Annotated in this window: 109 protein-coding genes and 1 tRNA gene (1 of these 110 cut by a window edge); 72 read left to right on the top strand and 38 right to left on the bottom strand. The window is 70.6% G+C overall.

The window, feature by feature from the left end; translation table 11 throughout:
- The 8 genes from ACZ4TR_RS17125 to ACZ4TR_RS17090 all read right to left on the bottom strand — a co-directional run.
- Positions 1 to 197, bottom strand: the 5' portion of a protein-coding gene (locus tag ACZ4TR_RS17125) for a sirohydrochlorin chelatase (protein WP_465287911.1). 571 nt of this gene lie to the left of the window's left edge; the window shows 197 of its 768 coding nt (coding positions 1–197); its start codon is at positions 195 to 197; its stop codon lies beyond the left edge, outside the window.
- Positions 194 to 1,456, bottom strand: a complete 1,263-nt coding sequence (locus ACZ4TR_RS17120) for a sulfate adenylyltransferase subunit 1 (protein ID WP_465287910.1) — start codon at positions 1,454 to 1,456, stop codon at positions 194 to 196. Before ACZ4TR_RS17120 ends, ACZ4TR_RS17125 begins: the two co-directional genes overlap by 4 nt.
- On the bottom strand, positions 1,456 to 2,376 hold the full coding sequence (cysD, locus tag ACZ4TR_RS17115; protein WP_364517339.1) for a sulfate adenylyltransferase subunit CysD: 921 nt from the start codon (positions 2,374 to 2,376) through the stop codon (positions 1,456 to 1,458). Before cysD ends, ACZ4TR_RS17120 begins: the two co-directional genes overlap by 1 nt.
- A gap of 11 nt (positions 2,377 to 2,387) precedes the next feature.
- A complete protein-coding gene (locus ACZ4TR_RS17110) occupies positions 2,388 to 3,083 on the bottom strand; it encodes a phosphoadenylyl-sulfate reductase (RefSeq protein WP_465287909.1) in 696 nt (231 codons plus the stop codon).
- Positions 3,080 to 3,235, bottom strand: a complete 156-nt coding sequence (locus ACZ4TR_RS17105) for an eL43 family ribosomal protein (RefSeq protein ID WP_285480648.1) — start codon at positions 3,233 to 3,235, stop codon at positions 3,080 to 3,082. The genes ACZ4TR_RS17110 and ACZ4TR_RS17105 overlap by 4 nt, the downstream gene beginning before the upstream one ends.
- Positions 3,232 to 4,920 carry a nitrite/sulfite reductase gene (locus tag ACZ4TR_RS17100; protein ID WP_465287908.1) on the bottom strand — a complete coding sequence of 563 codons (1,689 nt, stop codon included), beginning with the start codon at positions 4,918 to 4,920 and terminating at the stop codon, positions 3,232 to 3,234. Before ACZ4TR_RS17100 ends, ACZ4TR_RS17105 begins: the two co-directional genes overlap by 4 nt.
- Positions 4,921 to 5,028: 108 nt before the next feature.
- Complete coding sequence (locus ACZ4TR_RS17095; RefSeq protein WP_368660830.1) at positions 5,029 to 5,115, bottom strand: putative leader peptide; 87 nt, start codon at positions 5,113 to 5,115, stop codon at positions 5,029 to 5,031.
- A gap of 61 nt (positions 5,116 to 5,176) precedes the next feature.
- Positions 5,177 to 5,752 (bottom strand): TetR/AcrR family transcriptional regulator, encoded by a 576-nt coding sequence (locus ACZ4TR_RS17090; protein WP_364517349.1) that lies wholly within the window; start codon positions 5,750 to 5,752, stop codon positions 5,177 to 5,179.
- Between the two features lie 76 nt (positions 5,753 to 5,828).
- Here ACZ4TR_RS17090 and ACZ4TR_RS17085 point away from each other — a divergent pair, with 76 nt between their 5' ends.
- From ACZ4TR_RS17085 to ACZ4TR_RS17075, 3 genes are all read left to right on the top strand, one after another.
- Positions 5,829 to 6,245: a VOC family protein gene (locus ACZ4TR_RS17085; protein WP_465287907.1), complete on the top strand. Its 417-nt coding sequence runs from the start codon at positions 5,829 to 5,831 to the stop codon at positions 6,243 to 6,245.
- Between the two features lie 14 nt (positions 6,246 to 6,259).
- The gene (gene hemW / locus ACZ4TR_RS17080; protein ID WP_465287906.1) at positions 6,260 to 7,459 is read left to right on the top strand and encodes a radical SAM family heme chaperone HemW; all 1,200 of its coding nucleotides are present in this window, start codon (positions 6,260 to 6,262) and stop codon (positions 7,457 to 7,459) included.
- 147 nt (positions 7,460 to 7,606) lie between these two features.
- Positions 7,607 to 8,527: an NADP-dependent oxidoreductase gene (locus tag ACZ4TR_RS17075; protein WP_465287905.1), complete on the top strand. Its 921-nt coding sequence runs from the start codon at positions 7,607 to 7,609 to the stop codon at positions 8,525 to 8,527.
- Here ACZ4TR_RS17075 and ACZ4TR_RS17070 read toward each other — a convergent pair.
- Positions 8,524 to 9,150 (bottom strand): TetR/AcrR family transcriptional regulator, encoded by a 627-nt coding sequence (locus ACZ4TR_RS17070; protein WP_465287904.1) that lies wholly within the window; start codon positions 9,148 to 9,150, stop codon positions 8,524 to 8,526. The two genes, ACZ4TR_RS17075 and ACZ4TR_RS17070, sit on opposite strands and share 4 nt — an antisense overlap.
- Before the next feature lie 158 nt (positions 9,151 to 9,308).
- On the opposite strand from ACZ4TR_RS17070, the gene ACZ4TR_RS17065 reads away from it, so the two are divergent.
- The 4 genes from ACZ4TR_RS17065 (at position 9,309) to ACZ4TR_RS17050 (ending at position 12,179) form a co-directional block, all read left to right on the top strand.
- The gene (locus ACZ4TR_RS17065) at positions 9,309 to 9,725 is read left to right on the top strand and encodes an SgcJ/EcaC family oxidoreductase (RefSeq protein ID WP_465287903.1); all 417 of its coding nucleotides are present in this window, start codon (positions 9,309 to 9,311) and stop codon (positions 9,723 to 9,725) included.
- Positions 9,722 to 10,057, top strand: coding sequence for a hypothetical protein (locus ACZ4TR_RS17060; protein ID WP_465287902.1), 336 nt, complete (start codon positions 9,722 to 9,724; stop codon positions 10,055 to 10,057). The genes ACZ4TR_RS17065 and ACZ4TR_RS17060 overlap by 4 nt, the downstream gene beginning before the upstream one ends.
- A gap of 70 nt (positions 10,058 to 10,127) precedes the next feature.
- Positions 10,128 to 10,940, top strand: coding sequence for a siderophore-interacting protein (locus ACZ4TR_RS17055; RefSeq protein ID WP_465287901.1), 813 nt, complete (start codon positions 10,128 to 10,130; stop codon positions 10,938 to 10,940).
- A gap of 9 nt (positions 10,941 to 10,949) precedes the next feature.
- Positions 10,950 to 12,179 (top strand): serine hydrolase domain-containing protein, encoded by a 1,230-nt coding sequence (locus ACZ4TR_RS17050; protein WP_465287900.1) that lies wholly within the window; start codon positions 10,950 to 10,952, stop codon positions 12,177 to 12,179.
- Here ACZ4TR_RS17050 and ACZ4TR_RS17045 read toward each other — a convergent pair.
- The 7 genes from ACZ4TR_RS17045 to ACZ4TR_RS17015 all read right to left on the bottom strand — a co-directional run bounded on the left by ACZ4TR_RS17045 (position 12,161) and on the right by ACZ4TR_RS17015 (position 20,289).
- On the bottom strand, positions 12,161 to 13,288 hold the full coding sequence (locus ACZ4TR_RS17045; protein WP_465287899.1) for a type I restriction endonuclease: 1,128 nt from the start codon (positions 13,286 to 13,288) through the stop codon (positions 12,161 to 12,163). The genes ACZ4TR_RS17050 and ACZ4TR_RS17045 overlap by 19 nt on opposite strands.
- A 64-nt stretch (positions 13,289 to 13,352) precedes the next feature.
- Positions 13,353 to 13,925 carry a GNAT family N-acetyltransferase gene (locus ACZ4TR_RS17040; protein WP_465287898.1) on the bottom strand — a complete coding sequence of 191 codons (573 nt, stop codon included), beginning with the start codon at positions 13,923 to 13,925 and terminating at the stop codon, positions 13,353 to 13,355.
- Between the two features lie 110 nt (positions 13,926 to 14,035).
- Complete coding sequence (locus ACZ4TR_RS17035; protein ID WP_465287897.1) at positions 14,036 to 15,481, bottom strand: alpha/beta hydrolase; 1,446 nt, start codon at positions 15,479 to 15,481, stop codon at positions 14,036 to 14,038.
- Positions 15,482 to 15,553: 72 nt separating this feature from the next.
- Positions 15,554 to 16,552 (bottom strand): TIGR03842 family LLM class F420-dependent oxidoreductase, encoded by a 999-nt coding sequence (locus tag ACZ4TR_RS17030; RefSeq protein WP_465287896.1) that lies wholly within the window; start codon positions 16,550 to 16,552, stop codon positions 15,554 to 15,556.
- A gap of 8 nt (positions 16,553 to 16,560) precedes the next feature.
- Positions 16,561 to 17,943, bottom strand: coding sequence for a dihydropyrimidinase (hydA, locus tag ACZ4TR_RS17025; protein ID WP_465287895.1), 1,383 nt, complete (start codon positions 17,941 to 17,943; stop codon positions 16,561 to 16,563).
- Positions 17,943 to 18,725 carry a nitrilase-related carbon-nitrogen hydrolase gene (locus ACZ4TR_RS17020; protein ID WP_286003867.1) on the bottom strand — a complete coding sequence of 261 codons (783 nt, stop codon included), beginning with the start codon at positions 18,723 to 18,725 and terminating at the stop codon, positions 17,943 to 17,945. The genes hydA and ACZ4TR_RS17020 overlap by 1 nt, the downstream gene beginning before the upstream one ends.
- 10 nt (positions 18,726 to 18,735) lie before the next feature.
- Positions 18,736 to 20,289: an NCS1 family nucleobase:cation symporter-1 gene (locus tag ACZ4TR_RS17015; protein ID WP_465287894.1), complete on the bottom strand. Its 1,554-nt coding sequence runs from the start codon at positions 20,287 to 20,289 to the stop codon at positions 18,736 to 18,738.
- A gap of 219 nt (positions 20,290 to 20,508) precedes the next feature.
- On the opposite strand from ACZ4TR_RS17015, the gene ACZ4TR_RS17010 reads away from it, so the two are divergent.
- The 3 genes from ACZ4TR_RS17010 (at position 20,509) to ACZ4TR_RS17000 (ending at position 24,108) form a co-directional block, all read left to right on the top strand.
- Positions 20,509 to 21,204, top strand: a complete 696-nt coding sequence (locus ACZ4TR_RS17010) for a response regulator transcription factor (RefSeq protein WP_465287893.1) — start codon at positions 20,509 to 20,511, stop codon at positions 21,202 to 21,204.
- On the top strand, positions 21,201 to 22,217 hold the full coding sequence (locus ACZ4TR_RS17005; RefSeq protein ID WP_364517383.1) for a HAMP domain-containing sensor histidine kinase: 1,017 nt from the start codon (positions 21,201 to 21,203) through the stop codon (positions 22,215 to 22,217). The genes ACZ4TR_RS17010 and ACZ4TR_RS17005 overlap by 4 nt, the downstream gene beginning before the upstream one ends.
- Before the next feature lie 442 nt (positions 22,218 to 22,659).
- The gene (locus ACZ4TR_RS17000) at positions 22,660 to 24,108 is read left to right on the top strand and encodes a DUF4153 domain-containing protein (RefSeq protein WP_465287892.1); all 1,449 of its coding nucleotides are present in this window, start codon (positions 22,660 to 22,662) and stop codon (positions 24,106 to 24,108) included.
- 192 nt (positions 24,109 to 24,300) lie between these two features.
- Here the strand turns inward: ACZ4TR_RS17000 and ACZ4TR_RS16995 are convergent, their stop codons facing one another.
- The 3 genes from ACZ4TR_RS16995 to ACZ4TR_RS16985 all read right to left on the bottom strand — a co-directional run bounded on the left by ACZ4TR_RS16995 (position 24,301) and on the right by ACZ4TR_RS16985 (position 27,243).
- A complete protein-coding gene (locus tag ACZ4TR_RS16995) occupies positions 24,301 to 25,146 on the bottom strand; it encodes a helix-turn-helix domain-containing protein (RefSeq protein WP_465287891.1) in 846 nt (281 codons plus the stop codon).
- 68 nt (positions 25,147 to 25,214) lie between these two features.
- A complete protein-coding gene (locus ACZ4TR_RS16990; protein ID WP_465287890.1) occupies positions 25,215 to 25,577 on the bottom strand; it encodes an SSI family serine proteinase inhibitor in 363 nt (120 codons plus the stop codon).
- 28 nt (positions 25,578 to 25,605) lie between these two features.
- Positions 25,606 to 27,243, bottom strand: coding sequence for a PucR family transcriptional regulator (locus ACZ4TR_RS16985; protein ID WP_465287889.1), 1,638 nt, complete (start codon positions 27,241 to 27,243; stop codon positions 25,606 to 25,608).
- A 134-nt stretch (positions 27,244 to 27,377) separates the two neighbouring features.
- Here ACZ4TR_RS16985 and ACZ4TR_RS16980 point away from each other — a divergent pair, with 134 nt between their 5' ends.
- Both ACZ4TR_RS16980 and ACZ4TR_RS16975 read left to right on the top strand, forming a co-directional pair.
- The gene (locus tag ACZ4TR_RS16980) at positions 27,378 to 28,874 is read left to right on the top strand and encodes a CoA-acylating methylmalonate-semialdehyde dehydrogenase (protein WP_465287888.1); all 1,497 of its coding nucleotides are present in this window, start codon (positions 27,378 to 27,380) and stop codon (positions 28,872 to 28,874) included.
- A 75-nt stretch (positions 28,875 to 28,949) separates the two neighbouring features.
- The gene (locus tag ACZ4TR_RS16975) at positions 28,950 to 29,807 is read left to right on the top strand and encodes an aldo/keto reductase (protein ID WP_465287887.1); all 858 of its coding nucleotides are present in this window, start codon (positions 28,950 to 28,952) and stop codon (positions 29,805 to 29,807) included.
- On the opposite strand, the gene ACZ4TR_RS16970 is transcribed toward ACZ4TR_RS16975, so the two are convergent.
- Genes ACZ4TR_RS16970 through ACZ4TR_RS16955 form a run of 4 tightly spaced genes read right to left on the bottom strand, consistent with a single transcriptional unit; the run spans position 29,804 to position 32,443 of the window.
- Positions 29,804 to 30,289, bottom strand: coding sequence for a hypothetical protein (locus tag ACZ4TR_RS16970; RefSeq protein WP_465287886.1), 486 nt, complete (start codon positions 30,287 to 30,289; stop codon positions 29,804 to 29,806). The two genes, ACZ4TR_RS16975 and ACZ4TR_RS16970, sit on opposite strands and share 4 nt — an antisense overlap.
- Entirely contained in the window at positions 30,286 to 31,482 is a 1,197-nt protein-coding gene (locus tag ACZ4TR_RS16965) for a hypothetical protein (RefSeq protein WP_465287885.1), read from the bottom strand. The genes ACZ4TR_RS16970 and ACZ4TR_RS16965 overlap by 4 nt, the downstream gene beginning before the upstream one ends.
- A complete protein-coding gene (locus ACZ4TR_RS16960) occupies positions 31,479 to 31,805 on the bottom strand; it encodes a type VII secretion target (protein ID WP_465287884.1) in 327 nt (108 codons plus the stop codon). The genes ACZ4TR_RS16965 and ACZ4TR_RS16960 overlap by 4 nt, the downstream gene beginning before the upstream one ends.
- The gene (locus ACZ4TR_RS16955; protein ID WP_465287883.1) at positions 31,805 to 32,443 is read right to left on the bottom strand and encodes a YbaB/EbfC family nucleoid-associated protein; all 639 of its coding nucleotides are present in this window, start codon (positions 32,441 to 32,443) and stop codon (positions 31,805 to 31,807) included. The genes ACZ4TR_RS16960 and ACZ4TR_RS16955 overlap by 1 nt, the downstream gene beginning before the upstream one ends.
- Positions 32,444 to 32,502: 59 nt before the next feature.
- On the opposite strand from ACZ4TR_RS16955, the gene hrcA reads away from it, so the two are divergent.
- From hrcA to ACZ4TR_RS16860, 19 genes are all read left to right on the top strand, one after another.
- Positions 32,503 to 33,525: a heat-inducible transcriptional repressor HrcA gene (gene hrcA, locus ACZ4TR_RS16950; protein ID WP_364517403.1), complete on the top strand. Its 1,023-nt coding sequence runs from the start codon at positions 32,503 to 32,505 to the stop codon at positions 33,523 to 33,525.
- A 31-nt stretch (positions 33,526 to 33,556) separates the two neighbouring features.
- Positions 33,557 to 34,726, top strand: a complete 1,170-nt coding sequence (dnaJ, locus tag ACZ4TR_RS16945) for a molecular chaperone DnaJ (protein ID WP_364517405.1) — start codon at positions 33,557 to 33,559, stop codon at positions 34,724 to 34,726.
- A 2-nt stretch (positions 34,727 to 34,728) separates the two neighbouring features.
- The gene (locus tag ACZ4TR_RS16940) at positions 34,729 to 35,481 is read left to right on the top strand and encodes a 16S rRNA (uracil(1498)-N(3))-methyltransferase (RefSeq protein WP_465287882.1); all 753 of its coding nucleotides are present in this window, start codon (positions 34,729 to 34,731) and stop codon (positions 35,479 to 35,481) included.
- A gap of 410 nt (positions 35,482 to 35,891) precedes the next feature.
- Positions 35,892 to 36,254, top strand: a complete 363-nt coding sequence (locus ACZ4TR_RS16935; RefSeq protein ID WP_465287881.1) for a histidine triad nucleotide-binding protein — start codon at positions 35,892 to 35,894, stop codon at positions 36,252 to 36,254.
- Between the two features lie 87 nt (positions 36,255 to 36,341).
- Positions 36,342 to 37,418 (top strand): PhoH family protein, encoded by a 1,077-nt coding sequence (locus ACZ4TR_RS16930; RefSeq protein ID WP_364517411.1) that lies wholly within the window; start codon positions 36,342 to 36,344, stop codon positions 37,416 to 37,418.
- Positions 37,415 to 37,987, top strand: a complete 573-nt coding sequence (gene ybeY, locus ACZ4TR_RS16925) for an rRNA maturation RNase YbeY (RefSeq protein WP_465287880.1) — start codon at positions 37,415 to 37,417, stop codon at positions 37,985 to 37,987. Before ACZ4TR_RS16930 ends, ybeY begins: the two co-directional genes overlap by 4 nt.
- 8 nt (positions 37,988 to 37,995) lie before the next feature.
- The gene (locus ACZ4TR_RS16920) at positions 37,996 to 39,342 is read left to right on the top strand and encodes a hemolysin family protein (protein WP_465287879.1); all 1,347 of its coding nucleotides are present in this window, start codon (positions 37,996 to 37,998) and stop codon (positions 39,340 to 39,342) included.
- On the top strand, positions 39,335 to 39,673 hold the full coding sequence (locus ACZ4TR_RS16915) for a cytidine deaminase (protein ID WP_465287878.1): 339 nt from the start codon (positions 39,335 to 39,337) through the stop codon (positions 39,671 to 39,673). Before ACZ4TR_RS16920 ends, ACZ4TR_RS16915 begins: the two co-directional genes overlap by 8 nt.
- Positions 39,670 to 40,566 (top strand): GTPase Era, encoded by an 897-nt coding sequence (gene era, locus ACZ4TR_RS16910; RefSeq protein WP_364517417.1) that lies wholly within the window; start codon positions 39,670 to 39,672, stop codon positions 40,564 to 40,566. Before ACZ4TR_RS16915 ends, era begins: the two co-directional genes overlap by 4 nt.
- Before the next feature lies 1 nt (position 40,567).
- On the top strand, positions 40,568 to 40,870 hold the full coding sequence (locus tag ACZ4TR_RS16905) for a CD225/dispanin family protein (RefSeq protein WP_465287877.1): 303 nt from the start codon (positions 40,568 to 40,570) through the stop codon (positions 40,868 to 40,870).
- A gap of 28 nt (positions 40,871 to 40,898) precedes the next feature.
- Positions 40,899 to 41,225 (top strand): CD225/dispanin family protein, encoded by a 327-nt coding sequence (locus tag ACZ4TR_RS16900; RefSeq protein ID WP_465287875.1) that lies wholly within the window; start codon positions 40,899 to 40,901, stop codon positions 41,223 to 41,225.
- The gene (locus ACZ4TR_RS16895) at positions 41,222 to 41,671 is read left to right on the top strand and encodes a DUF2752 domain-containing protein (protein ID WP_465287874.1); all 450 of its coding nucleotides are present in this window, start codon (positions 41,222 to 41,224) and stop codon (positions 41,669 to 41,671) included. The genes ACZ4TR_RS16900 and ACZ4TR_RS16895 overlap by 4 nt, the downstream gene beginning before the upstream one ends.
- Before the next feature lie 185 nt (positions 41,672 to 41,856).
- Positions 41,857 to 42,921, top strand: coding sequence for an RDD family protein (locus ACZ4TR_RS16890; RefSeq protein ID WP_465287873.1), 1,065 nt, complete (start codon positions 41,857 to 41,859; stop codon positions 42,919 to 42,921).
- Positions 42,922 to 42,988: 67 nt separating this feature from the next.
- Positions 42,989 to 43,459: a CD225/dispanin family protein gene (locus tag ACZ4TR_RS16885; RefSeq protein WP_465287872.1), complete on the top strand. Its 471-nt coding sequence runs from the start codon at positions 42,989 to 42,991 to the stop codon at positions 43,457 to 43,459.
- A gap of 51 nt (positions 43,460 to 43,510) precedes the next feature.
- On the top strand, positions 43,511 to 44,317 hold the full coding sequence (gene recO / locus ACZ4TR_RS16880) for a DNA repair protein RecO (RefSeq protein ID WP_465287871.1): 807 nt from the start codon (positions 43,511 to 43,513) through the stop codon (positions 44,315 to 44,317).
- A gap of 59 nt (positions 44,318 to 44,376) precedes the next feature.
- Positions 44,377 to 45,189: an isoprenyl transferase gene (locus tag ACZ4TR_RS16875; RefSeq protein WP_465287870.1), complete on the top strand. Its 813-nt coding sequence runs from the start codon at positions 44,377 to 44,379 to the stop codon at positions 45,187 to 45,189.
- A complete protein-coding gene (locus ACZ4TR_RS16870; protein ID WP_364517433.1) occupies positions 45,186 to 45,611 on the top strand; it encodes a YbjN domain-containing protein in 426 nt (141 codons plus the stop codon). The genes ACZ4TR_RS16875 and ACZ4TR_RS16870 overlap by 4 nt, the downstream gene beginning before the upstream one ends.
- Positions 45,612 to 45,735: 124 nt before the next feature.
- Positions 45,736 to 46,731, top strand: coding sequence for a permease (locus tag ACZ4TR_RS16865; protein WP_465288125.1), 996 nt, complete (start codon positions 45,736 to 45,738; stop codon positions 46,729 to 46,731).
- A gap of 433 nt (positions 46,732 to 47,164) precedes the next feature.
- A complete protein-coding gene (locus ACZ4TR_RS16860; RefSeq protein WP_465287869.1) occupies positions 47,165 to 47,887 on the top strand; it encodes a TIGR03943 family putative permease subunit in 723 nt (240 codons plus the stop codon).
- Positions 47,888 to 47,902: 15 nt separating this feature from the next.
- Here ACZ4TR_RS16860 and ACZ4TR_RS16855 read toward each other — a convergent pair whose 3' ends face one another.
- Together ACZ4TR_RS16855 and ACZ4TR_RS16850 are read right to left on the bottom strand one after the other, a co-directional pair.
- Positions 47,903 to 48,316, bottom strand: coding sequence for a Fur family transcriptional regulator (locus tag ACZ4TR_RS16855; protein ID WP_364517436.1), 414 nt, complete (start codon positions 48,314 to 48,316; stop codon positions 47,903 to 47,905).
- Positions 48,316 to 48,681: an ArsR/SmtB family transcription factor gene (locus ACZ4TR_RS16850; protein WP_465287868.1), complete on the bottom strand. Its 366-nt coding sequence runs from the start codon at positions 48,679 to 48,681 to the stop codon at positions 48,316 to 48,318. The genes ACZ4TR_RS16855 and ACZ4TR_RS16850 overlap by 1 nt, the downstream gene beginning before the upstream one ends.
- Before the next feature lie 276 nt (positions 48,682 to 48,957).
- Between ACZ4TR_RS16850 and ACZ4TR_RS16845 the strand changes: the two genes are divergently transcribed.
- The 12 genes from ACZ4TR_RS16845 (at position 48,958) to ACZ4TR_RS16790 (ending at position 61,944) form a co-directional block, all read left to right on the top strand.
- Positions 48,958 to 50,043, top strand: a complete 1,086-nt coding sequence (locus tag ACZ4TR_RS16845; protein ID WP_364517440.1) for an LPXTG cell wall anchor domain-containing protein — start codon at positions 48,958 to 48,960, stop codon at positions 50,041 to 50,043.
- Complete coding sequence (locus ACZ4TR_RS16840; RefSeq protein WP_364517441.1) at positions 50,044 to 50,682, top strand: class F sortase; 639 nt, start codon at positions 50,044 to 50,046, stop codon at positions 50,680 to 50,682.
- Between the two features lie 153 nt (positions 50,683 to 50,835).
- Entirely contained in the window at positions 50,836 to 51,477 is a 642-nt protein-coding gene (locus tag ACZ4TR_RS16835) for a class F sortase (RefSeq protein WP_465287867.1), read from the top strand.
- An 83-nt stretch (positions 51,478 to 51,560) separates the two neighbouring features.
- On the top strand, positions 51,561 to 52,949 hold the full coding sequence (locus ACZ4TR_RS16830; protein ID WP_465287866.1) for a glycine--tRNA ligase: 1,389 nt from the start codon (positions 51,561 to 51,563) through the stop codon (positions 52,947 to 52,949).
- Between the two features lie 158 nt (positions 52,950 to 53,107).
- Positions 53,108 to 54,040: an ABC transporter ATP-binding protein gene (locus ACZ4TR_RS16825; RefSeq protein WP_465287865.1), complete on the top strand. Its 933-nt coding sequence runs from the start codon at positions 53,108 to 53,110 to the stop codon at positions 54,038 to 54,040.
- Entirely contained in the window at positions 54,037 to 54,777 is a 741-nt protein-coding gene (locus ACZ4TR_RS16820; protein WP_465287864.1) for an ABC transporter permease, read from the top strand. Before ACZ4TR_RS16825 ends, ACZ4TR_RS16820 begins: the two co-directional genes overlap by 4 nt.
- A 17-nt stretch (positions 54,778 to 54,794) precedes the next feature.
- Positions 54,795 to 56,009, top strand: coding sequence for a sensor histidine kinase (locus ACZ4TR_RS16815; RefSeq protein WP_465287863.1), 1,215 nt, complete (start codon positions 54,795 to 54,797; stop codon positions 56,007 to 56,009).
- Positions 56,006 to 56,611, top strand: coding sequence for a response regulator transcription factor (locus ACZ4TR_RS16810; protein WP_364717473.1), 606 nt, complete (start codon positions 56,006 to 56,008; stop codon positions 56,609 to 56,611). The genes ACZ4TR_RS16815 and ACZ4TR_RS16810 overlap by 4 nt, the downstream gene beginning before the upstream one ends.
- Before the next feature lie 32 nt (positions 56,612 to 56,643).
- Complete coding sequence (locus ACZ4TR_RS16805; protein ID WP_364520452.1) at positions 56,644 to 57,297, top strand: YdcF family protein; 654 nt, start codon at positions 56,644 to 56,646, stop codon at positions 57,295 to 57,297.
- 34 nt (positions 57,298 to 57,331) lie between these two features.
- Positions 57,332 to 58,606, top strand: coding sequence for a deoxyguanosinetriphosphate triphosphohydrolase (locus tag ACZ4TR_RS16800; protein ID WP_465287862.1), 1,275 nt, complete (start codon positions 57,332 to 57,334; stop codon positions 58,604 to 58,606).
- Positions 58,607 to 59,044: 438 nt separating this feature from the next.
- Positions 59,045 to 60,136 (top strand): serpin family protein, encoded by a 1,092-nt coding sequence (locus tag ACZ4TR_RS16795; protein WP_465287861.1) that lies wholly within the window; start codon positions 59,045 to 59,047, stop codon positions 60,134 to 60,136.
- Entirely contained in the window at positions 60,133 to 61,944 is a 1,812-nt protein-coding gene (locus ACZ4TR_RS16790) for a glycosyl transferase (RefSeq protein ID WP_465287860.1), read from the top strand. The genes ACZ4TR_RS16795 and ACZ4TR_RS16790 overlap by 4 nt, the downstream gene beginning before the upstream one ends.
- A gap of 10 nt (positions 61,945 to 61,954) precedes the next feature.
- Here ACZ4TR_RS16790 and ACZ4TR_RS16785 read toward each other — a convergent pair whose 3' ends face one another.
- Positions 61,955 to 62,641, bottom strand: a complete 687-nt coding sequence (locus ACZ4TR_RS16785) for an alpha/beta fold hydrolase (RefSeq protein WP_465287859.1) — start codon at positions 62,639 to 62,641, stop codon at positions 61,955 to 61,957.
- 49 nt (positions 62,642 to 62,690) lie between these two features.
- Here ACZ4TR_RS16785 and ACZ4TR_RS16780 point away from each other — a divergent pair, with 49 nt between their 5' ends.
- Entirely contained in the window at positions 62,691 to 63,230 is a 540-nt protein-coding gene (locus tag ACZ4TR_RS16780) for a DinB family protein (protein WP_465287858.1), read from the top strand.
- A gap of 108 nt (positions 63,231 to 63,338) precedes the next feature.
- On the opposite strand, the gene ACZ4TR_RS16775 is transcribed toward ACZ4TR_RS16780, so the two are convergent.
- The gene (locus ACZ4TR_RS16775) at positions 63,339 to 63,938 is read right to left on the bottom strand and encodes a TetR/AcrR family transcriptional regulator (RefSeq protein WP_465287857.1); all 600 of its coding nucleotides are present in this window, start codon (positions 63,936 to 63,938) and stop codon (positions 63,339 to 63,341) included.
- Positions 63,939 to 64,041: 103 nt separating this feature from the next.
- Here ACZ4TR_RS16775 and ACZ4TR_RS16770 point away from each other — a divergent pair, with 103 nt between their 5' ends.
- The gene (locus tag ACZ4TR_RS16770) at positions 64,042 to 64,746 is read left to right on the top strand and encodes a carboxymuconolactone decarboxylase family protein (protein WP_465287856.1); all 705 of its coding nucleotides are present in this window, start codon (positions 64,042 to 64,044) and stop codon (positions 64,744 to 64,746) included.
- On the opposite strand, the gene ACZ4TR_RS16765 is transcribed toward ACZ4TR_RS16770, so the two are convergent.
- Positions 64,743 to 65,195 carry a MarR family winged helix-turn-helix transcriptional regulator gene (locus tag ACZ4TR_RS16765; protein WP_465287855.1) on the bottom strand — a complete coding sequence of 151 codons (453 nt, stop codon included), beginning with the start codon at positions 65,193 to 65,195 and terminating at the stop codon, positions 64,743 to 64,745. The genes ACZ4TR_RS16770 and ACZ4TR_RS16765 overlap by 4 nt on opposite strands.
- Before the next feature lie 24 nt (positions 65,196 to 65,219).
- Between ACZ4TR_RS16765 and ACZ4TR_RS16760 the strand changes: the two genes are divergently transcribed.
- The 3 genes from ACZ4TR_RS16760 (at position 65,220) to ACZ4TR_RS16750 (ending at position 68,004) form a co-directional block, all read left to right on the top strand.
- Positions 65,220 to 66,578, top strand: a complete 1,359-nt coding sequence (locus ACZ4TR_RS16760) for an MFS transporter (RefSeq protein ID WP_465287854.1) — start codon at positions 65,220 to 65,222, stop codon at positions 66,576 to 66,578.
- Positions 66,579 to 66,600: 22 nt separating this feature from the next.
- On the top strand, positions 66,601 to 67,167 hold the full coding sequence (locus ACZ4TR_RS16755; RefSeq protein ID WP_465287853.1) for a carboxymuconolactone decarboxylase family protein: 567 nt from the start codon (positions 66,601 to 66,603) through the stop codon (positions 67,165 to 67,167).
- A 66-nt stretch (positions 67,168 to 67,233) separates the two neighbouring features.
- Positions 67,234 to 68,004 carry a hypothetical protein gene (locus tag ACZ4TR_RS16750; protein WP_465287852.1) on the top strand — a complete coding sequence of 257 codons (771 nt, stop codon included), beginning with the start codon at positions 67,234 to 67,236 and terminating at the stop codon, positions 68,002 to 68,004.
- On the opposite strand, the gene ACZ4TR_RS16745 is transcribed toward ACZ4TR_RS16750, so the two are convergent.
- Complete coding sequence (locus ACZ4TR_RS16745) at positions 67,976 to 68,929, bottom strand: sigma-70 family RNA polymerase sigma factor (protein WP_465287851.1); 954 nt, start codon at positions 68,927 to 68,929, stop codon at positions 67,976 to 67,978. The two genes, ACZ4TR_RS16750 and ACZ4TR_RS16745, sit on opposite strands and share 29 nt — an antisense overlap.
- 32 nt (positions 68,930 to 68,961) lie before the next feature.
- On the opposite strand from ACZ4TR_RS16745, the gene dnaG reads away from it, so the two are divergent.
- The 3 genes from dnaG to ACZ4TR_RS16730 are packed head-to-tail and all read left to right on the top strand — an operon-like array spanning position 68,962 to position 72,211.
- Positions 68,962 to 70,878: a DNA primase gene (gene dnaG, locus ACZ4TR_RS16740; protein WP_465287850.1), complete on the top strand. Its 1,917-nt coding sequence runs from the start codon at positions 68,962 to 68,964 to the stop codon at positions 70,876 to 70,878.
- Position 70,879: 1 nt separating this feature from the next.
- Entirely contained in the window at positions 70,880 to 71,401 is a 522-nt protein-coding gene (locus ACZ4TR_RS16735; RefSeq protein ID WP_465287849.1) for a hypothetical protein, read from the top strand.
- A 48-nt stretch (positions 71,402 to 71,449) separates the two neighbouring features.
- The gene (locus ACZ4TR_RS16730; RefSeq protein WP_465287848.1) at positions 71,450 to 72,211 is read left to right on the top strand and encodes a trans-aconitate 2-methyltransferase; all 762 of its coding nucleotides are present in this window, start codon (positions 71,450 to 71,452) and stop codon (positions 72,209 to 72,211) included.
- Here the strand turns inward: ACZ4TR_RS16730 and ACZ4TR_RS16725 are convergent.
- Entirely contained in the window at positions 72,208 to 72,378 is a 171-nt protein-coding gene (locus tag ACZ4TR_RS16725; RefSeq protein ID WP_166641722.1) for a hypothetical protein, read from the bottom strand. The genes ACZ4TR_RS16730 and ACZ4TR_RS16725 overlap by 4 nt on opposite strands.
- 166 nt (positions 72,379 to 72,544) lie before the next feature.
- On the opposite strand from ACZ4TR_RS16725, the gene ACZ4TR_RS16720 reads away from it, so the two are divergent.
- The 3 genes from ACZ4TR_RS16720 to ACZ4TR_RS16710 all read left to right on the top strand — a co-directional run bounded on the left by ACZ4TR_RS16720 (position 72,545) and on the right by ACZ4TR_RS16710 (position 73,993).
- Positions 72,545 to 72,617: transfer RNA gene (locus ACZ4TR_RS16720), tRNA-Asn, on the top strand.
- Positions 72,618 to 72,812: 195 nt separating this feature from the next.
- Positions 72,813 to 73,310, top strand: coding sequence for an ATP-binding protein (locus ACZ4TR_RS16715; RefSeq protein WP_465287847.1), 498 nt, complete (start codon positions 72,813 to 72,815; stop codon positions 73,308 to 73,310).
- Complete coding sequence (locus ACZ4TR_RS16710) at positions 73,307 to 73,993, top strand: hypothetical protein (RefSeq protein WP_465287846.1); 687 nt, start codon at positions 73,307 to 73,309, stop codon at positions 73,991 to 73,993. Before ACZ4TR_RS16715 ends, ACZ4TR_RS16710 begins: the two co-directional genes overlap by 4 nt.
- A 10-nt stretch (positions 73,994 to 74,003) precedes the next feature.
- Here ACZ4TR_RS16710 and ACZ4TR_RS16705 read toward each other — a convergent pair whose 3' ends face one another.
- Both ACZ4TR_RS16705 and ACZ4TR_RS16700 read right to left on the bottom strand, forming a co-directional pair.
- A complete protein-coding gene (locus ACZ4TR_RS16705) occupies positions 74,004 to 74,858 on the bottom strand; it encodes an aldo/keto reductase (protein ID WP_465287845.1) in 855 nt (284 codons plus the stop codon).
- A complete protein-coding gene (locus ACZ4TR_RS16700) occupies positions 74,858 to 75,874 on the bottom strand; it encodes a LacI family DNA-binding transcriptional regulator (protein WP_465288124.1) in 1,017 nt (338 codons plus the stop codon). The genes ACZ4TR_RS16705 and ACZ4TR_RS16700 overlap by 1 nt, the downstream gene beginning before the upstream one ends.
- A 506-nt stretch (positions 75,875 to 76,380) precedes the next feature.
- Between ACZ4TR_RS16700 and ACZ4TR_RS16695 the strand changes: the two genes are divergently transcribed.
- The 5 genes from ACZ4TR_RS16695 (at position 76,381) to ACZ4TR_RS16675 (ending at position 87,250) form a co-directional block, all read left to right on the top strand.
- Positions 76,381 to 76,578 carry a LuxR C-terminal-related transcriptional regulator gene (locus ACZ4TR_RS16695; RefSeq protein WP_465287844.1) on the top strand — a complete coding sequence of 66 codons (198 nt, stop codon included), beginning with the start codon at positions 76,381 to 76,383 and terminating at the stop codon, positions 76,576 to 76,578.
- Positions 76,579 to 76,919: 341 nt separating this feature from the next.
- Positions 76,920 to 80,324 carry a glycosyl hydrolase gene (locus ACZ4TR_RS16690; RefSeq protein WP_465287843.1) on the top strand — a complete coding sequence of 1,135 codons (3,405 nt, stop codon included), beginning with the start codon at positions 76,920 to 76,922 and terminating at the stop codon, positions 80,322 to 80,324.
- A gap of 26 nt (positions 80,325 to 80,350) precedes the next feature.
- Complete coding sequence (locus ACZ4TR_RS16685; protein ID WP_465287842.1) at positions 80,351 to 83,041, top strand: family 78 glycoside hydrolase catalytic domain; 2,691 nt, start codon at positions 80,351 to 80,353, stop codon at positions 83,039 to 83,041.
- Positions 83,042 to 83,069: 28 nt separating this feature from the next.
- The gene (locus ACZ4TR_RS16680; RefSeq protein ID WP_465287841.1) at positions 83,070 to 84,671 is read left to right on the top strand and encodes a carboxylesterase/lipase family protein; all 1,602 of its coding nucleotides are present in this window, start codon (positions 83,070 to 83,072) and stop codon (positions 84,669 to 84,671) included.
- A gap of 26 nt (positions 84,672 to 84,697) precedes the next feature.
- Positions 84,698 to 87,250, top strand: a complete 2,553-nt coding sequence (locus ACZ4TR_RS16675; protein ID WP_465287840.1) for a beta-glucosidase — start codon at positions 84,698 to 84,700, stop codon at positions 87,248 to 87,250.
- A gap of 62 nt (positions 87,251 to 87,312) precedes the next feature.
- Here the strand turns inward: ACZ4TR_RS16675 and ACZ4TR_RS16670 are convergent, their stop codons facing one another.
- The 3 genes from ACZ4TR_RS16670 to ACZ4TR_RS16660 form a co-directional block, all read right to left on the bottom strand.
- The gene (locus tag ACZ4TR_RS16670) at positions 87,313 to 87,573 is read right to left on the bottom strand and encodes a hypothetical protein (protein ID WP_465287839.1); all 261 of its coding nucleotides are present in this window, start codon (positions 87,571 to 87,573) and stop codon (positions 87,313 to 87,315) included.
- A gap of 116 nt (positions 87,574 to 87,689) precedes the next feature.
- Entirely contained in the window at positions 87,690 to 90,698 is a 3,009-nt protein-coding gene (locus tag ACZ4TR_RS16665) for a glycosyl hydrolase (RefSeq protein ID WP_465287838.1), read from the bottom strand.
- Between the two features lie 76 nt (positions 90,699 to 90,774).
- Positions 90,775 to 93,018 (bottom strand): alpha-L-rhamnosidase C-terminal domain-containing protein, encoded by a 2,244-nt coding sequence (locus tag ACZ4TR_RS16660; RefSeq protein WP_465287837.1) that lies wholly within the window; start codon positions 93,016 to 93,018, stop codon positions 90,775 to 90,777.
- 185 nt (positions 93,019 to 93,203) lie between these two features.
- On the opposite strand from ACZ4TR_RS16660, the gene ACZ4TR_RS16655 reads away from it, so the two are divergent.
- From ACZ4TR_RS16655 to ACZ4TR_RS16645, 3 genes are all read left to right on the top strand, one after another.
- Complete coding sequence (locus ACZ4TR_RS16655) at positions 93,204 to 94,274, top strand: LacI family DNA-binding transcriptional regulator (RefSeq protein WP_465287836.1); 1,071 nt, start codon at positions 93,204 to 93,206, stop codon at positions 94,272 to 94,274.
- A 145-nt stretch (positions 94,275 to 94,419) separates the two neighbouring features.
- A complete protein-coding gene (locus tag ACZ4TR_RS16650; RefSeq protein ID WP_465287835.1) occupies positions 94,420 to 95,712 on the top strand; it encodes an MFS transporter in 1,293 nt (430 codons plus the stop codon).
- Entirely contained in the window at positions 95,709 to 98,468 is a 2,760-nt protein-coding gene (locus ACZ4TR_RS16645; protein ID WP_465287834.1) for a family 78 glycoside hydrolase catalytic domain, read from the top strand. The genes ACZ4TR_RS16650 and ACZ4TR_RS16645 overlap by 4 nt, the downstream gene beginning before the upstream one ends.
- A 6-nt stretch (positions 98,469 to 98,474) precedes the next feature.
- Here the strand turns inward: ACZ4TR_RS16645 and ACZ4TR_RS16640 are convergent, their stop codons facing one another.
- Positions 98,475 to 99,506, bottom strand: a complete 1,032-nt coding sequence (locus tag ACZ4TR_RS16640) for a LacI family DNA-binding transcriptional regulator (RefSeq protein WP_465287833.1) — start codon at positions 99,504 to 99,506, stop codon at positions 98,475 to 98,477.
- Positions 99,507 to 99,676: 170 nt separating this feature from the next.
- Here ACZ4TR_RS16640 and ACZ4TR_RS16635 point away from each other — a divergent pair, with 170 nt between their 5' ends.
- The 5 genes from ACZ4TR_RS16635 (at position 99,677) to ACZ4TR_RS16615 (ending at position 105,925) form a co-directional block, all read left to right on the top strand.
- Positions 99,677 to 100,621, top strand: a complete 945-nt coding sequence (locus ACZ4TR_RS16635) for a carbohydrate ABC transporter permease (RefSeq protein WP_465287831.1) — start codon at positions 99,677 to 99,679, stop codon at positions 100,619 to 100,621.
- Entirely contained in the window at positions 100,618 to 101,439 is an 822-nt protein-coding gene (locus tag ACZ4TR_RS16630; protein WP_465287830.1) for a carbohydrate ABC transporter permease, read from the top strand. Before ACZ4TR_RS16635 ends, ACZ4TR_RS16630 begins: the two co-directional genes overlap by 4 nt.
- The gene (locus ACZ4TR_RS16625; protein WP_465287829.1) at positions 101,436 to 104,063 is read left to right on the top strand and encodes an alpha-L-rhamnosidase; all 2,628 of its coding nucleotides are present in this window, start codon (positions 101,436 to 101,438) and stop codon (positions 104,061 to 104,063) included. The genes ACZ4TR_RS16630 and ACZ4TR_RS16625 overlap by 4 nt, the downstream gene beginning before the upstream one ends.
- Positions 104,060 to 105,316, top strand: a complete 1,257-nt coding sequence (locus ACZ4TR_RS16620; protein WP_465287828.1) for an ABC transporter substrate-binding protein — start codon at positions 104,060 to 104,062, stop codon at positions 105,314 to 105,316. The genes ACZ4TR_RS16625 and ACZ4TR_RS16620 overlap by 4 nt, the downstream gene beginning before the upstream one ends.
- Positions 105,317 to 105,640: 324 nt before the next feature.
- Positions 105,641 to 105,925 carry a hypothetical protein gene (locus ACZ4TR_RS16615; RefSeq protein ID WP_465287827.1) on the top strand — a complete coding sequence of 95 codons (285 nt, stop codon included), beginning with the start codon at positions 105,641 to 105,643 and terminating at the stop codon, positions 105,923 to 105,925.
- 115 nt (positions 105,926 to 106,040) lie between these two features.
- Here ACZ4TR_RS16615 and ACZ4TR_RS16610 read toward each other — a convergent pair whose 3' ends face one another.
- Positions 106,041 to 106,967 carry a helix-turn-helix transcriptional regulator gene (locus tag ACZ4TR_RS16610; RefSeq protein WP_465287826.1) on the bottom strand — a complete coding sequence of 309 codons (927 nt, stop codon included), beginning with the start codon at positions 106,965 to 106,967 and terminating at the stop codon, positions 106,041 to 106,043.
- Positions 106,968 to 107,068: 101 nt separating this feature from the next.
- Between ACZ4TR_RS16610 and ACZ4TR_RS16605 the strand changes: the two genes are divergently transcribed.
- Genes ACZ4TR_RS16605 through ACZ4TR_RS16585 form a run of 5 tightly spaced genes read left to right on the top strand, consistent with a single transcriptional unit; the run spans position 107,069 to position 110,547 of the window.
- Positions 107,069 to 108,481 carry an MFS transporter gene (locus tag ACZ4TR_RS16605; RefSeq protein ID WP_465287825.1) on the top strand — a complete coding sequence of 471 codons (1,413 nt, stop codon included), beginning with the start codon at positions 107,069 to 107,071 and terminating at the stop codon, positions 108,479 to 108,481.
- The gene (locus ACZ4TR_RS16600) at positions 108,478 to 108,861 is read left to right on the top strand and encodes a DUF2255 family protein (RefSeq protein ID WP_465287824.1); all 384 of its coding nucleotides are present in this window, start codon (positions 108,478 to 108,480) and stop codon (positions 108,859 to 108,861) included. The genes ACZ4TR_RS16605 and ACZ4TR_RS16600 overlap by 4 nt, the downstream gene beginning before the upstream one ends.
- 25 nt (positions 108,862 to 108,886) lie before the next feature.
- Positions 108,887 to 109,222, top strand: coding sequence for a carboxymuconolactone decarboxylase family protein (locus ACZ4TR_RS16595; protein ID WP_465287823.1), 336 nt, complete (start codon positions 108,887 to 108,889; stop codon positions 109,220 to 109,222).
- Between the two features lie 36 nt (positions 109,223 to 109,258).
- Positions 109,259 to 109,693, top strand: a complete 435-nt coding sequence (locus ACZ4TR_RS16590) for a cupin domain-containing protein (RefSeq protein ID WP_465287822.1) — start codon at positions 109,259 to 109,261, stop codon at positions 109,691 to 109,693.
- The gene (locus ACZ4TR_RS16585) at positions 109,690 to 110,547 is read left to right on the top strand and encodes an aldo/keto reductase (protein WP_465287821.1); all 858 of its coding nucleotides are present in this window, start codon (positions 109,690 to 109,692) and stop codon (positions 110,545 to 110,547) included. The genes ACZ4TR_RS16590 and ACZ4TR_RS16585 overlap by 4 nt, the downstream gene beginning before the upstream one ends.
- Before the next feature lie 33 nt (positions 110,548 to 110,580).
- Here ACZ4TR_RS16585 and ACZ4TR_RS16580 read toward each other — a convergent pair whose 3' ends face one another.
- A complete protein-coding gene (locus ACZ4TR_RS16580) occupies positions 110,581 to 111,516 on the bottom strand; it encodes a hypothetical protein (protein ID WP_465287820.1) in 936 nt (311 codons plus the stop codon).
- Positions 111,517 to 111,601: the final 85 nt, after the last annotated feature.

Genomic DNA, 111,601 nt, shown 5'->3' with positions numbered 1-111,601 from the left:
ACGACCGCCGTCCGATGGCCGGCCTCGTACAACGACCGCAGTACATCGGTCACGTTCGGCGAAGAGAGGTCCAGAAAGGACTCGTGCACCGAGAGTCCCGGCGCCTGGGCGCGCACGACGTCGACGAGCGCCCGCACGGTCGCGGCCGAGCGGGGGTCACGACTGCCGTGCGCGACGGCGACCAGGGGTGGTGTCACGAGAAGCGCTCACCCACCAGGCCCGCGGCGAGGGTGTCGCCGTCCTTCGGGTCGATGACCAGGAACGCGCCGGTGCGCGGGCTGACGCCGTAGTCGTCGACGCCCAGCTCTTCGGCCAGGGTCAAGGTGACCAGCCCGATGTCGTTGAGCTCCAACGAGGGCGGCGAGTCCACACTGGACAGCTTCTGCTCGTCGAACCGCGCGTGGAGCTCGCCGACGAGCGCCTGCACCGTGCGGGCGCCGTGCTTGACGAGCACGCGCGCGCCCGGCTTGAGCGGCTTCGACGACAGCCAGCACAGCGTGCCGGTGATCTCGTCCGTGATCCGCGGCGGCGCGTCCGCGGCGGCGATGAGGTCACCGCGGGAGATGTCGATGTCGTCGGCGAGCAGCAGTGTCACCGAAGTCCCGGAGCCGGCTTCGTCGAGGGGCCCGTCGGCGGTGTCGATGCGCTCGACGCGGCTGCGGATGCCTTGGGGCAGCACGACGATCTCGTCACCCGCGCGGACCGTGCCCGCGGCGATCTGGCCGGCGTAACCGCGGTAGTCCGGGTACTCCGGCGTGCGCGGCCGGATCACGTACTGCACCGGGAACCGCAGCGCCTGGTCGTGCGGGTCGGGCGCGACCGGCACGTCCTCGAGGTGTTCCAGCAGGCTCGGGCCGCTGTACCACGGCGTGCGCGAAGAGCGCGTCGCGACGTTGTCGCCCTCCAGCGCCGAAACCGGGATCGCGAGCACCGAACCCCGCGCGTAGCCGAGGGATTCCGCGTGCGCGGCGAACTCTTCGGCGATCACCGTGAACGTCGCCTCGTCGTAGCCGACCAGGTCGATCTTGTTCACCGCGAGCACCAGCTGCGGCACGCCGAGCAGGGCCAGCACGGCCGCGTGCCGCCGGGTCTGCTCGATGACGCCCTTGCGCGCGTCGACCAGCAGCACGGCCAGCTGCGCGGTGGACGCGCCGGTCACCGTGTTGCGCGTGTACTGCACGTGCCCCGGGGTGTCCGCCAGCACGAACGATCGCTTCGGCGTCGCGAAGTACCGGTAGGCGACGTCGATGGTGATGCCCTGCTCGCGTTCCGAGCGCAGGCCGTCGACGAGCAGCGACAGGTCCGGTGTGGACAGTCCTTTGTCGACGGACGCGCGCGTGACGGCGTCCAGCTGGTCGGCGAGCACCGACTTCGTGTCGTAGAGCAGGCGCCCGACGAGGGTGGACTTCCCGTCGTCCACGCTCCCGGCGGTGGCCAGGCGAAGCAGCGAACTCATCAGAAGTACCCCTCACGCTTGCGGTCTTCCATGGCCGCCTCGGACATCCGGTCGTCGGCGCGGGTGGCGCCACGTTCGGTGAGCCGTGACGCCGACACCTCGGCGATGACGTCTTCGACGGTGGTCGCCGTGGACTCGATCGCCCCGGTGCACGAGCCGTCGCCGACGGTCCGGTAGCGGACGGTCAGCTCGCGGACCTCTTCACCGGGGCGCGGGCCGCCCCACGGGCCTTCGGCGAGCCACATCCCGTCGCGCAGGTACACCTCGCGCTGGTGCGCGTAGTAGATCGACGGCAGCTCGACCTTCTCGCGGGCGATGTAGTTCCAGACGTCGGCCTCGGTCCAGTTGGACAGCGGGAAGACGCGGACCTGCTCGCCCGGGCGGTGCCGGCCGTTGTAGAGGTTCCACAGCTCGGGCCGCTGGCGCCGCGGCTCCCACTGGCCGAAGGAGTTGCGGAGGCTGAAGATCCGCTCCTTCGCCCGGGCGCGTTCCTCGTCGCGGCGCCCGCCGCCGAACACGGCGTCGAACTTGTTCTCCGCGATGGTGTCGAGCAACGGCGTGGTCTGCAGCGGGTTGCGCATCCCGTCGGCGCGCTCTTCGAGGCGCCCGTCGTCGATCCAGTCCTGGACCTTCGCCACGACCAGGCGCAGGCCGTGGCGCTCGACGACGCGGTCGCGGAACTCGATGACCTCGTCGAAGTTGTGCCCGGTGTCGACGTGCAGCAGCGGGAACGGCACCGGCGCGGGCCAGAACGCCTTGATCGCCAGGTGCAGCAGCAGCGTCGAGTCCTTGCCGCCGGAGAAGAGGATCACCGGCCGGTCGAACTCGCCCGCCACTTCGCGGAAGATGTGGATGGCTTCGGACTCGAGAGCGGCCAGGTTGTCCTGTGCCGCATCGGTCGCGGGCTCCAAGGTCGTCATGCGTCCCTTCCTCAGCCGTGCAGTCCGCACTCGGTCTTGCTCTGCCCGGCCCACCGGCCGCTGCGCGGGTCCTGGCCCGGCTCGACGCGAGCCGTGCAGGGCGCGCAGCCGATCGAGAGGTAACCGATCGAGACCAGCGGGTTCTCCAAGATCCCGTGCTCGGCGATGTAGGCCTTGAACTCGTCGTCGGTCCACGGCGCGATCGGGTTGACCTTCACCAGGCCGTTGCGGTCGTCCCAGGTGACGATGGGGGTGTTCGCGCGGGTCGGCGCGTCCACGCGGCGGACGCCGGTGACCCACGCCGAGTAGTTCGCCAGGGTCTTGCGCAGCGGCACGACCTTGCGCAGGTTGCAGCACAGCGTCGGGTCGCGGTCGTGCAGCTTCGCGCCATATTCCGCGTCCTGCTCGGCGACGCTCTGCTCGGCCTGGGCGTTCACGATCTTCACGCCGGGGTAGACGGCCTCGACCGCGTCGCGCGTGCCGATCGTTTCCGGGAAGTGGTAGCCGGTCTCCAGGAAGAGAACGTCCACATCGGACTTCACCTTGGTGGCGAGGTCGATCAGGACGGCGTCCTGCATGTTGGACGCGACGATGAAGTCGTCGCCGAACGTTTCGGCGGTCCAGCGCAGCGCTTCTTCCGCGCTGGCGTCGGCGAGCTCTTTCGACGCGCGCTCGGCGAGGGTCTTGTAGTCGGCAGTGGCGGTCATCGGGACACCTCCGGAAGGGACAGTCCGAGGAACTTGACCGAGAAAACCCGGCGGCAACCGGAACACAGCCAGCCACCGTTCTCTTCCGGCCGCAGGTCCTCATCGCCGCAATAGGGGCAGTAGTACGGCACCGCGCGTTCGGTGGAAGTCACTGCAGGGCGCTTTCCTCGGCGCGCCCGGCCCACTGCGCGAACCGCTCGCCGGGTTGACGCCCGCCGACGTAGTTGCGCACGACGCGCTCGACGTATCCCGTCAGCTCCGACGCGGTCACCTTGTGGCCGCGCAGCTTCCGGCCGAACCCGGCGTCGAGGCCGAGCCCGCCGCCGAGGTGCACCTGGAAGCCTTCGACCTGGTTGCCGTCGGCGTCGGTGACGATCTGGCCCTTGAGGCCGATGTCCGCGGTCTGGATCCGCGCGCAGGAGTTGGGGCAGCCGTTGAGGTGCACGGTCACCGGCGTGTCGAGGCCGTCCTGGATGTCCGCGAGGGACTTCTCCAGGTCCGCGACGAGCTGCTGCGCGCGGGCCTTCGTCTCGACGATGGCGAGCTTGCAGAACTCCAGGCCGGTGCAGGCCATCACGTTGCGCCGCCACGGCGACGGCTTCGTCTCGAGGCCCAGCTCGGCCAGCTCCGCCTGGAGCGGGGCCACCTGCTCCTCCGGGACGTCCAGCACGACGAGCTTCTGCTGCGGGGTGAGGCGGACCCGGCCCGAGCCGGCCCGCTCGGCGGCCTTGGCCACGGCGACCAGCGTGCCGCCGGAGACGCGGCCGGCGATCGGCGCCGCGCCGACGTAGAACTTGCCGTCGACCTGCGGGTGCACGCCGACGTGGTCGATCGGGACGGCCGGGTCGACCGGCGGCGGGCCGTCGATCAGCTCGCGCTTGAGGTACTCGTCCTGCAGCACCTGGCGGAACTTCTCCGCGCCCCAGTCCTTGACCAGGAACTTGATCCGCGCCCTCGAGCGCAGCCGCCGGTAGCCGTAGTCGCGGAAGATCGAGATGACGCCTTCCCAGACGTCCGGCACCTCGTCCAGGGGCACCCAGGCACCGAGCCGCTGCCCGAGCATCGGGTTGGTGGACAGGCCGCCGCCGACCCAGACGTCGAAGCCGGGGCCGTGCTCCGGGTGGTTCACGCCGACGAAGGCGACGTCGTGGATCTCATGCGCCACGTCGGGCTGGCCGGAAACGGCGGTCTTGAACTTCCGCGGCAGGTTCGCGAACTCCGGCTTGCCGATGTAGCGGCGCTTGATCTCGTCGATCGCCGGGGTGCCGTCGATGATCTCGTCCGCCGCGATGCCCGCGACCGGCGAGCCGAGGATGACGCGCGGGCTGTCGCCGCAGGCCTCCATCGTCGTCATGCCGGCGTTCTCGAGCGTCGCCCAGATCTTCGGCACGTCTTCGATCCGGATCCAGTGGTACTGGATGTTCTGCCGGTCGGTGATGTCGGCGGTGTCGCGCGCGTACGCCTGCGAAATCTCACCGAGCACGGTGAGCTGCTCGGTGCTCAGCACGCCGCCGTCGAGCCGGACCCGCAGCATGAAGTAGCGGTCGTCGAGCTCTTCGGGCTCCAGCGTCGCGGTGCGGCCGCCGTCGATCCCCGGCTTGCGCTGGGTGTAGAGGCCGAACCAGCGGAAGCGGCCGCGCAGGTCGCCCGGGTCGATCGCGTCGAACCCGCGGTGGGCGTAGATGTTCTCGATCCGCGCCCGCACGTTCAGCGGGTGGTCGTCCTTCTTCGACCGCTCGTTCGGGTTCAGCGGCTCCCGGTATCCGAGCGCCCACTGCCCTTCCCCGCGCTTCTGCTTGACGCGCGCGGGGCGGGCGGGGGTCTGGGGCGTGGCCATGGCGGCGTCCTCCGAGAGGCTTTCGTGGCAGCGGAGGACCCACCGGCTCGCGGGTTTCCTCCGGCGCCGGCTGTCCGAAATTCGTGGCAGGTGGTGGCGATCGGGGAGTCAGCGAACGGGTGCGCAGAGGGCGCTGGCGACCCGCAGGAGGTCGACGTGGCGGCGGGCCACGAGGAGAACACCGGCATGAGTCACGGCGTGAGCGTGCCACGCGTCCACAATGTGGTCCAGGGGTGCCCGGATCGTGGGAGAAGGGTCACTCGCCTGGGAGAATGCGGTCGACCAGCAGGCCCACGACCTGCGCGTCCGAGTACCCGGCGAACGCTTCGGGCAATGTCAACCGCTCGACGGTCAGGCCGGTCAGGGCCAGATAGAGCAGCAGGACTTCGTCGCGTCCGCCGGGCAGGCCGGCGGCTTCGTGGAAGCCCGCGCTGAGCTCGAAGCTCTCCCGCACGGTCGCGGTCAGCGCCGCCGCCAGCCCGGGCCGCCGGTTCGCTTCCAGGCGCAGTTCGAGCAGGGCGAGGTAGGCGCTGCGACGCGTGGTCAGCCGGGTCATCAGGTCGCCGAGCAGGGCGGCGACCCGTCCGGTCGACGGCTCTTCGGCGCGCGGATCGGCCAGCACCTCCGCCGGCGCCGACAGCCGGACGTGCACGCGTTCCCCGGCCTCGGCCAGCAGCTGGTCGCGGTCGCGGAAGTAGTTCGACGTCGTACCCGGCGGCACGCCGGCCTCGGTGTCCACCGCGCGGTAGGTGAGCCCGCGCGCGCCGTCCCGGGCGAGGACCTCGATGGCCGCGTCCGTCAGGGCCGTCCGCCGTTCGGTGTTCTGCCGCACCCATCCTCCTTGCCCGATTCAAACCACTGTGATTAGAGTACTACAGGCATAGTGATTTGACGGAGAGGAACTGGGGATGCAGGTCAAGGGATTCGGGGCGGGGTACCTGGTCGACGACGTCGCCGCGACCACCCGCTTCTACCGGGACGTGATCGGGCTGCCGGTGACGGTCGAGCTGGACTGGTTCGCCAGCGTCAACGCGGGCACGCCCGGCTACGAGATCAGCTTCGTCCAGCGCGGCCACGAGTCGGTGCCCGCGGGCTACCGGGCCGCGGAAACGGCGGGGCTGATGTTCGGGCTCGTCGTCGAGGACGCGGCCGCCGAGGCGAAGCGGCTCGCCGACGCGGGTGTGGAACTGGTCACGCCGGTCGTCGATGAGGCCTATGGGCAGCGGCACTTCTACGTCGCCGAGCCGAACGGCGTGCTGCTGGACGTCATCGAGATGATCCCCGTCGACCCGGAGTGGGCGGCGGCGAACACCCCGGCTTCGTAGGGGACAATCGGGGAATGCCCGATTCCTCGACCGACCTCGCGCTGCCCGAAAGCGCGCTGAAGGGCGTCGGCAGCCGGCCGTTCGGGGTCTACGTGCACGTCCCGTTCTGCGCGACGCGCTGCGGCTACTGCGACTTCAACACCTACACCGCGGGCGAGCTCGACTCGGACTCGTCACCCCAGTCCTGGCTCGAAGGGCTGCGACGCGAGCTGGAGCTCGCCGCGAAGGTGCTGGTCGTGCCGCCCGCCGCCGACACGGTGTTCGTCGGCGGCGGCACGCCGTCGCTGCTCGGCGCCGACGGCCTCCGTTCGGTGCTCGACGCCGTCCGCGACGTCTTCGGGCTCGCCCCGGGCGCCGAGGTCACGACGGAGTCGAACCCGGAGTCGACGTCGCCGGAGTTCTTCGCGGGGATCCGCGAAGCCGGCTACACGCGGGTCTCGCTCGGCATGCAGTCGGCCGCGCGGCACGTGCTGAAGATCCTCGATCGCGTGCACACCCCGGGCCGGCCGGGCCAGGCCGCCGCCGAAGCACGCGCGGCCGGGTTCGAGCACGTGAACCTCGACGTGATCTACGGCACGCCCGGCGAGCGCCCGGACGACCTGCTCGCGACGCTCGACGCCGTGCTGGCCGCGGGCGTCGACCACGTGTCGGCGTACGCGCTGATCGTCGAGGAGGGCACGGCGCTGGCCCGCCGGGTGCGCCGCGGCGAGCTGCCCGCGCCGGACGACGACGTGCTGGCCGCGGACTACGAAATGATCGACGCGACGCTGTCGGCGGCGGGCCTGCGCTGGTACGAGGTGTCGAACTGGGCGGCTTCCGACGCCGCCCGCTGCCGCCACAACCTCGGCTACTGGCGCGGCGACGACTGGTGGGGCGCCGGGCCGGGCGCGCACAGCCACGTCGGCGGCGTGCGCTGGTGGAACGTGAAGCACCCGGCGCGCTACGCGGCGCTGCTGGCCGCGGGTGACTCGCCCGCTGGTGGGCGCGAGGTGCTCACCGACGACGACCAGCACCTCGAGCGGATCATGCTCGAACTGCGCGTCGCGGAAGGACTTCCGCTGGACGTGCTGGACGAACCGGGGCTCGCGGAGGCCCGGGCGGCGGCGGCCGAGGGCCTGCTCGATCCGTCCGCTTTGGACTCCCGGGGCCGCGCGGTGCTCACCGACCGCGGGCGGCTGCTGGCCGACGGCGTGGTCCGGCGGCTCGCGGGCTGACGCCGGGCTTCGAGGACCCGGGCGTCGCCGGCCAGTTCGAACTGCACCGGAGGCGACCCTGCGTCGGGCGGCGGCTCGCGGGCTGACGGGATTAAAACCGGGGACCCGGTCGTTGCTTGTATCGAGCAACGACTTCGAGGAGGCCCCATGGCGCGCGCGATCAGGTTCGACGAGTACGGCGACGTGGACGTCCTCCGGGTCGAGGACGTCGAGCGGCCGGCACCGGGACGGGGGCAGGTGCTCGTCGAGGTCCGCGCGGCCGGGATCAACCCGGGCGAGGCCGCCATCCGCCGCGGCTTCCTGCACGAACGCTTCCCCGCGACGTTCCCGTCCGGCCAGGGCAGTGACTTCGCCGGCGTCGTCGCGGAGCTCGGCGAGGGCGTCGAGGAGATCGCGGTCGGCGACGAGGTGATCGGCTTCGTGCACACGCGCTCCAGTCACGCGGACTACGTCGTGGCGGAGGCGTCGGACCTCACGCCGCGGCCGGACGGCGTTTCGTGGGAGGCCGCGGGCGCCCTGTTCGTCGCCGGCACCACCGCCTACGCCGCGACCGCCGCGGTGTGTCCGCGCGAGGGCGACACGGTCGTCGTTTCGGGTGCCGCCGGCGGCGTCGGGTCGCTGGCCGTCCAGCTCGCGAAGCTGGCCGGTGCCACCGTGATCGGCCTGGCCGGGGAAGCGAACCACGACTGGCTGCGCGAGCTGGACGTCATCCCGGTGTCCTACGGCGACGGTGTTCTCGAGCGGATCAAGGAAGCCGCGCCCGGCGGCGTGCACGCGTTCGTCGACACCTTCGGCTCCGGCTACGTGGAACTGGCGCTGCACCTGGGCATCCATCCCGGGCGGATCGACACGATCATCGACTTCGAAGCGGCCGCGAAGTACAACGTGAAGGCCGAAGGCAACATGGCGGGAGCGTCGGCCGAAGTGCTGCGCGAGCTGAGCCTGCTGGTGGGCAAGGGACTCCTGGACGTGCCGATCGCGCGCGTCTACCCGCTCGACGAGGTGCGCGAGGCCTATCGCGAGCTGGAGCAGCGGCACACGCGCGGCAAGATCGTCCTGCGGCCCTAGTTCTTTGCGGCCACGGCCTTCAGACCGGCGAGGTAGACGTCGAGGGCGAACTCCAGGCGTTCGCCGGCGGTCTCGGCGGAGAAGAACTCGCCGATCCGCAGCATGTTCGGGAACGCCTCGGGCGGCAGTGACCGCATGTACGCCACCATCTGCTCGCCGCGGTTCGCCGTCTCGGCTTCGTCGATGTCGCCCCAGGTCCAGCCGCTCGCCTCGTAGGCGTACGCCTTGGCGTAGAGCGCCAGCGCGTCGCCCGCGAACGTCGCCTGCTTGAGGGTCAGGCCACCCGCGCGCAGCAGGGCGAGCATGGCCTCGCCCAGCCGCAGCGAGCTCGGCGTGACCGGCACGGCGACGTCCCACGCCACCCGCGCGATCCCGGGGTGGGCGACCATCACCCGGATCTGGCCGCGGACGAGTTCCTTCACCTGCTCGTCCCAGCGCGCCGGGTCCGGGTCTGGGATCGGCGCTTCGGCGAGCACGGCGTCGAGCATCAGCTCCGCCAGTTCGTCCTTGTTGGCCACGTGCGCGTAGAGCGACGCGGGTCCTGTTTCCAGCTCCTGAGCGACTCGTCGCATGGTCACCGCCTCGAGCCCCTCCTTCGCCAGGATCTCCAGCGCCGTCTTCACGACGAGCTCCTGAGAGAGCGCTGGCTTCGCGGCGCGACGACGGGGGGCGCTGCGCCACGGCGGTGGGGGAACGGTCACGCGAACACTGTACTTGACGCGAACATCGTTCGTATGTAGAACGGTGTTCGTAACACGAACAGCGTTCGTAAGGGGATCTCATGACCACGACCACCGCCGAAGCCGACGTCCGCGCCGTGCTCGACCGCCTCACCGAGGCCTGGAACTCCGCCGATGCCGCCGCCTACGGCCGGCTCTTCACCGAGGACGCCGACTACGTGACGTTCTTCGGACTGAACTTCCCGGGCCGGGAGGGGATCGAAAGCTCGCACCGCGCCCTCTTCGAGGGGCCGCTGAAGGGCTCCAAGCTGACCGGGCAGCTCGGCGCGGCGGCGAAGGTGCGGTTCGTCCGCCCCGACGTCGCCGTGGTCGTCGTCGGCGGTGGCTCGTCGGTCAGCGGCGCCGACACCACCGACGAAGGCCGCGAGTCGACCGTCAGCTTCGTGCTCGTGCAGGAGGACGGCGAGTGGCTGATCACGGCGTTCCAGAACACGCGCGTCTCGGATCCGCGCGGGTGAAAGCGCTTGCGGAGGTGTCGGGGGTCGTCGCGCGGCCGCCGGCCGAGGTGTTCGAGGCGGTGCGGCGCCGGGTGACCGGGGGTGGCTACCCGATGCGGACGGAGGTCGACGCCGAACACGGGTTCCTCGCGGTGCAGGGCGGCTGGTGGTACCGCGGGGAGTACCGCGTGACGGCCGATCCGGGCGGCGCGCGCGTCGAGCACCGGGTGGTCAACGCGGCGACCTGGGGACGCTGGGGAGTTCCCCTGGCGAACCGGTTCTTCCTCGGGTTCCACGCGCGGACGGCTGCCGCTTTCGCCCGGATGCTCGAAGAACTGGCCACACCTGAGTAGGCGGCGGCCGGTCCGGCGCGTAGGCTGAGTTAGGTAAGCCTTAGTGCCGGAACCCTGTTGGAGTTGTCGAATGGCTGAAGCACCCCGTCGGTCCGGGCGTCCCGCGGTGCGGCTGCGGGTGCTGCGCACCGAGCGCCTCACCCCGCACATGATCCGGATCGTCGCGGGCGGCGAGGGCATCGCCGATTTCACGCCCAACGAGTTCACCGACGCGTACGTGAAGGTGCTGTTCAAGGTCCCCGGCGTCGAGTACCCGGAGCCGTTCGACGTCCAGGGGTGCCGGGCCACGCTGCCGCGGGAGCACTGGCCGCGCATGCGGTCCTACACGGTCCGGGCGTTCGACCCGCAGGCCGGCGAGCTCGTCTTCGACTTCGTCCACCACGGTGACGAAGGCATCGCCGGCCCGTGGGCGGCCGCCGCCCAGCCGGGGGACGAGCTGCTGCTGTCGGGCCCCGGGGGCGCGTACGCGCCGGGCTCCGAGGCGGACTGGCACCTGCTGGCCGGGGACGAAAGCGCGTTGCCGGCCATCGCGGCGTCGCTCGAAGCGCTCCCCGCCGGCGTCCCGGCGCAGGTCGTGATCCTGGTCGAGAACGCCGACGAGCAGCAGCCGCTGACGACGAAGGCCGACGCGCAGATCACGTGGCTGCACCGTGCGTCCGGTGGCGACGTCGCCGCGGCGGTGCGGGAACTGCCGTGGCGCGAGGGCGTCGTCCAGGCGTTCGTGCACGGCGAGGCGGGGTTCGTCCGCGACCTGCGGCGGTACCTGCTCGACGAGCGCGGCGTGCGGCGTGACCTGCTGTCGATTTCGGGGTACTGGCGCGTCGGGAAGAACGACGAAGCCTGGCGCGAAGAGAAGGCGGCCGAACGGGCCCGCGAGAAGTAACCTCGCGGGATGGCGAACCTCAAGGTGGACGTCGACCCGGCCGAAGCCGGATTCGACGCGGACCGGCTTTCCCGGATGGACACCCATTTCGACCGGTACGTCGAGGATGGACGGTTACCGGGCTGGCTCGCGGTGGTGAGCAGGCACGGCCGGATCGTGCACGTCGGGCGCGGCGGCTACAGCGACGTCGAAGCGGGCACCCCGGTGGAGACCGACACGCTGTGGCGGATCTTCTCGATGACCAAGCCGATCACGTCGGTCGCGGCGATGATGCTCGTCGAAGACGGCCTGCTGGAGCTGGACGACCCGATTTCGCGGTGGCTGCCGGAGTTCGCGTCGCCGCGGGTGTTCGTCAAGGGGTCGGCGTTGAAGCCGTTGACGGAACCGGCGACGGAGCCGATCCGCGTGTGGCACCTGCTGACCCACACGGCCGGCCTGACGTACGGCTTCCACCACGGCCACCCCGTGGACGCGATCTACCGGGCGGCCGGGTTCGAGTGGGGGACGCCGCCGGGCCTCGACCTGGCCGCGTGTTCGGAGCGGTGGGCGTCGCTGCCGCTGCTGTTCCAGCCGGGCACGGAGTGGAACTACTCGATCGCGACGGACGTCCTGGGGCGGCTGGTCGAGGTGGTTTCGGGTCAGGCTCTGGACGAGTTTTTCTCGTCGCGGATCTTCACGCCGCTGGGCATGGCGGACACGGGGTTCGTGGCGTCTTCTCCTTCCCGCTTGGCCGCGCTTTACGTGCCTGATCCCGCTACGGGCCGTGCTACGCGCAATGACGCGTTCGGCCGGCTGGGGGCCGCGCCTCCGGATTGCCTGTCCGGCGGCGGCGGGCTGGTGTCGTCGGCCTCGGACTACTGGCGTTTCACGGAGATGCTCCTCCGCGGCGGCGAGCTGGACGGCGTGCGGTTGCTGTCGCCGCGAACGGTGTCGCTGATGGCGAGCAACCACCTGCCGGGTCACGTGGACCTGGAAGAGTTCGGACGTCCCCTGTTCGCGGAAATGCCGTTCGACGGGCACGGGTTCGGGCTGGGGTTTTCGGTGCTGGAGGACCCGGTGAAGGCGCGGACGCTGTCGTCGGCGGGGGAGTTCGCCTGGGGTGGGGCAGCTTCGACGGCTTTCTGGGTGGATCCGGATGAGGACCTGACGGTGGGGTTCTACACGCAGCTGTTGCCGTCGAGCACCTATCGGCTGCGGTCGCAGCTGCGGCAGCTGGTGTATCAGGCGCTGGTGGACTGAGCTTCCTCGTTGGCGATCGGTGGCGCGGTCAGGTATCGCGCCACGGTCCGCCGCAGGTGGTCGGCGTGGGCGTAGATCTCCTCGACGTTCGCGATCGAGATGCGAGTCTCGACCTTGTTCTCGTCGAAGACCCCGAGGTACTTCTTCGAGCGGTTGAACCACAGCCGCGCGATGGGCTTGCGGTTGTTGTCGTCGAGCAGCACGCCGAAGTAGGTCTTCGTGTCCCGCGGGACCACTCGCGCCGCCGGCACTTCGCCGCAGACGATCGCCCGGACGACCCGGTAGCCTTCGATCTCCTCTTCGGTGGTGACGAGCTCACCGTTGCCGTCTTCGCGCCCGGGGCTTTCGGTGACCGCCGGGTCGGCCTGCGGCGTCACGCTCACGTAGGAGTCCGGTGCCCCGAGCGCGTTCTTCAACCGGTCGTTGACCTGCTCGTTCAGGAACTGGCGGGTCGCCTTGACCACCAGCGGGCCGAACTGGTCCCGGACCCGCTGGGTGATCGCGCCTTCGTAGACCCGCGACGTCAGGAACTTGACCCATTCGTCCTCGGGTTCCTTGAACTGCGCCGCGAGGATGCGCTTCAGCTGCCCGATGTACTTCAGCTCGCCCGCGGCGCTGATGACCGAATCGAGGTCGAAGGACTCCTTCGTGAGTTTGGCCAGTTCGGGCAGCAGGGTCTCGTCGATGTCGGCGAAGTCCAGCACGAGGAACGGCTTGGCGTCCATCCGGTTCGGCGCGTCGAGGTCGGTGTAGAACTCGTACACCTGGCCGTTCGTCAGGACGGCGATCCGGGCGTTCGTGACGGCGAAGTAGCGGAAGAGCTGGGAAGCGTGCTCGATCCGCAGCGGGTCGTTGATCTTCTTGGCTTCGACGAGCACCTGCACCTGACCGTCGTGCACGATCGCGTAGTCGATCTTCTCGCCCCGCTTGGTGCCCACGTCGGCGGTGAACTCGGGGATCACCTCGGCCGGGTTGAACACGTCGTAACCGAGGACAGTGCTGATGAACGGCATCACGAAGGCGTTCTTGGTCGCCTCTTCGGTCTCGATGCCGTCCTTGTGCTTGCGGATCTTCAGGGCGAGTGCTTGCGCGCGCTCCGCGATGTCCATGCCGGTGCCGTTCTGTTGCGGGGAACGAGGTGCCCGGCCTGGATCGGTGCGGTCGCGCGGTCTGTTACGGATTCCGCTGGAAAAAGGAAAAGCTCCGTCTAGCGTCGTCGAGTGGCGCTTCGGGGTGGTCGCGGAGCTGGACCTCCGCCTCCGCGACCCCCTCGGCGATCACCCGGCGGCCCCGCGCGTAGTCCAGCAGCTCCGCCACCGGACGGTTGTCCGCCGAATACACCGCTGTGAAACGCTCGAACCCGCGCTCCAGCGCCGCCAGCCCCAGCATGTGCAGCAGCGCCGAGGCCAGCCCGACGCGGCGCCATGCCGGGGCCACCGCTATCGCCACCTCCGCCATCCGCCTGCCCGTCGCCTCGTAGCGGGCGACCGCCACCCCCGGGCCCTCCGAACACCGGGCCACCAGGGCGAACCGGCGTTCGTAGTCCAGCACCGTCAGCCGCTCCAGCAACTGGGGGGTCACTCGGGGAGCCGAGCCGCAAAAGCGTCTGCGCAGGGTCTCCGGATCCGCGTTGCGGATGGCTTCGCCCAGCTCCGGCGCGTCCTGCGGGGTCAGCGGGCGGACCCACACCCGGCGGCCGTCGCGGAGGAGGAGCGTGCGGTCGAATCCCGGAGGCGGCTGCGTCACCGGGCCACCCTAGCGGCCGCCCGATCGAGCGTGGGAGAAGTTCACCGAAAACGAGTACGTTGACAGTAAAGGGTTTCCCGCGGAACCGGTGCCTCTTCCCCGAAGCGGCTTCAGCCGAAGGGACCATGGTCCGGAGCGCAGAGCGCGCCCCGGTCGGGCACCGAGCCGGCGACGAAGTAGCGGTCGAGGGCGGCGTCCACGCAGGCGCTCTTGCCGCGGGAACCGTGGCCGTACGTGTCGAGGCTCAGCAGGTGGGCGTTGGCCAGCAGCTTCTCGGTCCGCTGCGCCCCGGCGTACGGCGTCTCCAGGTCGCCCTGTCGGTTGGCGAGGAGCAGGATCGGTGCCGTCGGCCGGTTCCACGGCCCGGTGTAGCGGCCGGTGTCCGAGACGTCCCACGTCGCGCACGGCAGCGTCTTGTAGACGTCGTACGGCCCGAAGCCCCGGCCGACCTGGTCGGCGCTGCGGGCGTAGTCCCACCACACGGCGGGATCGCGGGGGTTGGCCGCGTCCGAGCAGAGGGTCGCGCCGCCGCCCAGCAGCGAGTCGATGTCCGGCGGGCCGCCGTTCTGCGCTGGTGCCCGGTCGGCCGGGTCCGCCAGCGCCCGCAGGAAGGCCGCCAGCTGCGGTGCCGCCTGGGCGTCGGTCAGGTAGTTGTGGATCGTGGCGATCGCGTTCTGGTAGGTGACGACGACCTGCTTCCCGGCCGTGTCTGTCACGGTGATGGGACCGGCTTCGAGCCGGTCCAGGATCGCGTCGTAGTCGAAGGTGCAGCGCGACGCGCAGGCGTCCAAAAAGGACTGGAGAGCGCGGGGGCCGTCTTCGTAGCCGCGCAGGCGGTAGCTCATCGGGCCGGGACCGGTCGCCCAGCGCATCGGGTCGTCGACGGCGTCGAGGGCGAGCGAGCCGACGCGGGCGGGGAACAGGTTGGCGTAGGTCTCACCGACGTAGGTGCCGTACGACTTGCCGTAGAACCGCAGCTTCGGCTCGCCGAACGCCGCCCGCAGCCGGTCGAGGTCACGGGCGACCGTGCCGGTCGAGAGGTGGTTCGCCAACGGGCCCGCGTTCTGCTCGCACAGGTCGGTGACGGTCTTGGTGTCCGCGATCTGCCGCTGTTCGGCCTCGCGGGTCAGCGGGAACGTGCCGAGCGCGCGTTGCAGCACCTCGATCTGCGAGGGATCGGTGAAGCAGTGGATCTTCGAGCTCGCGCCGACGCCGCGCGGGTCGAACCCGACGATGTCGAAGCGCCGGTGCAGCTCCGGCGTCAACGCGGGGGCGAACCGGCCGGACGAGCCGGGACCGCCGGGGTTGTAGAAGACGGTGCCCAGCTTGTGGGCCTGGTCGGTAGCGGGCAACCGGCCGACGGCGAGGGACACGGTGCCGGCGGAGGAGTCCTGGTAGGACATCGGAACGTCGAGGTGGCCGCACTGGTAGCCGGCTTGGCAGGTGTCTTCCCAGACGATTCCGGCGGGGCTCGCCGCGGCCGCGGGCGCACTCAAGGCGACCGCGCTCGCGACGGCCCCCAGAGCCAGCGCAGCACGGAGTTTCGGAGAATTCATGGCCGTGATCGTCCCGCCGCCGGAGCCGGGGGCGCGCTGGTGCACACCCCCGGAACCGGGGTAGGGCAGGCCCTACGCGGTGAGCTTCGGGATGATCTGCGACCCGTAGGACGCCAGCGTCGCCTCGCGGTCGTCGTGCATCAGGTACAGGGAGAACTGGTCCACGCCCAGCTCCGCCAGCTCCTGCAACCGTTCGACGTGCGCCGACGCCGGGCCCAGCAGGCAGAACCGGTCGACGATCTCGTCCGGGACGAACTCCGTCGACGGGTTGCCCGCTTTGCCGTGGTGGCTGTAGTCGTAGCCCTCCCGCTCGCGGATGTAGTCGGTCAGCTCCCGCGGCACCGCGCCCGTGGAGCCGTAGCGCGCCACGAGGTCCGCGACGTGGTTGCCGACCATCCCGCCGAACCAGCGCAGCTGTTCGCGCTGGTGCGCCACGTCTTCGCCGACGTACGCCGGGGCCGCGACGCAGATCGTGATGCCGCCCGGGTCGCGCCCGGCCGCCCGTGCCGCGTCGCGGACCGCGCCGATCGTCCAGCGTGCGATCGCCGGGTCGGCGCACTGCAGGATGAAGCCGTCGGCGTGCTCGCCGACCGTCTTCAGCGCCTTGGGCCCGTAGCCGGCCATCCACATCTCGAGCCGGCCGTTGCGGATCCACGGGATTTGCACGGTCGTCTCGTTCATCGTCACCGCGCGGCCTTCGGCGAGGTCCTTCACGACGCGCATGCAGTCGCGGACGGTGGCCAAAGTGGACGGTGGCTTCCCGACGACGCGGTGCGCCGAGTCGCCGCGGCCGATGCCGCAGACCGTCCGGTTGCCGTACATGTCGTTGAGCGTGGCGAACGTGGACGCCATCACCGACCAGTCGCGCGTCCCGGGGCTGGTCACCATCGGCCCCACGACCAGCGACGACGTCGCGGCGAGGATCGCCGAGTAGATGACGAACGGTTCCTGCCACAGCACGCAGGAGTCGAACGTCCAGCCGTAGCGGAACCCGGCGTCCTCGGCGTCCTTCATGAGCCGCACGACGTCCCGCGCGGGCGGGTCCGTCTGCAGCACGATCCCGAAGTCCATGCCCGCTCCTAGTTCAGGTACTGGTTCAGCGAGCGGGACAGGAACTTGCCGTGTGACGTCGACCCGGTGAATCCCTCGGGCGACACGACGACGCGCCCGCGTGAAAGCACCGTGTGCACGCGGCCGGTGATCTCGAATCCTTCGTACGCCGAGTAGTCCACGTTCATGTGGTGTGTCTCGGCGGACAGCGTCTGGGTGGCCGCCGGGTCGTAGATGACGATGTCCGCGTCCGAACCCGCCGCGATGACGCCCTTGCGCGGGTACAGGCCGAACATCCGCGCCGGCGTCGCCGAGCACGTCTCGACCCAGCGCCCGAGCGTCAGCTGACCCGCGACGACGCCCTGGTGCAGCAGATCCATCCGGTGCTCGACACCCGGCATGCCGTTCGGGATGGCCCGGAAGTCGCCGCGGCCCAGCTCCTTCTGGTCCTTGAAACAGAAGGGGCAGTGGTCGGTGGACACCACGGACAGGTCGTTGGTCCGGAGCCCGCGCCACAGGTCGGCCTGGTGCGACTTCTCCCGCAGTGGTGGCGAAGCGACGTACTTCGCGCCCTCGAAGTCCGGCTTCGCCAAGTCCTCAATGGACAGGTAGAGGTATTGCGGGCAGGTCTCCGCGAAGACGTTCTGACCGTCGTTGCGTGCTTCCGCCACCGCCGCCAGCGCTTGCGACGCCGACAGGTGCACGATGTACAACGGCGATCCGGTCACCTTCGCGAGCTGGATCGCCCGCGACGTCGCTTCTCCTTCCAGTTCCGGCGGCCGCGTGAGGCCGTGCTGCACCGGGTCGGTGTTGCCCGCGGCCACGGCCTGCGCCGCCAGCTGGTCGATCGCGATGCCGTTCTCCGCGTGCATCATGATCGTAGCGCCGATTTCGCGCGCTTTCTGCATCGCCAGCAGGATTTCCCCGTCCGTGGAGTAGAACACCCCCGGGTAGGCCATGAACATCTTGAAGCTGCCGACCCCGCCGTCGATGCAGGCTTCCATCTCCTTCAACGACTGGTCGTTGACGTCGGAGACGATCATGTGGAAGCCGTAGTCGATGGCGCAGTTGCCGTCGGCCTTCGCGTGCCATTTGTCCAAAGTGGACAACAGGGACGCGCCCTTGGCCTGCACGGCGAAGTCGATGATCGTCGTCGTGCCACCCCACGCCGCGGCCGTGGTGCCGGTCGAGAACGTGTCGACCGAATGGGTGCCGCCGAACGGCATCTCCATGTGCGTGTGCGCGTCGATGCCGCCGGGCAGCACGTACTTGCCGGTGGCGTCGATCGTCTCGTCGCCGGTCAGCGTCCCGGGCGCCCCGACGGCGGCGATGGTCTCGCCGTCGACGAGGACGTCCGCCAGGAGCCCGCCCGAAGGCGAAAGGACCTGCCCGCCCTGGATGAGGGTGGTCATCAGGCCTCCGTGAGGGGGCCGTAGGTGTCCGGCCGGCGGTCGCGGTAGAACGCCCACAGGTCCCGGACCTCGTCGAGCTGCGCCATGTCGAGGTCGCGCACGACGACCTCGTCGTCGGTGTCGGACGCGGCGTCGCCGATCAGCTGCCCGCGCGGGTCGGCGAAGTACGTCTGGCCGTAGAAGTCGTTGTCGCCCAGCGGTTCCTTGCCGACGCGGTTGATCGCGCCGACGAAGTACTCGTTCGCCACCGCGGCCGCCGGCTGCTCGAGCCGCCACAGGTACTGCGACAGGCCGCGGCTGGTCGCCGACGGGTTGAACACGATCTTCGCCCCGGCGAGGCCCAGTGCGCGCCAGCCCTCGGGGAAGTGCCGCTCGTAGCAGATGTAGACGCCGATGCGGCCCACGGCGGTGTCGAACACCGGGTAGCCCAGGTTGCCGGGCCGGAAGTAGAACTTCTCCCAGAAGCCCTTGACCTGCGGGATGTGGTTCTTGCGGTGCTTGCCGAGGTACGTGCCGTCGGCGTCGATCACCGCGGCGGTGTTGTAGTAGACGCCGGGCTGCTCGACCTCGTACATCGGCACGACCAGCACGACGCCGTGGCGCTCGGCCACCTCCTGCATGAGCTTGGTGGTGGGGCCGTCCGGGATGCCTTCGGTGTAGGAGTAGTAGTCGGTGTCCTGCACCTGGCAGAAGTACGGCCCGTAGAACAGCTCCTGCAGGCAGACGACCTGGGCGCCCTGCGAAGCGGCGGTGGCGATGTGGTCGACCGCCGCCTTGATCATGGACTCCTTGTCACCCGTCCACCGCTGCTGGATCAATGCGGCTCGGACCACGCTCACTGGCTTCCTCCTTGTTTGCGGACAGAGAGAGGGCGGCGAAGACGACGAACGCGCCGACGAAGCCGACCACCCAGTTGTAGTCGTAAAGCGGCTTGAGGAACGGGATGAGCCCGTCCGCGGGGAACGGCCCGCCGTAGGCGCCACCGACCGAAAGAACGGCTCCCACCAGCGTCGCGACCAGCGCGCGCCAGTTCCAGCCGCCGCTGAACCAGTACACCCCATCGGGTGTGTAGAGATCCTTCAGGTTGAGCTTGGTGCGGGCGACCACCCAGTAGCCCGCGACGAGCACGCCCGCGACCGCGCCGAGCAGGCCGCCGTAGAAGCCGAGCCAGGCGAAGATGTAGATGTTCGGGTCGGAGTAGAGCCGCCACGGCTGGATGAGGATGCCGATGACCCCGGTGATGCCGCCGCCGACCGCGAACGTGATCTTCTTCGGGAAGGCGTTCGAGAAGTCGTAGGACGGGCTGACGACGTTGGCCGCGAGGTTCGCCGAGATCGTGGCCAGCACCAGCGCGACCAGCGCGACGACGACCACGATCGGGCTCGAGAACCGGTCGGCCAGCTGAGCGGGGTCCCAGATGTCCTCGCCGTAGAGGACGTGCCCGCCCGACGTCGTCAGGATGGCGACGATCGCGATGAACGTCATCGTGGTGGGCAGGCCGAGGATCTGCCCGCGGACCTGCTTGCGCTGGCTGCCGCCGAAGCGGGTGAAGTCCGGCATGTTGAGCGACAGCGTCGACCAGAACGCGATCATCGCCATCAGCGACGGCGCGAACACCTTCCAGAAGTCCGGGCCCCAGCCGAGCTTGCCGCCGTCGGACAGGATCGGGCCGAACCCGCCGGCCTTGACCAGCACGTACCCCAGCATGATCAGGAAGCCGACCGACACGAGCGGCGCCGTCCAGTTCTCGAACCGGCGGACCGCCTCCATGCCGCGCCAGATGATCAGCATCTGGCCGATCCAGAAGACCACGAAGGACAGCCAGAGCGTCCAGTGCTGGCCGGCGATCTCCGGGGCGTCGCGCCACCACGAGCCGAGCAGCCGCCCGAGGATGACGTAGATGGCCTCGCCGCCGACCCAGGTCTGGATGCCGAACCAGCCGCACGCGATGAACGCCCGCAGCAGGGCGGCCAGGTTGGCGCCGCGCAGGCCGTAGAACGCGCGGGCGAACACCGGGAACGGGATGCCGTACTTCGTGCCCGCGTGGCTGTTGAGCAGCATCGGCGCCAGCACGACCAGGTTGCCGATCGTGATGGTGAGCAGCGCCTGCACCCAGTTCATGCCGAGCGCGATCAGCGACGCGGCCAGTGCGTAGCTGGGGATGTTGTGGGCCATCCCCATCCAGAGCGCGAAGTAGTTGTAGGTGGTCCAGGTTCGTTTTTCGATCGCGACGGGGGCCAGTTCTTCGTTGAAGAACCGGCTGCCTTCGAGAGACCCGACGTCGGCGGGGTTCAGCTCGACCCGGCCGTCGTCGTGCACGCGCTGGTCTGCGGGTGTCGGCGCCATTGCGGAATCCTGCTCGCCGGGTCGCGGCCGGGGCAACGGCAGACTGTTCACTCTTCCCTGATCAGGAGTGCAGACTGTCGATTGCGCGAACGGTGCCGGGGTGCATGACCTGCGTCACACATCTCGCCGTCACGAACCGGCAAAACGGCGGAAACGTCTCCACAGGATCTCCACACTTCACGCGGACCCTCTCCACCGCCGATCCCTAAGGTCGTCCTCATGGAACCAGGAGTGCGGCGAGTGCTCGTCGTCGAGGACGACGTCACGATCGCCGCGTCGATCGCGGCCCGGCTGCGGGCCGAAGGGTTCAGCGTGGACGTCGCCCACGACGGGCCGGCCGCGGTCGAAGCGGACACCTCGGCGGAGCCGGATCTGGTCGTGCTGGACGTCATGCTCCCGGGGTTCGACGGCCTGGAGGTCTGCCGCCGGATCCAGGGGCGCCGCCCGGTGCCGGTCCTCATGCTGACCGCGCGCGCCGACGAGACGGACATGCTGGTGGGGCTGGGGGTCGGCGCCGACGACTACCTCACGAAGCCGTTCTCGATGCGGGTGCTCACGGCCCGGGTGCACGCGCTGCTGAGGCGGGTCGAGCGCTCGTCCCGGTCCGATTCGCACGCGCGGATCGTGCTCGGCGACCTGGAGATCGACGTCGACGAGCGGCGCGTCGCGCGGGCCGGCGTCGCGGCGCAGCTGACGCCGATCGAGTTCGACCTGCTGGTGCACTTCGCGCGGCGGCCGCGGGTGGTGCAACCGCGGGAACGGCTGCTGTCGGAGGTGTGGGACTGGGACGTCCACGGCACGTCCGCGGGCACGCGGGCGGTGGACAGCCACATCAAGGCGCTGCGGCGCAAGCTCGGCGCGGACCTCATCCGGACGGTGCACGGCGTCGGGTACGCGCTGGAGGCGGGATCGTGAAGACTCTGCTGATCCGGGTGGTCGAGCTGCTGCCGCGGCCGCTGGACGGGATTCGGTCGATCAAGCTGAAGCTGGCGATCCTGATGGTCGCGTCCGGTGGGGTCGCGTTCGCGTTCTTCAACTGGCAGATCGGCTGGCTGCCGCCCAAGACGACGATCACGGCGATGGTGCTGGCGCTGGTGTTGTCGCAGGTGCTGGCGCACGGGATGACGCGGCCGCTGCGCGAGATGACGGGCGCGGTGCGGGCGATGGCGAAGGGCGACTACACGCGCCGCGTCCGCGCCACCACCCGGGACGAGGTGGGTGAGCTGGCGCAGGCGTTCAACCAGATGGCCGGCGACCTCGGCGACGCGGACCGGCAGCGTCGCGAGCTGATCGCGAACGTGTCCCACGAGCTGCGGACGCCGATCACGGCGTTGAGCGGGGTGCTGGAGAACCTGGTCGACGGCGTCGAGGACCCGGACCCGGCGACGTTGAAGACGGCGCTGCAGCAGACCGAGCGGCTGGCGACGCTGGTGGACGAGCTGCTGGACCTCTCGCGGCTCGACGCGGGGGCGATTCCGCTGCACAAGACGTCGTTTCCGCTGGCTTCGCTGCTGTCGGAGGCGGTTTCCGAGGCGGCGCTGGTGCGCGGGGTGACGTTCGAGGTGTCGGTCTCGCCGGCGGACGCGGTGGTGGTCGCCGACCGCGGGCGGCTGTTCCAGGTGGTGGCGAACCTGCTGGAGAACGCGGCCCGCCACGGCCCGGCGGGCGGGTCGGTGCAGGTGCTGGCCGAGGTCCGCCCGGGCGAGATCCGCATCGACGTGTGCGACGAGGGGCCGGGGGTCGCGCCGGCCGACCGGGAGCGGGTGTTCGAGCGGTTCACGCGAGGGGAGCGGCCGTCCGGCGGGGGAACGGGGCTCGGTCTGGCGATCGCGCGGTGGGCGGTGGAGCTGCACGGCGGGACGATCGGGGTGGTGGAGCCCTCGGCGGGGGTCGGGAGCCGGATCCGGGTGACGCTGCCGACGGGTTGACTTCCGGGTGGGTCCCGGTGTCTTGAATGACTCATTCAAGACCTTTGGGCTTCGGGGTGTTGGGTCCGCCGGCTCGGGAACTGGCGCGGCGGGTGGTGCGGGCGAGGACATTTGCGAACGTGAACGAGAGCTGAGGACGATGCCGAAGAGCAGGATCGATGAGCCCGGGGATTCGGGTGCGGACAAGCGGGTGCCGCGGGGCAAGCGGTCGGCGGGAGGTGGTTCGGGGGCGGCTTCACCTGTAGCTGCAGCCGGCGGATTTACCAGAGCGTCTTCGGCCCGAGCCGCTTTGGAGGCGGCGGGCGGCGGGACACGCGGCGACGGTGCCCGGCGAGCCGGGGCGGCCGGGCCCTCGGGGCCGGTCGGCGATGGGGTGTATGCCGGCGGCGTCGCGGACGCTTCACCTGGGGTAGCAGCGGAAGCTCGAGCCGGCGGGGTTGCCGTGGCCGCTCCTCCGGTCCTCATGCGGCCGATTCCGCCGCCGAAGTCCGCCGTCGTTGCGCTGCCGCCCGCCGTGCTGCCCGCTGCCGGGCTGGCCGGGGTTGTTGCCGCGCTCGTCTTGCCCGTCGACCGGCCCGGGGTCGGGTGGCTGCTGGCCGGGCTGGCCGTCGCTGTTGCCGTCTTCCTGGCCGATCGGCGGTCGGCGGCGGGCGCCAGTTCCTTGACCTGGGGCAACGCCGGGTGGGCCGTCCTCACCCTCGCCCTGCTCGGGATGGGCGCCGTGCGGGCGTCCGGGTGGCTGTTCGTCCTCTGCGTGCTCGGGGCCGTCGTCACCGGTTCGCTCGCTGTCGTGGGGAAGCGGACCGTCAACTCCATCCTCTACGACATGCTCGCCGTCCCCCTGGAAGCCCTTCGTGCCGTTCCGTGGGCCGGCCGCGGGCTGGGACGCTTCACCGCCCGCCGCGACGGGGTCGCCCGGCGGATCGGCCTCGCCGTGCTGGCCACCGCCGCGCTCGTCGCCGTCTTCGTGCCGCTGCTCGCCAGCGCCGACGCCGCCTTCGCCGCTGTGGTCAACGCTGTCATCCCCGACCTCAGCGTCGACGTCCTCGTCCGCTGGTGTTGCGTGTTCGTCGTCGCGGCACTGCTCGTCACCGGAGCCTGCTACTTCCTCGCCGCCCCAGCGCGTCGCGCAGACCTGAACCGTCCATACCGGACGAAGTACGGTCTCGAATGGACGGTCCCCCTCACCGTTCTCGTCCTGCTGTTCAGCGTGTTCGTCGCCGTCCGGCTCGTCGTGCTGTTCGGTGGCACCGAGTACGTCCTGCGCACCAGTAACCTGACCGCCGCCGAGTACGCCCGCGGCGGGTTCTGGCAGCTGTGCGCCGTCACCGTGCTGACGCTGGCCATCGTGTCCGCGGCGCTGCGCTGGGCCCCGAACGTCACGAAGGCCGACCGGCTCCGCCAGCGCGTCCTGCTGGGTGCCTTGAGCGCGCTCAGCCTGGTCCTCGTCGGGTCGGCGTTGAGTCGCATGTGGACGTACCAGGAGGCCTACGGCTTCACGGTGTTGCGGCTGCTGGTCGAGGTCTGCGAACTGTGGTTCGGCGCGGTGTTCGTGCTGGTGCTGGCATCGCTGGTCAAGCTCCGCTCGGCGTGGCTGCCCCGCGCGGCGATCGGCGCCGCCGCCGCGGCGCTCCTGGTGCTCGCCGTCCTCGACCCGGAACGCCTTATCGCCGACGCCAACCTCGACCGCGCGGCCGCCGGCAAACCCCTGGACCACCGGTACCTGGCGGGCTTCTCCGCCGACGTCGTCCCGGTGGTGTCGGCCCGGCTGCCGGAACCGCTCCGGACGTGCGTCCTGCGCCAGGTCCTCGCCGGCGACACCCCGGATGGCTGGCCGGCGTGGAACCTCAGCCGTTCGAGCGCCCGCGATGTGACTCTCGGCAGTTGTTGAACCACGGGTGCGAGCTGTGCGTAGTTAAGAGCGGTGCGCGGAAGTCGCCGGGCCGTCGTGGGGGCGGCCCGACGGCTTCCGCGCGCCAAGGTGCGTGTTACCGCTTTCGGGTGGTAACGCAATGTTGGCCTGTGCGCCGGCTCTGGTGTCGCGGATCTGCGACAGGGCGACGACCGACCTTCGATGAGTGCTTCACGCCTCCAGTTCGGCGATGACTGCCTCGATGAACTGCGCGGAATCCGGTTCGCTCAGCGCCAGGGATGACAAGGTCTCGGTGGCTTTCCGGTAGTCGGCCACGTTGGGCTCGTCGTAGAGGTACCCGCTACCGCGGTAGTGCTCCAGGTAGACGATCGGAGGCAGGTCGGCGTAGTCGAAGATGATGAACGGCCCGTACTGGCCGGGGTGGTAGCCGATACCGTTCGGCACGATCTGAACCGAAACGTTCCGCAACTCCATTCGAGAGCGCAGATAGCGAAGCTGTTCGCTCATCACGACCGGCCCGCCGATGTTCTGGTGCAACGCGGCTTCGCCGAGCAGCACTCGGCACGGCAAGGGATTCCGGCCCGTCAGCATCTCGCGACGGGCGAGCCTGACCATCACCACGTTCTCCACGTGGGACTTCGGGTGGGCTGTGCCGGCGAAGATGGCTCTGGTGTATGCGGGTGTTTGGAGCATGCCGGGGACCAGGCCGGCACTCCAATCGACCATGCTGGTGGCGGTCCGCTCGTAGGCGACATAGGTCGACAGCAAGGTGGGACCGTCCAGAATCGCTTGGTTGAGCCAGTTGGGATCATCGGCGAAGCGGGCCAGGTTGAGCAACCGCGCGCGTTCGTCGGGGGCGACCCGCAGCGCGCCGAGGATCGTGGCGAGCTCTTCGATCTTCGGTACGCGCTTGCCGCTTTCCCAGTTCGAGATGTTCTGGGGTGGCAGGCCGGTCATCCGGCCGAGCGCTCGGACCCCGACCTTGCGAGCCAGCCGGGCTTGCTCCATGCCGAAACCCAGGGCGCGGGCTCGGGGTGTGGCGATCTGTCGTGACATGGGTACAGCCTGCTCAAGAGCAGGCTGTACCCGGTCGGGCGATCGCTGTTCCGTGTCGCGAACGCGCGTCAGAACGCGAAGACGTCGTCCGAGTCGCGGTCGGCTTCGCAGCGGTTCGCGTACGTCGTCCGGAACGACACCGGCTTGCCGTGCCACGTTCCGACCGCCGTCACGTCCACCGGGGCGTAGATCAGCGTGCACATCTGGTGGCGCGCGGGAATGTGCGAAAAGTCGCCGCCCGCGCTCGTGAGGACCGCGCACGCCTTGTCGTGCTTGGGGTGCGTGCCGCCGGCCGGGTCGCACGTCAGGACGACCGAGCCGATCCGGCCGGCCGTGTCGTGGGTGGTGAGCTGGAGCGTCGACGCCGGCGGCTGGGCGGGAGCGAGGCAGCTCAAGCCCACCAGGCAGGCGGCAAACGAAAACAAAGCCATATCGGTGTCATCGGCAGCCCGAGGCCGATCACTGTGCTCCACGTCCGGGTGAGTCTTCTTCGCTCGGGCGGGTGAGGTCCCACGCCAGCAGGGCCACGTAGAGCGAGAGCATCGACTCCGGGTCCTCCAGCCGGACGCCGAGGACCTGCTCGATCCGGGCGAGCTGCTGGTAGTACGCCGTCCGTGAGGTGTGCGCCGCCGCCGCGGCCGCCGACTTGTTGCCGCCCTGCTCGCAGTAGTGGCGCAACGCCTGCACCAGCCGGCTGCCGGAAGCCGCGTCGCGCTGGAGCAGCGGCCCGAGCTCGCGCGCGGCGAACGCCGTCACCCGCTCGTCGCCCGCCAGCAGGTGCAGCAGGCCGCGCAGCCGGACGTCCGACAGCCGGTGCAGCACGCGCTCGCTGCCCGCCCCCAACGCGGCCGCCGCGACCTGGCCGGCCTCCAGGAGCGTCCGGCCCGCTTCGGCGGGCGTCGAGACCGTCGTGCCGACCGCGAGCACGCCGGGTGCGCTGCCCCGGGCCTCGTGGACGTCGGTGGCGAGCCGGTGCAGCACGGTGTCGGCGTTCGCCTCCGGAGACAGCGCGATCAGCGCCCGCACGCCGAGGTCGTCGGTCGCCACCAGCGCCGACACCTTCGCGCGGCGCGCCGCCAGGACCGTCGCCTCGGCCAGCTCACGCAGCACCGGCGGCGTGGACAGCGCGGGCCGCCCGGTGACGGCCAACCGGGGCCGGACCGCCAGCCCGACCAGCTGCCGCCCGGTCAGCGGCACGGCCAGCGCCGAGGCCCGCGCCAGCAGCTCCGCCGTCGGGGCCGGCGACGCCAGCAGCTCGTGGAGGACGGCTCGGTGAGCCTGGCGCTCCAGGCCGTCCGAGTCCTTGGCGACCAGCCGGTGCACGGCCAGCGCGGACGCGGCCCGCTCGGCGACCACCCGGTGGCGGTGCGGCGGCTGGTCGGCGCAGACGACGACCAGCCGCGCCCAGTCGTGCCCGCGCGCGCCGACGACGGTCACCAGCCAGCCCGAGCCGGGGTGGTAGCCGGTCCGCTCGCCGATCTGGACGACGCGCGACCGGGCCGGCCAGCCGGTGAGCAGCTCGGCCGGGTCCACCCCGGCCGCGTCGTAGGCGAGGACCTCGTGCGACAGCGTCTCCAGCACCACCGGCTCCTCGGTCAGCCGGGCGACCTCGCCCAGCACGACGCCGGGTTCGGCGCCCGCGACCGTCAGCGCGGTGAACGTCTCGTGCACGCGCTCGGCGGCGCGCAGCTCGGCGACCTGGGCGTCGACGATCTGGCCGTTCACCGCCTCGGTGACGCTCACGTACCGGGTCTCGCGCGAGAGCGTCACCAGCGGCAGGCCGTGCTTCTCGGCGGCCTCGACCAGCGCCGCGGGCAGCTTGTCGCTCCAGTGCCGGACCAGCTCGATCACCAGGCCGGCGGCCCCGACCCCGGCCAGGTCCGCGACGTAGCGGGCCAGCGCCGGGCCGTCGTCGGGCAGCGCGACCCCGGTCGTCAGCACCAGCTCCCCGCCGCGCAGCAGGTGCGCGATGTCCGCGACCTCGGCGACGTGCGCCCAGCGCACCGGGGCGTCGAGCCCGCCCATGCCCGCGACGACGTGCGGACGGCCCTGGCGCAGCACCGGCAGCGCGAGCACCTCGGCGACGGTCGGGTACATGGCTCCTCGCGTGTGGTGGGCAGGGACAGACTGTACGGCCGGGACGGCGAGTCCGTACACGTTGTCGATGGCGTTGGCGTGGCGCACGCCCGGAGACTCGCAGGAGACGTCCCCGAGCGAAGGAGCGCATCGCCGTGACCGACCGCATCAGCCACTGGATCGACGGCAAGCCGTTCACCGGGACCACCGCGCGTTCGGGCGAGGTGGTCGACCCCGCCACCGGGCAGGTCCGGGCGCACGTCGACTTCGCCGGCGACGCCGAGGTCGAAGCCGCCGTCGCCGCGGCCAAGGCGGCGCTGCCGGGCTGGCGCGGGACGTCGCTGGCCGGCCGGACGCGGGTGCTGTTCGCCTTCCGCGAGCTGCTCGCCGCGCGCAAGCACGAGCTGGCGAAAATCGTCACGAGCGAGCACGGCAAGGTCGAGTCGGACGCGGCCGGCGAGGTCGCGCGCGCGATCGAGAACGTCGAGTACGCCTGCGGTGCCGCGCAGCTGCTCAAGGGCGGGTTCAGCGAGAACGCGTCCACCGGCGTCGACGTCTACTCGATCGCGCAGCCGCTCGGCGTGGTCGGCGTGATCTCGCCGTTCAACTTCCCGGCGATGGTGCCGCTCTGGTTCGTCCCGAACGCGCTGGCCTGCGGCAACACCGTCGTGCTCAAGCCGAGCGAGAAGGACCCGTCGGCGGCGGTGTTCATCGCCGAGCTCTTCGCCGAGGCCGGGCTGCCCGCGGGCGCGCTGAACGTCCTGCACGGCGACAAGGCGGCGGTCGACGGGCTCCTCGAACACCGCGACGTCAAGGCGATCTCGTTCGTCGGGTCGACGCCGATCGCGCGCTACGTCTACGAAACCGGCACCCGGCACGGCAAGCGCGTCCAGGCTCTCGGCGGCGCGAAGAACCACATGGTCGTGCTGCCGGACGCGGACCTCGACCTGGCCGCCGACGCCGCCGTGTCGGCCGGGTTCGGGTCGGCGGGGGAGCGCTGCATGGCGGTGTCGGTGGTCGTCGCGGTCGACCCGATCGGCGACGAGCTCGTGCGCAAGATCACCGAGCGGATGTCCGTGCTGCGCGTCGGCGACGGGCGCGATCCCGAATCGGAGATGGGACCCCTGGTCACGGCGGCCCACCACGCGCGCGTGAAGTCCTATGTGGACGCCGGGGTGTCGGCGGGCGCGTCGCTGGTGGTGGACGGCCGCGGCATCGAGGTGCCCGGCTCCCCGGACGGCTTCTGGCTCGGCCCGACGCTGTTCGACCACGTCCGCCCGGACATGTCCATCTACACGGACGAGATCTTCGGCCCGGTGCTGTCGGTGGCGCGCACGGCTTCCTACGACGACGCGCTGGACCTGATCAACGCGAACCCGTACGGCAACGGCGTGGCGATCTTCACCGGCGACGGCTCGTCGGCCCGGCGGTTCCAGAACGAGGTCGAGGTCGGGATGGTCGGCGTGAACGTCCCCATCCCGGTCCCGGTGGGGTACTACTCCTTCGGCGGCTGGAAGGACTCGCTGTTCGGCGACAGCCACGCCTACGGGCCGGAAGGGTTCCACTTCTTCACCCGGACGAAGGTCGTGACGTCGCGGTGGCCGGACCGGTCGCACGCCGGGGTGAACCTGGGCTTCCCGCGCAACTCCTGAGCGCACGCGGGAATCGGGCGGGGCTCCGCCGGGTTGGCACCCGGTGGAGCTTTCCGACCGATGATGGGACGAACGATGAGCGCGAAGAACTCCGGCACCTTCACGATCGGCGGCGACCTGCCGGTGACCCGGCTCGGGTACGGCGCCATGCAGCTCACCGGGCCGGGGGTCTGGGGTGACCCGAAGGACCCGGACGAAGCCGTGCGCGTGCTGCGGCGCGCCGTCGAACTCGGCGTGACCCTGATCGACACCGCCGACGCCTACGGCCCCTTCGTCGCCGACCTGCTGATCAAGGAGGCCCTGCACCCCTACGCCGACGACCTCGTCATCGCGACCAAGGCCGGCTTCACCCGGCAGGGGCCGAACCAGTGGATCCCGGTCGGGCGGCCCGAGTACCTGCGGCAGCAGGTCGAGCTGAGCCTGCGGCACCTCGGGGTCGACCGGATCGACCTGCTGCAGCTGCACCGGATCGACCCGAAGGTGCCCGTGGCCGAGCAGGTCGGCGAGCTGAAGAAGCTGCAGGACGAGGGCAAGATCCGGCACATCGGCCTGTCCGAGGTCGGCGTGGATCAGCTGAAGGAAGCGCAGAAGACCGCGGAGATCGTCTCCGTGCAGAACCTGTTCAACCTCGCCAAGCGCGACGCCGAACCGCTGCTCGACCACGCCACCGAGCACGGCATCGCCTTCATCCCGTGGTTCCCGCTGGCCACCGGCGCCCTCGCCGGGCCGGACAGCCCGCTCACGGCGCTCGCCAAGGAGCACGACGCCTCGCCGTCGCAGCTCGCGCTGGCCTGGCTGCTCAAGCGATCGCCCGTCGTGCTGCCGATCCCGGGGACGTCGTCGGTCGCGCACCTCGAGGACAACATCGCCGCCGCGGACATCGAGCTGACCGACGCCGAGTTCGACGCCCTGTCCGCCGCCGCGGCCGGCTAGGCCGGGAGGACGTTGATCAGCGTCTTCGTGCGCGGAGTCAGGTAGACGGCATTGGTCCGCTCCGCTTGGATCCGCGCGCGGAGCTCGCGATCGTCGAGGCGGAAGCTCCGGTCCTGGACCACCAGGTAGGTGAACCAGATCCGCTCCATGATGGTGTACAGGTAGATCGGGTACTGCCCGCGTCCGGGCCGCTTGCCGTGCACCTTCCCGAAGTCGTGGGTCCAGCCGGTGATCACGACGAGCCGCCCGCTGCCGGCCTCCGCCAGCCGCCGTCCGCAGACGAAGGCGAACCAGGCTGTCACCGCGAAAATCGGGACGGTGGCGGCCGCCGCGCCGTCGGCGACCGCGATCGCGGTCAGCACCAGCCCGGCGACGACCAGGACCGCCGCCGTCCAGAAGTTGAAGTCGAGCAGCTTTCGGCGCTGCGACGGGTGGAGCCGGCCGTTGCGGTTGGCCAGCTCCACCTCGGCCTGCTCGATCACTCGCCCTCGCCTTCGGGGTGCTCCTTTTCGTAAGCCTCCTGGCCCTCGTGATAGCGGTCGTACTGCTCGTTCTCCTGCCGGCGGCCTTCGGTCACGACGCCGATCGTGTCCGCGGGCTTCCACCCCGGATAACCGCCGGCCTCCTGCCACGCGCCCGGCTTGAGCACGCTGCGGCCGTCTTCGGACCACGCCTTGCCCGGTCCCTCCAGCTTGTCGCCGCCGGGGACCTTCTCGCGCCACGCGTCCTTCCAGCCTTCGGCTGTCTCCTCGGCGGACTTCGCCTCCTTGCCCGCCTGCTTGAGCTCGTTGGCCCGGCGCTCGATGCCCGCGGCCGTGTCGACGCTCTTGTCCACGATCTTGTCGACGCCCTTGCCCACCTTCTTCAGCGCGTTCGCCGCGCCTTCGAGGGCCGCCTTCGACTTGCCCGCGCCCTTCGCCAGGCTCTCGAGCTTCTCGACGATCTTCGCGATGCGCGTGCTGATCTTCTCGGCGAGCACGCCGCCCTCGACGACCGTGTCGGCGATGAACGCCGCGATCGTGCCGCCGAAGGTGCACCAGGACGCGGCCAGCGCGGCCAGCGCCTTGACGATCAGCTCGCCCACGAACGACGAGATCATGTCGCGGATCAGCCCGCGTTCCGTGCCGACCAGCGCCGCGCCGACGTTCATGGCGGTCGACGCGTCCCCGGCGTGCGACGCGGCGCCGCGCAGGACACCGACGTAGCTTTCGGCCGTCCGCTGGTAGGCCTCCGCGGAGCCGCAGTCGCTGAAGGACTGCTGGACCTTCTGGGCCTGCCGCTCGTAGCTCTCGGCCGTCTCGGTGAGCTGCTTCGCGATGTTCGTCCAGGTCACGGCCTTGGCGGTGACGGCTTCGGGCTTGCCGGCGAGCTTGTCGAGGCCGTCCTTGAGGAAGCTGATGTGCTCGATCAGCCAGCCGACGCCGGCGCTGGCCAGCGTGCCGAGCGGGTCCATCGCCGCGCCGAGCAGGTCGAGCGCGTCGGTGCCGACGTCCATGGCGAGGTTGCCCCAGTCGCCGCCGCGGGCGTCGGTGAGCGTCGACGCAGCGTCGCTGAAGATGCCCGCGCCGCCGGTCCGGGCGTTGAGGTTGTCCAGCTCGCCCTTCGAGCCGTCGCCCATGCCGCTCCAGAAGCCGCCCGGCGACTCGGCCGTCGCGACCAGTGCGTTCTCGGTCATGCCGGAAGCTCCTTGCCGATGCCCTCGAGCAGGCACTTCGTCTGGTGTTCGTGGTCGCGGAACGCCGTGTGCGCGGTCTTCACCCGGTCGGCGACCTCGTGGCCGGCCTCGACGGCGGCGCTCAGGAAGCTGTCGGCGGTGTCCACCCATGCCTGGATCGGCAGCGCGAACACCTGCCCGACCAGGCCGAACGCGTCGAAGTCGAGCGCACCGGCGGTGCCGGCGGCCTCGACCGCCTGCTGGACCCGGTCGGCGATCTCCCGGATCTCGTCCTCGTGGCCGCCGAGGACGTCGAAGTCGACCTTCATCGCCCGCTCGGCCATCAGAGCCCCCGGCGCAGGATCGGGCCGCCGAAGTCCTCGTCGTCGTCCGGGCGCGGCCGGGCCGGGCGCACGGGCGGCGGTGGGGTTTCCCGCTGCGTTCCGGTGAATTCCCGGTGCGACGGTGCCGGTTCTTCTTGGGGCAATTCGGGCGTGGGAATCTGTTCCCGCAGGAATTCCATCGCGTCGCTGTCGGTGCCGATCACCGGCGCCATGATCGAGGTCAGCTGCCGGGCGGCGTCGACCTGGGCGCGTTTCGCGGCCGCGAGGACGGCCTGGGCGAGCCGGGCCCGCGGCAGCTCGTCCGCACGCGGGCCGAAGGTGAGTTCTTGCAGCGCACCGCTGGTGTTGACGGTGACCGTGACGGCTCCGTCGGCACTCGAGGCGGTCGCCGAGACGCGCTCGAGCCGCGCTTTCGCCTCGGCCGCGCGCCGGGCGATATCGGGCATTCCGGCCGAAGCGGGTTGAATTCGGTTCACGGCGACCTCGGAGTCGGGGGAGGGCATGCGGGTCAGAGGCAGCAAACCGCTTTTCGGTTCCCCCATCAAGCCGGAATTCCTTTCCAGGAAGAATGCATGGGAATTCGTTTGCGCGTTCTTTACCCGGCGCCCGGCCCGGTGCGGACGGGCGGGGTTGAGCACGACCGGCTCAGGCTTCCGTAAACTCAAGGTGAGCAGCGAGCGAGGTAGGTGAGGAACCGGTGGCCAACGCGGACGAGCGCCGCTTCGACGTGCTGCGCGCGATCGTCGCCGACTACGTGTCCAACCAGGAACCGGTCGGCTCGAAGGCGATCGTCGAACGGCACAACCTGGGCGTCTCGAGCGCCACGGTGCGCAACGACATGGCCGCCCTCGAAGAAGAGGGCTACATCACCCAGCCGCACACCAGCGCCGGGCGCGTGCCGACCGACAAGGGCTATCGCCTCTTCGTCGACCGGCTGTCGGAGGTCAAGCCCCTGAGCGCCGCCGAGCGCCGGGCCATCACCACCTTCCTCGACAGCGGCACCGACCTCGACGACGTCCTCAAGCGCTCGGTCCGGCTGCTCGCGCAGCTGACCCGGCAGGTCGCCGTCGTCCAGTACCCGATGCTGACCAACGCCAAGGTGCGCCACCTCGAAGTGGTCCCGCTCACCCCGGCGCGGCTGATGCTGGTGCTGATCGCCGACAACGGCCGCGTCGACCAGCGCACGGTCGACCTCGGCGACGTCGTCACCGAAGAAGACGTCGCGCGGCTGCGTTCCGTGCTGAACACGGCCATGTCCGGACGGCGGCTCAACGACGCCGCCGCGCGCGTCGCCGAACTGCCCGACCAGGCACCCGGCGAGCTGCGGGACGCGCTCATCCGCGTCACCACCGTCCTGGTCGAGTCGCTGGCCGAGCACCCCGAAGAACGCCTGGTCCTCGGCGGCACCGCGAACCTCACACGCAACGTCGCCGACTTCCCGGGTTCGCTGCGCCAGGTCCTCGAAGCCCTCGAGGAGCAGGTGGTCGTGCTCAAGCTGCTGGCCGCCGCGCGCAACCCCGGTGCGATCACGGTGCGCATCGGTGAGGAAAATGAAGACGAGCAGATGCGCAGCACCTCGGTCGTCTCGATCGGGTACGGCCAGGACATGGTGCTCGGCGGCATGGGGGTGGTCGGCCCGACCCGGATGGACTACCCCGGCACGATCGCCGCGGTGCGCGCGGTCGCCAACTACGTGGGGCAGATCCTGCACGGCCGCTGAGCCGGGCAGAGCAGAAGGAGAAGCAGAGACGGTGGCGAGGGACTACTACGGCATCCTCGGGGTGGCCAAGAACGCGAGCGATCAGGACATCAAGCGCGCGTACCGGAAGCTGGCCCGGGAGCTGCACCCCGACGTCAACCCGTCGGAAGACGCGCAGCACAAGTTCAGCGAGGTCACGACGGCCTACGAGGTGCTGTCCGACCCGCAGAAGCGCAAGATCGTCGACCTCGGCGGCGACCCGATGGACGGCGGCGCGCGCGGCGGGGGCGGCGGCGACCCGTTCGCCGGGTTCGGCGGCCTCGGCGACATCATGGACGCCTTCTTCGGCGCGGCCGGCGGAGGCGGCGGCGGGCGCGGGCGCGGACCCCGCAGCCGCGTCCAGCCCGGCTCCGACGCGCTGATCCGGCTCGGCCTCAGCCTCGAGGACTGCGCCACCGGCGTCGACAAGGAGATCGCCGTCGACACCGCGATCGTCTGCGACCTCTGCCGCGGCGCGGGCACCACCGAAGGCACCGGCGTCAAGACCTGCGACACCTGCGGCGGCGCCGGCGAGGTCCAGTCCGTCCAGCGGTCGTTCCTCGGCCAGGTCGTCACGGCCCGCCCGTGCCCGGTCTGCCGCGGCTTCGGCGAGGTCATCCCCGACCCCTGCCGCCAGTGCGGCGGCGACGGCCGCATCCGCGCCCGCCGCAACGTCACCGCCAAGATCCCGCCGGGCGTCGGCGACGGCATGCGCATCCGCCTCTCCGGCCAGGGCGAGGTCGGCCCCGGCGGCGGCCCGGCCGGCGACCTCTACGTCGAGATCGACGAGACCCCGCACGAGGTCTTCGTCCGCCAGGGCCACGACCTGCACTGCAACTTCCGCATCCCGATGACCACCGCCGCCCTCGGCGCCACGGTGCCCATCTCCACGCTGATCGACGGCGACTACGACCTCGACGTCGAACCCGGCACCCAGCCCAACGCCGAGCTCGTCCTCACCGGCAAGGGCATGCCCCGGCTGCGGTCCTCCGGCCGCGTCGACGGCCGCGGCGACCTCCACGTCCACATCGACGTCGTGGTCCCGACCAAGCTCGACGAAGCCCAGCGCGACCTCCTCGTCGAGCTCGCCCAGCAGCGCGGCGAAGAAGTCCCCACGCTGGCGTCCAACGGCGCCAAGCACGGCGGCCTGTTCTCGAAGCTGCGCGCCAAGAACCACCGCTGACCGTGCCCGACACCACCCTGCCGGTCTTCCTCGCCACCTCCGTGCCCGCTTCCGGGCGCACGGTCCTCGACGGCGAGGAAGCCCGGCACGCGGCCACGGTCCGCCGCCTGCGCACGGGGGAGCGGCTCGTCCTCTCCGACGGCGCGGGCACCATGGCCCGCTGCGTCGTCGAAGCCGTCCAGCCCGGCCGCGATGCCGCCTTGACGCTGTCGATCGAAGAGCGCTGGACCGAGGAACCACCCGCCCTGCGCGTCGTGCTCGCCCAGGCCCTGGCCAAGGGCGACCGCGGCGAACTCGCGGTCGAACTCGCCACCGAAGCCGGCGTCGACGCCATCGTCCCCTGGCGCGCCGCCCGCAGCGTCGCCAAGTGGGAAGACGGCGGCCGCGGCGACAAAGCCCTCGCCCGCTGGCGCGCCACCGCCCGCGCGGCCGCCAAGCAAGCCCGCCGCGCCCACGTCCCCGACGTCACCGAACCCGCCGGCACCCGCGAGCTCGCCGGCCTGATGGCGACGACGTCCCTCGCGATCGTCCTCGAGGCCGACGTCCCCGACCGCCTCACCGACCTCTCCCTGCCCGACACCGGAGACTTGCTCCTGGTCGTGGGCCCGGAAGGCGGCATCACCGACGAAGAACTCCACACCCTGCGCGAAGCCGGCGCCCGCGCCGTCCGCCTCGGCACGACCGTCCTCCGCACCTCCACCGCCGCGGCCGTCGCCCTCGGCGCACTCGGCGCCCTGACCACCCGGTGGAGGTAAGAAGATCACCGGAAAAAAGACCCCCGATTTTGCGCCCAGTTATGGCGCGATCACACTCCGACCCGTTACTCTCGTTTACTAACGCGCCACACACCGTTTCCGGGTCCGGCGCGCCACTGGGAAAGCACAGACCCCGCCGGGCACCTCCCCCCTCGGTCCGGCGGCCGCCGCGGTGGCGGTAGATCGACCCCCAGGGTCTACCGCTCCGCGGCCCCTTCTCTCGCTTCGCTCCTTCAGCGGGCCGCTTCGCGTTCGTTGTGTTCTCTGGGGGTCAAACCCCCAGACCCCCAGCCGGGGGTTCCCCCCGGACCCCCCGCGGCTGCCGCTCGGTGCCCGGCCGGTGGGGCGGTGGCCGGCCGGTGGGCGGTGGCTGGTCGGTGGGGCGGTGGCTGGTCGCTAGGGTGTGTCTCATGAGTGAGGATGAGACTCTCTTCGAGCGGATCATTGCTGGTGAGATCCCTGCTGATGTTGTTTATCAGGATGATCTGACCTTTGCCTTCCGGGATATTCGGCCTCAGGCGAAGGTTCACGTGCTTGTTGTGCCCAAGAAGCGGTATCGGAACCTGGGGGAGCTTGCTGCTGGGGACCCGGCGCTTCTTGCCGCTGTTGCTCTGACCGCTCGGCGGGTTGCCGAGCTTGAGGGCGTTGTCGAGTCGGGGTATCGGGTTGTCTTCAACACTGACTCGGATGCCGGGCAGACCGTTTTTCATGTTCATGCTCATGTGCTCGGGGGTGAGCCTCTGGGGCTCTTCGGGGCTCCTGAGCAGGACTAGGCGAAACCCGTCTGCGTTCTGTCGGTGGGTGCCAGTAGCATCGGTGGGGTCCGTTCTCCCTCACCGAGAAAGCAGGCCTGAGGCCACGTGGCCGGAACCGTACCGGGTGGAGCCGCCCGACCCGACGTCCCCGGGGACGTCGCCAAGACCGAGGATGCCGCCGTCCAGGCCGCGCAGTCCCGGTTCCCCATCCCCGACGCCGCCGCGCTCAGCCTGCTCGGCTCCCGCGACGAGAACCTGCGCGTCGCCGAGGAACTCCTGGCCGCCGACGTCCACGTCCGCGGCAACGAGGTCACCCTCACCGGCGCACCCGCCGACGTCGCCTTCGCCGAACGCGTCTTCGCCGACCTCGTCACCCTCGCCACCGGCGGGCAACAGGTCGGCCCGGACACCGTCCGCCGCACCATCGGCATGCTCTCCACCGGAGACGCCTCGCCCGCCGAGGTCCTCAGCCTCAACATCGTCTCCCGCCGCGGCAAGACCATCCGGCCCAAGACGCTCAACCAGAAGCGCTACGTCGACGCCATCGACAAGCACACCGTCGTCTTCGGCATCGGCCCCGCCGGCACCGGCAAGACCTACCTCGCCATGGCGAAAGCCGTCCAGGCCCTCCAGGCCAAGCAGGTCACCCGCATCGTGCTGACCCGCCCCGCCGTCGAAGCCGGCGAGCGCCTCGGCTACCTGCCCGGCACGCTCAACGAGAAGATCGACCCCTACCTGCGGCCCCTCTACGACGCGCTGCACGACATGGTCGAACCCGAGTCCATCCCGCGGCTCATGCAGGCCGGCACCATCGAGATCGCGCCGCTCGCCTACATGCGCGGCCGCACCTTGAACGACGCCTTCATCATCCTCGACGAGGCCCAGAACACCACGCCCGAGCAGATGAAGATGTTCCTCACCCGCCTCGGCTTCGGCTCCAAGATCGTCGTCACCGGCGACATCACCCAGGTCGACCTGCCCAACGGGCAGCGCAGCGGCCTCCGCGTCGTCCGCGACATCCTCGGCGGCGTCGACGGGCTCCACTTCTCCGAACTGACCAGCCAGGACGTCGTCCGGCACAAGCTCGTCGGCGACATCGTCGACGCCTACGAGAAGTGGCAGGCCGTGCAGGACGCCCAAGACCAGCAGCAGGGCAACGGCTGGAAGGGCAACCGGCGGTGAGCATCGAAATCGCCAACGAGTCCGGCGTCGACGTCGACGAGACCTCCATCGTCTCGGCCGCCCGCTACGCCCTCGACAAGATGGAGGTCAGCCCGCTCGCCGAGCTGTCCATCCTGCTCGTCACCCTCGAAGTCATGGAAGACCTGCACGAACGCTGGATGGACCTCCCCGGGCCCACCGACGTCATGGCCTTCCCGATGGACGAGCTCGACTCCTCCCGCCGCCCGGACGCGCCCGACGCGTCCCCGGCGCTGCTCGGGGACATCGTGCTCTGCCCGGCGTTCGCCAAGGACCAGGCCAAGACCGCGGGCCACGCCCTGATCGACGAGCTGCACCTGCTCACCGTGCACGGCTGCCTCCACCTCCTCGGCTACGACCACGCCGAACCCGCCGAAGAACGCGAGATGTTCGCCCTCCAGAAGCGGATCCTCGGCGAGTACCAGGACGCCGTCGCCGCCCTGCAGAAGCGCGACGCCCAGCGCAACACCGACGACCGCGTCCTCGGCATCGCCGGGCTCGACGCGGCCGCCACCCCGGCCGCCGAACCACCCGCCGGGGAAACGCCCTAGCGCCGGCCATGGTCCAGCTCCTCTTCGCGATCGCGCTCGTGCTCCTCGCGGGCGTGTTCGCGGCGGCCGACGCCGCCATCAGCACCGTGTCGCAGGCCCGGGCCGACGGCCTCGCCCGCCTGGGCCTGCCCGGCGCCCGCCACCTCGCCGCGGTCGTCGCCGAACGCCGCCGGCACATCAACCTGCTCCTCCTGCTGCGCCTCGGCTGCGAGCTCACCGCCACCGTGCTCGTCACCGTCTTCGTCGGCACCCGCCTGGCGCCGCTCGGCCTCGCCGTGCTGGTCACAGCGGTCGTGATGATCGTCGTGAGCTACGTCCTCATCGGCGTCGGCCCCCGCACCCTCGGCCGCCAGCACCCCTACCGCATCGGCCGCTACGTCGCCGGGCCCGTCCGCGTCCTCGGCTCGGTCCTCGGCCCGCTGTCCCGGCTGCTCATCCTCATCGGTAACGCCATCACCCCCGGCCAGGGCTTCCGCGAGGGCCCGTTCACCTCCGAAGTCGAGCTGCGCGAGCTCGTCGACCTCGCCCAGGAACGCGGCGTCGTCGAGGACTCCGAGCGCGAGATGATCCACTCGGTGTTCGAGCTCGGCGACACCGTCGCCCGCGAGGTCATGGTGCCGCGCACCGAGATCGTCTGGATCGAGCGCACCAAGACCGTCCGCCAGGCATTGGCGCTGGCCCTGCGCACCGGCTTCACCCGGCTCCCGGTGATCGACGACTCCGTCGACGACATCGTCGGCGTCGTCAACATCAAGGACCTGATGTCGGCGTACATGGACCCGGACGGGTCGAGCACGGTCGTCGACACCCTGATGAACGAAGCCTCCTTCGTCCCCGACTCGAAACGGCTCGACGAGCTCCTCAAGGAAATGCAGCGCTCGCACCACCACATGGCGATCGCCGTCGACGAGTACGGCGGCACCGCCGGCCTGCTCACCATCGAGGACGTCCTCGAGGAGATCGTCGGCGAGATCACCGACGAGTCCGACGCCGACGAGCGCCCCGAGGTCGAGGAGCTCACCGACGGCGCCGTCCGCGTCTCCTCCCGGATGAGCGTCGACGACCTGGGCGAGCTCTTCGGCATCGACCTCGAAGACCACGACGTGGAGACCGTGGGCGGGCTGCTCGCGGAACGACTGGGTAGGGTCCCGCTACCGGGGGCCGAAGCCGAGGTCGCCGGCCTTCGGCTGTTCGCCGAAGGGGGCAAGGACCGGCGCGGCCGCATGCGCATCACCTCGGTGGTCGTGCACCCGGCCGACGCCGAGGCGATGACCGACCCGGCCGACCGCACCAGCCGGCGCCGCACCCGCCTGCCCCACCCCGACGAACGCGACAGGAGCGTCGAACATGCCTGACCTCGAGGCGGAGGACCAGAAGCTGGTCACCCTCGCCCGGTCCTCGCGCGCCCGCATCCAGGCCCCCGAAGGCGCCGCGGTCCGCGACACCGACGGCCGCACCTACGCCGCGGGCACGGTCGACCAGCCGTCGTTCAAGCTCACCGCGCTCCAGGCCGCGGTCGCCGCCGCGCTCTCCAGCGGCGCCGAAGGCATCGAAGCCGCCGCCGTCGTCACCGGCGAAGGCCTGCTCAAGGGCGCGTCCGTGCACGCCGTCCGCGACATCGCGAAATACGCGCCGATCATCCTCGCCGACCCCGACGGCGAAATCCTCGAGGTGCTGAAGCGATGACCGAACACCGCTCCGGCTTTGCCTGCTTCGTCGGCCGCCCCAACGCGGGCAAGTCGACGCTGACCAACGCCCTCGTCGGCACCAAGGTCGCGATCACCTCCAGCAAGCCGCAGACCACCCGCCACGCCATCCGCGGCATCGTGCACCGCGAGGACGCCCAGCTCGTCCTCATCGACACCCCCGGCCTGCACCGCCCCCGCACCCTGCTCGGCGAGCGGCTCAACGACATCGTGCACACCACGTGGTCCGAAGTGGACGTCGTGGGATTCTGCGTGCCGGCGAACGAAAAGATCGGCCCCGGCGACAAGTTCATCGCCGCCGAGCTGGCGAAGATCGCGAAGCGCACGCCGGTGATCGGCATCGTCACCAAGACCGACCTCGTCCAGCCCCAGCAGGTCGCCGAGCAGCTGCTCGCGCTGCAGGACGTCATGGACTTCGCCGAGCTGATCCCGGTGTCCGCGGTGGACGGCTTCCAGGTCGGCGCGCTCGCGGACCTGCTCGTCGGCAAGCTCCCCGAAGGCCCGCAGCTCTACCCGGGCGGCGAGCTCACCGACGAACCCGAGCAGACGCTGGTGGCCGAGCTGATCCGCGAGTCGGCGCTGGAGGGCGTCCGCGACGAGCTGCCGCACTCGATCGCCGTCACCGTCGAGGAGATGCTGCCGCGCGAAGGCCGGGACGACCTCATCGACGTGCACGCGTTCCTGTACGTGGAGCGGCCCAGCCAGAAGGGCATCATCCTCGGGCACAAGGGCGAGCGGCTGCGCGAGGTCGGCGCCACCGCCCGCAAGAACATCGAGGCGCTGCTCGGCTCCAAGGTCTACCTCGACCTGCACGTCAAGGTGGCCAAGGAGTGGCAGCGGGACCCCCGTCAGCTGCGCCGGCTCGGGTTCTGACGTGCCCGAGCAGCCGCGGCCGCCCGCCGACTACAACCCCGGCCCCCCGCCCGCGAACAACCTGGCCTGGGGCATCGTCGCCGCGATCATCTGCCTGCCCTTCGGCATCGTCTCGATCGTCCAGGCGGCCAAGGTGGAGAAGTTCTGGGCACAGGGCGACCCGGACGCCGCCCGCGGCGCGGCCGGTGCCGCGCGGCGCTGGGCGATCATCGGCGCCGTCGTCGGAGTGGTGTTCTGGGTCGCCCTGGTCGCCGGCGGTGTCCTGCTGCTGGGAACGCTGCTCGACGACGCCGCGTCCCACTGAGGCACGTCGGCAGCAGGAGGCGATCCCGGTGACCCACCCCTACCAGCAGTACCCGCCGCCCCACGGGTGGGTGCCGAACTACGGGCCGCCGCCGGACAACAACCTGGTCTGGGCGATCCTGTCGACGGTGATGTGCTGCCTGCCGTTGGGTATCGTCGCCATCGTGAAGGCGAGCCAGGTCAACTCCCTGTGGTTCCAGGGCTTCCACGCCGAAGCGCACCGGGCCGCCGACGAAGCGCGCAAGTGGGCGATGTGGTCGGCGATCTCCTTCGGCATCCTGATCGCCCTCTACCTGGTGTTCGTCCTGGTCATGTTCGCCCTCGTCGGCGTCTCCTTCTGGTCGCTGGTGCCATGACGACCGTCTACACGGGACACCCGGCCCGCGGTGCGAAGGCCACGCTGCGCGCCCTCGGCGCCCCGATGGCCGTCGTCGGCGGGCTCGGCGTCTGCTGCGCGGCCGTCCTGATCGGCGACCCGACCACCCCCGGCGGCTGGCTCCCCGTCTGCCCGACCAAGGCGCTGTTCGGCATCGACTGCCCCGGCTGCGGCGGCATGCGGATGGCGTACAGCCTGATGCACGGCGACCTCCCCGCGGCCCTGCACTACAACGCCGTGTCGCTCGTGTTCATCCTGCTCTTCGTCTGGAGCACGGTCGCCTGGACGGTCGGGCGGCTGCGTGGCCGCTGGGTGAACAGCTGGCTGCACTGGCGCTGGACCCCGCTGACCGTCGGCGTCGTGTTCGCCGTCTGGTTCGTCATCCGCAACCTCCCGTTCGCCCCGTTCACCGGCCTGCGCGTCTGATTTCGACGGACGGGAACCGCTTCGCCACGCACCGCGTCGGAGGCTCGTCCCGTTCACCCGGACAGTGGACGCCTGGGCGGCGCGGCCGCAGGTGAACCGAGTACGCTCCCGCGGACCAGTGCCGTACATTCGCACCGGTTCCGCACGAACCGTGCGGTGGAGTGACCAGCGAGGGGGATACCCAGATGACCGATCCCTACGGTCAGCAGCCGTTCGGGCAGCAGCCCGGCGGCCAGCAGCCGTTCGGACAGCCGCCGCCCGGTCAGGCGCCGCCTTATGGCCAGCAGGCGCCCTTCGGGCAGCCCGCGCCGTTCGGCCCGCCGGGAGCTCCCTTCGGTGCACCTCAGAACTACGCGAACTGGGGCCAGCGTGCCGGCGCGCTGATCATCGACCAGGCGCCGATCATCGTCGTCTACATCCTCGCGGCGATTCTGACCTTCAGCGGCGCACGCCCCATCGGCTTCGCCCTGTACGGCCTGGGCGGCCTGATCGGTCTCGGCTGGTCCATCTACAACCGGTGGATCCAGCAGGGCAACACCGGGCAGTCGCTGGGCAAGCGCATCCTCGGGATCAAGCTGGTATCGGAGCAGACCGGGCAGCCGGTCGGCGCCGGCACCGCGTTCCTTCGCGACCTCTGCCACATCGTCGACGGTCTCCCTTGCTACGTCGGCTACCTGTGGCCGCTCTGGGACGACAAGAGCCAGACCTTCGCGGACAAGATCGTCACCTCCGTGGTGGTGCTGGCCGACGCGACTCCCGGCCAGCCGCCGTTCGGCCGGCCCGGCGCCCAGCCGTTCGCCGGTGGCTACCCGCCGCCGGGGCAACAGCCCGGCCAGTTCGGCCAGCAGCCCGGCGGGTTCACCCAGCAGCCCCCGTCCGGCGGCTTCGACCAGCCCCAGTCCGGGGGCTTCGACCAGCCCCAGTCCGGGGGCTTCGGCCAGCCGCAGCCGGGAGGGTTCCCGCAGCAGCCGTCCTCCGGTGGTTTCCCGCAGCAGCCCCAGTCCGGTGGCTTCGCCCAGCCGCAGCCGGGCCAGCCGCTCGCCCCGCCGCCGGGCGGGTCGGCCTTCGACGAGGTCGAGCGCACCGAGATGCTCCGCCCGGACGCACCCGCCGGGGGCGGGTCCGCGTTCGACGAGCAGGCCGAGCGCACCCAGATGCTGCGGCCCGAGGCGCACGGCGAAGCCGGCGAGACGCAGAAGATCGACCCCGGGCAGTTCGGCCAGCCGCCGAACCAGCCGCCACACCACTGACACTTCTTTCCGCACCGCCACCGGGTACGACCCGGCGGACGTTCACGAGTAATTGGGGTACCAGTTCATGACCAATCCCTACGGCCAGCAGCAGCCGCCCTACGGCCAGCAGCCGCAGTCCGGCGGATTCCCGCAGCAGCAGCAGCCCGGCTACGGCCCGCCGTCGGGCGGGATGCCCGCGCCCTACGGCCAGCCCGCGCCGTACGGCCAGCCCCCGACCGGCGGCTTCGGCGCCCCCGGCTACGGCATGCCCGGCGGTGGCGGCGACATCAACGCCATCAAGGACTACAAGGGCTGGGCGATCGCCTCGCTCTTCCTGGGCGGGCTCATCCTCGGCATCTTCGCGATCATGAAGTCGAACGAGGTCGGCACGTACAAGATGCAGGGCAACTACATGATGGCGGAGCAGGCGTCGCGCACCACCAAGACGCTCTGCCTGATCTCCACCATCCTGGGCAGCATCGGCTGCGTCGTGGCGATCATCGCGATCATCGCCTCGGCCGTGGCCGTCAGCACCTGCTACGGCTACTACTGCTGATTACGCGGGGCGCTCCACCCCGGCGTCGCCCACAAGTGGGACGATGTCGGGGTGGTGAACCTCTACCGCGACACCGGGGTGGTGTTGCGCACGCACAAGCTGGGTGAGGCCGACCGGATCGTCACCCTGCTCACGCGCCGGCACGGCAAGGTCCGCGCCGTCGCGAAGGGCGTGCGGCGGACGTCTTCGCGGTTCGGGGCCCGGCTGGAGCCGTTCGGCCACGTCGACGTGCAGTTCTACACCGGCCGCACGCTCGACGTGATCACCCAGGTCGAGACCGTGGACGCGTTCGCGCTCCCGCTGGTCGCCGACTACCAGCGCTACACCGCGGCCAGCGCGATCGCCGAAACCGCGGACCGGCTCTCGGCCGAAGAGGGCGAACCGGTGCTCAAGCTCTACCTCCTCGTCTGCGGCGCACTGCGGTCCCTCGCCGCCGGGGAGCGTGACGCGTCCCTCGTGCTCGACGCGTTCTTCCTCCGCGCGATGTCCTACGCCGGCTGGGCGCCCGCGCTCACCGAGTGCGCCCGCTGCGGCCTGCCGGGCCCGCACGTCGCGTTCAGCGTCACGGCCGGTGGCTCGATGTGCCAGGACTGCCGCGTGCCCGGCTGCGTGCACCCCGCGCCCGAGGTCCTCGACCTGCTCACCGCCCTCCTGCACGGCGAATGGCCGCTGGCCGAGGCGACCCTGCCGGGCACCCGCCGCGACGCGAGCGGCCTGGTCGCGGCGCACCTGCAGTGGCATCTGGAGCGTCAGCTCCGGTCCCTTCCCCTGGTCGAGCGACGCGCCCGGGAGACCGTGGTGAGATCCGGGGCTTCGCCCCGGGCCGGGGGCTCCGCCACCCGGACCCCCGAAGGATAGGGGGTGCGCGGGCAGTAGGGTCGGGCCTGATCGGTTTCACCCATCCAGGGAGGCTCGCAGTGCTGCGCAGGGGACGCGAGAACAAGGCGTCGCGGTACGAGCTGCGGGCCCCGGATCCGCACCCGTCCGGCGCGGTCCCGCCGGAGATCCCGCGCGAGCTGGTCCCGAAGCACGTCGCGCTGGTCATGGACGGCAACGGCCGCTGGGCCAACCAGCGCGGCCTGCCGCGGATCGAAGGCCACAAGCGCGGGGAAGCGGTGATGATCGACGTCGCCGCCGGTGCGGTCGAGATCGGCGTCAAGTGGCTCTCGGTGTACGCGTTCTCGACGGAGAACTGGAAGCGCAGCCCCGAAGAGGTGCGGTTCCTGATGGGCTTCAACCGCGACACGATCCGCCGTCAGGTCGACTACCTCGGCTCGATCGGCGTGCGCATCCGCTGGGCCGGGCGGCGGCCGAAGCTGTGGGCGTCGGTGATCAAGGAGCTGCAGGCGGCCGAGGAGAAGACCAAGCACAACACGGCGCTGAACATGACGATGTGCGTCAACTACGGCGGCCGCGCCGAGCTGGGTGACGCGATGCAGCGGATCGCGCGGGACGTCGCGGACGGCCGGTTGGACCCCGCGAAGGTCACCGAGAAGACCATCGGCAAGTACCTGTACCAGCCGGACATGCCGGATGTGGACCTGTTCCTGCGGCCCTCGGGCGAGCAGCGGACGTCGAACTTCCTGCTGTGGCAGTCGGCCTACGCCGAGATGGTCTACCAGGACACGTTGTTCCCGGACTTCGACCGGACGCACCTGTGGCGCGCGTGCCTGGAGTTCGCGAAGCGGGATCGCCGTTTCGGTGGCGCTGTCGACCAGGCTTCGTCATGAGCGCGACCGAAGCGGCCGAGACCGCGGAGCTGCTGACGCAGGCGAAGGAGTCCCTCGAGCGCTACCTCGAGGTGCACGTCGACGACGACGGCGCGCTGACGTTCGCCCACGGCGACGTCCCGTGCGTCATCCAGGCGACCCGGCTCGGCGAGGGCCTCACCGTGCTGACGCTGACCTGCGTGGTCGGCTGGGACCTCCCGGACGGGCCGGAGCTGTCGATCGCCGTCGCCGAGCGGGCGGGCCAGGGGCTGTTCGGGACGCTGGGTGTCGGGCACTCGGACAACGGCGTGGACGTGACCCTGCGGTACGCGTTCCCGGCGGCGGGCCTCGACGTGGCGGCGCTCGGGACGTTGCTGATGCTGGTCGTGTCGACGGCGTCGCAGCTGCGGACCGATTTGCCGGGAATCGTGCCCGGCGAGTAACCCACCTGGGGTGTGTTCTCGCCGCGAACGGCGAATTCCGGCCGGAATCCGGCACTTTTCGACCGTTGGCGGCCGTGCGGCGCTCTCGCTGTCGGACCGTGCTGGCATCATCGCCGTCGTGAACATGGTTTCCGACTCGGCTCGGCGCACCCGCCGGTTCCGCATCAGCTCCGTCGAGGTGCTGTGCGCGATCCTGCTGGTCGCGATCCTCGCCCAGGGCTGGCTGCAGCAGGCGTTCGACGTGCCCGCGCTGCGCACGGGCTCGACCGTGTTCGTCGCGGTCTGCGTGCAGGCGCTGCCGTTCCTCGTGCTCGGCGTGCTGATCAGCGGGGCCATCGCGGCGTTCGTGCCGGCCCGGGTGCTGGAGAAGGTGCTGCCCCGGCGAGCCGGCGCGGCGGTCGGAGTCGCCGGTCTGGCCGGGGTCGCGCTGCCGGGCTGCGAGTGCGCGTCGGTGCCGGTAGCGCGCCGGCTGATGGGCCAGGGCGTGGCACCGGCGGCGGCGCTGACGTTCCTGCTGGCGGCACCGGCGGTGAACCCGGTGGTGCTGGTGGCGACGGCGGTGGCGTTCCCGGGCCGGCCGGAGATGGTGCTGGCGCGCTTCGCGGGTTCGCTGGCGACGGCGATGGTGATGGGCTGGCTGTGGGCCCGCTGGGGCAAGCTGGAGTGGATCACCGCCCGCGCGCTGCGGCGGCTGCCGGAGGTGGCGAGCGGCCAGAGGTGGCGGGTGTTCGCCGAGACGGCCCGCACGGACCTGGTCGAGGCGGGCGGCTTCCTCGTGCTGGGGGCGTTGATTTCGTCGGCGCTGAACGTGCTGGTGCCGGCCAGCTGGTTCGGGGCGCTGGGCGAGCAGCTGGTGCTGGGCATCGCGGTGATGGCGGTGCTGGCGGTGGTGCTGGCGCTGTGCAGCGAGGCGGACGCGTTCGTGGCGGCTTCGCTGACGGCGCTGCCGATGCTGCCGAAGCTGGTGTTCCTGGTGGTGGGCCCGGCGGTGGACGTGAAGCTGTTCGCGCTGCAGGCGGGAACGTTCGGCAAGTCGTTCGCGACCCGGTTCGCCCCGGCGACGTTCGTGGTGGCGGTGGCGTGCGCCGTGGTGGCCGGCCTGCTGGTGGGGGTGGCGTGATGATGACGGGTGTCCGGCCGGGCCGGAAGCCGTTGGTGGGCAAGGGGTTCGTGCTTGCCGGGTCGGTGTTGCGGTCCGGTTCCTTCCGGGGTCCGGGTGTGGGCCGGGAGTCTCTGTCGGACCGCGAGTTGTCGGCCGCCGCGCGGCGGTTGTGGTCTGGCGGCTCCCGGTGTTCGGGCGTCGGCCGGGAGTCTTCGGCTGACCACGAGTCGCCGGTCGGCGTGGGGCTCGGCGGGTTTGGCGGCCGCCGGGGTTCGGGCGTGGACCGGGAGTCTTTGGCGGGTCGCGACTTGGCGGCCGCCGCGCGGCTTGCCGGGTTCGGCGGCGGTCCGCGGTCGATGCCGGGGGCGGGTGCCGGCCGGGAACCGGGCGATTCGCCGCCCCTCTCACCGGCCCGCGTGGCCGGCCGCCCCTCGTCGACCTTGGAGGCGGCGTGAAACGCGAAACCCAGAACATCCTGCTGATCCTGCTCGGCGGCGCGCTGGTCAAGATCGCGGTCAACGGCGACTACCTGCGTTACGTCAAGCCGGCGCAGCAGCCGTGGGTCATCGCCGGCGGGGCGGTCATGGTGCTGCTCGGGGCCGTCGCCATCGTGCGCGATCTCCTGGCCGCGCGGGCGAAGGCCGCCGTCGAGCCGGACCACGGCCACTCCCACTCGGCGCGGCCCGCGTGGCTGCTGCTGGTGCCCGTGCTGGCGGTCTTCCTCGTCGCACCGCCCGCCCTGGGCGCGGACTCGGTGCTCCGCACCGAAGCGCGGGTCCCGGCGAGCGCGGCCGCCGCCAACGCCGCCGCGTTCCCGCCGTTGCCCACGGGGAACGTCGTGCCGCTGACGGTGAACGAGTTCGTCAGCCGGGCGGGCTGGGACGCGGCGGGCACCCTCGACAACCGCACGGTCTCCCTGACCGGCTTCATCGTGCACACCGGCGGCCGCACGCTGCTGGCCCGCCTGGTGATCAGCTGCTGCGCGGCGGACGCGTTCCCGGTGACGGTCCGCCTCCGCGGCGGCGAAGCCGACCACCTCGCGAGCGACGCGTGGATCCAGGTGACGGGCCAGGTCGTCCCCGGCACGGCCACGAAGGACAACAACTACACGCCGGACTTCACCTTGGCTTCGATGACGACGGTCCCGGCCCCGAAGGACCCGTACGAGTACTGAGCCGCGCTCGGGGGGTCAGTGCTCCGCGCAGGTTCCGGTGATCTCCACCGTGTGCGAGATCTCCGAAAAGCCGTGCTCGGCCGCGATCTTCTCCGCCCAGCGCTCCACCGCCGGCCCCTCGACCTCCACCGTGCGGCCGCACAGGCGGCACACCAGGTGATGGTGGTGGTGCGCGGAGCAGCGCCGGTAGATCGCCTCGCCCGAGTCGGTGCGCAGCACGTCGATCTCGCCCGCCTCCGACAGGGACTGCAGCGTGCGGTACACCGTCGTCAGGCCGATGCCGTCGCCGCGTTTGCGCAGCTCGTCGTGCAGTTCCTGGGCCGACCGGAAGTCGTCGACGGCGCTCAGCAGCTCGACGACCGCGGCCCGCTGGCGGGTGGATCGGCGCCCGGGCACCGGGGCCTGGCCGCGCGGGGCGACGGCGTTCATCACTTTCCTTCCTGCACGTGGGCGACGGCGTCGACGACGATGTGCGCCAGGTGGTCGTCGGCGAGCCGGTAGACGACCTCGCGGCCGCGGCGCTCGCCCTCGACCACCCCGGCGGTCTTCAGCACCCGCAGGTGCTGGCTGATCAGCGGCTGGGCGACGTCGAGGGCGTCGACCAGCTCGTGCACGCACCGGTCGGCCGCGCGCAGCTGCAGCACGATCGCGATCCGGACCGGCGCCGCCAGCGCGCGCAGCAGGTCACCGGCGTCGATCAGGACCGACGACGGCGGGTGTGCCGGTGCCCCGGCCGCCGCGGGTGCGCACTCCGCGAGGCCCGGCTGGGCGCCACCTCCGGTGACTGTCGCCATTCCCGCCTCCACGCTGCTCGTCATCGCCGCCGGCGACCATGAATTCCGTAGTCATTGCCGATAACGGCGCCACCCATCCTAGTGTTCCCCCGGGTAGCACCCGCCCCGTCATCGCGCTCTGCGGATTACGGCCGGTCGGACTGGCCCATTCGGGTGAGTTCGTGGGATATTGCCTCTTCGGCTTCGCATGTAGTGGCCGACGGTGCAAGGTTGTCGCGGAGCGTTTCGTCGCTTCTCGTACGCTGGCGACCCGCCCGGACAGAGCAGTGGGGAGACATGACCCGTTTCGCACTCAAGGCCGCCGCGCTGACGGCCGTCCTCTTCCCGCTGGTCGGCGCGGGGGTGGCCGGCGCGCAGAGCCAGGCCGTCGACGAGAAGACCGGGCCGGTCTCGTTCGCGAACATCGCGTCGGTCCGGATCGGCGGCGAAGGCCAGCACGGCGGTGCCCTGATCACCGAGACCCAGCGCTCCCCGCTGCTGCCCGGCCAGTCGAAGCTCGGCACGGATCGCGTCACGGTCCCCAAGGACGACGGCGAGCGCGCCACCTTCGGCGGGCACTACCAGATCGACCTCGGCCGCTACACCAACGGCAACCCCTACCCGGCGGGCGTCGCGAGCCGGGACCACAACGTCGTCGCCGCGCTGCAGGCGACCACCGTGCCGACCGCCGTCGCCGAAACCAGCTACGCGCTGCGTGACAACTGGCAGGGCGGCGAGAAGCCGGCCGACAACACCGTGCTCGTGCTCGAAGGCGCGAAGACGGCGGTGGACTGCACCGCGCCGTCGAAGCTGACCGGCACGTCGTCGGTGACCCGGTTGTGGGTGCGCCAGGACGGCGGGCTCGGCATCGTCCCGATGCCCGGTGGCACCGCCGGTCTCGAGCTGAAGAACCTGCGGCTCGGCCCGCCGGGCGACATCACGAACGCCAGCAAGGACACCACCCTCTCCGACCTCAGGCTGACCCGCGTCGGCGCGTTCGACCAGCTGATCCGCCAGGACGGCTGGCGGGGCGGCGACTACACCGCCGTCGCCGGTTGGCGCGTCGAAATCACCACCCACGTCAAGGACGCGGCGGGCGCCGCGCTGCAGGACGTCCAGACGAACATCGTGCTCGGCGGGGTCAGCTGCTCGGTGCCGAAGGGCTTCGTCGCGAAGGCCGCGGGCAGCACCGGCGGCGGCACGGGCGCGACGCAGGCCCCGGTGCCGACGCAGGTCCCGGCCGGGTACCTCGGCGCGGCCGCGCCCGACACGGGCGGGGACGGCTCGCGCATCCCGCTCGGCATCGGGCTGCTCTTCGGCGGGGTGTTCTTCGGGGCCGTCGCACTGCTGCTCGGCAGGCGGCGCAAGTCCGGGACGGACTAGGTGCTGCGCACCGGGCTGGCCGCCGTCTCGGCGGCGCTGGCCGTGGCCGCCTTCGCGGCCGGCGTCATCGTGCTGACCTGGCTGCCGCCGACGGTCACGCAGGCCGCCGCGCCACCGCCCGGCTCGCTGCCGGGGGAGAACGCGGCCCCGGCCGTGCTGCCCGCGGACAGCGAGTCCGCCGCGCAGCAGCGCCCGGGCACGGTCCGGCTGCCCGGCGGCGCCACCGCCCGCCTGGTCCGGACGGAGCTCACCGCCCGCGGCGTGCTCCCGATCCCGCGCGGCCTGGGCGACGCGGCCTGGTGGGGCGCGAAGCTGGGCGCGGACCAGGGAGCGGCGCTGCTGTCCGGGCACGTGAACTGGGAAGGGCAGCGGGGGCCGTTCGACGAGCTCTGGCGCATGCGCGAGGGCGACGAGGTGAGCGTGGTCGACGCGCGGGGCGGCCGCTGGGTCTACCGCGTCGACGGCCTGGTGACGCTTCCGAAGGAGACGCTGCCGGAGCAGGCGGCGAAGTGGTTCGGCCAGGACGGCCCGCACCGCCTGGTCCTGGTGACCTGCGGGGGCGACTACGTCGGCGGCACCGAGGGCTACGACGAGAACCGCCTGGTGACGGCCAAGCTGGTGACCCGCCCGACGGGCTGACGCGACGCCGCCCGAACCACCCGCTTTGCGCCGCAAAGCCGCACTTTCACGTGAAAGTGCGGAGCCGGTCGCGGCATGATCCGGTGCAACCTCCCGCGCCCGCCGGCGCATGTGTCTCTTCGCAACGGCACGACAGCGAAGGAGCACAGGCGCATGCAGGAGCAGAACCCGGCGGAGCGGAAGCAGGGCCCCGGCCGCTGGTGGATCGTCGGCGTGGCCGGCGCTTTCTTGGTCGCGGCGCTCGTCGCCACGTTGCTGATCTTCACCGGAAAGGATGAACCCGCCGGTGCGAACGGCGCACCCACGCCGGTGGCGGCCGCGGACCAGCCCGCGAAACAGGACACCGGCCAGGCGCCCGCGAAGCTGTCCCTGCCCGGGGGTGGCGCCGCGAAGCTCGTCCAGGAGGACCTCGACGACACCGGCGCCCTCAAGATCCCCGAAGGCCTCGACGAAGCCGCGTGGTGGGGCGCGAAGCTGGGCGCCGACCACGGCGTCGCCCTGCTGTCCGGGCACGTGAACTGGAAGGGCAAAAAGGGTCCCTTCACCGAGCTGTGGCAGGTCAAGCAGGGGCAGGACGTCAAGCTGACCGACGCCGCGGGCGGGGCCTGGGTCTACCGGGTCGACGCGACCGAGACGATCCACAAGTCCGAGCTGGCGGGGCGCTCGGAGCAGCTGTTCGACCCGGACGGCCCGCACAAGCTGCTCCTCGTCACCTGCGGCGGCGAGTACGTCGGCGGCAGCGAGGGCTACGAGGACAACCGGGTCGTGACGGCGTCGCTGGTGTCCCGGCCGTAGCCTGCGCGAAAAGCCCTGGGCCCCGGCGGATACCCTGGACGTTCTAGTCCGATAACCGTCCCCGCATGCTTCCGGAGCGTGGAGTGCCCACGAACACCATCGATACCGTAGTCAGCCTGTGCAAGCGCCGTGGTTTCGTCTTCCCCAGCGGAGAGATCTACGGCGGTACCCGCTCGGCGTGGGACTACGGGCCGCTCGGGGTCGAGCTCAAGGACAACATCAAGCGCCAGTGGTGGAAGACCGTGGTCCAGGGCCGTGACGACGTCGTCGGCCTCGACTCCTCGGTGATCCTGCCGCGCCAGGTGTGGGTGGCTTCGGGGCACGTCAACGTGTTCACCGACCCGCTGATCGAGTGCCTCTCGTGCCACAAGCGGTTCCGGGCCGACCAGCTCGCCGAGGAGTACGAGGCGCGTAGCGGCAAGGCGACCACCGAGGACGACCTGTCCGACGTGCCGTGCCCGAACTGCGGCACGCGCGGCGAGTACACCGCGCCGCGGGACTTCAACATGATGCTGAAGACCTACCTCGGCCCGGTGGAGTCCGAAGAAGGCCTGCACTACCTCCGCCCGGAGACCGCGCAGGGCATCTTCGTCAACTTCTCCAACGTCCAGACGACGTCGCGGATGAAGCCGCCGTTCGGCATCGGCCAGATCGGCAAGTCGTTCCGCAACGAGATCACGCCGGGCAACTTCATCTTCCGGACGCGCGAGTTCGAGCAGATGGAGATGGAGTTCTTCGTCGAGCCGGGCGAGGACGAGACCTGGCACCAGTACTGGATCGACGAGCGCACGAAGTGGTACACCGACCTCGGCATCAAGGCCGGCAACCTGCGGCACTTCGAGCACCCCAAGGAAAAGCTCTCGCACTACGCGAAGCGCACCGTCGACATCGAGTACCGCTTCGCGTTCAACGCGGGCCAGGAGTGGGGCGAGCTGGAAGGCATCGCCAACCGCACCGACTTCGACCTGACCACGCACTCGAACCACTCGGGGCAGGACCTGTCGTACTTCGACCCGACGTCGAAGCAGCGGTACCGCCCGTTCGTCATCGAGCCGGCGGCCGGTGTCGGCCGGTCGATGATGGCGTTCCTGATCGATGCGTACTACGAGGAAGAGGTGCCGAACGCCAAGGGCGGCACCGACAAGCGCGTGGTGCTGAAGCTCGACCCGCGGCTGGCGCCGTTCAAGGCCGCGGTGCTGCCGCTGTCGCGCAACGCCGACCTCACGCCGAAGGCGAAGGCCGTCGCCGAGCTGCTGCGCAAGCACTGGAACGTCGACTTCGACGACGCCGGCTCGATCGGCAAGCGCTACCGCCGGCACGAGGAGATCGGCACGCCGTACTGCGTGACGGTCGACTTCGACAGCCTCGAGGACGACGCCGTGACGGTCCGCGACCGCGACTCCATGGCCCAGGAGCGCGTCGCGATCGACAAGCTGGAGTCCTACCTGGCCGGCCGCCTGATCGGCTGCTGACCCGCTTCGAAGGTCCGTGAAGGCCGCCTCACCGGCTCAAGATGCCGGTAAGGCGGCCTTCACGGCTCTCCGGGCCCGGCGGACCCCTGACACCTGTCACGGCCAGGTCGTGACGCACGATCTGGGGACGTGGGCGGCCGGAGCGGCAGCCTGGGGGCATGCGAGAAACAGCACCCCAGGCGGTGGCGGCGGGGGCCGCGGTCCACCTCACCGGCCTGCGCAAGCACTACGGGGACGTGCACGCGGTCGACGGCGTCGACCTGACGATCGCCCCGGGCGAAGTGGTCGCCCTGCTCGGCCCCAACGGCGCCGGCAAGTCCACCACCGTCGACATGATCCTCGGCCTCACGAGCCCCGACACCGGCGACGTGCGCGTGTTCGGGCGCAAGCCGATCGACGCGGTCCGGGCCGGCCTGATCGGCGCGATGCTGCAGGGCGGCGCCCTGATGGACGACCTGACCGTCGGGGAGACCGTCGGCATGGTCGCGGCGCTGCACCGGAAGCCGATGCCGGTCGCCGAGGCCCTGCGCGCCGCCGGGATCGACGAACTGGCCGGCCGCCGTGCGAACAAGCTGTCCGGCGGCCAGAAGCAGCGCGTGCGGTTCGCCGTCGCGCTGGTCAGCAACCCCGACCTGCTGATCCTCGACGAGCCCACGGCCGCCATGGACGTCGGGACCCGGCGCGAGTTCTGGCAGTCGATGTACTCGTTCACCGAGTCCGGCCGCACGGTCCTGTTCGCCACGCACTACCTCGAAGAGGCCGAGGAGTTCGCCGACCGCGTCGTGCTGATGCGACGCGGCCGCGTCGTCGCCGACGGGAGCGTCGCCGAGGTCCGCGCGCTGGCCGGTGGCCGCACGCTGCGGGCCGCCGTCCCGGGCGCCACCGAAGCCGTCGTCGCGGCGCTGCCCGGCGTCAAGGAGTTCGAGCTGCGCGGCGACCGCGTCGCGATCTCCACCGGCGACTCCGACGCGACGCTGTGGGCGCTCAAGGCCGCGGTGCCCGCCGTGCACGACGTCGAGATCGGCGCCGTCGGCCTCGAAGGCGCCTTCCTCTCCCTGACCGCCGACGAGACCCCGGAGTCCGTGCGATGAACGCCGCCTACCTGCTCACCGAGATCCGCCGGAACTTCCGGGCGCCGCGGTTCCTGATCTTCGTCGTCGCGTTCCCCGTGCTGATGTTCCTGTTGCAGGCCAACGTCTTCACGAAGTCGGACGCACCGGACCACGCCGCGGTCGCCGCCGTGATCATGATCAACATGATGACGTTCGGGACGTTCGCCGCGGCGACGAACAGCGGGGCCCGGCTCGCCCTGGAACGCGCGCTCGGCTGGCAGCGGCAGCTGCGCCTGACCCCGCTGACCGGCACCGGCTACCTGGCGGGCAAGGGCATCTCCGGGATGCTCGTGGGGCTGCCGGCGCTGATCCTCGTGCCGCTGCTGGCCGTCGCGGTCGAGGGCGTGCACCTCGACGCCGCGGGCTGGGTGCGGATCTTCGCCGGCGTCTGGCTCGGCACGATCCCGCTGGTCCTGCTCGGGCTGCTGCTCGGCCAGTTCGGCACGCCCGATTCGATGCAGCCGGTCAACATGATCGTCACCCTCGGCATGGGTTTCCTCGGCGGCCTGTGGATCCCGATCGAGTCGATGCCGGGCTGGATGCACGACGTCGCGCAGATCATGCCGACGTACTGGGTGCTGCAGGTCGCGCGACCCGCCGTGACCAGCGACATGGTGGTCTCGCTGCCGACGGCCGCCGGCGTGCTCGGGGCGTGGACGGTCGTGCTCGGAGCCCTGGTGATCAGGCGTTACCGTAAGGACAGCGCCCGGGTCTGAAGGCCGGGGACAGGGGAATGGGAACGGCGATGGTCAAGGACGAGGCGCAGAAGTACGGGCTGGGCAACCACGAGACGTGGTGGGAGGACCCGCCGCCCAACCGGGGCAGGAGCGGGCCCGACAAGCTCCGGTGGCCGTTTCTGTCGATCGTGTTCACCCTGCCCTACCTCATCCCCGTGACGAAGAACCTGTTGGCCGTGGACCGGGTGACGCCCGGCGTGGTGGTGCTGTGGGTGCTCGTCTACGGCGTCGCGGTGTCCTACGCACTCTTCCCGATCGCGTTCGACCGCGGCCGCCCGTTCCGCTTCGCCTACAGCGTGTGGATGCTCGTCCTGGGCCTGGCCGTGGTCGCCGCGACGCACGCCAACCCGTTCGTCCTGCTCTACGGCACCGCCGCGCTGGTGTTCCTGCTGCCGCTGGCGTGGGTGGTGCTCCTCGACGGCGCGGCGCTGCTGGTCGCCGCGGTGATCCTGCTGGTGACCGGCCGGTTCGCCGACGGCTGGGGCGACCTGGTCACCGTCGCGTCGGTGACGATGGCGATGTTCTTCATGTCCAGCCTGGTCCGGGCGGTCCGGCGGCTGCAGCTGGCCAACGAGGAGATCGCCACGCTCGCCGTGGCGAACGAACGCGAGCGCGTCGCCCGCGACCTGCACGACCTGCTGGGGCACAGCCTCACCACGATCACCGTGAAGGCGGGGCTGGCCCGGCGGGTGCTGGAAAGCTCGGGGGACATCCCGCGGGCGGTCGAGGAGATCCGTGAGGTCGAGGGCTTGACGCGCAGCGCGCTCTCCGACGTACGCGCGACGGTGTCGGAGTACCGCGAGGTGTCGCTGTCGGCCGAGATCGTCGGCGCCCGGGCCGCGTTGCGGGCCGCGGAGATCGACGCCGACCTGCCGCACGCGGTCGACAACGTGCGGCCCGAGCTCCAGAGCGTCTTCGGGTACGTGCTGCGCGAAGCCGTGACGAACGTGCTGCGGCACTCCGGCGCCAAGCTGGTCAAGGTGAAGCTGGGGGACACCTGGCTGGAGGTCGAGGACGACGGCACGGCCACCGAGGTCCTCCCGGGCAACGGCCTGCGCGGCCTCACCGAGCGGCTCGACGCGGTCGGGGGCACCCTGCGGGCGTCGGCCCGGCCCGGGGGAGGATTGCTGGTGCGGGCGGAGGTCCCGCAGCCGGAACCTCGCGCGGCCGCCCCGGCCGTGCGCGCCGAACCCGCGGGAGGACTCGCTTGATCCGGGTGTTGCTGGCCGACGACCAGGCCATGGTGCGCGGCGCGCTGGCGACCGTGCTCGGCCTCGAGAACGACATCGAGGTGGTCGGGCAGGTCGGCTCCGGCGACGAGGTGGTGGCCGCCGCGCGCGAGGCCAAGCCCGACGTCGCCCTGCTCGACGTGCAGATGCCGGGCAAGGACGGCCTCGAGGCGGCGGCCGACCTGCGGGCCGCGCTCCCGTCGTGCCGGGTGATCATCTGCACGACGTTCGGGCGGCCCGGCTACCTGGCCCGCGCGATGGCGGCGGGCGCGGCCGGGTTCGTCGTCAAGGACGCCCCGCCCGAGCAGCTCGTCGAAGCCGTCCGGCGAGTCCACAGTGGACTCCGGGTGGTGGACCCGGCGCTGGCCGCCGAGTCGCTGGCCACCGGCGCCAGCCCGCTCACGGGGCGGGAGCGGGATGTGCTGCGGGAAGCCAAGGACGGCAGCACGGTGGCCGACGTGGCGCGGGCCCTGCACCTGTCGGAGGGCACCGTGCGCAACCACCTGTCCGCCGCGATCGGCAAGACCGGCGCCCGGACGCGGGCCGAAGCGGTGCGGGTCTCGGAGGAGCGCGGCTGGCTCTGAGCGGCCGGTGGCCTTCTGACAAGATGGGCCGGGTGGGTACCGCTGAACGCACCAAACCGACGCGCGCGAGCTGGGCACGCCGGATCGCCTTCGGCACGGTCCTCATGCTGCTCGCGCTCGTCGGCGGCACGGCGTTCCGCGTCTGGCAGGTCGCGCGCGAGAACGACCGGACGCCTGCCGACGTCATCGTGGTGCTGGGCGCGGCGCAGTACAACGGCAAGCCGTCGGACATCTACGCGGCGCGGCTGGTCAAGGCGAAGCAGCTCTACGACGCGGGCGTCGCGAAGACGATCGTCACCGCGGGCGGCAAGAAGGCCGAGGACAACTTCACCGAAGCCCGGGCCGGCCAGCTTTGGCTGACCCGGCACGGCGTGCCCGCGTCCGCGACGCTGGCCGTCGGGGAGGGCAGCGACACGCTGCGCAGCCTCCGGGCGGTCGCGGACCAGGTCCAGGGGCGCGGCTGGCACACGGCGGTGCTCGTCAGCGACCCGTGGCACTCGTTCCGGGCCCGGACGATGGCCGACGACCTGGGCCTGGACGCCTGGACCGCGCCGACGCACAGCGGGCCGATCGTGCAGGAGCGCGTCACACAGGTGCGCTACATCGTCCGCGAGACCGGCGCGCTGCTGTACTACCGGCTGACGAAGACCCCGGCCGACGACCTCTTCGCCACGTTCCTCGGCTGAGCTTTTTGTCGGTGGCCGCGTTTAGGCTGGCCGGGTGGATTACACCGAGCACGACACCGCCCGCCTGCTGCCGGAACCGGCGAAGGGCGCGGCGCTGCCCGGCACGCGCGCGGACGGGCGTAGCGCGTTCTCCCGCGACCGGGCCCGCGTGCTGCACTCGGCGGCGCTGCGGCGGCTCGCCGGCAAGACCCAGGTGGTCGGGCCGGGGGAGGGCGCCGAGGTCACTGGCGTCCCGCGCACCCGGCTGACGCACTCGCTGGAAGTCGCGCAGATCGGCCGGGGCATCGCCGAGGAGCTGGGCGCCGACCCGGACCTCGTCGACACCGCGGGGCTGGCGCACGACATCGGGCACCCGCCGTTCGGGCACAACGGCGAGCGCGCGCTCGACGAGGTGGCCACCGCGTGCGGCGGCTTCGAGGGCAACGCGCAGACGTTGCGCATCCTCACCCGGCTGGAGCCGAAGCTCCTCTCCGCCGAGGGCGACCCGGTGGGGCTCAACCTGACCCGCGCGTGCCTGGACGCGACCACGAAGTACCCGTGGCCGCGCAAGCCGGGGCAGGTGAAGTACGGCGTGTACGCCGACGACGTCCCGGTGTTCTCCTGGGTCCGCGAGGGGGCGCCGGAAGAGCGGACGTGCCTGGAAGCCCAGATCATGGACTGGGCGGACGACGTCGCGTACTCGGTGCACGACGTCGAGGACGGCGTGCTGGCCGGGCGGATCAAGCTGCGCGTGCTCGCCCACCCGGACGAGCGCGCGGCCGTCGCCGAGGCCGCGGCCAAGCACTTCTCGGCGCAGTCGGTGTCCACATTGGAGGATGCGGCGGCGGAGCTGCTGGCGCTGCCGGTGGTGGCGGCACTGACGTCGGCGGAGCCGGACGGCTCGCCGGGCGCGCAGGTGGCGTTGAAGCGGTTGACGAGCGAGCTGGTCGGCCGCTTCACGACGGCGGCGGTCACGGGCACCCGCGCCGAGTTCGGCGAGGGGCCGCTGGGCCGCTACCGGGCGCGGCTGTGCGTCCCGGAGCAGGTCGCGGCGGAGGTGGCGCTGCTCAAGGCACTGGCGCTGCGGTACGTGATGAGCGACCGCCGCCGGCTGGCGATGCAGGAGGGGCAGCGCGAGCTGCTGGTGGAGCTGGTCCACGCGCTGGCCCGGCGGGCGCCGGAGTCCCTGGACCCGCTGTTCGTCCCGGCGTGGAACACCGCCCGCGACGACGCGGGGCTGCTGCGGGTGGTGATCGACCAGGTCGCTTCACTCACGGACGCGCAGGCCCACACGTGGTACTCGTGGCACGTAACCCGCCACCACCGCTGACCGGCCAGGCATCACCCGTGATCAGAGGGGCATCACCCGTGACCAGAGGGGCATCACGTGTGATTGGAGAGGCATCACTCGTGATTGGAGGGGCATCACGGGTGATTGCGGGGCCGACACGGCGCCGGCCCGGGTCCCCGCCGTGTCGACCCTCCGATCACGCGAGTCGACTGCCCAATCACGAGTGATGCCCGCTCAATCACACGTGATGCCCGCCTGATCACGTGAGATGCCCTCCCAATCACGTGAGATGCCCCTCCGATCACGTGAGCCGACCCTTGGGGTACGTGAGCTGACTGTTTGGGTACGGCGTGCTGATCCGGTCGGGCGGTGGTTCCGGCATTCGGCCGTACCTTCCCGCGTGGGGGATTTGTCACCCTTGGGCCGAGTTCCGCGTGGTCGCCCGGCGGGGTGAACCGTTCCGGTAGTCTCGCCCGCATGGCCACGGACAGCCACCTCCGGTTCGCCCTCGCCGTCCACGCGACCCTTGGTGCCGAGGGCGGGAACTCCTGTTTCTCGCCGTATTCGGTGGCCAGCGCCCTGACCCTGGCCGCTCTGGCCGCCCGGGGGCAGACGCGGGAGGAGCTCGTCGCGCTGCTCGGGGATCCCGGACAGCAGAGCGTCCTGCTGCGGGACGCCGCGCAGCTCGTCGAAGAGGCCCGGGGCGAGCAAGCCGAGCTGGCCGTCTCGAACACGCTGTGGGCCGACGACCGGCTGCCGCTCGAAGACTCCTTCAAGGCCGAGCTGGCCGGGTGGCCCGGCGCCGCCGTCGCGAGCGCGCCCTTCGAAAAAGAGCCCGAAGCCGCGCGCGCCCTGATCAACGACGACGTCGGGCGCACCACGCGCGGGCTCATCCCGCAGCTGCTGCCGCCCGGCTCGATCGACCGGGACGTCGCGGCCGTGCTGGTCAACGCCCTGTACCTGAAAGCCGCGTGGAAGCTGCCGTTCCGCGAGGCGAACACCGGTGACGCGCCGTTCCACGCCCCCTCCGGCACCCGGGACGTCCCGACCATGTGGCTCAGCGAGCGCGTGGGTTACGCGCACGCCGCCGGCTGGCAGGCCGTGCAGCTGGTCGCGGCGGGCGGCCTGCAGGCCGTGGTGCTGCTGCCCGACGGCGACCTCGCCGAAGCCGAAGCGGCTCTCGACCAGCCGACCCTCACGCGCATCCTCGACGGCATCGGCTTCAAACCCGTCGAACTCGCCCTGCCGAAGATCTCGCTGGACATCCCCAGCTCGCTCACCGGCGTGCTGCGCGGCCTCGGCGTCCGCACGATGTTCACCGACGGGGCCGACCTGAGCGGGCTCTCCCCGGACCCGCGGCTGACCGTGTCCGAGGTGCTGCACCAGGCCGTGCTGCGCGTGGACGAACAAGGCTTCGAGGGAGCCGCGGCGACCGCGCTGACCATGCGCCTCACCTCGATGATCATCGACGACCCGGTCACCGTCACGGTCGACCGGCCGTTCCTGCTGCTGGTCCGGCACGCCGGCACCGGGGCCCTCCACTTCCTCGCCAGGGTGGTCGAACCGTGAGCTTGAAGTCCGAAGCCGTCCCCGACCTCGTCCCGCCCGCCCCCGAACCACCCGAAGCCCCGAAGCGCTGGGCGTGGCAGGACTCCGCCATCACCGGCGGGTTCCTGCTCTTCACGATCCTGCTCTACAACGGGCTTTGGTTCGACCTCAAGCGCGGTTACCTCTGGAACGGCGCCGCCGACCAGAGCCAGTGGGAGTGGTACTCGACGGTCGTCGCGAAGGCCGTCCTGCACTTCCAGAACCCGTTCACCACGGACCTCCAGAACTACCCGCACGGCGTCAACATGGCGGCGAACGCGGCGATGTTCGGCCTGAACGTCCCCCTCGCGCCGATCACGCTGACCTTCGGCGCGACGCTGACGTGGGCGATCGTGCTGACCGCCGGGCTCGCCGGCACCGCGACCGGCTGGTACTGGGTGTTCTCCCGCCACCTGGTGCCGAACCGCACGGCGGCCGCGATCGGCGGCGCGTTCTGCGGCTTCGCCCCGCCGATGATCTCGCACGGCAACGCGCACCCGAACTTCGTAGTGCTGTTCGTGCTGCCGTTCATCGCGCTCAAGACGATCCAGATCGCCCACGGCGAACGCCCGGTGCGCAACGGGATCGTGCTCGGGCTGCTCGTCGCGTGGCAGATCCTGCTGGGCGAAGAACCGCTGATGATCTTCGCGATCACGTTCGTGGTGTTCGCGATCGCCTACCTGATCCCGCACCGCGCGGAGATCCGCGGCATGCTGGCGCGGCTGGGCAAGGGGATCGGCATCGGCGCGGTCGTCGCGCTGCTGATCGCCGGGTTCCCGTTGTACTGGCAGTTCTTCGGCCCGCAGAGCTTCCATTCGCTGCTGCACGGTTCGGCAGGCAACGACACGGCGGCGTTCACGCGCTTCGCGACGCAGTCGATCGCCGGCGCGCCCGAGGCGGCGGCGGACGTGTCGATGAACCGCACCGAGGAGAACGCCTTCTTCGGCTGGCCGCTCATCGTGCTCATGGTCGTGCTCACGATCTGGCTGTGGCGTGACGTCGTTTCGCGCGCGCTCGCGATCACGATGTACGTGATGGCCCTGCTTTCGCTCGGCATCGAGATCACCGTGGCGCACGACGACACCGGCATCCCGGGCCCGTGGAAGTGGCTGGGGCAGCTGCCGCTGCTGGACTCGCTGCTCGAGTCCCGGCTCGCGATGGGCTGCATCCCGGTGGTCGGCGCGCTCCTGGCGATCGCGACGCACCGCGTCTGGACGGCGGCGGCCGAGCAACCGGAACCCCTGGACGGCAAGCCCCGGTTCCCGCTGCGCATGATCTGGATCGGCGCGGTGGTGGCGGTGCTGCTGCCGATCGCGCCGACGGAGCTGGTGACGCACGAACGTCCGCTCTCACCTCCTTTCTTCGCCGACGGGATCTGGCGCCAGTACATCGCCCCGGGCGGCTCGCTGGTGCCGGTGCCGCTGCCCAGCACCGGCGAGGCCGAGCCGCTGCACTGGCAGGTCGACGCGGGCCTCGGCTACCCGATGCCCGAGGGCTACTTCGTCGGCCCGACCTCGCCGGACGACCGCCGCGGCCGCTACGGCGCGGTGCCGCTGCCGACCTCCGACCTGTTCGCGGAGGTCGAGAAGACGGGACAGGCCGCGGACGTCACCGAAGCCGACCGCACCCAGGCGCTGACCGACCTGCGCGCCTGGAACGCGGACGTCCTCGTGGTCGGGCCGCGCCAGAACCAGGAAGCGCTGAAGTCCACTGTGGAGCTTCTGCTGCGCAAGCCGGCGGAGTTCGTCGGCGGCGTGTGGATCTGGGACGTCCGCGCCCTGACGCCGTGACCGGCCGCGGTCAGCCCTTCGCCGCGTCCAGCAGGACCGTGGTCAGCTCCTTCGGTCGCGAGAACATCGGCCAGTGCCCGGTGTCCAGCTCCACCAGCTGCCAGCGGTCGCTTTCCAGCAGCTTCACGACGTCGGGGCTGGGCGTTTCGCCGTCGAGCAGGCACTTGACGTAGGTCGCCGGGAGCTCGCCCAGTGGGTGGGAAAGCACGGCGGGTTCGGTGAGCGACGCGGCCGGGTGCGGGGTGGAGCCTTCGACGATCCGGGCGATTTCGGCGTCCGAAAGCCCTTGGCCCGCACAGTCTTCCGCGGTCAGCGGCGGCCAGAAGCCGCGCTCGGTGAGGGCCGCGACCTGCGCCTCGGACCAGACCGAGGTGAACGACTCGCCGTCGGCCGGCACGTTGGAGTCGACGAACACCGCGCGCCGCAGCCGGTCGCCGATCCGCTCGGCCGCCTGCCCGGCCGGGATGCCGGAGTAGCTGTGCCCGACCACCACGACGTCCTGCAGATCGCCCTGCGAGACGACGTCGAGGATGTCCTGCACGTGCCGTTGCTGCCCAGCGGGTACCTCGCGTTTTTCGGCGACGCCGGACAGCGTCACCGCGTGGGTGCCGTGGCCCGCTTCGCGCAACCCCGGGACCACGTCGTCCCACGCCCACGAACCGAGCCAAGCGCCTGCCACCAGTACGAATTCAGCCATGCCGGAAACCTAGTGGAGGGGTACGACAGTTTCGGTAGAGTCGGCGCCCGTGACCTCAGTGGACGACCAGGGGCGGACCGAGCCGCCCGTCGACGGCGACGAAGCCGCGATCCTGCTCGGTTTCCTCGACTTCCACCGCGACACCCTGGCGTGGAAGTGCGCCGGGCTGGACGAGGCGGGCCTGCGCGCGACGCACCCGCCGTCCACGATGACGCTGGGCGGGCTGCTCAAGCACCTCGCGTACGTGGAGGACTACTGGTTTTCCTGCGTCCTGTTCGACCGCGAGCCGGCGGAGCCGTGGAACGCGGTGGAGTGGCGCGAAAACCCGGACTGGGACTGGGATTCGGCGGCGGAGGACACCCCGGAACAGCTCCGCGAGCTTTGGCAGGGAGCCGTGGCGCGGTCCCGGGAGCTGTACGCGGAGGCGATGGTGAAGGGCGACCTTTCGCAGCCGTCGAAGCACACGCGGCGGGTCGGCACTTCGCCCAGCCTGCGCTGGATCCTGGTGCACATGGTCGAGGAGTACTGCCGCCACAACGGCCACGCCGACCTCATCCGCGAGTCGATCGACGGCAGCACGGGCGAGTAAGACCGGCCGGAACCCGCGGTCAGCCGCGGCGGTATGCGATCGGGAAGAGGGCCCAGGGGCCGCTTTCGGCCTCGCCAGTGGTGCCGAACCACCGAACGCAGGAACGCGTCAGAGCCGTAGGCCGACCAGCTTGACCAGGAACCGGTCGACCTGCTCGATGGCCGGCGGCCACGGCAGGTCGGGCTCGTTGATCCGCTGCGCCAGCATGCCGTTGACCGCCGTGCGCAGGTCGATCGCGACCGTCGCGGCGTCGTCGGTGGGTGCCAGGTCCGCGTCCATGCACGCCTGGACCGCTTCGATCGTGCGCGCGACCATGATCTCCTTGAACGGCATGCCGAGCCGCCGGTGGACCTTGCTCTCGTGCAGGACCTTGTAGAGCCCCGGGTGCTCGCGCGCCCACGCTGCCTGCGTCAGGATGCGGGCGCGCAGCGCGGCTGCCGGGTCCGGTGCTTGCGCGGCCGCGGCGTCGCCGGTGCCGACCAGCTCCTCGTGACACCGCTGCATCGCCGCCAGCACCAGCGCGTCGCGGTCGGGGAAGTGCAGGTAGACCGACGTCGCCGCGATCGACACCTCCCGCGCGACCGCCCGCAGGGACAGCGCTTCGTCGTCGGCCAGCTCGTCGAGCATCCGCACGGCGGCCGTGACGATCTCTTCGCGCAGCAGCTCGCCCTGGCCGCGGGCGTTGGGGCGACGGCGGTTCTCGGTCATGGTCGGCCCAGTGTAGCTGGACACCCATTGCGCTACAGGTGTAGCGTCACTCGCACTACGGCTGTAGCGCTACGAATGTTCACCAGACTGAGGGAGCACCATCTTGACCACCACTGAAACCCCGACCAACCTGGAAAGGCTGGCCGCGCTCGACCCGGTGTTCGCGCAGATGGTCGGCGCCACCGCGAAGTACGTCCGGGCGATCCCGGAGCTGACCGACCGGGAGAAGACGTTCCTGTGCGTCACCGCCGACGTCTGCCAGGCGAGCCTGGGCCTGGCGTTCGGCGCCCACGTGCGGACCGGGCTGGCCGCCGGAGTGTCCACTTCGGACATCCGCGAGCTGTTGCGGTTCGTTTCCTACGACTGCGGTTACCACGCCGCGACCGCCGGCATCGAGCGGATCACCGAGCTCGAAGCGGAACTCGGCGTCACGCCGGCGGCGGCCGAGCCGCTGGCCCCCGAGCTGCTGTCCACCGGGCCGGACGCCGTGCCCAGCCCGCTCCCGGAGCCGGTGCGCGCCCGGCTGAACGAGCTGGATCCGCACTTCACCGGGTACTTCGACCTGCAGTCGCGGATGCGCACCGGCCACGGGCCCGGCACGCTCAGCGAACGCGAGCGCGGCCTGGTCAGCCTCAGCGTCGACGTCCACTACCAAACCCTGGCCGACACCTTCCGCACGCACGTCGGACGCGCGCTGCGGGGCGGCGCGGCACCCGAGGACGTCCGCGCCGCGCTGCGGTTCAACGCCCAGTTCGGCGTCACCCGCGCCTGGCACGCCTGGGAAGTCCTGAACGAAATCCTGGCCTAACCGAGGACCTCGTCCGCGAGCCGGCCGAGGTAGCCCGCGAAGCGTTCGCGATCTTCGCGTGGCCAGTGGCCCACCAGTGCCTCGAACGCCTGACGCTGGTGGGCCTGCGAAGCCGCGAGGAACTCCTTCGCCGCGTCGGTCAGCGTCAGCACCGCGCGGCGTGCGTCGCGGGCCGACGTCGAGCGCACCACGAAGCCGTCTCGCCCCGCTTCGGCGACCATCCGGCTGGCCACCGAGCGGTCGATGCCCAGCTGGCGGGCCACGTCGGCGACCGTCACCTCGTCGCTCGCCGAACCGTCGATCGCCTGGATCACGAACAGGTTCGGCACGGTCCACGCCGGTGGGGTGCCGGCGGCGAAGCGCTCGACGACGTCCGGGGCCCACTGGCGCGCCCAGTGCCGGACCAGCCGGAAGAGGGCGGGTCCACCGGCCGCGCTTGATGTGTGCATAAGGCACGTTATAACGTGTGCTTTATGCACGCATATCGGAACCTCGCCTTCGCGGGCCTCCTGCTCGGGATGGCCATGGCCCAGCTCGACGGCCTGATCGTCACCGCGGCCCTGCCCTCGATCGGCGAAGACCTGCACGCCCGCACCGGCCTCGTCGCGGTGACCGCCGCCGGCCTGCTCACCCTCACCGTCGCGACACCGCTGCACGGCCGGTTCGGCGACCTCCACGGCCGCCGGATCTCGTTCGCCGCCTCGGTTCTCGTGTTCGCCGCGGCCTCGGCGTGGTGCGCCGCCGCGCCCGATCTCGGTTCGCTGATCGCCGGCCGCGCGCTGCAGGGACTGGGCGGGAGCGGCCTGATCGTCACGGCGATGAGCGCGCTCGGCGAACTGTTCGAGCGCGACGAGCTGCTGCGCCGCCAGGGCTGGCAGACGGCGGTCTTCGCGGCCGCCACCCTCGGCGGGCCGCCGCTGGGCGGGCTGCTCGCCGCGGGCCCGGGCTGGCGCTGGATCTTCCTGGTCAACCTCCCGCTGTGCGTGCCCGCGCTGGTGCTCGGCCTCCGTGGCCTGCCCGCGAAACCGCGACGCGTCAAGGAGAAGTTCGACGTCGGGAGCAGCGTGCTGCTCGCCGTCGCGGGTTCCGCCGTCGTCGCCCTCGGCACCGTCGAAGATCTCGCGAGGAGTCCTTTGTGGACGCCGATCCTCGTCGGGATCGCCGCCGCGGCGGGAATTCTCTTCGTGCGCAGGCAGCGCCGCACGCCGAGCCCGCTGATCTCGCCGAAGGTCTTCGCGGACGCCGTCCTGGCGCGCGCGGTGCTGGTCAACGGGCTGGCGGGCGCCGCGCTGTACGGCACCTTCACCTACGTCGCGCTGGTCGCGGCGCTGGGCGCGGACGCGGCCGGGACCGGTCTGCTGCTCGTCGCGATGACCGCCGGCCAGCTTGCCCTGTCCGCGTCCTTCGCCGCGCTGGCCCGCCGACGTCCGGACATGCCGGCGTGGGGCCGGTTCGGCTGCCTGCTCGGCACGGCCGGGCTCGCGGCGATCGCCGTCGCGGCGGCCCTCGGCGGCACTCCCCGGCTCCTCGCGCCGGGGCTGTTCGCGATCGGCGCGGCCTTCGCCGTCTGCACGTCCGCGTACACCGTCCTGGGCCAGACCCGCGCCCGGCGCGAGCTGATGGGCGTCACGCTCGGGTCGCTGACCTTCGCCCGCCAGGCCGGCGGGCTCGCCGGCGCCGCGGTGTTCGGCTGGCTCGCACTGGCCACGACCGGCGGGCTCGGCGCCGCCGGCCTCACCGTCGTGTTCGGCGCCGCGGCCGCGATCATGCTGGTGGCCTGGCTCACCGCGCCCGCTGTCACGTCCCCCGAAGCCGTCTCGTCCTCCTCGTGACCGCGAACGAAGGAGAACGCTGATGCCTCGCATCCCCGCGAAGAAGACGTCCGAAGCCGGCCCGTTCCTCAAGCTGGTCTACCGGATCGCCGGGCGGCGCTACGGCGCGGTGCCCGAGCCGATGGCCGTCGCCGCGCACCACCCGGGCCTCCTGCGAGCCAACGCCGTGCACGAGCTGATGGTGGAGCGGGCCTCGAAGAAGGTGCCCGCGAACGTGCGCGAGCTCGCCGTCTACCGCGTCGCCACCCGGATCGGCTGCTCGTGGTGCGTCGACTTCGGCACGATGCTGCAGAAGCACGACGGCCTGGACATCGAACGGCTGAAGAAGATCGACGACTACGCGACTTCGCCGGCCTTCAGCCACCAGGAACGGCTCGCGATCGCCTACGCCGACGCGATGTCCGCCGAGCAGGTGACCGTGACCGACGAGCAGGTCGCCGAGCTCGAGCGCGAGTTCGGCCGCGAGGGCGTCGTCGAGCTGACCTACCAGATCGCGCTGGAGAACTCGCGCGCCCAGATGAACAGCGCGCTCGGCATCGTCGACCAGGGGTTCACCTCGGGCGACGCCTGCCGCGTCCCGCTCCCGTAGGAGGACCCCGGGAATCGGACTCCGGGCGGACGCGCGAGCGGGGTCCGCCGCGGGACCGTTCTGCGCATGCACCTCGTCGCCAGTGAACGGATCAAGCTCTTCAGCATCGCCACGCCCTGGGTGTGCGGCGTCTTCGCGATGGTCGCGCTGGCCGCCCCGGCGGCGCTCACCGCCCTGACGGCGACCGAGTCGCGGCTGCCGCCGACCGTCGCGAGCACCCAGTTCGGCTACCAGCTGGGGCTGGTCGCCGTGCTGCTGGCGGCCGCGCTCGCCGTGACCGGCGAGTACCACACCGGCACGATCCACGGCACCTTCCAGGGCGTGCCGAGCCGGTGGCCGGCGCTGGTCGCGAAGGCCGTGGTCGCCGCCGGGTACGCGTTCGCGCTCGGCGAGGCCGCCGCGTTCACGGCCTGGCTGGTGGCGCGGGTCCTCGCCCCGGATGCCGACCTGGCCCTGGACAGCGCCGCCGACTGGACGATCGTCGCCGGGACCGGCCCGGTGTTCGCCCTGGCCGCCGTCGGCGGGGTCGGCGTCGGCCTGCTCGTGCGGCACACCGCCGGCGCGGTCGCGCTGCTCGTCGCCTACCCGCTCATGGCGGAGAACGTCGTGACGCTGATCCCCCGGGCGGGGCAGGCGATCCACCGGTGGCTGCCGTTGAACACCGTCACGAAGTTCCTCAGTGGCAGCGGCGAGGCCAACGCCGGCCGGGACGGCGGCAACGCCACCGTCCTGTCGGACTCGCCCCTGGGCCCGGGCTGGGCCCTGGCCTACTTCGGTGCGATCGCCGTGCTTTTGCTGGCGGCCGGGATCACGCGGGCGCGGCGCCGGGACGCGTGATCCGGGCCAGCTTGTCCGGGTTGACCACGTCGTAGATCGCGACGATCTTCCCGTCGCGGACGGTCATCGCCTGCACGTGCTCGTCGAGGGCGAAGAAGCCGTCTTGACCCGGCTGCGGAGCGAGGTACACCCCGAGATCGCCGTTGACGAGCACCGGCTCGCCGCCGGTGAGCACCCCGGGCGGGTACTTGCTCGTGAGGCCCACGAAGAACCGGACGATCTTGTCCGCGCCGACGATGAGCTGGCGCGTGGTCCGGCCCTTGCCGTTCGAGTCGCCGATGAGCACGACGTCCGGCGCCAGCAGCTCGGTCATCGCCCGGATGTCCCCGGCCTGCAGCGCGACGACGAACTTCTCGAGGATCTTCGCCTGGTCGTCCAGCGGCACGCGTGGCGCCGGGTCGGCGTCGGCGAGGGCCTTGCGGCCGCGGGAGGCGTACTGGCGTGCGGCGTCGACCGAGACGCCGAGCGCGTCGGCGATCTCCGCGAAGGGCACCGAGAAGGCGTCGTGCAGCACGAACGCGACGCGCTGCTCCGGGGTCAGCTTGTCGAGGACGACCAGCGCGGCCATCCGCAGGCCGTCGTCACGCACGGCGACGTCGAGCGGGTCTTCGCTCACCGGGCGTCCGAACGGCGTGACGACCGGCTCGGGCAGCCAGTTGCCGACGTACTTCTCCCGCTGGGCCGCGGCCGACTTGAGCCGGTCGAGGCAGATCCGGCCGACGACCGTGGTGAGCCAGCCCCGCAGGTCCCGGATCGCCGCGCGGCCCGCGTCGTCGAGCCCGGCCAGGCGAAGCCAGGACTCCTGGACCGCGTCCTCCGCGTCGGCGCGCGTGCCGGTCAGCCGGTAGGCGACCCCGATCAGGTGGCCGCGGTGCGCGGCGAACTGGGCGGCGAGGGTGTCCTGGGCGGTGGGCGTGGAGACCATGCCCCGAGTGTGCCGCAAACGGCAAGACTAGAGTGGGTGACGTGGCAGGACGGATTCGGGAGAGCGACATCGCGGAGGTGCGCGAGCGGAACCGGATCGACGAGGTCGTCGGGGAGTACGTGGCGCTGCGCCGCGCCGGTGGGGGCAGCCTGAAGGGCCTCTGCCCGTTCCACAACGAGAAGACCCCGTCGTTCAACGTCCGCCCGACGCACGGCACCTTCCACTGCTTCGGCTGTGGCGAGGGCGGCGACGTGATCAAGTTCGTCCAGAAGATCGACCTGATCACCTTCGTGGAGGCCGTCGAGCGGCTGGCCGACCGGGTCGGCATCCGGCTCACCTACGAAGGTGGCGGCGCGACGATCCAGCGCGACCGCGGCAGCCGCAGCCGGCTGATCGAGGCCCACCGCGCGGCCCAGGAGTTCTACGCCGAGCAGCTGAACACCGACGAGGCGCGCGCCGCGCGGGACTTCCTGTCCGAGCGCGGGTTCGACGCCGCCGCGGCGAAGACGTTCGGCTGCGGCTACGCCCCCGGCGGCTGGGACAAGCTGACGAAACACCTGCTCACGCGCGGTTTCGAGGTCAAGGAGCTGCTCACGGCGGGGCTGTCCAAGGAGGGCCAGCGCGGCCCGATGGACCGCTTCCACCGGCGGCTGGTCTGGCCGATCCGCGACGTCGGCAACGAGGTCGTCGGCTTCGGCGCGCGGCGGCTGTTCGACGACGACCGCATCTCGGCGAAGTACCTCAACACCGCCGAGTCGCCGATCTACAAGAAGTCCCAGGTCATGTTCGGCCTCGACCTGGCCAAGCGCGAGATCGCGAAGCGGCACCAGGTCGTCGTGGTCGAGGGCTACACCGACGTGATGGCGATGCACGCGGCGGGCGTGCCGACGGCGGTCGCGTCGTCGGGCACGGCGTTCGGCGAGGACCACATGAAGGTGCTGCGCCGGCTGATGATGGACGACGACGCTTTCCGCGGCGAAGTGATCTTCACCTTCGACGGCGACGAAGCGGGCCAGAAGGCGGCGCTGAAGGCGTTCGAAGGCGACCAGACGTTCGCCGGCCAGACGTACATCGCGGTCGCGCCGGACGGCATGGACCCCTGCGAGCTGCGCCTGGCCAAGGGCGACAGCGCGGTGAAGGACCTGGTCGCGCGGCGGACCCCGCTGTTCGAGTTCGTCATCCGGAGCACGCTGAAGAACTACGACCTCGACTCGGTCGACGGCCAGGTCGCGGCGCTGCAGAAGACCGTGCCGATGGTCGCGTCGATCAAGGACCGCGCGGCCCGCGACGGCTACGCGTCGAAGCTCGCCTGGTGGGTCGGCTGGCAGGACGTCGCCCAAGTGGTCAACCGGGTCCGCGGCAGCGCGGGCGCGACCGACCGGCGCGGCGGCGCGCCCCTCAAGCAACCGGCGCGCGTCGGCGCCCCGGAGACCCCGGCGCCTTCGCAGGACGTCGCCCGCCCGGCGCCGAAGGACCCGCGGTTCGCCGTCCAGCGCGAGGCGCTGAAGGCGGCGCTGCAGCAGCCCGCGATCGCCGGGCCCGAGTACGACGCGCTGCCGCTGGAGGCGTTCACGCACCCGGTGTACGTCGCGGTGCACGAGGCCGTGCTGAAGGCGGGGGGCGCGGGTTCGGGGCTGACCGGCCCGGCGCTGCTGGACGCGGCGGCCCCGCACTGTCCGGAAGGGACGGTCCGGCGCGTGCTGTCCGAGCTGGCCGTGGAACCGTTGCAGGCCAAGGACGAAGTCGACTCGCGGTACATCTCGTCGATCCTCGCCCGGCTCCAGGAGGGGCTCGTCGGCCGGCAGATCGCGGAGATCAAGGGCAAGCTGCAGCGGCTCTCGCCGGTCGAAGCGCCGGACGACTACCGCGCGCTGTTCGGCGACCTCGTCGCGCTGGAGCAGTACAAGAAGTCGCTCGGCGAGCAGGCGGCCGCCGGCGCGTGGGGCTGACGTGTCCTTCCTGCGCCGGTTGCTCGGCGACCGCACCCCGGCGGACTTCGCCGGTTCGCTTGCGCCCGGGGAAGACGTCGTCGACAGCGCCCCGGTCGAGGGCGGCGGCTACCTGGTCGTGACGCAGCTCGGGCTGTGGGTCCCGGCCGAAGGTGGCGCGCGGCGCATCGGCTGGCACCTCATCGCCAAGGCGACCTGGGCGGACGGGGTGTTCACGCTGACCGAGTCGGCGGAAGCGGGTAAAGCGGGCAAGGCGGTCCTGCTGGCCGACCTGCCGCCGGTGCGCTTCCGGCCGGCCGCGCCGGGCAAGGTGCCGCGCGAGGCCTACCAGCGCGTCGAGGGCTCGATCCGGTCGCGGCACCGGCAGGAGATCGGGTCCGGGGGAGCGTGGTTCGTGCAGCGCAAGGTGCCCGGCCGCGACGGCGTCGTCCTGCAGGTCCGGCCCGACCCGGGCACCGACGCCGAGCTGGTGGCGGCTATCGCCGAGCAGGCCGCCGCGAAGCTGGTCAACCCGGCTGACTAGCAGTACGCTCGTACTCAGTACAGGCGTACTGTTTGCTGGGAGGCTGCCGTGTGGGATCCGGACAAGTACCTCGACTACGCCGACCTGCGGGCCCGGCCGTTCCACGACCTGGTCTCGCGCATCGGTGCCGCGTCGCCGCGGCGCGTCGTCGACCTCGGGTGCGGGCCGGGGAACCTGACCGTCTCGCTTCGGGAGCGCTGGCCTTCGGCGGTGCTGGAATGCGGCGATAGTTCACCCGAAATGGTGACAGCCGCCCGCGCTCGCGGCCTCGACGCGTCGCTGCTGGACGTCCGCGACTGGAAGCCGGCCCCGGACACCGACGTCGTGGTGTCGAACGCCGTCCTGCAGTGGGTGCCGGACCATTCCGCGTTACTTCGCCGGTGGGTTTCGGCGCTGCCCTCGGGTGCCTACCTGGCGGTCCAGGTGCCGGGCAACTTCACTGCGCCTTCGCACGCGCTGACGCGGGAACTGGCGGGGTCCCCGGCGTGGTCGTCCCGGCTGGCCGACGTGGTCCTCCGCGAAGACGACGCGGTCTCGAGCCCGATCGAGTACGCGAACCTCCTGGCCGACGCGGGCTGCGGCGTCGACGCCTGGGAGACGACGTACGTCCAGCCGCTGCGGGGGCCGTCGCCGGTCCTGGAATGGATCACGGGGACGGCATTGCGCCCGATCCGCGCGGCCTTGTCCGACGCCGAGTGGGAGCAGTTCCGCGCGGAACTGGCCCCCCGGCTGGCTTCGGCGTACCCGGCCCGCGCCGACGGAACGACGTGGTTCGAGTTCCGCCGGGTGTTCTTCGTGGCCCAGGTCTAGCGGCGCACCTTCTCACTGATCTTGGCCCGGGCGACCCCGGCGGCACCCTGGACCATCGGATGGTCGACGACCCGGCGGTAGGTGCGCACGAGCTGCTCGTACCGCCCCCGGCCTGCCTTGGCGCCCAGCACGTACCCCAGGCCTGCCCCCAGCAGGAACTTCTTCATCCGCGTCCACGCCTTCCGTCCGTCGGTCGTCCGACTGTCCATTGTCCAGGAAAACGGCCGCGAGGGGGCGGTTGCGCCAAGTGGGGGGTGGGTGCGGAGGGTGTGCGGGCATGGGCTAAAGTTCTTCTCGTCGGTCGGAGAGACCGGCACCGGAAGTGAGCAACATTCCCCTGTAGCTCAACTGGCAGAGCATTCGGCTGTTAACCGGAGGGTTCTTGGTTCGAGTCCAAGCGGGGGAGCAAAGCCCAGGTCACAGACCTGGGCTTTTTTGCTACCCCTGAGTAGGGGTAGCGCCGTCGGCCGGCTCCGATGTCGGTGGCTGAGCTGGCCCATGAGCGACGACTGATCCTGCGGATCTCTTCGAGTGGATCGGCGCGCGGCCGTTGTCGGTGCTCTTCGATATGGTCGCTCCGTCTATGGCGAAGGGATGGATCATGGCGCTGACGATCTCCCTGGCAGGCCGGGTCCGCAACACGAGTCTGCCCAAGAGTCACGCACTCCTGCCGCTGCTGGAGGTGATCGTCAACGGCATCCAGGCGATCGACGCGCGGCACGAGGCCTCTGCAGAGCCTGGTCGGATCGACGTAAGGGTGCATCGCGACGCACAGGCAGAGTTCGACTTCGGCCCGACGGGCCCTGGGCGTGCCCCGATGAAGCCGATCGTCGGCTTCACGGTCGAGGACGACGGCGTGGGATTCACGGCTCAGAACATGTCTTCGTTCGAAACGTTGGACAGCGACTACAAGGCGGACCTCGGCTGCCGTGGTGTCGGACGACTGCTGTGGCTCAAGGCCTTCGACAGGGTGTCGGTCCGCAGCGCGTACGAGGATGAGGGCGGGCAGCTACGGGGACGCCAGTTCAGTTCTCTGTCCAGCGCGAGGTCGAGCATGACGGCGAGACGGACGGGTTCACGCGTGCCGGCACGATCGTGAGCCTGAACGGTTTCAAGAAGTCGTACCAGCAGCATGCTCCGAAAGGCGTCGACGCCATCGCGCGCGAGGTGTTCGAGCACTGCATCTGGTACTTCCTCCGGCCCGGCGGCGCGCCCACCGTGACGATCGCGGACGACGAGGAGTCGGTGTCACTGGCTGACCTGATGGATGACATGTTGAACCTTCGGCTCAAGTCGTCTGCGCGTAACTCCGTGCCCCGCCTCTACTGGTGCGCGGCGAGCCGCGTCGTCATCGAGGAGAACCTGAGCGGGAAGGTGCCCGGGCTCCACGGCAAGCTCAAGGATCAGGAGTCCGGCGAGTTCGTCTACGCGTGCTATCTGACATCGGATTACCTCGACGATCGTGTCCGGGCCGATCGGACGGCGTTCGACATCAGCGACAGCATCCTTCTGCTACATCATCGCCGACCTCACCGCCAAGATGATCGAGCGGTGCGAGATCTCGAACCTGCGGCCAACGCACGACGGTCTCGGGTACTTCGGCTTCGACGACAACGCCAAGGCGTACATCGAGGTCATGAGCTTCGACGGGCTGGTCAACTCGGCCACGGAGAGGAACAGGGCGTTCTTCGACAAGCTGGGGTTGCCCACTATCCCCTGCGCTCGCAGGGCTGCGGATCCTGCGCAGGCGTCAGGAGCATCCGATCTTGGCCCGGGCGCTGATCCGAGTGGCTCAGGACCGAGCCGCCGACAAGGAATCCAAGTCGTCAGGAGTCAGTTCGACGGACGCGGCTTCGGCCAGTTGCGCGACGTGCGCGGGACGGCCGGTTCCGACGATCGGGACCAAGACTGCCGGGAATGAGGTCATCCACGCGACCACGACCTGCTGGACAGTGAGACTGCGGTCTTCGGCGATCTGCCGGAACGCGGGCAGCGCGGCGTCCAGTCCACCGGCGACCGATTTGCCGCCGAGCGGGGAGTACGCGAGGTACGGGATGCCGGCGCGACCGCAGTACGCTTGGGTTTCGTCGTCTCGCGCCAGTGGTGAGTAGCGGTTCTGGACCGCGTCGATCGTGGTGATCGCGCGAGCCTTCTCCAGTTGTGCCACCGTCACGTTGCAGAGGCCGACGTACCGGACTTTGCCCTCCTCGCGCAGCGCGGCCAGTTCCGCGACGCTGTCTTCGACCACTGTGGACGGATCGTCCGCGCGGTGCAGCTGGAACAGGTCGAGGGTGTCCTTACCCAGCATTCGAAGGCTCTGCTCGCAATCCCTCCGCAATGCCGCGGGGGAGCCGTCGATCGGGAACTCCGCCGGGCCGCTGCGGAAATGACCTCCCTTGGCCGCGATGAAGACCGAGTCGCCGTCCGGATGTGCCGCCAACGCCTTGGCGATCAGCCACTCGTTGTGCGAGGGATGGTCGACAGTCGTGTATGCGCGGGCGGTGTCCACCAGTGTCACGCCGTGCTCGATCGCCGCGTGGATGGTGGCGATCGCGCCCTCGACGTCGGGCTTGTCGGCCAGGGACCAGCTCGCGCCACCAAGCCCGACGCAGCTGACTGGGGTTTTGCCGATGGAGACGTGCCGCATCATTGCTCCCGGGGTGAACTGCCGCGGTAGGTCGAAGCTCGCACGACCAGCTCCGGGGTGAAGGTCACTTGCCGGTGTTCGTGCGCCGGGTCGGTGGTCTCCTGCAGGAGCAGCTCGGCGGCGTTGCGCCCGAGCTGATGGCGCGGCTGGCGGACCGACGTCAGCGGGACGGTGGCGGCCGCGGCGAACTCGATGCCGTCGTAGCCGACGATGGCGAGGTCGTCGGGGACGCGCAGCCCCAAGGCCGCACAAGTCTGGAGCAGGCCCAGTGCCAGCAGGTCGTTGGCGCAGAAGGCCGCGCTCGGCCGGGTCGCGGCGGGCAGGCCCGCCAGGCGCCGGCCCGCGTTGCCGCCGTCCGCCACGGCCATCTGCGACGTCGTGAGGTCGACCAGGTGGTCCGGGCCTAGTCCGGCGGCCAGCAAGGCCTTCAGTGCGCCTTCACGACGTTCGCGCACCTGGCCGATCTCCAGTTCTCCGCCGACGAAGGCGATGCGCTTATGGCCTTGGTCCAAGAGATGACGGACCGCGATCTCGCCGCCCACGACGTCGTCGACGGCCACGGAGCAATGGCTGTCGGTGTTCGGTGTCCGGTCGACGATCACCAGGGGCGTGCCGCGGCGCGCGATCTCGCCGAGCTGCGGGGAACCGGGGTCGACCGGGGTGATCAGGATGCCCTGCACCTGCTGTTGTTCCAGCCGGCGGAGGTAGGCGGCCTCGCGCGCGGCGAGATTGGCGCTGTTGCACAGGAAGAGCGGAAGGTCGGCCTCGTCCGCCGCGTCTTCCATACCGGCGGCGACGTCGGTGAAGAACGGGTTGCGGCCGTCGAGCATCACGTACGCCCATACCCGGCTGTGGCCCACCCGGAGGTGCCGCGCCGTCTCGTTGCGGACGAACTGCAGCTCGGCCATCATGGCCTCGACCTTCGCCCGGGTCGCGCGGCTGACCAGGTCCGGCCGATTGAGCACGTTGGACACCGTGCCGACCGAGACCCCGGCCGCCGCGGCGACGTCCTTCATGCCGATCGCGCGGCTGCCCACCGGCCTGGTCTCGTTCACACCTTTCGCCGTCATCGTGATCCCCTTGTCGAGACGTCACCTGTGACCGGATGTGGGGTATGAAATCGTTTCACCACTGCGTCGAGGCTTGCCGTTGACTTCGTGTTCTGGGCCATAGTAGCGTCACCACACCAGGTGTTGAAACCTTTTAATCCGGAGGACGCGATGATGGGGCAGGATCCGGGTCGGGTGCCCCCGCTCGAGCCCCTCGGGGGCATGGAGGCGTCCGGCAGGTGCCGGAGTTCGCCTGGCGGTCGTGCGGCCGCGCGCACGTTTGCGGTGGAGCTCGCACCATGCCGGGGCAGCTGACGGAGCTGTCCGCGCTGTCCGGATCTCGGCGCGCGACGTCCGCGAGTTTCCACCAGCGGCCCGGTGTCGACGTGGAGCGGCCGTACGACGATCGGCGTGCTTGTCCTCCAGCGCAACGACTAGCTGGTCCGCGACGTCGGCAAGAGGGCGGTGGACCGGTGAACGCTGTGCTCGAACGCGAGGATGTCGTCTTGCTGGCTCTGTTCGCGGAAGGGCTGCCGCTCGACGTCGTCGCGCGGCGGCTGGAACTGTCCGACCGGACCGTGCGCCGGCGGATGCGCTCGATCTGCGATCGGCTGGGCCTGGCCACTCCGATTCAAGCCGTGGTGTGGGCGGTACGCCGGGGGTGGGTCTGAGCAGCGGCGCAGGTGTGCCGATGTTCGGACAAGCTCTTGTCTCCCAGGGGAAATCCTCGTAGCCTCGACCGAGGTAAAACGATTCATCGTCGAATCAAGGCCGCTTCTTCGCGGCCTCTACAGGAGCTGCTGTGCGCTACAGACTTCCGTCCCCGCCGCTCGCTGTTCCCTCACGCTCGATGACCCCCTTGAACGCCTGACTGCGGGCCGATAGCCCGATTGGGCACTTCGTCCGAATTCGGGCTCTTCCATTCGCCTGGAGTCGGCATCAGGCTCAGCTGGTGAATGAATCGTTTCAATCACTGTCACAAGATCGTTGAAATCGAGAACGAGGACAGCGGATGTCGACGAGTCGGCGAGGATTTCTTCGTGGTGCCGCGGTGGCGGCGATCGGCGCAGCCGGCGCTTCAGCGGTGCCGGGCACCGCGGCGGGCGCGAGCGCCGAGGCGCCGGACCTGTCCGAGATGGCGCCGTTGGCCGCCCCGCGGCTCGCGTCCGCGCTGGATGGTTCCGATGTGCTGGCCGGGTTCCGGGCACCGCCGGCCGACGCCCTGCCCAGGGTGTGGTGGCACTGGATGAACCAGAACATCACCCAGGACGGCATCAAAGCCGACCTGGAGTGGTTCAAGCGCGCCGGGATCGGCGGCATGGTGAACTTCGACGGCGCCGGGCGCGTCCCGGTCGTCGTGCCCACTCCGCTGCCGTACATGTCCGACGGCTGGAAAGCCGCGTTCCGCTCGGCCATGCAGCTCGCCGACCAACTCGGCCTCGAGGCCGACGTCGCCTGTTCGCCCGGGTGGTCGGAGACCGGTGGTCCCTGGGTCGCGGCCGAAGACGCGATGAAGAAATACGTCTGGACCGAAACCTGGGTCAACGGCGGCCAGCAGGACTTGAAACTCCCGCAACCACCCGCCGTCGCCGGGTCGTTCGCCGACGCCGCGGCCTCGTCTTCCACGCCCATCCCGCTGCCGACGTTCTACCGCGACGCACGGGTCTTCGCCTACCGCGTTCCGGACGGACCCCGGAACCAGGCGGCGCTCGCGCCGCGGGTGTACGCCGCCGCCGGCCCGCTCGACGGCGCGAAGCTGGCGAACGCCTCGGTCGCCGACCCCCAGACCCTGCCCGCACCGGGGCCCGAGGGCACGTGGGTGCGCTTCGATTACGACCGCCCGGTCACCGTCACCGGGCTCACCATCGCGGCCGGAGGCGCGTTCAGCGGCTGGAACGACGTCGTGGAGTACGGCCCGTCGGCTCAGCTGTACAGCAGCCCCGACGGCCGCAAGTGGGACCTCCTGGCCACGGGCATCTACAGCGGCGTTCAGCGCACATCGTTCGTGCCCCAGACCACGGCCCGGTACTTCAAGGTCGTCTTCGGGCAGAGCAGCACCGCCCCGTCGTCGACGCCGATCGCGCTCTCGAGCCTGATCCTGCGCACCGTCGCGACCGTCCACGAGTTCGAGGTGAAGGCCGGCTTCGGCCAGACGGCGAACTACTACCGGATCGCCACGCCGTCCCAGGGCGCGGGTACGGCCGTGCGCCGCGCCGACGTGGTGGACCTGACCGGCAAGATGGCTCCAGACGGGACCCTTCGCTGGCCGGTGCCGGGCGGCACCTGGGTGGTCGTCCGGCTCGGCTTCAGCCTCACCGGCCACCAGAACGGGCCCGCGTCCACCGCGGCGACCGGGCTGGAAGTCGACAAGCTCGACGCCAACCGGGTCCGCAAGTACCTGAACACCTACCTCGACATGCTCTCCGACGCGGCGGGCAAGGACCTCTTCGGCGCCCGCGGGCTCACCGGCCTGCTCAACGACAGCTACGAGGCCGGGTACCAGAACTGGACCGAATCGCTGCTGGACGAGTTCCGCAAACGACGAGGCTACGACCCCGCGCCGTACCTGCCGGTCCTGACCGGCGTGCCCGTCGACAGCGTCGGCGACTCCGACAAGTTCCTGTGGGACTGGCGCCGAACGCTGAACGAGCTGCTGGCCCTGAACCACTACCAGGTCATCCCCGAAGTAGCGCACAAGCGCGGGCTCCGGCGCACCTACGCCGAAGCGCAGGAGGACAAGCGCGGCTGGTTCGGCGACGACCTGGAGATGCGGCAGTACGCCGACATCCCCATGGGCGCGTCCGGCGAGGCGTTCGCCCCCGGCGACCAGTCCTTCGAGACCTACCGGGTCGACACCCGCGGTGCCGCCTCGGTCGCCCACGTCTACGGCCGCTCGCACGCGGCGGTCGAGGCGTTCACCTTCACCCCGCAGGGATTCACACCGAAGGACCTCAAGCCCCTGGCCGACGAGATGCTCGCCCAGGGCGCGACCCGGTTCATGATCCACACGTCCGTGCACCAGCCGCTCGACCGCGGCCCGGGGATCACCCTCAACGGCATCGGATCGTTCTTCACCCGGCTCGAGACGTGGGCCGAGGTCGCGAAGCCGTGGACGACGTACCTGGCGCGTTGCTGCTGGCTGCTGTCCGGGGGTACGCACGTCGCCGACGTCGCCTACTTCTACGGTCAGGAAGCACCCGCCACGGGCGTATGGGGCCGGACGTTCCGGCAGACCGACCAGCCGATCGGGTACGACTACGACTTCGTCAACGGCACCGTGATCCTGAGCGAGATGTCGGTGCGCGACCGCCGGATCGTCACCCGCTCCGGACAGGCCTACGCGCTGCTCTGGCTGGGCGGAGACGCCCAGCGCATCACGTTGCCGGTGCTGCGCAAGCTCGCCGGGTTCGTCGACGCCGGAGCGGCGATCGCCGGGCCGAAGCCGGCCGGGTCACCCAGCCTCGCCGACGACGACGCCGAGTTCCAGCAGGTGGCCACCCGGCTCTGGGGCGGCGGTGACGAACGGGACCGCGTCGTCGGGGCCGGCCGCGTCTTCAGCGGGATCACCGCCGCCGAAGCCCTCGCTGAACTCAGCGTCGTCCCTGACTGGACCTACCGGCTCGACGCCATGGACCCGCTCACCGCCAACGAGCCCCTGTGGCTGACCCACCGCCGCACCGACTCCGCCGACATCTACTTCCTCGTCAACCGCCGCAACGTGCGCACCACCATCCCGCTGACCCTCCGCTCGGCCGGCAGCGCCGTGGAGACCTGGGATCCGGTCACCGGCCAGACGGCACCAATCACGTTCGACGCCACGAGCGGGGCGACCAAGCTGACCGTCGACCTCGGCCCCGTCGACTCGATCTTCGTCATCGTCTCGCACGGCACCCCGGTGTCGAAGACGGTCGCATCGGTCGCCGACCGGCAGATCGGTGCCGTCGACGGCCCGTGGAAGGTGGACTTCGAAGCAGGCCGCGGTGCTCCTGCGACAACGACGTTCCCCTTCCTCCGGTCGCTGTCCCAGGAAACCGACCCCGGCGTCCGCTACTTCTCCGGGACCGCGACCTACTCGGCGACCTTCGACGTGCCGGGGGAGTGGAAGGGGCTCGGCGGACGCGTCGTCGTCGACCTCGGCGAGGTTCACGACATCGCACAAGTCGTGATCAACGGCGCGGACACCGGCATCGCCTGGCGGGCGCCCTACCGCCTCGACATCACCGACGCGCTGCGCCCGGGGCGCAACACCCTGCAAGTCAAGGTCACCGACAGCTGGTTCAACCGGCTGGTCGGCGACCAGCAACCCGGCGCCACTCCGGTCGCCTCCGTCCAGCCGCCGCTGCGGAACATCGGCGCCGGCACCGAACTCAAACCGGCCGGCCTGCTGGGCCCGGTCCGGATCCTCAACCGCGCGTAGCCGTCGCCGTGCCGAAAGGACAGCCGATGAACCACCGGCGCTCTCTGCTCACTCTCTTGACCGCGGTCCTGCTGGCCGCATCCGGACCGGCGGCCACTGCCGCGCCGGCCGGCGGCCACCCCGCGCAGCCCACCGCCCTGCGGACGGAAAACCTCGCCGAGCCGATCGGGATCGACGCGGCCAAGCCCCTGCTCAGCTGGCTCCCGCCCGCCCAGGGGCAAGCCGCCTACGAGATCCGCGCGACCCTCGACACCTCGTCCCGGCCGCGCGACCTCTGGGACAGCGGGAAGGTCCGCTCGGCCGACACGTCGAACATCGCTTATGGCGGCCCGGCGCTGCACGCCCGTGACCACGTCCGGTGGCAGGTCCGTACCTGGGACACGGCCGGACGCGTCTCGCCGTGGAGCGCGGAATCGAGCTGGGAGATGGGCTTGCTGTCCGCAACGGACTGGTCGGCCCACTGGATCGAGAACCCGTCGTACGACTACACGCAGCCGGACGGCAAGGAGACGCCGCTTCCGGTGTTCGGCAAGGCGTTCTCCGTCCGCGGGCCGGTCAAGCAAGCGCGCCTGTATACGACCGGGCTCGGGATGTACGCAGCCACGCTGAACGGCCGCCCCGTCGGTGACGCCGTGCTCGAACCCGGCCAGACCACGTACACCGCCGAGGTCGACTACCGCACCTACGACCTCACCCGGGCGCTGCGGCCAGGCACGAACACGCTCGACCTCCAGACCGGCAGCGGCACCTACCAGCGGGTGAAGACCCCGGGCCGGTACTTCTTCGGGAACACCCTCGAGCAGTACACGGTGTACGGCGAGCCGAAGGTGATCGCCCAGCTCGAGGTCACCTACCAGGACGGGCACCGCGATGTCGTCTCGAGTGACGGCACGTGGCGCACGGCGCTCGGGCCGACGACGTTCTCGTCGTGGTGGAGCGGCGAGGAATACGACGCCCGCCGCGGAAACGGTACGAACTGGCAGCAGGCAAGCATCGTCAAGCTGTCCCACACCACCACCCCGCGCGACACGACGCCGCTGCGCGCGAACCCCCGGCCGCCGGTCACCGTCGCGGAAACCGTGCGGCCCACGGCAGTCCGCAAGCTCGCCGACGGCTCCTACATCCTCGACTTCGGCGCCAACCGGTCCGGCTGGCCCAGCCTGTCGGTCTCCGGTCGCACCGGTGACACGATCACCATGATCCCCGCCGAGAAGCTCGCCGCGGACGGCACCCTCGACGTCAGCAGCACCGGCGCGAAACCCGGCAACCAGATCGCCTACCGCTACACCCTGTCCGGGAACGGCGTCGAGAAGTGGCATCCGCAGTTCACCTACAGCGGCTACCGGTACCTGCAGGTGAGCGGCCTGCGCTCGGCGCCGGCCAAGGACTCCCTGACCATGGACGTCGTCCACGCGGCGAACCCGAGCGCGAGCGAGTTCACCTCGTCCAGCGACCTGCTCAACCAGATCCACGCCATCACCGAGCGGTCGATCCAGAGCAACATGATGTCGGTCCTGACCGACTGCCCGGACCGGGAAAAGGGTCCCTACACCGGCGACAACCTGCACAACATCGACGCGCTGCTCACCGACTACGACATGTCGGCCTTCCAGCCGCAGCTCGTGCGCAACATGGCCACCGCGCAGCGGCAGCCGGGTGACGAATCACCGGGCCTGATCGCCAACATCGCCCCGGAGTTCCACCGCGTCCTCCCGACCAAGCTGCAGTACCCGCAGGGCACCATCGAGTTCCTCGACGAGGTCAACTGGGGCGGCGCAGTCATCCGCATCCCGTGGCAGCTCTACCAGACCTACGGCGACACCCGAACCATGGCGACGTTCTACGACAACATGGTCGCCTGGCTGGACTACGAGGCCGCGAACAAGGCGGCCGACAACGGCGACATCCCGGGGCTGGGGGACTGGTCCGCGACGGACAACACCACGCCGATGCAGCTGGCGATCATCGCCGGCTACTACACGGCCGCTCAGGACATGGCGAGCATCGCCCAGGTGCTCGGCAAGAACGCCGACCACGCCAAGTACACGGCTCTGGCCGGACAGCTCGCCGCCGAGTTCACCACCCGCTTCCGGCACGTCGACGAGACCGGCGTCTTCTACGGCAGCGACAGCGAAGCGTCCAACGCCATGGCTCTCGACGCGGGCTTGGTCGTGCCCGCCGACCGCGCCGCGGTGCTCGACCGGCTCGTCGCGTCGGTGCGCAAGGCGGGCAACCACATCACCACCGGCTCGGTCGCGCTCGGCCCGCTCTTCCGGGCGCTGCAAGCCGGGAACCGCAACGACGTCCTCTACGACATGGTCGTGAACCCGACCTCGCCGGGCTACGGGTACCTGATCGCCAGCGGACACACCACGCTGTCCGAAAGCCTCGACGGCGGCGGCTCGCAGAACCACCACTTCCTCGGCCAGGTCGACGCGTGGTTCGTCCGCGGTGTCGCCGGAATCCGGCAGGCGCCGGGCTCGGTCGGCTACCGCGGCCTGGAGATCGCTCCGGCGCCCGTCGGCGACCTGACCCACGCGGCCGCCAGCTACCGGACCCCGTTCGGGACGGTCAGCAGCAGCTGGACGAAGTCCGCGCACCAGTTCCGGCTGCAGGTCACCGTGCCGCCCGGCGCCACCGCGGCTGTGTACCTCCCCGGCAGCTCGGCCGCGCACACCGTCGGCGCCGGCCAGTACACCTTCACGACGTCGATCTGATCGCCCCACCTCGATGAGGAGGTCCGAAATGGTGAGCTCGAGGATCACCCGCAGAGCGATGATCGGCGGATCGCTGTCCGTGGCCGCCGGGATGTGCCTGCCGTCGCCGGCTCTTGCACTGGGTACAGCCGAGGCGGCGACCCGGTATGGCAGGGTGCGGGGGAGGCGCGAGGACGGCATCGTGAAGTTCCTCGGCGTGCCCTACGCCACACCGCCACTGGGCGAGCTGCGGTTCAAGGCCCCGAAGCCGCCCAGAAGCTGGCACGGCGTGCGCGACGCGGTCGAATTCCCGAACCCGGCGTTCCAGGTGGCGGGCAACGAGATGGGCCCGAACGGCAACGGCCGGATGCCCGCGCCCTCCGAAGACTGCCTTTACCTCAACATCTGGACCCCGGCCGCCGACCACAGGCGGCGGCCGGTGATGTTCTACAACCACGGCGGCGGGTACATGATCGGCTCCGGCTCCGCCACCGGGCAGGACGGCACTCATCTGGCGCAGCTCTACGACGTGGTCGTCGTCGAGTCCAACCACCGGCTCGGCCTGCTGGGCTACCTGTTCCTGGGTGACCTCGCCGGCGATGGGTACGCCGCCAACCAGGGGATGCTGGACATCCTCGCGGCACTGCGCTGGACCAGGGAGAACATCGAAAACTTCGGCGGTGATCCCGACAACGTCATGGTCTGGGGCGAGAGCGGCGGCGGTGCCAAGACCGCGGCCGTCTACACCATGCCGGCCGCCGTGCCCCTGTTCCACAAGGCGTCGATCGAGAGCGCCGCGCCGCTGCGCTTCCCCACTCGCGAAGGCGCCACCGCCCGAGCGAGGCGCACGCTGGAGCTGCTGGGAATGACTAGATCGGACATTCCCCGGCTGCACGAGATCTCGGCCACGAGGTTGCTCGAAATCCAGCAGTCCGAGGCCGCGAACGGCGTCGCGCCCTGGGGTGACCCCGATCCGCTGCCCGGCTTCGGCGCTTTCGTCGACGGTCACGTCATCCCGCGGCACCCCTTCGCCGATGGCGTAGCGCCGTTCTCGGCCGGCAAACCCCTGATGTGCGGCACGTGCCGCGACGAAATGGTGTTCTTCAGCCTTTTCGGGCCGCCGGACATCTTCCACATCGACGAGGCCGGCCTGCGCAGGGAACTGAGCAAGACGTATCAAGGCGCCGAGCTGGACGAGATCATCGACACCTTCCACAAGTCGCGTCCCGACGCGACGCCGGCGCAGCTCTACTTCGCGATCACCACCTCGCCCATCTGGCGCGACTCGATCAAGATCGCGGAGGCCAAGGCGGCGCAGCACGCGGCGCCGGTGTTCATGTACCAGCTCGCCTACAAGAACCCGACTCCCGTGCCCGGCACCGATTTTCCCATCGGCTCGCCGCACGCTTCGGACATCCCGCTCAAATTCGCCAACACCGCCGACGGTCCGCCGGGGCAGCTTGCGACCGCGCGGCACATGAGCGCACTGTGGGCGGGCTTCGCTCACCACAGCCGTCCCACCGCGGCGGGCGTGCCGGCCTGGCCCGCCTACACGCCGAAGAACCGTTCCACGATGTGGCTCGACGCCGACTGCAAGATCGTCAACGATCCGGACCGGGCCGAACGGTTGTTCTGGAAGACCCACGCCTGATCGTCCCACCCCGAAGGAGGATCCAGATGGATGTCACCCGTCGGTCGATGTTGAAGTTCACCGGAGCGGGCGTGGCCGCCACGGGCGTCGTAGCCGTGCTCCCCGCCGGACTGGCGGAGGCCGCGCCGCCCGGTGGTTCGCTCCGCGCGGCGCCGGTGGCGTCCCCTGAGGCGCAGGCGGCCGGAAAGCGGGCTCGTCAGCTGGTGGCCCGGATGACCCTGGACGAGAAGATCGCCTACTGCCACGGCATTCCCGCTACGAAAGGCTTCACGGGCCACATCCCCGCCAACACCCGTCTCGGCATTCCGGCGCTCCGACTGGCCGACGGGCCCAGCGGCGTCGGAAACGGTTCCACGGGCGTTACCCAATGGCCGGACTCCAAGTCGCTGGCCGCCACGTGGAACTCGGGCACGGCCGAGGATTACGGCAAGGCCTATGGCGCCGAGCAGGCCGCCAAGGGGCACAACGTCGCACTGGCGCCCTGCATCAACATCATCCGGCTGCCGCACTGGGGCCGCTCGTTCGAGACCTACACCGAAGACCCGTTCCTCAACGGGCAGCTCGCGGCCGCGACCATCCGCGGCATCCAGGCCAACCACGTGATCTCGACGGTGAAGCACTTCGCGGCCAACAACCAGGAGATCCTGCGCAACTCGATCGACGTCGTCGTGTCGGAGCGCGCCTTGCAGGAGATCTACTTCCCGGGCTTCCGTGCCGCGGTCCAGGAGGGCCAGGTCGGGGCCGTCATGACCTCCTACAACAAGGTCAACGGGACGTGGGCCCACGAGAACCGGGTCAACGTGCAGGACACGCTGCGCGACGCGTGGGGCTACGACGGCTGGGTCATGTCGGACTGGGGCGGGACCCACAGCACCGTCCAGACCGCCAAGGCGGGTTCGGACACCGAGATGCCCGGTGGCACCTACCTCGGCGACGCGCTCAAGGCGGCGGTGCTTTCCGGCGCCGTCAGCGAGGCCCAGCTGGACACCATGGTGACCCAGGTCCTCACCCCGATGATCCGCGTCGGGCTGTTCGACCACCCGCTGCCCGACCCGGAGACCGTCGTCGACACCGTGGTCTCGACGCCGGCGCACCTCGACCTGGCTCGTCGCATCGGCGTCGAGGGCAGCGTGCTGCTCAAGAATGACGGCGTCCTGCCGTTCGCGCGGCCGCGCAGCATCGCGGTCATCGGCGACGCCGCCGATGCGGGAGCGCAAACCCACGGCGGCGGCTCCGGCAGCGTCACCTCGAACGGCCCGGTCGTGACCCCGCTGGCCGGGATCCGGGCGCGGGCCGGGTCGATCCCGGTGACGTACGCGCGCGGCACGCTCGGGATCGCCGCACTGCCGGTCGTCCCGGCGTCAGCGTTCGGCGCAGGACTCACGGCGACCTACTACGCCTCGACCGACCTGACCGGTGATCCGCTGGGTACGGAGACAGTCCCGAACGTGAACGTCACGGCGCTACCGGCGCCCGTGGCGAGCCAGACGGACGGGTGGTCGGCGCGGTACACCGGTACGTTCCACGCTGACACCGCCGGACGGTACCGGTTCAGCCTCACCGCCGGCGGGTTGACGATGTTGAGCATCGACGGCAAGGTCGTGCTGACCTACCTTCCGGGCCGGGAATCCGCCCAGAACGCGTTCGTGACCCTGACCGCGGGCGACCACGCCATCGAGCTCACGTACGTCTCGGCCGCGCCGGTCGGGGGGCGTGCCCCGCGGACGTCGCTGGTGCTCGGGTCTCAGGCCGGGTACGACCAGCTGCACCAGGAGGCCGCGGCTGCCGCGCGTGCGGCGGACGTGGCCGTGGTGGTTCTGTCCGACGTCACCAGCGAAGGCATGGACCGCTCGACGCTCGCGCTGCCGGCCGACCAGAACGAGCTCGTCGCGGCGGTCGCCGCGGCGAATCCCCGGACGGTGGTCGTGCTCAACACCTCGGGCGCGGTGCTGATGCCGTGGCTGGGGAGCGTGAAGGGCATCATCGCGAACTGGTACGCGGGGCAGGAGCAGGGCAACGCGGTGGCGGCGATGCTGTTCGGGGACGCGGAACCGGGCGGGCGGCTGCCCGAGACGTTCCCCGCGACCGATCAGCAGGGGCCGGCCAAGACGGGCGTCGAGTTCCCGGGCGACGGGGTCCACGTCTTCTACGACGAGGGCCTGGCGGTCGGGTACCGCTGGTATCAGCGGTCTGGGGAGAAGCCGCTGTTCCCGTTCGGGTTCGGGTTGTCGTACACGAGCTTCCAGCTGGGGGACCTGCGGGTATCTTCTACGCCGCGCGGATTGCGTGCTTCGGTGTCGGTCACGAACACCGGAAGCCGGGCCGGGTCGGAGGTCGTCCAGCTCTACGTCGCGGCTCCGGACGCGGCGCATGAGCCGGCTCAGCAGCTGAAGGCGTTCTCGAAGGTGACTCTCAACCCCGGCCAGCGCACGACGGTGACGCTCGACGTGCCGCGTGACGAGCTGGCTGTTTGGTTGAACTCGAGTACCGGGTGGACGGTGGTGCCGGGAAGCTACAACGTCGGGGGGGGGCCCTTGTCGGTGGCCCTTCCTCTCCGCAGCAGAGCCATTTTGCCCTAACCGGTGTGGAAAAAAGCGCAGCAGAGGACTCCCTCGCCCCCGCTTCGGTTTGCTTGGTAGCTTCAGGCAACCAGATCCTTGTGGAGTCTCGAAGCGAACTCGGAGAAGAGGGTCTGGAGCTGTGGGCTCATCAGTGGTGTCGAGGGCAGGCTGAGCGGCTCCGGAAGGTGTTCGTAGTGAAGTTGAACGCGCACCCCGGGCGGCCATTCATGTGGGTTGTCGACGATGTTGAGCCAGCCTTGGTTGTCATTCACCTCTTCGCCCGGTTCGCTGGTCAACACGACCTGGGAGAGCAGCTTTCGCGGCCACGCAATCACCGTCACCGGCTCGTGGTCTGCCGGCGCAGCACCGACGATCGGGGTTCACCGCCATGTCACGAGCCGAGGGGGCGCCAGCTCGGCGCCCCCTCGGACTCTCGATGCGATGGCGGCCGGAGCCTCTACCGCCCGCCGTAGACCACGGCGTCCCGCCACGGCGTGAGCGTCACCGGACCGCGCAGCCCGTACGGCTGGCTCGCCGTCGACTTCTTGTTGTACTTCGACACCGCGTTGCGCAGCGTCGTCCGCACCGTGATCTGGACCGAGTTCGTCCCCGGGTGCAACCAGTGGCCGATGTCCCACTGCCTGCCGTCCGTGATCTGGGTGCCGGCGACCTGTCCGTTGACCGTGATGTCGGCCGTTCCGTCGACGTGCCCGAGGTCGAGCCAAACGCCCTGCGAGACCTTCCAGCCATCAGGCAGGACGGTGTTCGCCGTGTACGTGCCGGCACCGGACTCACCGTTGAGGTCGGTGATGTCCCGCCAGTCCTTCAGGCGGTACTGCTGGAACTGCGAGTCGCCAAGGCCGCTGGGTACCGTGACCGTCGCTCCGCCCGACGGGTTCACCGCCCTGACCGACAGCGACCACGGGCTCCACGGCTCGATGACCGACGGACGAGACGACGGCGGCCCGGACAACGGCCGGTCGTCGCTCGGGACCTCCGCGGCCACGTCGACCGATCGACCGTTGGACAGCCGGAACGTCTGCGTGCCCGACTCGGTCGCCCGGAACACGATCTTTCCACCGCTAAGGGCCAGCTGCCCGCCTTCGGGGGGAGTGTCGCCGACGACGTGCACCGCGGGACGAGCGTCCCGGTTGATCGCGATCACCTTGCCCTCGCGTCCCTGCAGCGTCATCGGGACCGAGGTGCGCCCGTCGCCGGTGGTGTACTGGGCGAGCGGTGAGATCGTGCCGTCCCAGAGGTTCATCTCCGACGGCACGCCCTGGACGCCGAACGACGGGGCGAAGGTCACCGGCTGGTCGCTCGGGTTGTAGAGGTATGCGTACGCGCCGCCCTTCACGTCCCGCCACTGGGTCAGGACCTGCGTGCCACCGGACGCGAGCCGGGGCGCGAGGCCGAGCCGCTTCAGCGCGCCCGCGACGTCATTCTGGGACGCAACCCGGATCGCCGAACGCTGCTTCAGCGTTTGGGCAATGCTGTTCCGGACGTCGGCGTCACCGCGGCCACCTGACGCGAAAGTCGTGTCGTGGTCGGGCAAGGCGCCGACGAACACGACGCGGACACCGGCCTGTGCGGCACGCAGGATCGCCGCCGCCGCGTCGTGGCCGACCGCACGCTGGTCCACCACCAAGGCGTGGTAGCCGCTGGTGCTCGGGAACAGCTCACCGTTGGCCGGCCGGGAATCCCGTGCCAAGCCTTGCGGGTCGAGGTATTCGACGGAGAAGCCCTGCTCCTCGAGGCGGTGAGCGTCGAACGGCGACTGGTTCCCGCGCGGGGACAGGAACGAGTCGCTGTAGACGGCGACGTCGGTCTTGGCCGTGCCGGTCTCCAGAACGCTGGTTCCGCGGGCGAAGAAGTTGTTGAGGGCGGCCCAGCTCGACCACTGCGGGAAGTTCTTGTCGTTCCAGCTGTCGGTGACCGTCTCGCCGAAGCGGGTCGTGCCCGGCCACGCCGCGCCGGCCGTTTGGAGCGCGAAGCCGTGGATGAACGGCTGCGACACGCCCGCGGCCCACTCCTTGCCCATGAGATCGCGGTAGTTGTCGAGGTTCATGCTGTAGGCGGGTTTGAAGAACGCGCCGAGTTCGACGCTCAGCAGATCTCCGCCGGCTTGGTGCACTCCGGACGCGATCGTCTGCTGGAAGGCCAGCGAGTTCCGCCACGCCGGATCGTCGGTCGAGATGGGAAGGTTCTCGCCGGCGTCGAGAGATTCGGTCTCCGATCGTCCCCCGAAGCTCTGCAGCGACCGGAAGCTGCGGATCGGCTCCAGATCCTGCAGGTAAGCGGCCTGAGCCTTGTACTGCATCCCGTACCGCTTCGCCCAGTCCTGGAAGACCTGCAGATGGTTGCCGATGTAGAGGTCGGTCAGCGTTTCGTAGTAGTCGTGACGGATCTTGCCCGCCGACCCGTCGGCGAGGGCGAAGTCGGGGTTCGGTTCCTTCGGCGGCACAGGGAAGTCCGACTCGCCCTGGACGAACATCAGAGGCAGGTACTTGGCCATGTCGTACCCGCGTCGGCTGCGGAATTCGGCCTGCATCTTCGGGGTCCAGAAGATGGAGGTGGCGTGCAGCTCCAGGGAGTCCTCGAACAGGTCCGCGCCGGCCTTCCGCAACTTCGGCGCATTGTCCGTGCCGATCTGGATCTGATCGAGATCCTGCGCGGCCTTGCGCGAAGCATCGGCGTCGAGGGGGTTGGTGTAGTTCCCCTTGTTTTCGCGGGACCAGAAGGCGAACAGGTCCCAGGTGCCGCCCGCCGGGGCGCGCCAGGTGAGGTTTCCGTCCTTCACCTGCGCGGTCAGGTCGGTCAGCGACGCGGGGTCGAGGACGGTCGACTTGGCCGGCGGCTGCCCGGGCGTCGTCACGTCGGGTCCGGCATCGACCACCCGGGCGGCGGTGACCGCGACGAGCTTCCTGGTCTGCGGCAGCTGAGCCGCGTCCATCGGCGGGGTGACGGGACCGGAGAAGCTCTGACCGCCGGGGAGGTGGACGCGGCCGTACTGCAGCTCTTGGGAGGCGAAGCCCGAGCCTGCGCCGGTGCCGGGCGTCTGGACCGGCCAGGCCGCGCCCATCGTCATCGAGATCTTGATACCGAGCTGGGCGGCCTTGTCCAGGACGTGCCCGAGGATGGCGCGCTGGTCGTCGGTGGCCCAGGCCCCGGCGGAGAACGCGATTTCGATCTCGCCGAACCCGGCGTCGGCGATCACCTGCAGTTCGCGCTGCGCTTCGGTGTCGTCCAGGGGTTTCTGCCACCACCAGCGCATGGCCGGCTTGAAGTGGTTGTCCGGGTGGGCGAACTGCGCGGGGGAAAGGCCACCGGCGAGGGGTTGCAGGACATCGGTGCCGGTCGCCGCGCCGGGGTCCGGTCCCGCGTGGGCCGCGGGGACCACGATCAGCGCGGTCAGCACGGCCACCGCGGTCGTCAAGCGCCTGCGCGGCGTTGCGGACAGGAACATGGCACACCTCCAACGGGTGCGTGTGACGCGGGCCGCCGTGGCGAGTCAGCCACGACGGCCCGCGAACGGAGCTGAATCAGCGAGGAGAAACGGTGATCTCGTAGGTGTCGCCCGAGACGTTGAGCGTCACGGAGTCGCCGGACGACTTCGCCAGGGAGTCACGGCCGTTGATCGTGACCGCCGAACCGCGGCCGACGGGAACCGTGATGGTGCCCGAGGTGTTCGCGGGGGCCTGCACGGTGAGCTTGAACCTCCCGGAGTGCGGTTCGTTCGTCCACTGTGTCTTGATGGTGCCGTAGGCGGTCGGAACGGCTCCGGCGGCCGAGCGCACCGTGCCGGGGTTCGGCGCGATGCTCCAGGTCTGGTAGCCGGCGCCGACCGGCTTGACCCCGAGGAGCTGCTCGGTCAGCTGCACCGACGGCGATGCGGCCCAGCCGTGCGCGAGGCTCGCCGTGGCGCGGTTGACGGTGCCGGTGCTGTTCTTGAATTCCCAGAACGCGCCCGTGTAGAGCGGGTTCCGCTGGTCCACCATGGGTCCCCAGGTGCGCCGCATGAGGTCCAGCGCCCCGCCGACGTCGCCGGTGCTGAACCGGCCGGCCGTCTCCATGCCGTTGCCGAACGGCTCGATGGTGTGCCCGGTCGGGTCCTGCAGGCCGGGGCCCATGATGGCGCCGTACGGGGTCCAGAGTGTCTTCAGCGCGGCGAGGACCCTTCCTTCCTGACCGGCCGGGACGAAGCCGTACTGGAGCGCCAGGGCGTTGGCGTCCTCGACGAGCACGTCGGACTTACTGCTGCTTTGGCCGTATGCGCCGAGGGTCGGGTTCCACAGCTTGGTGGTGACTGCGGTCTTGATGGCGTCGGCCTTGGCGTCGTAGCCGTCGGCCAGCGCGGGGGACCCGGCAGTGCGCTCGAGCCAGGACATCTCGCGCAGGAGGACGTAGTAGTCGATGCTGTACTTGGTGACTTCGCCGGTCTGCGTCGCCTGCCAGTAGTCGCGGTCGTTGGAGACGACGAGGTTGTCGGCGTTGAGGAAGCTGTCGTTGTAGGAGAGTTCCTTGCGCAGCGCGGGAAGCGCGGCCGTGATGTAGGCCTTGTCGCCGGTGTAGCGGTAGTAGTCGACGAAGGCGCGAGCCCCGTAGCCGGAGTAGTTGTTCGAGTAGAACAGCGGCGCGCCCGCGGGATTGGTGCGCTTGGAGAAGTCCGGCGATCCCGGGAACGCTCCGTCGGCCCGTTGGGTCGCCAGCAGCGCGTCGAGCGACGACTTCACGTACGGCGCCCCGGCGTTGCCGAGGCTGGTCAGCAGCGTCGGGATCTGGACGAGGAGGTCGCCGGTCCAGATGCTGCGGTCGCGCTTGGCGCCGTCGTAGATCCGAGCGTCCGGCAACCCGTTGAGGCCGGGGGCCTTGAGGTTCATCTGCAGCGTGTAAGCGCCCGAATACCACATCTTGTTGAGCTGGTCGTCGCTGGAGAGGAACCAACCCTGGTAATCGGCCGGCGTCGCGCGGAACGCCTGGAAGTTCACGCCGAGCGAGGAGAGGCTGACGCTGCCGGGGGAGGACAGGGTGAGCAGGGCGAACCGGAAGCCGCCGTGGAAACCGCCGGTCAGCCGTCCGGCCGCGGTGGGCTGGAAGGTGTCGGGGCCGCCGACGCCGGCGAGGCCGCGTGACTCGTCCGAACTCGGGGCGCCCGGCGAAGACGAGACGGTGGCACCGGCCGGAAGGTCGGCGCTCAGCGGAGGCTTGACGGTCACGGTGCGGGCCGTGGTGTCGAAGGCCGTGATGGTGCGCGTGACCGGCGTGCCGCCCGGTGCCGTGAACGTGATCGTGTTGCCGGTCTCGAGGTTCGTCACCGACGCCAGTGTGATCTGCGTCGATCCCTTCGAGGCCGCCGTCGGGACGGTCGTCGCGGCCGGGGTGCGGATGTACTGGCGCGCTTCAGAAGTGACCAGTGTGAGGGTGGGGGAGCCGGTGACCCGGGTGAGGTCGAGGTACGGCGTACCGCCGACCTCTTTGCCGAAGTCGAGCAGCACCGAGGCCGGGGTGCCGCCCGCGACGGTGGTCAGCTTCGTCGCCGGCCCGTGGGAGTTCAGCAGGGATTGGGGATGGTCGACGTCGCCCCGGCCCTCGGCCCGGACGGCGTGCACGTCCGGGGACGACGGTCCGAGCACGTAGGACTTCCAGGCCGAGGTGTCCAGCCCGCGAGAGTCGGGCTGGACCGCCTGCCCGGGCGTGGCAGCCAGAACCGGGGTGATGGCAGTGAGCAGCCCGACCGCCGCCAGGCGGCGAAACCGGGGCGATCTCGGTGGAGTGAATCGTTTCAATTCAAAGGCCTCTCTCCTCGTCGAGCGGAGGACTGCGGGGGTTGTACGGCGGCCGGGGACACGGGCCAGGAGCAAATCTTCGGTACCCGCCGCGAGGATGGGCAAGCGTTTGTCCGATACCGGACGCACCCTCGGACATCCGCCCTGGTCAGCGCGGCGACGGGCGTTCACGCGTCTGCACTAACATGAACCGGAGAGGTCCATGGCGTCGCGAGAGGAACAGTCGGCTGAACAGGGTCACGATTCGCGACGTCGCCGAGCTGGCGAGGGTCTCGCCGGCATCGGTGTCGAACTACTTCCACAAGCCGCGCAAGCTCTCCGAGGACACCCGGCAGCGGATCCAGCACGCCGTCGACGCCCTCGGGTTCGTGCCGAACGACGCCGCCCGCACCCTCCGCATGGGCGTGAGCCCGGTCATCGGCTACATCGCCTTCGAGCTGGCCGGGGCCACGACCCCAGAGATCGCCGCGGCGATCGAGAAGCGGGTGTCGGCCGAGGGCATGTACATGCTGATGGCCAACGACACCGGATCCGAGCAGCGGGAGCGCAGCTACCTGCAGCTGTTCGCCAAGCAGCTGGTCAGCGGGGTCATCATCGCCCCGGTCGGCAACGTCGAGGCGGAGCTGGCGCGGATGCGGTCCTTCGGCATCGCGAGCGTCCTCAGCGCCCGCCGCGCCGAATCGCCCGAGCAGGCGTCCGTGTCGATCGACCACGTCGCCGGCGGCAAGCTGGCCGCGACTCACCTGATCGAGCAGGGCCGCAAGCGCATCGGGTTCGTTTCGTCGTCACTCGAGCTGAAGCAGGTGGCCGACCGGCTCAACGGCGCCCTCTCGGCGGTGCACTCGGCTCCCGGGGTCACGCTGGAAGTCATCCCGGTGCCGGAGCGGTCGGTCGAGGCCGGCATCGCCTGCGCGGACGCGATCGCGCGGAGGCCGTCCGCGGCGCGGCCCGATGCGTTGTTCTGCGCGAACGACCTGCTGGCCATCGGGGTGGTGCAGGCCTTCGTCTCGTCGAAGATCGTCAGTGTGCCGGCCGACATCGCCGTGGTCGGCTACGACGACATCGAGTTCGCCCGGTCCACGATCGTGCCGCTGACCTCCGTCCGGACGCCCCACGCGGAGCTGGGCACCGCGGTCGCCGACCTGCTCTTCGCCGAGATCGACGCGCTCGGCGGCCACGACGGTGTTCCCCTGCCCCGGCCGCAGATCGAGTTCTCGCCCGAGCTGGTCGTGCGGGCCTCGACCGTCCGGCCGTGATCGCCTCCCGTTATTAAATCGTTTTACCTCACTCGACTGGGTGGTCTTGACGGTCGTAGGAGGTCGTGTGGTGTGATGCCCTCCGCCATCGAGGTAAAACGTGTAACCAACGGTGGCGTGCTGCTTCGACGAAGAAGGAGACCCCATGGCCGAGAACATCACTCCGGGGCTGGACCGCAGACACTGGATGCTCGCCGTCGCCGCAGGCATGGCGTCGCTGCTGGATTCGGGGGCGATCATCTCGGTCGGCCTGGGTCTGGCGCTGTGGAAGAAGGCGTTCGACCTCGACGTCTGGACCGTCGGGGTGCTGGGTTCGGCCCTGACGCTGTTCATCGCGGTCGGTTCGCTGGCCGGCGGGCGGCTCGCCGACCTGGTGGGCCGCGGCCGGATGTTCTCGCTGACGATCCTGCTGTACGCGGCCGCCGCTGCGGCCATCGCGCTGGCGCCGAACGCGTCCGTGCTGGTGGCCGGCGTGATCGTGCTGGGCATCGCCGCCGGCGCCGACCTGCCGACCTCGCTGGCGGTGCTCTCCGAGCGCGCGCCGGAGGGCGCCCAGGGCCGGCTCGTCGCCTTCACCCACGTCATGTGGACGGTCGGGGTCGTGGTGGCGACACTCCTGGGCTTCGCGGTCTCCGGGCTGGGCGTCCCGGGCATCAGCATCATTTTCGGCCTGCTCGCGGTGCTGGCGGTCGCGACCTTCGCGTTCCGCGCCTTTTACCCGCCGTTCCAGCGGCTCGAGGAGGAGGCGCTGGAACGGCACGCGACGGCGGGCATCGACCCCGCCAAGGCCGTGCCGCTGGCCGGTCTGCTCCGCAACCGGACCTCGCTGGTCCTGATCGCCCTCACCGCGCTCTTCTACCTGTTCTTCACCCTCGTGGCGAACACCTTCGGGTCCTTCAAGACCTACTTCCTCGTCACGGTCGGCGGCACGACGCAGACGACGGCCACGGGGCTGTCGTTCGGCACCACCTTGATCGGGCTGGTCGGCACGATCGTGTTCACCCGCATCGCGGACACGAAGTGGCGTAGCCGGTTCTTCGCCTTCGGTGTGGTCGTCTTCATCGCCTGCCAGCTGCTCATCGCCGTCACCGGCGGTGTCGTGCTGCCGGCGATGATCGCCGCACTGGTGTTCTACAACGTCGCATTCCCGTTCATCGGCGAGGCGCTGTACAAGATCTGGACGCAGGAGTCGTTCCCGGTCAACGCCCGCGCCACGGTTCAGGGCTTCACCATCGCGATCGCGCGGTTCATCGCGGCCGCCTTCGCGCTCGTCACCCCCGCGCTGATCGCGTGGAGCCCGACGGGCCTGTACTTCCTGCTGGCCGCGTTCGCCTTGGTGTCGGGAGGCGTCGGCACGGTCATCCTGCGCCGTCAGCGCACCGCAGCGGCGCAGTCGCCTGCCCCGACCACCGCCCTCACCAAGGAGGTTCTTCGATGACGACCGGCCCCGTCGTCCGCATCGGTTCCGGCGAACCCTTCACAGCCACCTCGGCTCCGCGACTGTCGTGGAAGACGTTGTCGCGTACCGGAAATTGGCTTCAGGCAGGTGCCGAGATCGAGCTGGTCACCGCGGAGACGAGGGTGACCGCGCCGATCGACGGGGACGAGTCGGTCTTCGTGGAGTGGCCGTTCGCGCCGTTGCGGCCACGGGAAACCGCCGCGGTCCGGGTGCGGGTCGAGGGCGTCGACGGGGCGGTTTCGCCGTGGAGTGAGCCGGCCGAGGTGACGGCGGGGTTCCTCGAACCGGGTGAATGGTGTGCTCGATTCGTCGGGTCCGGTTCGGACGATCCCCATCTGCTGCGCGCAACCTTCGACGTGCACGGCCGTGTCCGGCGGGCCTTCCTCTACGCGACGGCTTTCGGCGCCTACGACGTCCGTCTCAACGGCGAGCCAGTCGACGACGCGGTGCTGAAGCCGGGGTGGACGAGCTACCAGTGGCGGCTGCTGTACGACGTCAACGACGTGACCGCGCACCTGCGTGAGGGCGTCAACACCTTCGGCATCGAGCTGGCCGGGGGCTGGTACACCGAGGACTTCGGGTTCCGCGACGCCGCACGACGGTTCTACGAAGGCAATCCCGCCGCGGCGGCGCAGCTGGTGATCGAGTACGAGGACGGCACCAGCACCACGGTCGTCACCGACGAGCGCTGGCAGTGGTCACCCGGACCGGTCGTCGCGGCGAGCATCTACCAGGGCGAGACGTACGACGCCCGGCGCACCGGCGACTCCTGGAGCCCGGTGGAGGTGATCGACGTGCCGGAGGTACGGCCGGAACCCCGGGTGGCCCCGCCGGTGCGCGTGATCGAGCGCCGCGAGGTAGCGGAGGTGCTCACCACGCCGTCGGGCAAGACGGTGCTCGACTTCGGGCAGAACCTCGTCGGGTGGGTCAGGCTCACCGTGACGGGACCGCGCGGGCACACCATCACCTTGCGCCACGCCGAAGTGCTCGAACACGGCGAACTCGGCACCCGGCCACTGCGCAACGCCGCGGGCACCGACCGCTACACCCTCCGCGGCGAGGGCGAGGAGACGTGGGAGCCTCGCTGGACGTTCCACGGCTTCCGGTACGTCGAGATCGAGAACTGGCCTGGTGAGTTCTCGCCCGCCGCGGTCTCGGCCGCGGTCGTTCACACGGACATGCGGCGCACCGGCGGGTTCGCCACCTCGGACCCGCTGCTGCAGCAGTTCCACGACAACGTTGTCTGGGGGATGCGCGGCAACTTCCTGTCGATCCCGACCGACTGCCCCCAGCGCGACGAGCGGCTCGGCTGGACCGGCGACCTCCAGGTCTTCGCGCCGACCGCGTCGTTCCTCTACGACTGCGACGCGTTCCTGCGCTCGTGGCTCGAGGACGTAAAGCTCGAACAGCGCGCGGCGAACGGCGTCGTCCCGATGACGGTGCCCGCCGTCATCCCGCAGGTACCCGGCCAGCTGGAGCCGGTCGCGGCCTGGGGTGACGCGATCACCGTCGTGCCGACGGTCCTTAGGGAGCGCTTCGGCGATCACGACGCCATCTCGGCGTGTTTCGAAGCCATGGCGAGCTGGGTGGACACCGTCGCGGACCGGACGGACGGCAAGCTGCTGTGGGAGAGCGGTGTCCAGTTCGGCGACTGGCTCGACCCGGACGCCCCGCCGGACCAGCCCGGTCAGGCGAAGACCGACGCCGGGCTGGTCGCGACGGCCTACTTCCACCGCTCGGCCGAGCTCACCGCGCAGGCCGCCAGGCTGCTGGGCCGCGACGAGGATGCCCGCCGGTACGGCGAACTCGCGGCGAAGGTCGCCGAGGAGTTCCGCCGGACCTACGTCACGCCCTCGGGCCGGATGATGTCGGACGCGCCGACGGCATACGCCCTCGCGATCGTGTTCGGTCTCGTGGAGGGCGAGCAGAAAGCCGCGATGGGAGGGCGGCTGCGGCACCTCGTCCGGGCCTACGGATACCACATCGCCACCGGCTTCGTCGGCACGCCGATCATCTGCGACGCGCTCACGACGACCGGGCACGCGGACGCGGCCTCGCGGCTACTCGCCCAGACCGAGTGCCCGTCCTGGCTGTACCCCGTGACGATGGGCGCCACCACCATCTGGGAACGCTGGGACTCGATGCTCGAGGACGGGTCGATCAACCCCGGCCAGATGACCTCGTTCAACCACTACGCGCTCGGCGCGGTCGCGGACTGGCTGCATCGGTGCGTGGCCGGTCTGGCGGCCGCCGAACCCGGCTACCGGCGCATCCGGGTTGCCCCGGTCCTGCTCGACGCGCTCGACGACGCTTCGGCTTGGCACGAGACGCCTTACGGACGGGCATCAGCCGGGTGGACCCGCTCGAACGACCTGGTGCGCTTCGAGATCGTGGTGCCACCCAACACCCAGGCGCTCGTGCGTCTCCCCTCTGGTGCGGAACACGAAGTCGGCAGCGGAACCCACACCTGGACGGAGAGCCACCCACGCCCGCGCCGCACGCGGGCCGGACTGGGGCTGGACAGCGACCTCGCCACGATCGTCGACGATGTCGGGGCGTACCAAGCGGTTTTGGCGGCGATCAGCTCGATCGACCCCGGACGAGCTGCCGCGTTCCGCCGCACGACCCGGTGGACGCCGGGACGCCGGCTGCGGGATCCGCTGAGCCACACGCCGCTCGAAATCGTGGAGGCCATCGAGAAGGCACTGGCCGCGTTGCCGACCGGTGAGCTTTGACCGGCTTCAGGAGCGCGGGGGAGCGGTGGTGCGCCGGGGGACGAGCTTCGGCGAGAGCTTGACCTGCGCGGCCGGGCGGCTGCGGTCGGCGATGCGTTCCAGCAGCAGCCGGGCGGCGTCGGTGCCGATGTGGTGGCCGGCCTGGTCGACGCTGGTGAGCGAGATCGGGCCCAGCGCCGCGACGTTGGTGTTGTCGTAGCCGGCCAGGGAGATGTCCCCGGGAACCGACAGGCCGGCCTCGGACAGCGCGGTCAGCACGCCCATGGCGACGATGTCGGCGCCGGCGAAGATGGCCGTCGGCCGCTCGGGGCGGGCGAGGATCTGCTGCGCGCCCAGATAACCACCCTCCTGGGTGTAGCTCGTGGAGACGACGTCTACGGCCAACCCCCTGGCCGCCATGGCTTTCCGGTAGCCGTCGGCCCGGACCGCGTTGGGCATTTCGGCGAGGCGCGCGGGATCGGTCTCGTGGTGCTCGATGTGGACGATGCGGCGGTGGCCGAGGCCGGCCAGGTGGTCGACGACGAGGGCGGCGCCGACGGTGTCGTCGTCGGTCACCGTGTCGTAGTGGGCCGACCGCGTGTGGCGGCCGACGACGACGGTCGGGACAGTGGTGGCGAGGCGTTCGAGGCGAGCCTTGGACATGACCGGGGCGATGAGGACAAGCCCGTCCATGCCGCGGTCGACCATCGCGTCGGTGAGCTTGCCTTCGTCCTTCTCGTTGTCGCAGCTGGGGCCGAGCAGGACGTGGTAGTCCGTGTCGCGCAGCGTGTCGGTGAGGCCGTCGAGGATCTCGGGGAAGAACGGGTTGCGGATGTCCGGCAGCATGACGCCGACGGTGTAGGTCTGGCCGCGCAGTCCCCGGGCCGCCGCGTAAGGCCGGTACCCGAGTTCCTCGATCGCCTGCTGGACCTTTGCGCGCATGGCGGGGCTCGCGCCATAGGCGTTGCGGAGGACCTTCGACACCGCAGTCGTCGAGACTCCTGCCTGGCGTGCGACGTCGACGATCGTCACTCGCCGTTGTGGCGCCGCTCTGTCCATGTGGGGAACGTTACCTGTTGCATGCAAGCCTGAGACCAGGTGTCTTGACTCACACTCGCAGGACTCTTAGAGTCGGCCGCACCCTTCAGTGGGCAACGTTACCCAAAGACTCTTGACCAGGGCCGATGCGTCGGCCGCAACGTTGAAACGTTCAAACAAGGTGGGCGCCAATGACTGTCGCCATCAGGGACCGACGCACGGACGCCGTCGCAACGCCGCCGGACCGGCGACGCGGCCGCGGGAGCCGGCGCACGACTCCGCCGTGGTGGTTCACCGTGCCGGCGTTGCTGCTGTTCGCGTTCGTGGTGCTGGTGCCCAGCGCGCGGGGTGTCTACTACGCCTTCACGGACTGGGACGGCCTCTCGCCCGACTTCTCCTGGATCGGTTTCGGCAACTTCGCCGAGATGCTCGACGATCCATCGGCCGGCCAAGCCGTCTGGCACACGCTGGTGATCGCCGCGGCGATCACGGTGATCCAGAACGGGATCGGCCTGCTGCTCGCGCTCGGCGTCAACAGCACGATCAAGTCCCGCAACGTGCTGCGGGTGCTGCTCTTCGCCCCGGCGGTGGTCACGCCGATCGTGTCCGCCTATCTGTGGCGCAACCTGCTCGGCCCGGACGGCGCGGTGAACAGCCTGCTCGGCGCCGTGGGCCTGGACTCGTGGCGGCAAGACTGGCTGGGCGACCCGGATATCGCCCTGTGGTCGGTCGTGGGCGTGATCGTGTGGCAGTTCGCCGGTTACTCGATGGTCATCTTCCTGGCCGGTCTCCAGTCGATCCCCCGCGAAATCCAGGAAGCGGCCGCCATCGACGGCGCCGGCGCGATCCGGCGGTTCTGGTCGGTGACGCGACCGCTCCTCGCCCCGGCGTTCACGATCAACCTGATGCTGTCGATCATCGGCGGGCTGAAGCTGTTTGACCAGGTGTACGCGCTCACCGGCGGCGGTCCGGGGCACGCGACCGACACGCTCTCGACGTTGATCTACAAGGACGCCTTCACCCTGGGCGAGTTCGGTTACAGCATCGCGCTCGCCCTGGTGCTGACCCTCGTCGTGTCGGTGGCGTCGACCGGGCAGTACCTGGGACTGTCGCGAGCCGAGAAGGCCGTCTCGTGAACCGCTACCGCGCCCGCACACTCACGCTCGAGTTGGTGATGATCGCCGTCGGGCTCGTCTTCGCGTTTCCGGTGTACGTCCTGGTGAACCTGGCGATCCGGCAGCCGTCGGACACCTCGTCCCCGCTCGCACCGACGACGTCGCCCACCTTCGACAACTTCACGCAAGCGTGGGAGCAGGGCGCGCTGGGCGGTGCGCTGGCCAACAGCGTCCTGGTCACCGCGGGATCCGTGGTGGTCATCCTGGCCGTCTCGGCGCTCGCGGCGTATCCGCTGGCCCGGGTCGCGACCCGGTGGTCGCGCTGGACGTTCCTGCTGATCATGCTCGGCCTGATCCTGCCGTTCCAGCTGGCCGCTTTGCCGCTGTACCAGACAATGCGAGATCTGGGCCTGCTCGGGACACCGTGGTCGCTGATCCTGTTCTACTCCGGACTGCAGGTGCCGTTCACGACGTTCCTGTACGTCGGGTTCCTGCGTGCGGTCCCGCGCGAGTTCGAGGACGCCGCGCTGATCGACGGCTGCACGACGCTGCAGGGCTTCCGGTACGTCGTGCTGCCGATGCTCAAGCCGGTGACCGTGACCGCGCTGGTGCTCAACGTCGTGGCCGTCTGGAACGACTTCTTCACCCCGCTGCTGTACCTCAGCGGCGGCGCCCAGCAGACCCTGCCCGTCGCCATCGCCGGATTCGTCGGCCAGTACGTGTCCGACTGGAACCTCATCTTCGCCGCGCTGGTGATCAGCATCGTGCCGATCCTCGTCGTCTACTTCGCGCTGCAACGCAGCATCATCAACGGTTTCGCCGGAGGGCTCAAAGGATGACCGACACGCTACGCCCGTACGGACTGCGCACCGAACAGCGCCACGAACCTCTCGGTCTCGGCGAGCCCCGCCCACGGCTGTCGTGGCGGCTGGCGAGTGACCGCCACGGCGCCGCGCCGAGCGCCTACCGGATCACCGCCGCCGACCGCGCGGCCGACCTCGACGATTCGTCGCGGCTGCTGTGGGACAGCGGACGTCGGGAGTCCGGCGACGGCGTGCTCGTGCCGTGGGACGGGCCGGTCCTGCGCTCGGCCACTCGCTACCACTGGCGCGTCCAACTGTGGGACGAGACCGGTGCGGCGGCGGGCAAGGCGGAGAGCTGGTTCGAGACCGGCCTGCTGCACCGCGACGACTGGTCCGCCGTGTGGGTCGGCCGGGATCCCCACACCCAGCCGGTGTTCGACCCGCCGACCGACCACGACGGGCCGCCCGGCGAGCCGCCGCTGAACCTGCGGCGGGAGTTCTCGCTCGTGCGCGAGCCGGTGCGGGCTCGCCTGTACGCGACCGCGCATGGCGTCTACGAGGCGTCGCTGAACGGTGAGCGCGTGGGCGATGTCGAGCTGGCGCCAGGGTGGACGGAGTACCACCACCGGCTGCAGTACCAGACTTACGACGTCACCTCCATGCTGCGGGCCGGTGAAAACGCGCTCGAGGCGATCGTCGCCGACGGCTGGTGGTCCGGGTTCGTCGGATTCGACGAGCGCCGGCCCGCCGGCCACTACGGCGACCACCCGGGCTTCTTCGCCCAGCTCGTCGTGGACTTCGCCGACGGGTCAAGGCAGGTGGTCGCCACCGATGCCGCCTGGGCCGAGCGGCCGGGTGCCGTCCGGTTCGCGGACCTGCTGATGGGTGAGTACGTCGATGCGTCCGTAGTGGACGGACCGTGGCAGCCGGTGGCCGTGCTCGACGGCGACCCGGAACCGCTGGTGGCGGAGCCCGACCCGCCGATCCGCGTCACCCAGGAGGTGGCGCCGATCTCCGTGGCCGAACGGGAACCCGGGCGGTTCATCGCCGACTTCGGACAGAACGTCGTCGGCAGGGTGCGGTTGACCGTCCGCGACGTGCCATCGGGAACGCGGATCATGCTGCGTCACGCGGAGATCCTCGACGACGGCGAGCTGTACGTGGCGAACCTCCGGCGGGCCGCGGCCACCGACACCTACCTGACGGGCGGTGAGCCGGTGGAGGTGTTCGAGCCTCGGTTCACCATGCACGGCTTCCGGTACCTGGGAGTCACCGGCTATGCCCTCTCCGCTGAAGACGTCGTGGCCCGGGTGCTGCACAACGACACACCGTGGACGGGGTCGTTCGAATGCTCCGACCCGATGGTGAACCAGCTGCAGGCCAACATCTCCTGGGGGCAGCGTGGCAACTTCGTCGCGGTGCCCACCGACTGCCCCCAGCGCGACGAACGCCTCGGCTGGCTCGGCGACGCCCAGATCTTCGCGCCGACCGCGAGCCGGAACGCCGACGTCTCTACGTTCTTCGCCCGCTGGCTGGCCGACGTCGTCGACGGCCAGGACGCCGACGGCGCATTCGGCGACGTCGCCCCGCGCATCGCGATGCCCCGCGAGGCCGCCCCGGCCTGGGGCGACGCCGGCGTGATCGTCCCGTGGCACCTGTGGCGCACCTACGGCGACCGCCGCGTGCTGGAGCGCTGCTTCGACGCGATGGTCGCCTGGGTCGCCCACATCCGCCGCCACAACCCGGACCTGCGCTGGCGCCACCGGACCGGCAACTCTTACGGCGACTGGCTCCAGATCGACGTCACCACCCCGCGGGACGTGCTCTCGACGGCCTACTTCGCCCGCAGCGCCCAGATCGTCGCCGAGGCGGCCGAGGTGCTCGGTCTGTCCGACGTCGCGGCCGAGCACCAAGCCTTGCACACAGCGATCCGTGATGCGTTCATCGAGTCCTATGTGGACGAGGACGGGACAGTCGAGGGCGGCACCCAAACCGCGTACTTGCTCGCGCTGGCCTTCGGACTCGTGCCGGACGATCTGGTGCGGGCCGCCGTCGACCACCTGGCGGCCGACGTCGAGAAGCGCGGCAACCGGCTCACGACCGGGTTCGTGGGCGTCGCGCTGCTCTGCCCCGTGCTGGCCGACCACGGCCGCGAAGACCTGGCGTACGCGTTGCTACAGCAGGAGGAGTTCCCCTCCTGGGGCTACTCGATCCGCCACGGCGCCACGACGATCTGGGAGCGCTGGGACGGCTGGACCGAGCACGGCGGGTTCCAGGCCGCCGCGATGAACTCGTTCAACCACTACAGCCTCGGCAGCGTCGGCGACTGGCTCTTCGGCCGCGTCGCCGGCATCGACCAGGCGCCGGACTCCGTCGCCTACTCCGAGCTGCTGCTGCGTCCGCTGCCCGGCGGCACGCTCACCTGGGCCCGGGCCGAGCAGGAAACCGCACGCGGCCGCGTCGCCTGCGGCTGGTCCCTCGACGGCGACCGGATCACCGTCACCGCCGACGTCCCGCCGGGGACCACCGCCGTGCTGGAAGTCCCCACGACCGACCCGGCGAGCATCTCGAGCGAGCACGGAACCCGGACCGGTACCACCCTCCGGCTGACCTCCGGCCACCACGTCGTCACCGCAACCTTCTCGAAGGAGCTGCCATGAAGATCCGCCACGTCCTGCTGGCCGTGACGACCGGCGCCGCGCTGGTCGCCTGCAGCGGAGGCACGAACGCCGCCAATACCGGTACCGGCAACCAGACACTCTCGCTCGCCTCAGTCGACCAAGGATCGATCGAGGACGTCGTCAAGGCCTTCGAAGCCGCCAACCCGGGCGTGAAGGTGAACTTCACGACCAGCGGCGCCGACCAGTTCCAGCAGCAGATCCGCACCCAGCTCTCCTCCGGCACCGCACCCGACGTCATGTCGGTGTGGCCGGGCAACGGCAACCCCGGCACGGTCACCGTCCTGGCCAAGGGCGGCTACCTGAAGGATCTGTCCGACCAGCCGTGGGTCGCGAAGTTCCCGAAGGTCGTCAGCGACGTCGCCCAGTACGACGGCAAGACCTACAACGCGATCTACGGGATCAACGGCATCGGCGCGGTCTACAACCAGGAGGCGATGAGCAAGGCCGGCCTCACCGCGCCAGTGACGTGGACGGAGCTGCTCGCGTTCTGCCGCGCGGCGAAGGAGAAGGGCACGCCCGCCTTTGCACTGGGCATCCAGGACAACTGGGTCACGCAGGTCGCCCTGTACCCGCTGGCCGCCACGCTCGTGTACGGCCAAGACCGCGACTTCGAGAAGAAGATGGCCGCCGGCCAGACGTCCTTCGCGAAGTCTCCCTGGGCGGCGGCGTTCGCGAAGTACGGCGAGATGAACCAGTCCGGCTGCTTCCAGGAGAACCCGCTCGGCACCAGCTACGAAGCCAGCCAAAAGCTGGCCGCGACCGGCAAGACGTTGGGCATCATCCAGGGCAACTGGGTGATCTCGTTGCTGAAGAAGCAGAACCCGAGCGGGACGTTCACCCTCAAGCCGGTCCCGGCCACCGACGACCCGGCGCAGACCATCGTCCCGGCCGCGGCCGGCGCGGGCTACGGCCTTAACGCCAAGGCGAAGAACCCGGAGCTGGCGATGAAGTTCATCAGCTTCGTGATGTCACCGCAGGGCATGAACCTGTTCGCCGAGAAGCAAGGCGGCCTACCGTCCCTTTCGGACACCGGGTACAAGCTCGACCCGTCCCTCACCGAGCTGTCGACGTACATCACCCAGAACAAGACGGTCCCGTTCATGGACCAGCTGTGGCCCAACCCCAAGGTCCAGCAGACGATGCTCACCGGCATCCAGGAGGTGTTCAGCAAGCAGTCCACGCCGGACAAGGTCCTGGCGGCGATGGACGCGGACTACAAGTCCGGGGCCTGATGGCTGTCGCGGTCGGGCGTGTCCACGGCCACTCATCGTGGACACGCTCGGACGTCGCTGGGCGGCGTGGGCGTCGCCTGGGACGAAAAGCTACGCCGCGACGTGGACGTCGAGCACGCGGTGAAGGCGGTCAAGCAGGCGGCGACGACCATCTCGGCCGTCTGCTGGCGCAGGAACGCGACTCAGGCTCCGACGCCGTCGTGGAGGCCGCGACGGCAGTCGCGGCCTGTTCGGCCCGTGGGTGCTGACGTCCGGACGAACGGACGGACCACCATTGGTCGACCGTTTGTCCGGGCTCTGCTCGCGGCAGGAGCCAGCAGGGTCGTGCCGCCGCGCCGCCCCGACTGCGGCCGGTCCGCCGTGCGGATGAACCACCACGACGAGTACGGCTCAGGGCAACGCGTCCCGATGCCCGCCAAGGCGCTGTCGAGCTTGCTCAGCCTGTCGGTCTCCAGTGCGGAACGCTGGATCAAGCCGGCACTCCCCAGCTGGAACGGCTACGCCACCGACATCGCCCGCCGCGCCGCCTACACCTTCGGTCCCGCCTGTGCCGGGCCGGTCACGGCACCACCAGACCACCCCTTCGGCTTGACCCTTGAGCCGAGTTGAAGGGGATGGGGTCGGGGATGTGTGGCCAGGTTGCGAGTTTCCAGTTCGCGGATCGGACGGCGGTGTCCCACCGCCGGGCCGTCGCGTTCACCGGCTGACCGAAGCCGGACCGGCTTCAGGTGGACTCGTCGGTGCCCTTCTCGGACAGCGTGTCCGCGGCGCGATGCTGTGCCGAGGGCTTCGCGGGCCGGGACAGCTGTGCTGCTTCGGTGGCGGACCAGGTCGCGAGCAGGTTGAGGTTGTCGGCCGAGGGGCTGGCGGGTTCGGCGGTGTAGGCGGTGAGCACGAGTCCTGGTGCGGCGATGAGTTCCATGGAGTCGTAAGCCAGTTCGAGGTATCCGACGACGGGGTGGTTGAACGTCTTGACGCCGCCTTTGTGGGAGCGCACGTCGTGGGCTCCCCAGCGGGTGCGGAACGCCTCGCTGCGGGTGGCGAGTTCGCCGATCAGGTCGGTGAGGGCCGGGTCGTGCGGGTTGCGCCCGGCCTCGGTGCGCAGCAGGGCGACGGCGACGGACAGCGCGCCGTCGTGATCGGGGTAGTAGTCGGCGGCGCGGGGGTCGAGGAAGTCGAACCGGGCGATGTTGCCGCGGTGCGCGGGCTCGTCCAGAACGGGGGAGTAGAGGGCTCGGCCCAGGGCGTTGCCGGCCACGATGTCCAGTCTGCCGGTGCGCACGAACGCGGCCGTGCCGACCATCGAGTCCAGGATCCGCTGCACGCTGACCGGGACCTTCGGCGCGGTGCGCCGTGGAGGCGTACGTACCGGTTTGGCGGCTCGGGCGAGGTTGAACAGGTGCTGGCGTTCGACGTCGCTCAACTGCAGGGCGCGAGCGACGGCGTCGAGCACGTCCTCGGACACCCCGGCGATGTGGCCTTTCTCCAGCCGCGTGTACCACTCCGGGCTGACCCCGGCCAGGACGGCGACCTCTTCGCGGCGCAGCCCGGGCACGCGACGCCGCCCGCCGCCGGGGAGCCCGACCTGCTCCGGCGTCAGCTTCGCGCGCCGCGTCGCCAGGAAGTCCCGGATCTCGTCACGATTGTCCACGCCGACCACGGTACGACCTGCCCGCCGCGGCGAGGGGGTTGAGGTTGTACCCCCCTGACGCAACCTGTCTCACCTGCGCGAACTGCGGTGTGCTGGCTTGCGTGAACGACTCGTCCATCCCGACGTCCACCGGAGTCCCGGCCACCGCCGTGCTGGCTCCCCCGGCGAGCCGCGACCGGCATTCCGGCTCGGCGCTGGCAGCGGCTGTGCTGGGGTTCTTCGTGGTGACCCTGGACGCGGTCGTGGTGAACGTGACACTGCCGACAATCCGGACCGAGCTGGGCGGCGGCGTGGCCGGGCTGCAATGGGTGGTCGACGGGTACACGCTGATGTTCGCCGCGCTGCTGCTGACCGCCGGGTCCCTGTCGGATCGACTGGGCGCCCGCCGGGCCTTCGGCGTGGGCCTGGCGGTCTTCATGCTGGCCTCGGTCGCCTGCGGGTTCGCGCCGGACCTGGGTGCGCTGGTCGCGGCCCGGTTCGTGCAAGGCGCGGCCGCGGCCGCGGTCATGCCCGCGTCGACCGCACTGCTGCGCAGCGCCTACCCCGAGGCCCGGGCTCGCGGCCGGGCGGTAGCGGTGTGGGCGATGGGCGGCGCGGTCGCCTCGTCCTCCGGACCGGTGCTGGGCGGGGCGCTGACCCAGGTGGACTGGCGGCTGATCTTCTTCCTCAACGTTCCCGTGGGCGCGGTCGCGCTGCTGCTCCTGGCCCGGGCCCGTCCGTCGGCGCCTCGGGCGGTGCCGTTCGACGTGCTCGGCCAGGTCACCGCCGCGGTCGCGATGGTGGCCCTCACCTTCGGGGTGATCGAGGCGGGAGCCCGCGGCTTCGGCGACCCGGTCGTGGTGGCAGCGCTGGCGGTGGCCGCCCTGGCCGTGGCCGGGTTCGTGTTCGCGCAGCGAACCGTGGCGCACCCGATGGTGCCGCCCGGCCTGTTTCGCTCTCGGACCGTGGTGATCACCGTGGTCAGCGGGTTCGCGTTCATGGTCGGCTACTACGGGCTGCCGTTCGTGGTCAGCCTGTTCCTGCAGCAAGAGCGCGGCCTGACCGCCGTGCGCACGGGGACCGTGTTCCTGCCGATGATGCTGATCGGGCTGGTCCTGACCCCGTTCTCCGCGCGCCTGGCCGAGCTGCTCGGCCGCAAGACCCTGATCGTGGCCGGACTGGTGCTCATGACCGTCGGGCTCGCCGCCGTCGCCGTGCTGCCCGCTTCCGTACCGCTGTGGGCGTTCGCCGCGCTGATGGTGTTGGTCGGACTCGGCGGACCGACCGTGTCCCCGCCCGCGACCGCGGTGCTGCTCGATGCCGTGCCGCACGAGCGGGCCGGGGTCGCGTCCGGGGTGTTCAACACCAGCCGCCAGGTCGGCGGCGCGCTGGCCGTCGCCGTGTTCGGCGGGCTCCTGGCCCAGCAGGGAGCATTCGTGCGCGGCGCGCACATGAGCCTGTGGATCGCTGCCGGCGTCCTGGGCGTGACCGCGGTCCTCGCCCTGTTTCTGCCCCCTGCGAAGGAGATCTCGTGAACAAACCGGCCTGGACCGAAGATGAACTCTCCCGGCTCGGCACCGCCGAGGAAATCGAAATCAGCACTCGTCGTCCGGACGGCACCCTGCGGCCGTTTGTGCCGATCTGGATCGTCGCCGTCGCCGGCGCGCTCTACGTCCGCTCCTACCGCGGGGCGGCCGGAGCGTGGTACCGCCACGCCACCGAACACCCCGCCGGGGCCGTCCGAGTCCCCGGCCAGCAGGCCGATGTCGCCCTCGCAGCCGCCGACCCCGGCGTGCGCGAGCAGGTCGACGACGCCTACTGGGCCAAGTACGCCCGCTACGGCACCACCTACTTGCAGCCGATGCTCGCCGACCAGGCCGTGGCGGCCACCCTGCGTCTCGACCCCGCGCACTGACCATCCGATCGAAAGGCACCCGCACATGACCGACAACCAGAGCACCGGCTGCACCGGCGGACAGAACGCCTTCGGGGACTTCGCCCCCGGGATGGTGCACTACACCGACAAGGTTCTCTTCGACGAGGTGTGGGAGCGCGGCGGCCTGTCCAAACGCGACCGCAGCCTGATCACGATCTCCGCGCTGACCGCGCTCGGGAAGATGGACCAGCTGCAGTTCCACCTCGCTTTCGCCCGGCGCAACGGCGTCACCGACGAGGAGCTGAAGGAGGCCCTCCTGCACCTTGCCTTCTACTCCGGGTGGCCGAACGGCATGGGCGCGACCACAGTATTGAAGAACGTCATCGAGAACGACGCCTGAGCGGACGACCGCCCGCTCCCGAACCAAGGATCAGCCATGACCGCGAACGACTTCGAGCAGATCTTCCCGCTCGGCGACAAGAACGACGCCTACGCGCAGTACTTCACCGGCCAGAGCTACAACGCCTCGCTCGCCACGGGGAGCGTCCCCGTCAACAACATCACCTTCGAGCCCGGCTGCCGCAACAACTGGCACATCCACCACGGCACCGGAGGCGCAGGTGAGCAGGTCCTGCTGTGCACCGCGGGCAGCGGCTGGTACCAGGCCGAGGGCGAGGAGCCGGTCAGCATGGAGCCCGGCACCGCGATCCGCGTCCCCGCCGGCACCAAGCACTGGCACGGCGCGAAAGCCGACTCCTGGTTCTCCCACGTCGCCTTCATCACCCCGGGTGACAACGTCAGCAACGAATGGCTCGAGCAGGTCACCGACGAGGAATACGGCAAGCTGCCGAAGAACGGAGGAAACGCATGACCATCCTGAACGAGACCTACACCCTGGCGGGCGGCATCGAGATCCCCAAGCTCGGGCTGGGCACCTGGTTCATCGACGACGACAAGGCGGCTGACGCTGTGCGCGCCGCGATCGAGATCGGGTACCGAAACATCGACACCGCGCAGGCCTACGGCAACGAAGGTGGCGTCGGCGAGGGAATCCGCACCTGCGGTATGCCCCGCGAGGAGCTGTTCGTCTCCACCAAGCTCGCCGCGGAGATCAAGGACTACGACCAGGCCGCGGCCGCGATCGACGAGTCGCTGTCCACACTCGACGTCGGCTACATCGACCTCATGCTCATCCATTCCCCGCAACCGTGGAACGACTTCCGCGGCGGCGACTACGCCGAGGGCAACCTCGCTGCGTGGCGGGCGCTGGAGCAGGCGCACCAGGCAGGGAAGATCCGCTCGATCGGCGTCTCCAACTTCCTGCAGGCGGACCTGGAGAACATCGTCCGGAACGGGACCGTCGCACCGGACGTGAACCAGATCCTGGTGCACGCCGGAAACACGCCCGGGGAACTGATCACCTACTGCCAGGGCAATGACATCCTCGTCGAGGCATACTCGCCCATCGCGCACGGCGAGATCCTGAACAACCCCGCCGTCGCGGCAGTCGCCGACAGGTACGGGGTGTCGGTCCCGCAGCTGTGCATCCGGTACACGCTCCAACTCGGTACCGTGTCGCTGCCCAAGACCGCGAACCCCGATCACATGCGCTCCAACGCGCAGGTCGACTTCGTCATCTCCGACCAGGACATGAACGCCCTGCGGACCCTGGACGAGCGAGACTACGGCGACTCCAGCGCGTTCCCCGTCTACAGCGCCACATAACGGAGACCAGCGCGGCCCGGCGGCGTCGACACCTCATACGCTGGACGACTTCGTCACCGAAGTGCTGTCACCAGAGGAAAAAGCCTGTCCGGGCGCCGACGAACCCGACCCGCTGACAAGGCGGGAGCGCCAGATCGCCGCGATTCCGGGCGGGATGACGAGCTCCACGACACCGGCGGCGTCGGTCGTCGCCGTCACCGTGATCCGTGCCGTGAAGGGCCGGCCGAACGGGGTCACGCGCGGTTCCACGTGCACGCCGACCGCCGGGTGTCCCAGAGGCGAGGCCCCCTTGTTGTGGAGCCAGTAGGGGGAGAAGACGGGCTGTGCCGGTTCGTGCCGCGGACCGAGCAGGGCACCGAGACGCCGTGCGGGTACGACGGGGGCCGCCGTCGCCGTGACCGTCGCGGTCGGTCCCAGGTCGACCGTCAGCGATCCGTCCCCGTTTCCGAGCAGCGGAGTCGCGTCCTCCTCGAGGACGTTCACCCGTGCGCCGTCGTGAAGTGGCCACAGGCCCTCGATGCGGGCCCGGGTCGCCTGCCCGTGCGCTTCGTAGCAGCGGAAAGTGATCCGGCCGGAACTCGCCGGCGGGAGCTCGGCCGCCAGCCTGTTCCCGGTCGGTTTCACCGCGCTGAGGACCGCGGTCGGGGGCTCGACGGTGAGCAGGCCGGCCGAGGAGGGGAGGACGCCGTCGTGGCTGCCGGTCGCCCGGGTCACGAACGGGTGGTTGTAGTCCTGGCCGGCGAAGACGAACCCGGCGTCCCGCCAGTCGCCGGCGCCGGCGGCGATCGCGTACTCGAAGGTGTGGCTCCAGTGCTGCAGAGCGAAGCTCGATCCGTCGGGCACGGTGCGGCGAGGGGGTGTGACCCAGACGCCGGACGGCCAGCCGGTGCAGGAGCGCATGAGCGACAGATGCAGCGTGCCGTCCGCCTCGACCACCGCGCCGGGAGTACCGCGGTTGAGGACGGCCACGGAATACTCTTCGAGGAGCTCGTCGGCCGTGCCCCGGCCGTCGTGCGGCGGCGGAGCGCGCCGCCGCGTGCCGCGTCCGCCTCGA

The organism is Amycolatopsis sp. NPDC028719 (assembly GCF_055565395.1).
Note: the sequence above shows the minus strand (reverse complement) of the source record. Positions and strands in the feature narration are given on the sequence as shown.

What these genes read in the sequence shown, in the direction of transcription:
- ACZ4TR_RS17120 (WP_465287910.1), bottom strand. Translation starts at nt 1,456, where the DNA reads ATGAGTTCGCTGCTTCGCCTGGCCACCGCCGGGAGCGTGGACGACGGG.
- cysD (WP_364517339.1), bottom strand. Translation starts at nt 2,376, where the DNA reads ATGACGACCTTGGAGCCCGCGACCGATGCGGCACAGGACAACCTGGCC.
- ACZ4TR_RS17110 (WP_465287909.1), bottom strand. Translation starts at nt 3,083, where the DNA reads ATGACCGCCACTGCCGACTACAAGACCCTCGCCGAGCGCGCGTCGAAA.
- ACZ4TR_RS17100 (WP_465287908.1), bottom strand. Translation starts at nt 4,920, where the DNA reads ATGGCCACGCCCCAGACCCCCGCCCGCCCCGCGCGCGTCAAGCAGAAG.
- ACZ4TR_RS17085 (WP_465287907.1), top strand. Translation starts at nt 5,829, where the DNA reads ATGCAGGTCAAGGGATTCGGGGCGGGGTACCTGGTCGACGACGTCGCC.
- hemW (WP_465287906.1), top strand. Translation starts at nt 6,260, where the DNA reads ATGCCCGATTCCTCGACCGACCTCGCGCTGCCCGAAAGCGCGCTGAAG.
- ACZ4TR_RS17075 (WP_465287905.1), top strand. Translation starts at nt 7,607, where the DNA reads ATGGCGCGCGCGATCAGGTTCGACGAGTACGGCGACGTGGACGTCCTC.
- ACZ4TR_RS17065 (WP_465287903.1), top strand. Translation starts at nt 9,309, where the DNA reads ATGACCACGACCACCGCCGAAGCCGACGTCCGCGCCGTGCTCGACCGC.
- ACZ4TR_RS17055 (WP_465287901.1), top strand. Translation starts at nt 10,128, where the DNA reads ATGGCTGAAGCACCCCGTCGGTCCGGGCGTCCCGCGGTGCGGCTGCGG.
- ACZ4TR_RS17050 (WP_465287900.1), top strand. Translation starts at nt 10,950, where the DNA reads ATGGCGAACCTCAAGGTGGACGTCGACCCGGCCGAAGCCGGATTCGAC.
- ACZ4TR_RS17045 (WP_465287899.1), bottom strand. Translation starts at nt 13,288, where the DNA reads ATGGACATCGCGGAGCGCGCGCAAGCACTCGCCCTGAAGATCCGCAAG.
- ACZ4TR_RS17035 (WP_465287897.1), bottom strand. Translation starts at nt 15,481, where the DNA reads ATGAATTCTCCGAAACTCCGTGCTGCGCTGGCTCTGGGGGCCGTCGCG.
- ACZ4TR_RS17030 (WP_465287896.1), bottom strand. Translation starts at nt 16,552, where the DNA reads ATGGACTTCGGGATCGTGCTGCAGACGGACCCGCCCGCGCGGGACGTC.
- hydA (WP_465287895.1), bottom strand. Translation starts at nt 17,943, where the DNA reads ATGACCACCCTCATCCAGGGCGGGCAGGTCCTTTCGCCTTCGGGCGGG.
- ACZ4TR_RS17020 (WP_286003867.1), bottom strand. Translation starts at nt 18,725, where the DNA reads ATGATCAAGGCGGCGGTCGACCACATCGCCACCGCCGCTTCGCAGGGC.
- ACZ4TR_RS17015 (WP_465287894.1), bottom strand. Translation starts at nt 20,289, where the DNA reads ATGGCGCCGACACCCGCAGACCAGCGCGTGCACGACGACGGCCGGGTC.
- ACZ4TR_RS17010 (WP_465287893.1), top strand. Translation starts at nt 20,509, where the DNA reads ATGGAACCAGGAGTGCGGCGAGTGCTCGTCGTCGAGGACGACGTCACG.
- ACZ4TR_RS16995 (WP_465287891.1), bottom strand. Translation starts at nt 25,146, where the DNA reads ATGTCACGACAGATCGCCACACCCCGAGCCCGCGCCCTGGGTTTCGGC.
- ACZ4TR_RS16990 (WP_465287890.1), bottom strand. Translation starts at nt 25,577, where the DNA reads ATGGCTTTGTTTTCGTTTGCCGCCTGCCTGGTGGGCTTGAGCTGCCTC.
- ACZ4TR_RS16985 (WP_465287889.1), bottom strand. Translation starts at nt 27,243, where the DNA reads ATGTACCCGACCGTCGCCGAGGTGCTCGCGCTGCCGGTGCTGCGCCAG.
- ACZ4TR_RS16975 (WP_465287887.1), top strand. Translation starts at nt 28,950, where the DNA reads ATGAGCGCGAAGAACTCCGGCACCTTCACGATCGGCGGCGACCTGCCG.
- ACZ4TR_RS16965 (WP_465287885.1), bottom strand. Translation starts at nt 31,482, where the DNA reads ATGACCGAGAACGCACTGGTCGCGACGGCCGAGTCGCCGGGCGGCTTC.
- ACZ4TR_RS16960 (WP_465287884.1), bottom strand. Translation starts at nt 31,805, where the DNA reads ATGGCCGAGCGGGCGATGAAGGTCGACTTCGACGTCCTCGGCGGCCAC.
- ACZ4TR_RS16935 (WP_465287881.1), top strand. Translation starts at nt 35,892, where the DNA reads ATGAGTGAGGATGAGACTCTCTTCGAGCGGATCATTGCTGGTGAGATC.
- ACZ4TR_RS16920 (WP_465287879.1), top strand. Translation starts at nt 37,996, where the DNA reads ATGGTCCAGCTCCTCTTCGCGATCGCGCTCGTGCTCCTCGCGGGCGTG.
- ACZ4TR_RS16915 (WP_465287878.1), top strand. Translation starts at nt 39,335, where the DNA reads ATGCCTGACCTCGAGGCGGAGGACCAGAAGCTGGTCACCCTCGCCCGG.
- era (WP_364517417.1), top strand. Translation starts at nt 39,670, where the DNA reads ATGACCGAACACCGCTCCGGCTTTGCCTGCTTCGTCGGCCGCCCCAAC.
- ACZ4TR_RS16895 (WP_465287874.1), top strand. Translation starts at nt 41,222, where the DNA reads ATGACGACCGTCTACACGGGACACCCGGCCCGCGGTGCGAAGGCCACG.
- ACZ4TR_RS16890 (WP_465287873.1), top strand. Translation starts at nt 41,857, where the DNA reads ATGACCGATCCCTACGGTCAGCAGCCGTTCGGGCAGCAGCCCGGCGGC.
- ACZ4TR_RS16885 (WP_465287872.1), top strand. Translation starts at nt 42,989, where the DNA reads ATGACCAATCCCTACGGCCAGCAGCAGCCGCCCTACGGCCAGCAGCCG.
- ACZ4TR_RS16870 (WP_364517433.1), top strand. Translation starts at nt 45,186, where the DNA reads ATGAGCGCGACCGAAGCGGCCGAGACCGCGGAGCTGCTGACGCAGGCG.
- ACZ4TR_RS16865 (WP_465288125.1), top strand. Translation starts at nt 45,736, where the DNA reads ATGGTTTCCGACTCGGCTCGGCGCACCCGCCGGTTCCGCATCAGCTCC.
- ACZ4TR_RS16855 (WP_364517436.1), bottom strand. Translation starts at nt 48,316, where the DNA reads ATGAACGCCGTCGCCCCGCGCGGCCAGGCCCCGGTGCCCGGGCGCCGA.
- ACZ4TR_RS16850 (WP_465287868.1), bottom strand. Translation starts at nt 48,681, where the DNA reads ATGGCGACAGTCACCGGAGGTGGCGCCCAGCCGGGCCTCGCGGAGTGC.
- ACZ4TR_RS16845 (WP_364517440.1), top strand. Translation starts at nt 48,958, where the DNA reads ATGACCCGTTTCGCACTCAAGGCCGCCGCGCTGACGGCCGTCCTCTTC.
- ACZ4TR_RS16835 (WP_465287867.1), top strand. Translation starts at nt 50,836, where the DNA reads ATGCAGGAGCAGAACCCGGCGGAGCGGAAGCAGGGCCCCGGCCGCTGG.
- ACZ4TR_RS16825 (WP_465287865.1), top strand. Translation starts at nt 53,108, where the DNA reads ATGCGAGAAACAGCACCCCAGGCGGTGGCGGCGGGGGCCGCGGTCCAC.
- ACZ4TR_RS16820 (WP_465287864.1), top strand. Translation starts at nt 54,037, where the DNA reads ATGAACGCCGCCTACCTGCTCACCGAGATCCGCCGGAACTTCCGGGCG.
- ACZ4TR_RS16815 (WP_465287863.1), top strand. Translation starts at nt 54,795, where the DNA reads ATGGGAACGGCGATGGTCAAGGACGAGGCGCAGAAGTACGGGCTGGGC.
- ACZ4TR_RS16795 (WP_465287861.1), top strand. Translation starts at nt 59,045, where the DNA reads ATGGCCACGGACAGCCACCTCCGGTTCGCCCTCGCCGTCCACGCGACC.
- ACZ4TR_RS16785 (WP_465287859.1), bottom strand. Translation starts at nt 62,641, where the DNA reads ATGGCTGAATTCGTACTGGTGGCAGGCGCTTGGCTCGGTTCGTGGGCG.
- ACZ4TR_RS16775 (WP_465287857.1), bottom strand. Translation starts at nt 63,938, where the DNA reads ATGACCGAGAACCGCCGTCGCCCCAACGCCCGCGGCCAGGGCGAGCTG.
- ACZ4TR_RS16765 (WP_465287855.1), bottom strand. Translation starts at nt 65,195, where the DNA reads ATGCACACATCAAGCGCGGCCGGTGGACCCGCCCTCTTCCGGCTGGTC.
- ACZ4TR_RS16760 (WP_465287854.1), top strand. Translation starts at nt 65,220, where the DNA reads ATGCACGCATATCGGAACCTCGCCTTCGCGGGCCTCCTGCTCGGGATG.
- ACZ4TR_RS16755 (WP_465287853.1), top strand. Translation starts at nt 66,601, where the DNA reads ATGCCTCGCATCCCCGCGAAGAAGACGTCCGAAGCCGGCCCGTTCCTC.
- ACZ4TR_RS16750 (WP_465287852.1), top strand. Translation starts at nt 67,234, where the DNA reads ATGCACCTCGTCGCCAGTGAACGGATCAAGCTCTTCAGCATCGCCACG.
- ACZ4TR_RS16745 (WP_465287851.1), bottom strand. Translation starts at nt 68,929, where the DNA reads ATGGTCTCCACGCCCACCGCCCAGGACACCCTCGCCGCCCAGTTCGCC.
- ACZ4TR_RS16725 (WP_166641722.1), bottom strand. Translation starts at nt 72,378, where the DNA reads ATGAAGAAGTTCCTGCTGGGGGCAGGCCTGGGGTACGTGCTGGGCGCC.
- ACZ4TR_RS16715 (WP_465287847.1), top strand. Translation starts at nt 72,813, where the DNA reads ATGGCGCTGACGATCTCCCTGGCAGGCCGGGTCCGCAACACGAGTCTG.
- ACZ4TR_RS16705 (WP_465287845.1), bottom strand. Translation starts at nt 74,858, where the DNA reads ATGCGGCACGTCTCCATCGGCAAAACCCCAGTCAGCTGCGTCGGGCTT.
- ACZ4TR_RS16700 (WP_465288124.1), bottom strand. Translation starts at nt 75,874, where the DNA reads ATGAAGGACGTCGCCGCGGCGGCCGGGGTCTCGGTCGGCACGGTGTCC.
- ACZ4TR_RS16690 (WP_465287843.1), top strand. Translation starts at nt 76,920, where the DNA reads ATGTCGACGAGTCGGCGAGGATTTCTTCGTGGTGCCGCGGTGGCGGCG.
- ACZ4TR_RS16685 (WP_465287842.1), top strand. Translation starts at nt 80,351, where the DNA reads ATGAACCACCGGCGCTCTCTGCTCACTCTCTTGACCGCGGTCCTGCTG.
- ACZ4TR_RS16680 (WP_465287841.1), top strand. Translation starts at nt 83,070, where the DNA reads ATGGTGAGCTCGAGGATCACCCGCAGAGCGATGATCGGCGGATCGCTG.
- ACZ4TR_RS16675 (WP_465287840.1), top strand. Translation starts at nt 84,698, where the DNA reads ATGGATGTCACCCGTCGGTCGATGTTGAAGTTCACCGGAGCGGGCGTG.
- ACZ4TR_RS16665 (WP_465287838.1), bottom strand. Translation starts at nt 90,698, where the DNA reads ATGTTCCTGTCCGCAACGCCGCGCAGGCGCTTGACGACCGCGGTGGCC.
- ACZ4TR_RS16655 (WP_465287836.1), top strand. Translation starts at nt 93,204, where the DNA reads ATGAACCGGAGAGGTCCATGGCGTCGCGAGAGGAACAGTCGGCTGAAC.
- ACZ4TR_RS16650 (WP_465287835.1), top strand. Translation starts at nt 94,420, where the DNA reads ATGGCCGAGAACATCACTCCGGGGCTGGACCGCAGACACTGGATGCTC.
- ACZ4TR_RS16645 (WP_465287834.1), top strand. Translation starts at nt 95,709, where the DNA reads ATGACGACCGGCCCCGTCGTCCGCATCGGTTCCGGCGAACCCTTCACA.
- ACZ4TR_RS16640 (WP_465287833.1), bottom strand. Translation starts at nt 99,506, where the DNA reads ATGGACAGAGCGGCGCCACAACGGCGAGTGACGATCGTCGACGTCGCA.
- ACZ4TR_RS16635 (WP_465287831.1), top strand. Translation starts at nt 99,677, where the DNA reads ATGACTGTCGCCATCAGGGACCGACGCACGGACGCCGTCGCAACGCCG.
- ACZ4TR_RS16625 (WP_465287829.1), top strand. Translation starts at nt 101,436, where the DNA reads ATGACCGACACGCTACGCCCGTACGGACTGCGCACCGAACAGCGCCAC.
- ACZ4TR_RS16620 (WP_465287828.1), top strand. Translation starts at nt 104,060, where the DNA reads ATGAAGATCCGCCACGTCCTGCTGGCCGTGACGACCGGCGCCGCGCTG.
- ACZ4TR_RS16595 (WP_465287823.1), top strand. Translation starts at nt 108,887, where the DNA reads ATGACCGACAACCAGAGCACCGGCTGCACCGGCGGACAGAACGCCTTC.
- ACZ4TR_RS16590 (WP_465287822.1), top strand. Translation starts at nt 109,259, where the DNA reads ATGACCGCGAACGACTTCGAGCAGATCTTCCCGCTCGGCGACAAGAAC.
- ACZ4TR_RS16585 (WP_465287821.1), top strand. Translation starts at nt 109,690, where the DNA reads ATGACCATCCTGAACGAGACCTACACCCTGGCGGGCGGCATCGAGATC.